Source organism: Paraburkholderia sp. BR10923 (assembly GCF_040948765.1).
GTDB lineage: Bacteria > Pseudomonadota > Gammaproteobacteria > Burkholderiales > Burkholderiaceae > Paraburkholderia > Paraburkholderia youngii.
In genome coordinates, this window is the sequence record NZ_JBFPKO010000008.1 from 283,170 (window position 1) to 392,370 (window position 109,201).

Below are 109,201 nucleotides of genomic sequence, written 5' to 3' on the forward strand. Positions count from 1 at the left end.
CCGGGTACCGTCGTCCACCGGCTCGTGCCGCAATCTAAGGCTTCGGTGCGTTTCGGGCATCCGTCGGGCAGTCTCGAAGTGGGCGCGGGAGCCCCGCGGAAGGACGGCGCATGGACGGTCACCAAAGCGTTCGTACTGGTGCCGTCTTCGGCGACCTCGCGTTGACCGAATTGCGATTGAGTTAGGAAAAAGCGACGAATCGCTGAGGGAGTGTCTTTCGCTTCGGCGCCTCTTGTCGCACCCCTCGAAGGCATTATTGGCGCGGAACGTTCTATCGTCGATCTTGCTCGATCAGTGACCGCACTTCGCGCCCACGGACTTCTCGCGGGACTCAGGTCGCTCTGCCGACATTCGCACTTTGGCGTCGGCAAACGTCAGCTTTCACTTCATGCAGACACGTAACTGCGATCCGCTCCTGCCGCCGGTCGACTTTGAGCGCAACGGCGGCGGCCGCCGCTGCCATCACCCTCCGGGTTAGGCCCTTGGGACTGCTAGACTTAAGATTCCCAAGGCCTCACGCGCCGGCGTCAGACATCCCGCATCGAAGATTGTATGGTTCTCAACCGCTTAGCAAACGTCCCCATGACAGCCGAAGCTGGCGTTGCTCTCATGGTAGTCACGACCGCAACATTCGCTGCAAGTGATTCCGTCGTCAAGATCATCGGCACAGCGGTCCCGTTGACAGCAATTCTTCTTGGACGCTACATCTTCCAGACAATCGCCCTTGGCGCCTGGCAGGCCAGACACGGCATTAGTCGGTTCGGGCACATTGGCACGCTGAGGCTCCAGGTGTTGCGTGCGTTTCTCCTGCTTCTCAATTCGGCCTGCACATTTGCCGGGTTGCGCCTGTTAGCATTACCAGTCGCCACGTCGCTGGCGATGATGGCACCACTCATTTCGACGTTGCTCGCGGCGACTCTGCTCAACGAAGAAGTGTCCAAAGCAAAGTGGTTCATGGTTACGCTTGGCTTCATCGGGATGCTGATCGTCGTCAGGCCCGGAAGCGGCCAGTTCAGTTGGGCGGTGGCATTTCCTATAGGTGCTGCCACAACTTTTGCGTGTTTCCAGGTTGTCTCAAGCAAGTTGTCGATGGCTGGCGACCCTGTTACAACCAATTTCTTCACAGCCCTGATAGCGAGCATCGCACTAGCGTCGCTTTTATGGGTCGATCAAGCTGCTCTTCTTCCCGCAATTCATGACGTAAGGGCGGGAAGCTGGCTATTGGTCATTTTGATGGCGTCGCTTGCCACTTCGGGTCATCTCCTTATGCTTCAGGCCTTGCGAAGAACGCCGCTTGCTGTGCTGACTCCGTTCGGCTATGCGCAGCTTGCCTTCGCCACATTCTTAGGCTGGCTGCTGTTCGGTAAGATTCCAGACTTGTGGACCATCGTAGGGATGGCTGTAATTGCGATCAGTGGAATCGGCACAATGGTCGTGCATGCGTCACCTCGAGGTCAGTAATCACCTTTCTTGCTTGTTGTTTTGCGGGATTTTGAACGGGATATGACTCCCAGGCCGCCGGCAATCCCCGCTGGATTGGCTGCACTAACCGCCAGCTGTCGTCGGGTTCGCTGCAGGCCGGCCGTTGTCGATCGGGAGTGTGAGCTTGCTGATCCGGCAAGCTGCCGCGTGGCCGCTCGATGCCTCCACAGTCGGCAATCCGCCGGATTACTGACATGAATCCCAGTGCGCACCAATGTCGGCTTTGGCCGAAAACCCGCCCCGCGTCACGATGTCGGCAAGTTCCCGATCCCTTCGCTAAGAGAGGCCGGCGGCCGCGAGGCCGTGGAAGCGGAAGGCTGCAGAACTGCGGTCAGTCCGAGGAGGACGGGGGCATTTTGGCCTGCACTCGCGCACCATCGTTAATCACCCTATTGCGCCGATGGTCGGTCAGCAATTGAAGGCACAACAGTCAACCCCGTCGCTTTCTATCGAGGGCCGGCCTTTACGGCTATGCCCTTAGAGCCGCTACTTAATGCCCGGTCAACTCACGGCATGGCATGCACCCGGCTCCCAGCTTCCCGCCCTTGACCCGCGACAGTAGCCGATAGCGAGCGCGCATCAAGGGGCGAGGGACCGTGTTGCCCGCACCCCTCCCTCGCCTTTTTCCTTGACACCCGCCCGCTATCGGCTCCTCCAGTCGCACGGGCGGGAACCCGGGAGCCAGGCGGTAGCAACGCCAACCCCGAGTTCCACCGGGAAGTGTCCAACCGCAATGCCAAGGCACCTCCCCTCGCCCGGTTCAGGTCCTCAACCTTGACTGTGGAGATTGCCATGCAACTCGCTTCCTCTTTCCATTACGGGTCCCCAATGCTGCGCGCTGACTCGCCGCTTTCGGACGACCAGATTCGCCACGTTGCCCCTTCCATCTTCGCGGACGGCAAACACGAAAGCCGTTCCGAACGCTACACCTACATTCCCACCATCGACGTCCTGCGCGGTCTGCGCAACGAAGGGTTTCAGCCGTTCATGATCTGCCAGACCCGTGTTCGCGATCAGGGCAAGCGCGAGTTCACAAAACACATGCTGCGGCTTCGCCACGCCGACCAGATCACCGGCGAGGAAGCCGACGAAATCGTGCTGCTGAACTCGCACGACGGCACCAGCAGTTACCAGATGCTGGCAGGCACATTCCGGTTTGTCTGCCAGAACGGCATGGTCGCGGGCGAGAACATCGCCGATATCCGCGTGCCACACAAAGGCAACGTCATCCAGAACGTAGTCAATGGCGCTTTCGACGTGCTCGACGGCTTCGACCTGATCCGCGAGCAGAAGGACAGCATGCGCGCCGTCGATCTGAGCCGCGACGAGCAGCATGCATTCGCCCGTTCCGCCCTTGCGCTGCGCTACGACCCGACCGACGCCGAGGCACTGGCCCCCGTCACCGAAAGCCAGCTACTGGTACCGCGCCGTTTCGAGGATCGCCGCGACGACCTGTGGACCGTATTCAACCGCGTGCAGGAAAACCTCACGAAGGGCGGGCTGCATGGACGCTCGCGCAGCGGACGCGCCATGTCGACTCGCCCCATCACCGGCATCGACCAGAACGTGAAGCTCAACCGCGCGCTGTGGATGCTCGCTGACGCCATGCGCCAGATGAAAGCATAAGCGCCTCAGGGACGGCAGCGTCCCCCCGCCTCGCTCCATCAGGACTCCTAGCCAGGTTACGTCCTGATGGAATCCGGCAGGACCCGCCCCGGAACCTTCTTTTTAATTTTCTGGAGTCAGTCATGCAATCTCAAGTCGAAACCCCTGCGGCAACCACTGACGAAACCGTTTCGCCGCTCGAAACCAACTTCGGCAACGAACAGCCGGTGGCCACCGTGGCGTATTCCAGCCTGCGGCCCTCGCCGCTCAACGCCCGCACGAAACCGCTCTCGAACATTCCGGCGCTTGCCGCGAGCATCCGGGCAAAGGGTCTGCTGCAAAACCTCGTCGTCCATGAGATCAAGGGATCGCGGGGCAAACAGCGCCGGTATGGGGTCTGCGCGGGCCAGCGTCGCAAAGCCGCGCTCGACCTGCTTTACGAGCAGAACCATATCGCGGCGGACTATCCAGTGCCGGTGCGGATCGTCAGCGAAGGCGAAGCCCTCGCCATTTCGCTGATCGAGAACAGCGAACGCGAAGGACTCGACCCGTTCGACGTTCTGCGCGCGTACCGGATGCTCGCTGAGGAAGGCCGCAGTGTCGATTACATCGCGGCGCTGTTCTCTGCCTCGCCACTCACGGTCAAGCGTCGCATGAGGCTCGCTAACGTGTCGCCCAAACTGCTCACGCTGCTGCGCGACGACGCAATCACGCTTGATCAGCTTGCTGCGCTCGCCCTCGCAGACGATCACGAAACGCAGGAAAAAATATGGTTCGACGCAAACGAGTGGCAACGTCAGCCGAACTACCTGCGGCAGTCGATCACGCGCGCCGAGATCGACGCGAGCCGTAGCCGTCTCGTACGCTTTGTTGGCCTCGCCGCCTATGAAGCAGCGGGCGGCTACGTGCGTCGCGACCTGTTCAGCGACGACGAGAACGCCGGTTATATCGCCGATGCGGAACTGCTGCAGAAGCTCGTCGCGCAAAAGCTCGACGCTGCTGCAGCCGAAGTCCAGGCCGAGGGATGGGGCTGGACAGAAACGCGAGTCGAACGCGATTTTGCCGAACTGAACCGCCACGGCAGGCTGCGCCCGGTGCAGCGCCAATACACCGACGACGAACAGCGCGAAATGGACGCCTTCACCGCGCAGCAGGACGAACTGGCTGAAAAGATCGAAGCACTGTCGGAGGGCGACGAAGATGCCTACGAGGAAGCCGACCGGCTCAACGACGAAATGGAGCAGGTCAATGCCGCGATCATCGCACTCGAAAGCCGCACGCTCGTATGGGACGCGCAGCAGATGGCCGAAGCGGGTGCATTAGTGATCGTCGGGCCGCAGGGCGAACTCGTCATCGAACGCGGCCTCGTGCGACGCGAGAATAGCGCCGCGCTCGACGCGGCAGGCGCGACCGTCACTGGCACCGCCACAGCCGAAGGCCCGGATACCGTATGCGCGAAGGCTCCGAAGGTAAAACCCGTCCACAGCGCGAAACTCTGCCAGCGGCTCACGGCACACCGCACCGCTGCCGTCCACGCGGAACTGCTCGCGCAGCCCACTGTAGCGCTCGCCGCCCTGCTGCACCACCTGGTTCCAAAGGCACTGCCCGAGCACTACGGGCACGCGTCCTCACGCAGCTATTTCGCACTGTCCGGCGAGACCAACCACGACAGCCTGCTGCGCGCCGCCGACGACCTGTCCGCCAGCCCCGCATGGAATGCCATTGAAACGCAGCGGGCGCGCTGGATTGCGGAACTGCCCGCAAAGCGGGGCGACCTCCTGCCGTGGCTGATCGAACAGGATCCCGCCCCGACGCTGCTCGACCTGCTCGCGTTCTGCACCGGCACGCTGCTCGACGGAATCGTGGCCGAAGAAAAGCCGCTTGCGATCAACACGCTCGCAAGTGCGCTGAACCTCGACATGACCCGGTACTGGACGGCGACGCGTGCGACGTACTTCGATCATGTCAGCAAGGCGCGTATCGCGGAAGTCGTGTCCGCTGCCGTGTCACCCAAGGCCGCAATCGACCTCGAAAAAATGAAGAAAGCAGACGCGGCAGCAGCAGCGGAGCTTCGGCTCGCAAAGGCAGCATGGCTCCCGGAAATCCTCACCGATCGTGAATTCTCGACCATACCCTCATGGGAAAACCGTGACGACGAGGATGAGGCATGCAACCCCTCGCCCCGACACGAGGCGAAGCAGGCGGCAAGCCCATATCCGCCGCCTGCCCGACTGAACGAGAAAAACCCACCATGACCAACCGCATCCGCATGACCTTGCTCGCCACCAATGCCGAAGGCTCGCCCGACCTCTACCTGACTTTCGTTGAAGCCACCGATCTGCAATACGACGAAGGCCAGCACTGCGACATGACCCTTGCCCGCGCCGAAGTTGAAGGCTACCGGGCACCGATGATTGCCTTCGACCAGAACGACATGGCTGCAAACGTGCTTCGTCACGCCGCTGACTTCATGGAAGGTGACACAAACGACCTGTAATCCGTGCGGGCAGACCGCGAGCCCTCTGCCCGCCCCCAATGCACGCCTGCCCACCATCCGGCCAGCGCGCCCGCACCCGCCGCCGCCAGCATCACAATGAGCCCACCGACGACCAGCCCATAGCATGCCCGCACGAGTCGCCGCGTGGCGACGTGCCCGAATGACGTGAGCGCGACATCGATCCGTTTCTGCTGCTCACGTACGGCGACAGTCGTCGCCCCCACGAGCCGGTTACCAGCAACGCGGGCAATGTGGTTCGCTGCCCGCTGCGTGAGTGTAGCCAGCGCCTCGTCGTTCAGCGCGGCAACCGCAGCCCGGTAGCGCGCTTCGTGCTCGGCGGTCATTTGCTCCGCCAGTTCGATCGTGGCCTTGCAGCGGGCAAGCGCATCGCGATGCTGCTCCATCAGCGCATCCGTCGCCGCGCGTGCTTCGGCCCGCACGGCATCAAGACTGCCCGTGCCCGCCTGCCGGATCCGTTCCGGCATGGCCTCATAGAGCCGCCCGTAATGTTCAAGCATGACCAGCACGGACCACAGTGCATCGTTGTCGCGCAGGTTGAGTGCGTCGGACACCCGCCGCATTCTCAGGACACTGGCATCGTCGGGCAATTCACCCGTGACGTCGAGAAACAGGCGGGCGAGCGCGTCCGGCGATCCACCGCGTCTGTTACCCACCGGCCGTCACCCTGGCAAACATCGTTCCGCATAGCGCGCACCAGCGCAGCAGTTCTGCCCGTTCACCGATATGCATTGTCTCCGCTGCCCTGCGGATCGACAGGCGCTGGCTACGCAACTCGTCAGCGACGCGATCCGCAAGGTCTGGAAAATCCAGCGACTGGCCCTGCTTCTCGACAGCCGTCCTCAGTTGTGAATCCCGGTACAGCGTGAATTTCTCCGGTGAACCGAAATAGCCGTTACGCACCACATGCGTCACCGCATCCGGAAACGTCGCCCCGAACTTGAACAGCAATTCGAGGCTGTCCCGCTGCCGGTTGATCACCCACAGCACAACAAGTCGTCGCGCCAGTTCATCGAGAGTACTGGCTAGCGTTCCTCCATATTGCGCGACGCCGGTCTGGCTCCGCGCTGCCGTGTTGACGACAACGGTCGCGTTCCGGTGCCGGTCGCAGAAATTGACGAAATCGATCCAGCCGCTCGCGTCATCCAGATCGCATGCCCCGCATTCGATCTCACCGTGAACCGCTTTCATGACATCCGGGTTGGACGTATCCGTCTCGACTAGCACGACGTCGACGTCCGTGCGTCGCAGGTAATCGATCAGTGCCAGCGTCACGACGCTCTTTCCGACACCACCCTTGCTGCCGCCGACCATATAGATGGGGAGATTTGCTGTTGCCATGCCACACCTCTACAGATTTTCGGTGTCCGGGCTGATCGAAAATCCGAGGAAGCCCCTCACCGGTTGCCCCGGCCTGGTTACGCCCCCATCCCCTTTTTGCTGTGTCCCGCTGCGTGGCGGTTTATCGTGTGTTGCATCTGCCTGTGAGGGTTTCCTGCCTCGTACGGCGACCGATGCATTCGCGCGCGCCGGCTCATTCCCGCCCCGCCGGATTCGTCCTTTTCCGTCCGCACGGCGCATCGCGTATCTCAGGGAATTGACCGATACCGCGATGCCTTCCTGTGCAGCCTCCTCGATCAGTTCACTGAGCGTGTATCCCTTCTCCCGCGCTGTGCCGATCTGTTTCTGGATGGATTTGACGCCGTCGCTTACCTTGAGCGGCTGATCGCTTGTCGCTTTTTCAGGCAGCGCATCGAGCCTGCGTCCGAACGCCTCCCACTGCCCTCGCGTGAAACTCCTGACAACCGGCATGACTGGCTCCGACGCACGACCTTGATCGCATCTTGAACAGGCGTTAATACGTCGTCAACACCCACCGCTGATGCTTTCCGGCGTGGTTGGAATACAGCGGAATCCGGAGGAACAGGACGGAACAAAGAATATTTTTCTGCTGTTATTCGACGTCCCGTCCACACACACGGAGTTACGCGCATGCATCACGCATGCACGCGGACTTCAACGGCGGCGAGCACCGTACACACGTGGATTCACGCTGCAAGACAACCTCGGCGCATTTGAAGCCACTGGTAGACACACTCGGCACGCCTCTGCCTCACTTCGCAGTCGCCACGCCTGCACACTCGACTTGTACGGATAGTTACAGTCGTGCGAGAGGGCGCGAACGTTTAACACCACCTGCCTTGCATCACGTGACGCGTCGCACACATTCGACGTCACCCCGTTGTCGACATTCTTTTTTCGTGCATTACATCTCGAGCGCGCAGCACTCGCAGATCAGACGCATGCCGCGCGCTTCGTTGCATCACGACCGCGAAGTCGCAGCGCACGGCAGTTACACGGAAGCGCGTTCCGGTTGTACACGGCTTGCATCTCGTGCACACCGAAGTCACGCTCGACACCAACAACAACTTGAAAATCGGTGACGGCAGGATAGGCTATCGCCGGTTTCAGGCGCCCAAGGACCAAAGCTTTAAAGAACTCTATTAGCTGCTGAGCGACACTTTCCTTCGAATACAACTTTGCCAGACACATTCTGACGATGGAAGTGCAATGATCGCTTGGCGATGAAACGCAAACAGCATTTCGTGGAGCAGATCGAACACGCGCGCGTCGCCAACGGTGGCCACCGCGGCCGACGCGGTGAGCGGCCCGATGCCGATGACCGCCATCACGCGCTGCGCGTTGCCGTCGTGCTTCACGTGCGCGGCGACTTGCGCGTCGCACCAGGCAATTTGCTGGTCGAGGGCCTGCAGATGCTCACAGCCTCGCGCGAGCGCACTGCGCGCGACACCGTTCAGTTCAGTGGCCCCGTCCTCCAGTGCCTCGACGATGTGGGCACGAAATGCATTGATGCCTTGCGGCAGGAACACGCCGAACTCGACCAGTTCACCGCGCAGCCGGTTGACGAGCGCGGTACGCTCCTCGACGAAACCGTTCCGCATCCGGTGCAGCAACAGCACGTTTTGCTGGTCTGCGGTTTTGATGGCCACGAAGCGCATATGCGGTCGCCCCGCAGCCTCGCAGATGGCCTCGGCATCCAGCCTGTCGTTCTTTACGTGCTTGCCGCCCTTGCGGTATGGCGCGGCAAACTGTGGCGCGATCAGGCGAATCTCGTGACCTAGGGCGCGCAGCTTGCGCCCCCAGTAGTGAGCCGCGCTGCACGCTTTCATTGCGACCAGACACGGCTCGAGGTTGGCAAACCATTCGAGAAATTTCTGCCGTGAGATGGGTTTCCTGACCACCACGCGTTCCATGCTGTCCACGCCGTGTACCTGGATCAGGTTCTTGGCCAGATCCACGCCGATACGAGTAATCTTGTCCATGACTTTCCCCTTCTCAGATGGGTTGCCCAGCACCAACCATCCTGGCATATCGCATGCCACGAGACCGGGAAAGTCCTTACTAATTCGGGTGCTGTACCTGCTCGATGACACGCCCGTCAGCCGGGGGCTCATGCATGAATACGTCGAGGTCGTCGAGTATCCCGATGGCGTGATCGAGGTGCAGGCCCGCGGCGCGGTACTGCCGTACCGGCAATATGACCGCATCACCCATGTCGATCAGGGCGCGGAGATCGAGAACAAGCGCCTCGCGGGCGCACTGGAAGTCGCCCGCCGGGTTCAGGCCATCCACGACGATCGCCGGACAGCGGGCTCCCCATCGCGCACGCACTGCGGCGAGCAGGTCCAGGCAAAGAAGGCACTGATCGGACTGAAGAAGCAGCGCGCAATCGAGGTCGCTGACATCAATCAGGCGATTCTCGAAGTCAGCAGCACAATGAGCGACGGACGGGGGGCGGCTTCGCCGCCCCACCCCAAAACCTTGAAAAAAGACCGGAAACAGCGAGAAAAACGCGACATTTCTATTTAGCTGGCACCACGACGTTTGAACTTGGCGCGGACATGGGGTCATTTCATTCGCGCAGTCCGAACGGCTTGGCGAAGTGGTTACCGTCGACTTCGATGATAGCCGGATCACCCCCTGGCTTGGACGCGAGCACCAGCCACAATGCCCATGCGCCAAGGGCGGCGGGCCGGTGCTGTTGGGGTAGCGTACTTTTCGCGCGAAATCGGGCGGCTTCCACTGCGCCGACGCCTTCTGGCGTGCCCGTGAAAATCACATCGCGCTGTAGAGCGCAATCGCCCTCTTGACACCAAAGGAGCAAGTCGTCCCGGAACAGCGACTGCATCGGACTTGTCCGATCTATCCGGCCCAGCCTCCTGCACGAAGGGGCTGGCGGAAGTCGTCCGCTACAGCGCGCCACGGACGAGCACAGCTTGCTAGATCCATCGATCGGTGAAACTAGCGCAAGCAACGCCCGCCTACGCTGAAGCTCGTTTCGCTGGCTCGGATATCAAAGATCCAGGACTAGCCAGTCTGTCATCGATTTCGAAACGCAAGGCGCTATCAAGCGGTTGCCCCTGCGCTCATTTGGAAGAAGAAACGAATCGCGATGGTCCGGCACCCCCTCCAACACCGTTGACAAACAAGAACCACAGGTGCCCTCGAAGCATGACGATGGAATCACTACTCCCGCTTCTGCACACGCATCGATAATTGACTGTCCCGGAACAACCGTCACCTCAAGGTTCGAGCGTTCCAGCCTCACAGTGAACGCCTCTAGCGCACCTTCAGCTGCTTGGCGCGCACCTGGCTTCGGCGCAAACCATTCGGTGTGAAACGATCGTCCAGCCGCTGTTGCTGCCGCTTCTAAATCAAGCAAAAATCCTTCCGAACCGCAGGCGTAAACCTCAGCATCGTCCCCGCTCTCTGTGAGCAACTCGGACAGGTTTGGCCGTCCAGTCTCAGACGTGAAGTGAACATGTGCTTCTGTTAAGGCAGCGATACGTTCGAGATAAGCAAGTTGATCGCCACTGCGCCCTACGTAGTCCAGCCGACATGGTCGCCCCTGTCTTTGAGCGGCTTCAATCATTGGCAAGATTGGTGTGATACCAATCCCACTAGCGAAAAAGTGATAGCACTCAGCAGGTTTCAATTCGAAGTTATTCAAGGGCCAACGGACACGTACGGCGTCCCCCAACTTCATTCGATGGATGATATCGGAGCCGCCCCGTCCGCCCACTTCGTGCAGTACGGCTATTCGCCAACTGCTTCTATCCGCAAGATTTCCGGTCAGCGAGTAAGAACGGATGATGTCGCCAGGGAGAACGAGGTCAATATGAGCACCCGGCGTCCACTCTGGCAGTTCAGCGCCTGTCGCGGGACGCAGAGTAAGCTCGATGATCCGCTCAGCCAAGGGGCGAATGTCACTGACGGTCAACGCCATTTCCTTGTGGCCAGCCCGGACGCTGATTGTTGCCATATCGGCCGAACGCGCAACGAATCTTATGGGCAGCTTGGAGGGGCCCAAATGAGACCACGTACTGAATTCGGGTTCCCCTGTGAGTATGAAGTCGTCTGTCATCGACAACAACTCCTCAACAGCAACGCGTAGTTGCGCACGAGCCAATGACGCTCCGATGCACCGGTGAACCCCATAACCGAATGCAATATGTGGGTTTGGCTTGCGGTCAAAATCCACAGTGTCGGCATCGGCAAACTTGGCGCCATCTCGGTTCGCGGCTGATACCATCAAGCCGACCTTCGAACCTTTGGGAATGATCGTGCCTTCAATCTCGACGTCGCAGGTCGTCCTGCGCCCCACAAGCCGAACGGGTGTCCATGCCCGAAGAATCTCTTCGATCGCCTGGGGAATCAGTTTTGGCTCATTCCTCAGACGCTTCTGATCCTCAGGCGTCGACGCGAGATGGCGAATAATACTTCCAAGAGCGTTCGTTGTCGTGCCATGTCCCGCTTGGAGGAAGAGCCGGATAGTTCCCGCGACGTCCTCTTGCGTGAGTTTTCGACCACCGACAGTCTCATTCAATAACGAGCTGATTACGTCATTAGAGTCGTAAGGAGTCTTTCGACGGGCGTTTATCACGCCGTCAATATACGCATAAATCTGGTCGTTCGCTTCTTTGTGGACAGCGACATCGCCAGCTGCGCCGGCGTCGATAATCCTGTTGATGATTGTCTTGATCGTATGAGCATCCTCAACTGAGATCCCGAGGAAGATGCACTGCACCTGGATCGGCATAAAAAAAGTGAAGGACTCGACTGCGTCGGTCTCTCCAATAGAAATGCACCGACCAAGTAAATCACGCGCGGCTCTTCGGATCACCGGCTCAAGCAGACGGATGCGATCAGGCGTAAAGAACCTGTTTAGTAGATCTCGGAAATCCCCATGGATTGGCGGGTCGACTTCTGCGGGGGCTCGCGGCGGCCGGTCCGGACCAGTAGCCTCCGGGATAGGTGTTTTCTGAGCACTGGTGAAGGTTTCATAATCTTGCGCCGCCCTCGTGACGTCTTCGTAGCGAGTCAGCGCGTAAAAGCCACCAAATCGCTCGCTCCAAGCCACTGGGCATTTTTCACGAAGTTGAGCATGGATCTCCGTCGGATCACCATGATGTGCGGGATCAAGGGGGTCCCAATCGGGGGATGGCGTACACGACATATTTTCTCCAGCGAGGTCAAACATTTTGGTCAAAACCTACTGCACAACTTGCTTCGCGATCCGTCCTCAACAAGGCGATGGTGAAGTCTCCGTATCTCTACGCGTTCTTCCCCTGGCGTGGACTGACTTCCCCAAGCAATTACCCGAGCGTCTTTTGGACACTGTACGAAGAACTCACATTACTTATGTCGAATTGGACTCAGAATTGCATCAGACGACGGCTCCGGCACTGCACTAGGGTCTAGAGCCTCCAAAGAGCGCTGGTTCGTCTCCACACCAGCCAATGTCATGATCAGAGCCACCGCTACATACCCAGCAGCAAGGGCTCCGATGACGCCTCCAATTCCGTAGTTGTTGAACAGAGTGAGCACGATCGCGGGAGACACAATCAGTCCCGCCCTCCCAATTGACTGGGCCAACCCCGCTCCGCGGAAACGACACTCAGTCGGAAACAGCTCAGGACTACATCCGGAGGCCAAGATCAAAAAGGACGCGACCGCGGATACCAACAGGAACCCGCCTAATACAATCAATTCGTCGGAGTTGAGAAATGGATAGGCAGCACCAAAGCCCGCGCACACCAAGCCGAAGAGCACAAGCCCCCAACGCCGACCGATTCGATCTGCTATGCCTGCGCAGATGAGGGGCCCTGCAATCCAGCCGCCCATCATCGCCGCGTTGAAACCAAGCGATCGCGTAACACTCATACCCTGCTGGACAAAGAAAGTCGGCATCCAACCCGAAAGCGTATACGAACCGAATAGACCGACAACCATAATCATAATTGCGAGTGCCGTGCGTCGAATCATTGGACGCGAAAACAGAACCGCGACAGGGATGTACTTGGGCTCTGGTTGAGGAACAATGACAAACGGTCGCAGCGGTTCAAACAACTGCGCTTCGCTCTCGATGCGCTGCATGATCGCCTCGGCCTCGCCGCCGCGACCGATTCGCTCGAGCCATCGTGGTGACTCTGGCAGTTTGCGACGCTCCCACCACACCCACAGCGTGCCGATACCACCAATCAAGAACATTGGACGCCAGCCGAACTTAGGAATGATCAGCCAGCCGATGACAGATGTGACGAATACACCAATTCCCGCGAACAAACCGAACCAGCCCAGATAGCGACCGCGCTGCGGGGGTGGCACGAACTCGGTTATCAAGCCCCAGCCCATTACGTATTCGGCGCCCATGCCAAGTGCCATGATCCCGCGCATCACAATCATCCAGTGCATGGAAGGAGCGAACGCAGAAGCCACAGCCATGCAACCAAAGATCAACAGATTGAATTGATACGCGAAACGTCTACCGAAACGGTCACTCAACCAGCCCGCACCCGCCGCGCCGATAGTCAACCCAGCGAAGGTAACAGACATGAATAGAGAATTGAGTTCGAGAGTCGACCAACCACTCTTAAGCAACGCTGCGAGAACTGAGGACGACAACGTGTTGTCGAATGAGTCAAAAAATACACCCATGCTGACGAGCCATAAAACGCGCCGATGAAACGGTCCAATTGAAAGGCGATCCAGTCGGGCACCCGCGTTCACACTGTTCATCCGTAAGCTCCCAAAATATTCGGAGATCTGTCATAGGTATTTAGACGAAACCCGAAATCGACGGCGAATCTCACTCCGTCGCACATAAGTTGATTTATCGAGCTTGCGTGTGCCGATGCCACCCTGCAATAGACCGGAATCTGTTGAAATGATCGACTTTCATGTATCTGTCTCCTTAATCCGCAACATGAAGTTGCTTTGTATTGTCTCGAACTGCGATCCGGCTAGATTACGGAAATGATGGAACACCTACTATTGAAACCAATAGAACCATCATATCCGTCACCTCAATTGGGCCCAAAGTGTATGCTTACCCCAATATGACTGCAGGTTATGAGAAGTATCGCGATTCGGCGCGCTTTTGGGCTTTCGGTACTGACACTTCGCTTTCCGCCCGTCTCCCTGCCGTTCCTAGAACTCCGGTATCCGCTCGTAGCCGTGCCGGATTCCCAGGAACGCCATCAGCCTGCTTGATTGATGTCAGCGGCGCTGTCGTATGAATTCTTGGCTCGCGGGGCCCTAGACTCCTTCGTTGCCGCGTCTGAGAACCGTATTCTCGCGGCCCAAGCCGCTCGCTGATGATTTCAAGGAGCGCGATACGTGCGCAAGGTGGACGGATGTGCAGTTGCCCGACTCGACAACGCCTCTACTGCCTGAAGTTCTCGTCTAAAAACAAGAATGTCGAATGTCTGCCGAAAAAATTCAGCTTGCCTCGATGATGCGGATGTCGCGCTCCGCACCATCGCCCAATGCCTTGAGAGCTGCCTGATACGCACTCCCGTCGTGCGTAGCAATTGCCTGCTCCAGACTGTCGAACTCGATTACGATTGTGCGTTCTTGCAATCCTTGCTCATATACTTGCGCAGGGATGCCGCGCGCGAGAAAGCGGCCACCCCCGCTCTGAATGGCCGCGCCCGCGAATTTCCCATAAGCCGCAAGGGCGTCGGCGTTCTTGATAGCCCGGTACGCAGCAATCCAATAAACCTTCGACATAACACCTCCAATTGCACAGTGCGTTCCACACTGAAAGTTAGAATTTGTCCGTTTCAGTCGCGCACTTTGTTTGGTGAATAGCGACTGAAATCCTCCATGATCTCGGGAGCGCTTTGCCTTTTCTGTCGAAGAGCTCAGCTTTCTTCAACCCTTGGCTTTTGCGAGTTTAACGATTGATTCCGCTGTCGCGTCAGTCATCGATTAGTTTCATTTAAAAAACATTTAGATCGTTTACCAGACAAATACGCCAGATTTGCCTCATCCCATTACCATGATCAGCAACGGACAGGGGGCGGTCAAGGCTTGCCTACGCAGTAATAACCTTAAGTTATATCGGCTGCCGCCCTAGTCTAGTTAAGGGCAAAACGGAAACCTAGACTTACGGCAAGCAGTGAGGATGTCTCGCACCCAAATGCGAACAGCGGGCGGAAGCAAATGAAGCGACAAACTTGATTCGCGGGATGGAGAAAGCATGCGCGAGGCGTCCTGACGCATAAGTTCCTGTTGACCGGAGACGTTGGCACGACCGACAACTGCGTGCTCGACGCCGGTTAGTCAGGCGCCGGCAGTTGGCAAGCACCGCCGACGAGGATAAGCATGACGGTTTTGATGGGATTTCAAAGAAATCACCGAAAAACCCAATAACCAAAAACGTCGCTACTGGGATTTGATTTTTATTAATCCAACGAGCCCCGTATGGGACTTCCCAATTCGCAGTCTGGCGATTAACACAAACTGCTCGGAACTTGTTACAGAGAAAGACACTAAATTTTAGTTTTTCCGGATGCTGACTAGTTCAAAATGAGCGACCTGGCCTGCAACAAACGACGGAAATTGATGTAACTTTTAACGGGCTAATTGTTTACGGTTTAAAATGAATACAGACTGTGGTGTCCATGTTAGCTTAAAGCGAATGTGAGCCCATCAAGATTTCCGTATTGAAAACAGACCGCGCTGCTACTAATTGTCTTGTCGACATTCTAGTTTCGAATACTTCTTAAGACTCCGGGAGCAATTGCATGAAACTCGCCCGCTTTTCGTTGGGGAAGACTGAACGGTTCGGGATCGTCGACTTGGAAAAGTCCGTCATTCGGCCGTTCGATGTCTCAGTGCAGAACGTGGTTCAGATCATCGCTCAGACTGCGGAGCTGTTGTCCGCGGCCGCCAAGGGCGAAGAAATCCCACTCGACCAAATAAAGCTGCTTGCGCCGATTATTCCTCGTCGCAACATCTTCTGTGTCGGGAAAAATTACCGTGAGCATGCGAAGGAGTTCGCAGGCAGCGGTTACGAAGCCGGCGCGGTTAAGGGAGCCGAAATCGACGAATATCCTGCGGTTTTTAGCAAGCCTCCGTCAACAATTGTCGGGAACGGAGACGCCGTGCAACTGCATTCGCATGTCACCCACTGCGTCGATTACGAGGCGGAACTTGCTATCGTTATCGGCAAGGGCGGTAGTGACATCGCGGCTGCGAATGCAATGGATCATGTTTGGGGTTACACCATTATCAACGATGTGACTGCTCGCGACCGTCAGCGACAGCACAAACAGTGGTTTCTTGGTAAATCGCTCGACACTTTCTGTCCTATGGGGCCATGGGTCACTACGGCCGATGAGGTGAAATCTGACGGACTTGACGTCAAATGCTGGGTCAACGGTGACCTTCGTCAGGACGCGAACACGCGAGATCTGATTTTCCCCATACCGGCTCTCATTGCCACAATCTCGGCTGGGCTGGCGCTGGAGCCCGGCGACGTCATCGCGACTGGCACCCCTGCAGGCGTTGGCATAGGGTTTAATCCGCCCCGATTCTTGAAGGCGGGTGACGAGGTTAAAATCTCTATTACGGGTCTGGGGACGCTCACGAATCGCTTCGTCTAGGCGTTCGACAGGCTTAGGGGTTACGCTAGTTTGGCGCTCCGACCAGCTTAGGGCGCCGGTGGCTACAACGGTCGGCTAAATCTTGACTACCCGCGAACTTGAACAAGACGACTGACAACCTCTCAGTTCCGGTCGTTTTTAACGAAGGACGTCTGCGAAGCAACTCGCATTACTCCGATTATCTGATATTACGGATAGACAGAGATATGCCATGACGATAGCAGCCATGCCTGATCGAGCGAAGATCACCCCACAAAGCGAATCTGAAAATGGAGCGAGCGCGGCGCTCCCTGGACTAGCCATGGACCCGCGCAAGCTCCTGTATATGGTGACGGCCATCGAACAGGGAAGCCTCTCCAAAGCGGCCAAAAAGTTGTCCATTTCGCAACCTGCGCTAACCAAGTCAATGGACCGCCTGGAACACGAACTGGGAATGCAACTGCTGACCCGGACACCAACAGGAATTATTCCGACTCCCCTCGGCGAACTCGTCTATTCTCATGCCAAGCTCATCCGAGATGAGATTGATCTCGCCGAAACGCGGCTTCGGGCTGACTCTGCAGCAACTAACGTCGTAACGGTCGGCACGTTACCGAGTATTGCGAGCCGGGTGCTCCCTCTTGCGGTCGCTCGCTGGAAAGCGCAGGTTCCCAATGTAATGTTGCGCGTCATCGAAAGACGCCAGGTCGATCTGTTGCTGGGGCTCTTCCGCCGCGAGTTTGATTTCGTCATCGCACAGACTGAGTTTTTCGACATCTTTCCTGAAGGGCTTAAGCAGCGGGTACTTTTTCGCGACCGCCTCTGCGTTTTCGCACGACCTGATCACTACCTATTTGGGTTAGTAGAACCGTCGTGGGCTGACCTCGCGCGATTTCCGTGGGTGAGTCCGATGATCGGATGGCATCAGCGAGCCGTATTCGAGAAGCTTGTCGAGGCCGAAGGGGTGCCCCCGCCGCAACAGTTTATCGAGTGCGGGTCAATTGAATTCACCAAAACCTTGGTCGCGGAGAGTGATCACCTGGCCCTCTTGCCCGCACACTCCACGATCGTCGAAGTGAAGGAAGGGTCTATCAAGGTTTTGCCCATCACCTTTCCAGCATTGAAACGAAACATCGCGGTGATTTTTCGGGAAACGGCGCCGCTCAATGACATGCATCGTGACTTCATCGCTCATCTTGAGGCAGTGGGAAAAGAGCTTTGTACAGAATGAGCAGTCGGAAATTCCCGGTGCTCATGAGACCAATCTGCAAGAGCTCGCTCAAGTCGTGAACCGCCGTTCGCGCATTTATCAAGCGCTCCTAGAGAGATTGCGCTCGGGGCTTTGCGCACGATTCCTGATGGCGTTGGTACCGCGAATTACGAATTCGAATTGAAATTTAGATAGTGGAGACGAAAGTGATTAAAGTGGGCTATATCGGTTTGGGCGCGCTTGGGAGCCAACTTGCACGTCGTTTCATTGGATCAGCAGAGCTTTGGGTTTGGGATATCAGTGCCGAAGCTCGCGTGGCCTTTTCGGACGAAGCAGGAGTCCATGTTGCTAAATCAGCAGCTGAACTAGCAGAGAATTGTCAGACGATCATAGTCTGCCTGCCAAGAAGCTCTGATGTTAGGGACATGATATTCGGCGAAACTGGCTTATCCATTGGGTTGTCGCGCGGTTCATTGCTTATCGATCAGACGAGCGGTGTACCAGAGGAGACGAGGCAGATCGCGAACGAATTGCAGAAATGCGACATCACATTTGTCGACGCCGCCGTGTCCGCAAGTCCGCACATGGTCCCACTAGGCGGGGCGACCCTAATGGTCGGCGGTGCCGACGAGGCATTCGAAAGAGCGAAACCCGTACTGAAATTAATTACTGAGACGATTTATCGGTGCGGTACTCTAGTTGGCGACGGACAGGCAATGAAAATCGTAAATAATGCGATGAACGCAGCATGTCGCCTCGGAACGCTTGAGGTTGCTGTGCTGGGCAGAAAAGCAGGGATACCTCTAAGGGAGCTGGCAGTTTTCCTCAATAAAGGCGTAGCCAGAAATCAGACGACGGACAAAATGCTGCCCGCCCTTGTTGAAGGGAAAACATCGACGAACTTCGCACTGGCACTAATGCTCAAGGACGTTAATCAGGCACTATCGCTGGGCATGGCAGTTGGTACTCCGATGTACGTCACAACCATCGTTCGAGGCCTTTTGCAGATCGGCGCCAATACACTCCCAAGCAAAGCCCGTCTCGAGGATATGGTCAGAGTAATTGAAATGCTTGCCGGCACACAACTAGGCTCTCGGTTACAGGAGGCAACAGGCGATCAATCACGAGCGTGCACTGGCGAAGCGACGGCGTCCGTTGGCACCGGCAAACCATCATTAGAGGACCTCCTTGAAAGCGCAATCGCAGCACTGTGTCTGCATATTACTTACGAGTGCGCGATGATGGGCCTTAAGTATGGCTTGTCTATGCGGGCGATTTCGAATGTCATCAACACCAGCTCAGGATGGAGCGAGTGTTCCCGAACGCTCTTACCGGCCCTCGCTGAGGGTGTCCCGATCAAGGACACGAAACTCAAGGAGAGTGTCCGGGATTTAAATCAAATTTGCTCACTTTCCATTCGGCTCGGCGCACCGCTGCTGATTGCGAACGCCGTCAGAAATATTTGGGAGCACGCACTCAATACTGCCGATCCGGATGACTTGACTCCTGTGCTCACGGTGTTCTATCACAATATGTCCGCCGCTGTGCAGTTCGCTGTCTAGTAGGTGCCCGATGCGGCAGACCTGCCGCAATGGGTTAGATTAGTTGCGTCCTACTCGTCGCCAGGTTCGTCACTGCACGCAGCGATTTGGAATGTAACGCCGCCGTGTCAACTCGTACTCTAGGGCCGCCTATTTTCACGCCAATGAAAGTCCAGTGGCTCGAGCCAATTGATCGACCAGATGGATTTGAAAATTGATGTCGCGCGCCGCGGGGTGCGGATCAGCCTTCTGTTGGTGATGCCAGTACCCGTTCGTAGTCTGTGCCTCAACGTCATCGCTAGTGGCAAGCCATTCTTGCGTGAGATGTCCTAACCGCAAATCATCCGGAGCATTGGGGCCGCCCATCCTGGTGGGTACCCAACCGGGATCTACAGAATTGCAGAAGACGTCAGGCCACAGTCGCGCGACACCGGCAGCAAGCGCGGTGACGAAAAGCTTACTGTCCGAGTATGAGCCCGTAACACGCTGCCCGGTCCAATCCATCCCGGCGAGCGACGGCCGTCCGTTGCGGTGCATGCTGCTGCTTAGAAAAATCAAGCGTTGCGGTCGAACAGTCAGAGCTGTGATTATGTAGGGCGCGACGACATTGACAGGAAGTACCGTGGGACCGGAGTACACGCCCGCGTTGAGGATGATGGCATCCATTGGTCCGAGTTCATTTACCTGCTCGGCAATGTCGCGTGTCTGATCAAAGTCAGCAAGATCTCCGACAACTGCCTCCGCGCCTCGATCGATAAGATTCTGTACGGCGACGAGCCTCTGTGGGGCGCGCACATGAACGACCACCTGGTGCCCTTCCGCAAGGAGAGTCTGCGCCGTGGCCTGACCGAGGCCGTCGGCAGAGCCAGTTATAAATATGCGTGCCATGAATGTCATCAGCCTTTCGATGTCTGCGATCCCAAACAGGTGTCGCGCATAAACGCTAGGTGGACCAGGTCAATGCCCGACCTGCTTCCAGTTCGCGCGCAACAACTCACCCGAGTTTAGCGTGCGCGACCGATACATCCGAAGGTAGCGATACGCCGTTCCTTACGGCCAAGATTTCGGTCATGACACGCACGGAGATTTCGGCCAGCGTGTTACTGCCAACGTAGGCGAAGTCGTGAGATCGTCTCAATGGTCTCCCCGAATCCGTCATCAGGTGTTCGCCGCCGCCGTGGGCATCACGACGCGAACCGATGGCTCCAAAGTAGAACGCTTGGCTGCACCACACTCAACGCATTTGCAGGACGATGACATTGCTGCTCGCCGGATTCGTCCGTTCGCGAAGCTTTTTGACCTCCTCCGGTTTCACCGCGCCGCCTCTATTACCCCATGAAGTCCTGATGAAACTGAGAACGTCCGCGATTTCCTCATCGGAAAGCTGATTACGGAACGGCGGCATTCGATAGGAATCGGGAACACCATTTGCGACAACTCGCGCCGAGCCGTTCAAGGTCACGTTGATGCTGGAGGCGTTCTCGCTTGTCATCGACGATGCGTTCCCTGCAAGCGGCGGTATCCACTGTCCCTGACCGCGTCCGTTCTGTCCGTGACAGAAGCTGCATTTCGCCAGGAACGTCTGGGCACCGGGAATCTTCAATCGTTCGTCGGCGGCCAGAGTCCTATCGGACGCGGCATCGTATGTCCACGGCGCCCCGTCCCGATTCGCATCGCCAGGTAGCGATTTCAGGTAATGCGCGATCGCCTGCAGGTCCTGATCTGTCATGAACTGCGTCGAGTTGTTGAACGCGTCGGTCATCGATCCGAAGACGACGGCGTGCGGGTTGCGCCCAGCTTTCAAAAACTGATAGATGTCGGCCTCGCTCCATCGGCCAAGGCCGGTATTGTGGTCCGCCCGGAGGCTTGGGGCATACCATCCATCCAGCACCGAGCCAGAGAGAAAGAGCGGACTGACTTCATCGAGCGCCTTTTCGTTGAACGCCCACCCGCGCGGCGTATGGCAACTGCCGCAATGGCCAGGACCCTGAACGAGATACGCGCCTCGGTTCCACTGCATATCCGCGCTTCCCGACGTCTTAGCCTGATACGGGGCCGACGCCGTGAACACCGCGTTCCACAGCGCTAGCGGCCAACGCATATTCAACGGCCAACGTATATCGGACGATCTGTTTGCCGCGTGAACCGGCTCGACGCCGTGCATGAAGTAGGCATAGAGCGCTCGCAGATCGTCGTCGCTGAGCTTTGCATAGGACGGATACGGCATGGCCGGGTAGAGTCGATGTCCATCGCTTGCGACACCATGACGGACTGCCCGATCGAAATCGGCAAGGGTGTACCTGCCTATTCCAGTTTGCGGGTCGGGCGTGACGTTGGTGGCAAAGATCGAGCCCATCGGCGTCGCCATCTCAAGGCCGCCGGCGAAAGGCGCGCTTTCCGGGGTGCTATGGCACGCCACGCAATCGCTTAGACGGGCGACATATTCACCACGTTGGATCAATTCCACCGATGGCGGATTTGTGTCCGCAATCCCGTCGAAAGACGACGACGGCTTGCGCGTGACGAACCACGTCACGCCAACCGCGACGCAAACCACCGCCAACACAGCGAAGATTCTTTTGGACCGACTTTTCGTCATCTGTTGTTATCGTCCCTGCGACCTTACTTACGCCTTGAAGTTGTATTGCGACAGCGGCATGCTGCGCACGCGCTGACCGGTCAGTCTCGACACGGCATTCGCGACCGCCGGCGGAACGGCTGGCAGTGGAGGCTCGCCGATGCCCCCCATCTTTGCACCGCTCTCGACGATCCGGACATGCACGCGTGCCATGCGAGCGGGCGGAAGGATCGGGTACATGTCGAAGTTGCGTGCAACCGGCATACCCTTCTTGTAAGCAGCCTCTTCCAGCAGGACCTCGGAGAGCCCAAGTGCGGCAGCACCGCTAACCTGGTGCTCAATGATGGCCGGATTCACGATGCTTCCCGGGTCGATTGCTTCCCATACATCGTGGACCTTGACGTGGCCATTCTCGATAGACACCTCCGCGATAGCCGCGGTCTGCGAGCCGAAAGGCGACGCCATTGCGACACCGCGTGCGCGCCGGGTGCCATCCTCGGCGGTGAATGGTCCACGCTTCCATCCTCCCGAGAGTTCGGCGACTGCGCTCAACAGATGCGTCAACCGCTGATTGCCCTGCAAAAGACGCATCCGCAAATCGTAAGGGTCGTGGCCGCCCTTATCGGCCAATTCATCGAGAAACGTCTCGTACAGGAAGTCGTTGTGGGAATTGCCGACGGAGCGCCAGTAGCCGAGCATCACAGGCGTCTTTACATAGAGCTGCGCAATGCGTCGATTCGGAATCTTATAGGCTTTGCCCGTCAGTCCCTCGAGTGCAGTTGGATCGAGCTTTGTGTCGCGCTTGTTGGCGATCCCCTCAGTGGGTCCCTCGGTTGCGCTCACTGCTTCGAGGGCAACAGGCATCCCGTTCTCATCGAGCCCCGCACGGAAGCGCACCACCGCCATTGGACGCAATATGTCGCGCAGGAACTCTTCTTCGCGGCTCCAGATCACCTTGACTGGACGCCCGGTCTCCTTTGCAAGCTGGACAGCCTGCGGATACGGACTGGCGGTGTTGTAGATGAAATGTCGTCCAAAGAAGCCGCCGAGCAACGGTGAATGAATCGTAATCTTCGCCGGATCGAGTCCAGTTCTTTTGACCATATCGGCCAGAAACAAGTCCGGCGCCTGGTTGGGCAGCCACACCTCGAGGGTACCGTCTGCATTGAACCGCGCGAGCGATGAAGGCGGCTCCAACTGCGCATGATTGAGGTACTGACTGTGATAGGTCGCGGTGACGGTCGTGTGCGCGTCCTTTAGTGCGCGACTGACGTCGCCGATAGTCTCGGCAGTATCGCCCGATCCAGGTTCGGCGGCTAGTCGGTCGCGAAACGCCTGCGTCGAGAAGTCGGCAGGCATGTAGCGCAGCGTCGATTCCGGTCCAGGCTCGTGCCATTCGACCTGAACGGCCTCGGACGCGCGTTTGGCGTTCCACCAACGTTCCGCCACAACCGCGACTGCGCCGGGCAGACGATGAACGGAATGCACCCCCTTCATTGCCTTGATCTGGCTTTCGTTACGGATGGAACCAACGGTCATGCCAAGTCTGGGCGCATGCTGGACAGCCGCGTGCAACATGCCATCCACGCGTACGTCGATACTGTAAATCGCCTTACCTGTCGATTTCTCGTGGACATCCAGCCGCCCCATGGGCTTGCCGATCCAACGGAACTCGCTCGGATTCTTTAGTTTCACGCTATCCGGTTGAGGAACCGGCAGGTCCATTGCGCTCGTTGCGAGTTCTCCATAGCTGAGCGATCGGCCCGATGACGCATGGATCACCCGTCCCGGCTGGGTCGTCAGTTCGCCGACCGGTACGCGCAGATGTTGAGCCGCCGCCTGCAGCAGCATTGCGCGGCCAAGCGCACCCAGCCGACGCATCGTCGGATAACTCGACCGGACGGACATGCTGCCCCCGGTAAACCGTGTACCAATGTCCATGACCTGAAACTGCCGTCCAGGAGGAGCGGTATCCACGATGAACGTCGCGGGGTCTACATCCAATTCTTCGCCGACGATCTGCGCCATGGCCGTGAAAACGCCCTGGCCGCCCTCGATGAATGGGCTTTGCAGCCTGACAGTGCTGTCGGGCCGTATCTCGAGAAAAGCCGGTACGTTCGTACCCGGCGCCGAGTTCGCCGCGGCTTGCGCGCGCGCCCGACCGACCGGCAAACCAAAACCGAGGACCAAGGCGCCAGCCGCCGTCCCCACGGACGCGAGCAGAAAACGCCGTCGTGAAATATTGCGCGGCTGCTCTTCGATCGGGAACTGCTCCGACGGGCTATCCAGCAGGTTCGTCATTAGCTTTGCTCCTCGTCGACCGTCCCTTGTCGAACGGGTGCGCTGACAGCTCCAATGCTAGCCAACGCAATCCTAGTAGTCGCCGCAACCGGTTCGCCTGCCGGATGTGCCGCCAACTGTCCGGGAACGCCAGCCGCCGAACTAGCCGTGTGTGGCGCGCCGCCCGCCACTTCATGGACTGCCGCGCGGATCGCGTTGTAGGTTCCGCATCGACACAGATTGGTCATCGCGGCCGCGATGTCATCGTCACTCGGACGAGGATTCTGCTTATGGAGCGCGGTTGCCGCCATAACCTGACCGGACTGGCAGTAGCCGCACTGTGGAACTTGATGTTTGACCCAGGCTGCGACGACGCGCTTACCGACCTCATCGTTTTCGATGGCTTCGATCGTCGTGATGCTCCGCCCCGCGACACCTTCTACTGGGGTTACGCAGGAACGTACCACTGCGCCATCGATGAGGACGGAACAGGCTCCGCACTGCGCGATTCCGCAGCCGTACTTCGTACCCGTCAGACCTAGTTCATCGCGGATCACCCACAGCAAGGGCGTATCGGCATCCGCCTCTACCGCATAGGTCTTGCCGTTGATCTGAAGCTTCATAGCTCTCCAATTGCTCGATTGAAGTCGGCCCCGGCGCAACGAGATCCGACAGACAGGTACCGTCCCGTATTGACATTCCGTCTTCGCTGGACGACACGCTATTTTCCTAGACCCAGCCGGATTTGATTAGTTAAAAAGCCTTAACGGGGACATAAGACGCACTTATCAATCATGGGCTGGCCTCATGTCGAGAGGCGCCGCCTATCGTGACGCCTCGCGGACGAAAAGGACGCGTGCTCGCCTAGCGCAGGCGCCCGTCCGAAAACAAATCAAAGATTGAGCGCGAGCGCGATGAGTGCTCCGGAGAGAGCCATTAGTCTCGCTAAACGTCTTTTCGATTCAGGGTAGCCGCACGATCGGAAATGACCAGCTTCGCCATTACCGCGAATGCGCCGGAGATGGCGATGCCTCGCATCGTCATTCAGGTTGGGCGTGCACGGTCGCAGCCATCGGCGTCGGCAGGCTAACGGGGATGATTTCCAAGGCGATCAGCACGAACCCCACACATGCTCGTTCCAAAGACGCCCCCACTACGAAGAGGATATTGTTTCGCGCGCAGTTTGCGCGACCGTGCGACTAACAGGAGAAGCCTCGAATAGTTCCTTGACTATCTAATCAATATCTAAAAGGCCACATAAGATAGACTAATTAATACCCAAAATACGAGACTGCACGATGGCTAGACGCAACCTCAACGATCTATTGGCTTTCGTCACGGTGGCGCGCGAAGGCAGCTTTACCCGCGCCGCCGCAGCGTTAGGCGTGACCCAATCGGCGCTAAGCCAGACTATTCGCGGTCTGGAGGAGCGCCTGCAAATCCGGCTGCTCACGCGCACAACACGAAGCGTCTCGCCGACCACGGCAGGCGAGCGCCTCTTGGCTGCAATCGGTAATCGCTTCGAGGAGATTGAAGCGGAACTCGAGGCCTTGACTGAATTGCGCGCCAAGCCTGGGGGAACCGTGCGCATCACGTGTGGTGACAACGTGCTCCACAGCATCTTGCTGCCCAAACTCACGCCGCTATTGCGCGAATATCCGGACCTCAAGATCGAGTTCGACGTGAATTACGGCTTTCGCGATATCGTAGCTGACAGGTTCGATGCTGGGGTTCGTCTCGGCAACACGATCGACAAAGACATGATCGCCGTACCTATCGGCCCGCCACTGCGACTGGCGGTGGTCGCGTCGCCGGCCTATTTTGCTGTGCACCCGATCCCAAAGACTCCAGATGAATTGACGACGCACGACTGCATCAATCAACGCATGATTACGTCCGGCGGATTGTACGTGTGGGATTTCGAGCGCCGAGGACGCCGTCTGAACGTACGCGTCGATGGTCAGTTGATTTTCAACACCTCTCAGCCTCAGGTGGACGCGGCGCTAGCGGGACTAGGCATCGCCCTGCTGCCCGACGACGAACTGATGGATCATATCGAGGCCGGCCGACTCGTACGCGTGCTGGAGGACTGGTGCCCAAAATTCGATGGCTACCACCTGTATTACCCCAGCAGGCGTCAGCCATCGCCAGCGTTTTCGCTGGTGGTGCAAGCGCTGCGCCAAACGGCCTCAAGCCCGACTAGGCGGTGAATTAGAAGCCAACATGATGGCGCGACTCGTTAGCCCTCTCTCCATGCACCCAAGGCGAAGGTCGAGCCACATCGCCTACAAGCACGCCCCTTGGAGCACGAAAACTCCACCGGGGTATGTTTGTTTCGGCCGGCCGCAATACGCGGCCGATCAGACCGACCCCGGACTATGGGCGCAGCAATACCTTGATCGCACGCCGCTCATCCATTGCACGATAGCCTTCTGCCACCTCCGCGAGCGGCAATTCGAGGTCGAACACCTTGCCTGGATTAATCTTTCGCGCAAGCACCAGGTCGATCAGTTCAGGCAGGAAGCGACGCACTGGCGCGGGGCCGCCGAGAAGCCGCCGTTGGCCAAAGAAGAGCCGCTCCCCCTCCAAAGCGACGCCATGCGGCACGCCGACGTAACCAATCGACCCGCCCGGACGCGAGCTATTGATCGCCTGAAGCATCGACTCTTGCGTCCCCACACACTCCAGCACGGAGTCTGCGCCCACGCCTTGTGTCAGTTCCTGGATGCGCGCCACGCCTTCGTCGCCGCGCTCGGTAACGATGTCGGTGGCGCCGTATTCGAGCGCGAGCGCCTGGCGGGTTTTGTGGCGACTCATCGCGATGATGCGCGCTGCGCCCATCTGCTTCGCCGCGAGCACTCCCATGAGCCCCACCGCGCCGTCGCCGACCACGGCAACGGTTGAGCCGGGCTTTACATCCGCCGCATCCGCCGCGTACCACCCAGTTCCCAGCACGTCGGACACGGCAAGCAGGCTTGGAATCAGATCATCGGCGGGAAGATCGGATGTCGCTACCAGTGTGCCGTCGGCAAGCGGCACCCGCGCACGTGGTGCTTGCGCCCCGCTCATGAACTCACGCTGTCGGCAAGACGACTGGAAGCCAAAGCGACAATGTGGGCAAGTGTTGTCTGACAGACAGAACGAGCCAATTACGAATTGTCCTGGACGGACCGACGTAACTTCGCTACCGACCTCTTCAACGATTCCGCAGTACTCGTGCCCCATCGCCATCGGTTCGGTGATCTCATTTCGTCCGCGATAAGGCCACAGGTCCGATCCGCAGATACAGCTAGCCGACAGCCGGATGATGGCATCAGTCGGCTTCAGGATGGTCGGAGTCGGACGCTCCTCGAAACGTACATCTCCCGGTCCATACAGAACGGTTCCTAGCATTTCTCAGATTCCTCACGTCATTTACCAATACTCATTCTAGGGTGCGGTACGCTCGATCATTCATTACTTGAGCAGCAAGGCCCTATAAACGTGTCTCATCAATTGACCCGGAAGAGCTCTGACAAATGCACACTCGGCATCAGCAAATGAGTCCCACGGGGTCACGGAACGCCGATTCATCGACACGCAGCGAAGATGGCCGACGCCTCGCGATCGATGGCTTGAACGACGCAGCGCGCGGGTACCTGCGCCTTACCGGTAGATCATTGCGCGACTGCTCAGTGTGCGGCAAAGGCCACACGGTCCACCTCGAGGGTGCGCTGGCTGATGACACGCCTGGCCATCCTACCGCGGGCGCCACCTGATCAGAGCCATGTTCACTGACCGGTGCGTAGTGCTGTACCGCTTTCCAATGGCCTTTCAATGGGTGATAAAGCCATTGAGTTGTCTCGGCGTAACGTGGACATACGCGGTGGTCTGAGCGGTCCTCTTGTGATTGTGAAGTCCAACTTATTGATTGTCCATAATTCATTGCTTGTTGATCAAGCGATGTCCGGCGAGACTGATGCCACATTCAAAACAATTCCCTCTGCCGGAGACGCTGTATGACCGGAGCAGTGGTTTCGGTCGACGTTGCCCAGACTGCATGCATTCCGTACGTATGGGGGCTTAGTTCGGACAAGCCAGCAGGAAAGGCATAACGCGCGCGCCGGTACTTGGGTGTAACGAAGTGCGTTTGCGCGCGCCTTGATCTGGATCGACTCACTTACATTAGCGACAGGCGAAATGAAGACGTACCAGCATTGGATTAATGGAGCGTGGGTGAGTCCCGCGCGCGCTGAATGGCTCGATTCAGTGGATCCGTACGACGGGAAGGTGTGGGCCCGGATTCCGCGGGGCAGCAGCCAAGATGCCGACCGCGCCGTGGCGGCTGCGTACGATGCGATGCACCACGGACCGTGGAGTCGCATGACTGCGACGGAGCGCGGAAAAATTCTTCGCCGGATCGGCGACCTGCTCGCGGATGCCAAAAACGCGCAGCGTTTGGCTGAAATCGAATCCAAGGATAATGGCAAGATTCTCGCGGAGATGCAAGGGCAACTGAAGTACCTTCCTGAACACTGGTACTACTTTGCTGGCATGGCCGACAAGATTGAAGGCAGTGTGGTCCCTGTCGACAAGCCCGATATGCTCGCGATCACCTGTCGTGAGCCCGTTGGAGTAGTGGCAGCACTTACCGCGTGGAATTCCCCTTTGATGTTTTCCACCATCAAGTGTGCGCCGGCACTCGCGGCGGGCTGTTCTGTCGTACTGAAGCCGTCCGAGTACGCATCGGCAAGTTCCCTTGAGTTCGCAGCGTTGACAAAGGAAGCGGGTCTGCCAGACGGGGTGATCAACGTTGTCACAGGGCTTGGACAGGAACTAGGTACGCCGCTGGTCGAGCATCCGGACGTGGCAAAGATCACGTTCACCGGCTCCGACGTGACCGGTGCCAAGGTATATGAAACCGCGGCACGCACGATGAAGCGGGTGTCGATGGAACTAGGAGGTAAATCACCGAACATTGTGTTCGACGACGCGGATCTCGAAAGCGCCTGCATCGGGGCGGTCGCCGGCATCTTCGGGGCGTCCGGGCAGATGTGTACTGCAGGTTCGAGGCTGCTGGTGCAGAACTCTATCCGACATGCCTTCACCGAACGTTTGCTCGGTATTGCACGCAAACTGAAGCTGGGTGATCCGATGCGCGCGGACACGGAAATCGGCCCGATTGCTACCCCACCTCAATTCGAGAAGGTTCTGCATTACATCGATCTCGCCAAAGCTGAGGGCGCCCAATGTATTCTCGGGGGAGAGGCTGCGAAGGGGGCGGGATTGGGCGCGGGACAATTCGTGGAACCCACGATATTTACTGATGTTTCGAGCAGCATGCGCATTGCCCAGGAAGAGGTATTTGGCCCCGTACTATCGATCATCGGCTTCGACACTGAGGACGACGCGATAAAAATTGGCAATGACGTCATCTACGGGCTGGCGGCCGGAGTGTGGACGCGAGACGTGGGGCGCGCAATTCGGATGTCGAAGGCGCTAAGGGCCGGGATGGTCTGGGTCAACACGTACCGAGCCTACAGCTTCACTACGCCAATTGGCGGAATGAAACAATCGGGCCTTGGGCGCGAGAGCGGAATGGAGGCGATCAACGATTACCTCGAAACGAAAAGCATCATGATTTCAACTGCGTCGATCGGCCTTGACGCTTTAAACATGTCAAGCCGTCCCGACCTATGGCGGCGGCCGTGGATCCTTTTTGGGACATGAGCAGGATGTTCGTTCCAATCCTGTCTTGAACGCTTACATCGAGAGATGCCCAGACCAGTCCGCCGAACCATTTCTCCACCACCAGTCGCAGCCGCATCGGCGATAAACCACTAGGCGACCCAATTCCCTGCCGCTGGTAGGAAAAGGCCAGTGTCGGACGCACGCCGCCCCGACCTCTGAACATAGTTGCACGCACGGATTAGAGACAAAGTGAATTACGTGGATCGAGATTCAAACATGTGGGACGACATTGTCGTCGGTGCAGGAAGCGCGGGCTGCGTCGTGGCTGCTCGCCTCAGCGAGAACCCCTCGCGGCGCGTTCTCGTCCTTGAGGCCGGCCCCCCGGATGTATGGCTCATGAAACCGTTCGGCCTCAGCTATTATCTTGACTTCTCACGCTTCGAGTGGGGTTATTGGTCCCAGTCCGACTCCACCCGCAATATGCGAACCGACCATTGGCGGCGCGGACGCGTTGTGGGCGGCAGCGGTAGTATCAACGGCATGAACTATGTGCGCGGCGCCCGTGCCGACTACGACCGTTGGGCTGCCATGGGCAACGTCGGCTGGTCGGCCGATGACGTCATGCCCCTGTTCCGGGACATGGAGCGTTGCGAGCCCGGCTACCATTCGCCGCCTGACTACTCAATCCGTGGCGATTCTGGTCCGCTGCCCATCCGGGAGGTGCGGCACTGCCATCCGCTCACGGAGGCGTTTCTCGATGCTGCACAAGCGGCCGGCATTCCGCGCACACACGATTTCAACGGTGCGCAGCAAGAAGGGGTTGGCTACGGACAATTCAACCAGCACCGCGGAATGCGAGTCAGTTCGGCCGATGCATGGCTCAAACCGGCGTTGCAGCGCAAGAACCTGAAGCTGGTCACGGATGCGCTCGTACACAAACTACTGGTAAAGGAAGGTAGGGTTACGGGCGTCACCTACGAGCGCGATGGCGTCGTGCACGAGGCCCGGGCTGGCCGCGTCATCTTGTGCGGCGGAGCGATCAATACGCCACAGCTTCTGATGCTATCGGGCATCGGCGATGGAGCGGAACTGCAAGCGCTTGGCGTCAATGTTGTTCTGCATCAGCCTTGCGTTGGACGCAACTTGATGGAGCACCCCCTCATTAGGCCGAGTTGGCGCGTGAAGCGGCCCAGCTACAGCCCAACAAGCAACTGGTTGCGAATGGCAGGCTTTGGAGCCAAGTTCTTGTTGACGGGGCAAGGACCGCTTGCCACGATTACAGAGGCCATGGGATTCCTGAGGACTTCAAGCACGGAACCCATACCGGATGTACATATGCTCTTCTCGGTCGCAGGCGCGGTCAACGACGACGAGCTCAAGTTTTACAAGAGCCTGAAGGTGCTGCCCTATCCTTCGTTCTCAATGGTGCTCGACAAGAGCTATCCCTTGAGCCGGGGCACCATCCGTCTCGCCAGCGCGGACCCTAAGACAGCGCCGTTAATCGAACCCAACCTTCTGGGAAATTCCGGAGATGTGGAAACGTTGGTGAAAGCGATAGGACTTCTGCGTCGTATCGTCTCCAAGTCGCCGTTGGCCGATATGGTGATGGAGGAGGTCGAACCAGGCCCACACGCTACCTCCGAAGCCGCGTTGGTCGAGTACGTGAAGGCCCGCGCCGGGCTGGCGTACCACGCGTCGGGCACCTGCCGCATGGGAGTCGACGACATGGCAGTAGTGACGCCCGACCTCAGGGTAAGAGGACTGGAGAACCTCTGGATCGCCGATGCGTCGGTGATGCCTGACCTGATCAGCGGAAACATCAACGCGGCGTGCATGATGATCGGCGAGAAGCTGGGGCGGCAACTCAAAAACTGATAGGTGCGAAAACCAAGCTGGCTGCACTCATCCTGCCAACTGCCCTGAGGAACCTGGGCTTGAGCACGTAAATCAATGGGGCAATGGGAGTTCGGGGGACGGAGACCGCGCCAAAGCGGCGAACTATGGCGCGATATCGTCAGCGTGACTGTTGACCGCGAGCGTCGGATACCATCGCTCGATGGGTGATCTCAATTGGTAATTCAGGACCACCGTCCTCACCCGCAGAAGAGATGCGCGAGTGCGGGCCCCACGCCATCTGCTGCCGCTTCACAAAGCGCTTGCTAACCACCTGGTTGACCGCCGATTCGACGAAGCTCGAGGTAATCGGCCCCCTTGATGGTAGCGGTCTCCGATCGCTGTCTGCCAAAGCTACAGCAGCGCCCTCCTCCCGCAACCATCGCACACATGCTAGACCGACACCACACGCAGCACCTGTGGTGGCAACCACCTTTCCTTCGAATCGCTTCATGGTAATTTCTCTTATCGTACCGAACGCATCTAGGAAATATCTGTTCCGCTGAAATCTCTCAAGTGCGGCGCGAAGGCACCACCCGTGTACGAACGGGGCATGCTAAGAAAACGTACTGAGGAAGGCGCTCGCATTGTCAAGTGATTCAAGATTGAGCACCAGGTCGATTGCTCTTTCAGTTCTCTCTCGAGACAGAGGGTTGGCCGCAACCGACGCACAGTCGCGGAACTTTGCGGCGATCTGCTCCCACGACATTGGCGCTTCGGGGCTGCCCGGCACGTTGTCACCAATCCGAGCGAAGCGCCGGCCGTCGCGCGTCAAAATCTCCATGCGCCCATCGGGGATCTTCATCTTCCAGTCAAGACTGCTGTCTTCCAGGGGGACAACCTTCTGGGCGATTGCAAGCACCTGCGGGTCATGAAGGGCTGCGGCGCCGAAATCGGAAATTCGAATCTGGCCACGCGTCGCCGCCAAGGCCACACAGAATGGAAGACTGAATTTCGCATCGACGAGTGTCCCCGGCGTGCGGCGAAGATCCAACGGATAGCACATGCGTTGGTGAAAATCCCCGACGAACACCTTGATCTGCTCGATGTCGCTCGCTTTCAGACCATGTTCTCTCATCAATTCGATTGTCGCGTGGATGTATGTATGCACATTCCCAACAGCCGGCCACGCCTTGTAAAGCATTGACGCGCCCAGGTAGTCTCTGCCCAACCCCTCGACCATCTTGTCGCGTTCGTATTTCCCTCCGAAGTAGACCATCAAGAATGGAGAGAAGAACAGGTACTTCCGCTGATTGACGATGTCATCAAATGCTTTGGTGTGGACCGCGTCCTCTTTGGAGGTGATTGGCCGGTACTCGAACTGGCCGCGACTTATCGTCAATGGGTAAGTCTTGTCGACCGATCAACACGTTATATGTCTCGTGAAGACCGACTGAAAATCTTTCGCGGTAATGCGATCAAGACGTATCGCCTCGACCTTTGCGCTACGCCATAGAAAGGTGTGCCGTAACCAAACCTCGTATGGACAAATCGAAGCCGATGACGAGGGGCCAACGACAAACCCGCCGTTCGGCCTAGGCCGCTGCGCTCACCAAATTGAGTCTACGTAGGTGTGCGTTCGTAAACAAGCGTCTGGAGTAATGAGTGCACCACCAAGCGCAATGGTCGTGGCAACGATGACTTTTTGATGAGACGTGAGCGGCACCGAAATGTTCGCCGCCCGTACGGCGATCGAGAAATCGACGGGAATCACGCGCATTCCCTCTATCGTAGCCAATGTCAACAGCCAGCTTCGGGTGCTCACCGACAATGCGAGTCGCCCGTCTTCGATGAACTTGCCGACATCAAGCACACTGATGCTCGAAATCGCAACTTCGCCCACTTTCATTCCACGCTCGACTGCCTCACGAGCTGCTACGCTCAGCTTGCCCTGGTCGCACAGCCATAGCAGCAAGGCGCAAGTATCGAGCACAATCATGGAGCGCTCTCTCAACTCTGAGTTTGGTCGGGTGTGGCTTCCGGATCGAAGTACACGATTCCAGCACGAAGAACGTCTATCGGACTATCGCGACCAGACGTATAACGGCGAATTTCTATGGTTGGCTTCCCACGACTCGTCACAACCACCTTTTCGCCCAGAGCCTCAACTTGGCGGAACAGTTCACAAGCTTTAGCCTTAAACGTCGCCTTCGAGATGCGCTTTTCCATCTTATCTCCCCGATGTCACTCACCGCATTGCTGCTACTAGCTGCTTACAACAGCCCCACTTTTATCCGCAACGGTTGGTCGAGGCAAGCGCGCGAGAAGCACCACTCGGTGGATTACAAAGGAAATCTTCCGATTCCCCAACCCGTAACTCCACGTCACACCCAAACTCCCAACGGCTACTAGCCGTCTATGCAACAACATCACTGGAGTGTTGCACGGGGCGGCGGACCCCGCGCTGCACTTCGTTTGATTCCTTCGGAAACGCGGAGCCGGGCGATCACTTCACGGTGCGTGGGCAACGCCTAAGAGCCCCAGCGGCCATAACCGGTCATCCGCTAGCCTCGCCGCCCACACCACTTACCATTGTGGTACGCAATTCGCGATATTGGATTTTGTGATGGCTGGCGTATCAACCTCCACGAATTGACCTTTAGGTGCGTTCGGGTTCGTAGCAGCGGAATACAGTGCCTTAAATGCGAGTCGCCCCATTTTCTCCGGTTCGACGCACACTGTGCCGTCGACGTCGCCAGTCTTGATAGCGGTTACCCCAAGACGAGAGCCGCCCCAACCAACCAGCTTGGCGTGAGAATCAGCTGCGCGTACCGCCTTCGCGCATCCAATCACCAAGTCGTCCGCCTGGTTGTAGAACAGATCCACATCGGGATGAGCCGTCAAAATATTCTGGCAGACTGACTCGCCCTGCTCAGGCGTGAGGTTAGTGGGTTGCGACGCGACAATCCGGTACTTAACGCTGGCTTTCTCAAGGCCCGTCTTGAACCCCTTTGTTCGCTGCCAATTTTGAGCCATACCGGGTGCCCCTTCGAGGATAGCAATATTTGCCACGCGGCCTTTCGGCAACAGTGTAGCCGCCATTTCGCCGGTGATTTCGCCTGTGTGTATCTCGTCGCTTGAAACTAGTGCGGCGACCTCTGGGTAAACTTCTCTAATTGGTCGCTTTTGGGGATCTCCAATCTCGGTCGCCACGGAGACGAAAGGTACACCGTGTGCCGCGACACGATCCGCCCAACTCTTCCCGACCAAACCGTCAATGGGAAGGATTGCGATGCCATCCACCTTCTGAGCTATCAAGTCGTCGATAGCGTTACTTTGGGTCTCAACATTAGCCTTCCCATCAAGAACAATAACTTTCACACCGGCTTTCTTCGCTTCTTCCGAAAATCCTTTTACTACTGATACATTAAAGGGGAACTGCATCCCTGCAGCCACGTAGCCTAGCGTGAGGGTCTTCGCCTGCACGCTACCAAGACACATTGCCCCTGCGCCGCAGACCGCGACTAACCACTTGCAAACTCCTCTCATCTTTTCTCCTTTTACTTAGTTATACGTATTACAATAAAGGTGCTCGATTAATCTGCGATACCACTTATGAGTGCGACTATTCTTTGAACGACACTGCAATATCTTTCGTCCGACTGAACTGGCGTATCACCCGAACAACGACGACGATGGTCGTAACGAAGACCTGCCTGCTTGGGTTCGCGTCCTCTGCGCTAGTTACCGGCTTCAATCTCCGGACTGGCTCATGACATCGATGGGCGGGCGGAGCCCCTTGCAAATCTCATCTAGTCTCTTTCGGGACGCCGAACGTGCTGCCTGCCGCAGTCAAGCCTGCAGACGTACGCAGCCGCACGCCTTTGGTCTCCGGGACAAACTGCGTCAAGATGAGACAGGCGATCGCAACGAAAGCAACGTAATATGCAGGTGCAAGAGGGGACCCGAATCCGCGAACAAGAAGCGTTGCAATGAAGGGCGTAGTACCCCCGAAGACGGCAACGCTCAACTGATACGAGATCGCATGTCCGGTCGCACGAAATGAAGTCGGAAAGAACTCTGGCGCGGCGACAAAACAAGCCCCTCCATACAAGCCAACTCCGACCGTAAGCAGCAACTGACCCAGAAGTGCACCGCTAATAGTTCCGGTGGCGGCGAGGTATACGCCAGGATATGCGGCGATGGCTAGCCACAAGGCTCCTAGGGTAAGAATGCGCTTTCGGCCAAAACGGTCACTTAGCACCCCGCCAATCGGAATCATGAGCGACAACACAACGATGGCCGCACCGTTTGTAAAAAGCGCGGTCGCCGGCTCCAGCTTCGCCACACGCACAAGAAACGTGTACATGAAACCCAGAAGCAGATATGAACCGACCGTCTGGATAGGTTGAATCATTGCGACGTTGAGCATCCCTCGAAGACCACCTGCTCGGAGCGCCGTTCCAAGTGGGTTCTTCGAACCAGTCCTTCGCGTGGCCTGCTTAAACTCCTCGGGCTCGTCCAGATTGCGGCGGAGCCAGAATCCAACAATCCCGATCAGTCCGCCCGCAAGGAACGGTACACGCCAGACCCAGTCTGCATACGAAGTTGCACCGGCTCCCACTTGAAGGGCAATCAACAACCCGGCTACCAGAGCATTAGGCAAATGCGAGAAGACCAAGGTAAGGCCTATCCATCCTCCTCTGCGGTCGTCAGGTGCGGATTCGAGAATAAAGCTGGTGGTTCCGGTGGTTTCGCCGCCCAGCGCAAGTCCTTGAGCGATTCGGCACGCGACTAGGAGTACAGGGGCCGCGATGCCAACTTGAGCATAGGTGGGCAGAAGGCCTATCACGGCTGTGCCCAGCGCCATCAACCAGACTGTCGTTGCCATGACCTTCACGCGACCGACCTTGTCTGCCATAACACCAAACAACAGCCCCCCTAGCGGTCGAGCGAAAAAGGCGACTGCGTAGACGGCAAAGGTACTTAGCAATGCCGCAGTACGATCACTGCCTGGAAAAAAGTGAATCGAAAGAATCGGAACCGAAAATCCGAACACCGCGAAATCGTAAATTTCTCCAAAGTTGCCGATGGAGCCGGCCGACAGTGTACGAATTGCACTTTGCTTTGCCACGTTTCCTCCAATCAACCTGCGCATTAGACGCGCGATAGCCAGTTCACCATTGCTTCAACCGGCGGTCGCCGTCCGAGTTATGTTGGATGCCCCTGACAGACAGAACTGGACGCGCTTAGCTGGTGGCACCGCTCTTATAAGATTCGACTGAGACGAAGAATGTCGGGAAGTCCGAAGTCGGTAACATCAGGTTTCGCCAACCCTTGGGCAAGTGCTACCTTCGCCGCAATCTCGTAAGCCACCGATCGTTCGCGTAACAATGCGCACAGCCCCTCAGACAGAATCTCCCTGTCGGCTGCCGTGAGAGAGTCGATGTAGGTTTGACCGGTACTATTCACGAACGGCTCCTGAACCAGTGCGCGATTCGAGACTGCGTCCAACGTTCTTGCATCGGAATAAACCCGGCTTCGGCAGGCCGCCGCGTTCTAGCCTTCTGTCCGGCGGCCTGCATGGAAAGAATTTATTGCAAGACATCCGTCATTTTCCATCTGGAGCGTAAATCTCCCGACGCCAGAGAGCGGCTTCTATCGCCTCCGTCGACGAGCGCCCCCTACCGTATAGATAGCGGCTGCCGTGACAACCACTGTTCCCTCGATGACGCCTTGATAGTTCGCGCCCAGGTTCAGGATGTTGAATCCGTTCGTCAGCGTGAACAGCAGCAGTGCACCTGCGAGCGTCTTGATGACCGATCCGGCGCCACCAAACAGTGATGTTCCACCAAGAATGGCCGAGGCAATGACAGTGAGTTCTGCGCCTTGCATTGCGGTTGGATTCACCGCACCAAGTCGACTGCCGAAAAGAACACCGCCGAAGCCAGCCGCCGCGCTACAGAGAATGAACCCCGCCATCTTGTATCTCTGAACGTTGATCCCTGACAAACGGGCAGCCTCAGGATTACCACCCACCGCGTACACGCGGCGACCGATAGTGGTCAGATTCAGCACAAACCAGACGACGATCGTGAATACGAGCATATACACGACAGGTTTCGGCATCGAAAGCGACAGTCCGCCCGCCCACACAAGAGCAAAACAGCATACGCCGCCAATGACCATGCCAACCGACGTCACGGGGACGTTATGCGCCTGACGACGTGCTCGCACCAGAGACCAGAGACCCGCCAGGAACAAGCCGGCTCCAATGATAAGCAGCGGAATCGCAATCGAAAAACGACCCGATTCAAACATTCGCATTGCCTGCAATGCTTCAGGTGTTTGCACCGACAAGGATTGCCCATCGGTGTAGATCTGGACAACGCCACGGATTGCGGTGAGCGTACCCAATGTAACGATGAATGCATTAATGCCAAGATACTGGACGATCGCACCATTCAGTAAGCCTGCCAGAACCGAAACCAGCATCGCCACGCCCGCTGCTGGCCAAAACCCAAGTGTATCTGCCAGACTCACAAGTACCGCTGCAGAAAGGGCCGCCACGGATGCGACAGAAAGATCGAAGTTACCCGTAATCAGGATCACCGTCATTGCGACAGCGATAATCGCCACCAACGACGCCTGATATAGAACATTCGAGATGTTTCCCAAACTGAGATAGCTCGGGCGTCCCGTGTAAACCGTCACAAACGAGATTCCTGATACGAGCAAGACGAGAGCGTAATAAACGCCCATCTCGCGCAGGCTGAACAAGCGGCGCCAATCGGTCATTTGTCCCTGAACTTTTGGTGAGCTGCCGCCCGTTGGTCCACCCGATGATGCATCGCTACCGCGAGCGGGGCTGGAATGTGTTGAAGTTGTGAGATTCATGATTACTCGCTCTACAAGGGTTGCGCGTTACTTTGCTGTGCGTCGTCTGAATTCGCACTGTGACCGCCCGCCAGCAAGACCAGTTCGTGCTCGGAGGTCTCGTGGCCGACGCGCTCGGCGATGCAACGTCCGTCACGCATGACGAGTATTCGACTGCTCACCGCAAGGATTTCCTCGAATTCAGAAGAAACAATGACGACTGCCTTGCCAGCCGCCGCTAGCTCTCGAACAAGCAACAAGATGTCCGTCTTCGCTCCAATATCGATGCCAGCGGTAGGCTCGTCCAGGAGAAACACCTTCACGTCGCTAAATAACCATTTGGCAATCGTCACTTTCTGCGCATTGCCACCGCTTAGTTCTGTCACGAGAATGTCAGCCGAACTCGCCTTGATCGATAGGCGCCGGATAGCCTCCTCTCCACGTTCCAGTTCACGTGCTTTGTCCGGGAGCCAGCGACCGCGCGCAACGCCATCGAGTGCTGGGAGGGTCGTATTGCGCCAAATTTCGAAGCCGGGTACGAGACCTTGTGCCATCCGGTCTTCAGGTACCAATCCGAGACCCGCCCGAACGGCCGAAGCAGTCGACTTACGAATATTCTCGCCATCGACCAGGACCTCACCAGTAGCATCCGGATCAGCACCAAAAATCGCATGGAGTAGCTCGCTGCGGCCTGAACCAAGGAGACCTGCGATTCCAATGACTTCGCCCGCCCGCACCCTCAACGAGATCGGCTCCAGCTTGCCGATCGACGCCAAATCTTTCAGCTCGAGCAACACCGGAGCTCCAGCATCGATCTTTTGCGGCGGTGCTTTTTCCAGCGCAACGATCTGCCTACCAACGATAGCCTCCGCGATACGCGATTCGTCGAGTTCACTGGTCGCTGCGTCAACCACGGCTTGTCCATCCCGCAGAATGGTTACTCTGTCGGTGAGCGCCACGACTTCGTCCAGGAAGTGTGAAACGAAGAGAATGGCCTTGTTTTCGACACGCGACAGTTGCCGCACGATTTTGTATACGACCTCCCGTTCGTTTGCCGCGAGTGAAGCGGTCGGCTCGTCCATGACGATCAGATCAGCCCCCGTTCCCAGGGCCTGCAGAATCGCAACCATTTGACGTTGACCAATGGAGAGGTCGCTGACCAGGCCGTCTGGATCGAGCCAATATCCAATTGTCCGACACAGGTCGGAATAGCGCGTCCGAATCGCCGAATTGCGGCGCCACCGGCCTTCCTCGCTCAAGAACACGTTCTCGAGTACCGATAGAGTCGGGACCAGGGGAATGTGCTGGTGAATCGTCGCGATTCCCATGTCATTCGCCGCTTTCGGACTCGAATACTCAACGGCCGAGCCCTTCCAAACGATCTGCCCACCCGAGGCTGGCAACGAGCCAGAAAGGATCTTGATCAAGGTCGACTTCCCGGCGCCATTAGCGCCCAGGAGCCCATGCACCGTGCCACGCGAAACGTCAAGGTCTACTCCGCGTAACGCTACAAGACCGTTCGGGAACGTCTTCGTCACACCCTGTAGCTGCAAGAGTGGAATCTCATTTACCATTTCGTTGCCTCCTACCGCCTCGGTTGACATCAATCCTGCTTACCACTCAGGCACGCAGCTGGAAAGCGTCGCTTTCGTCACCTCTGGCGTGTCGACATCGACGAACTTAGCCTTCTGCACGCCTTGATTTTGCACTGCTGCATACAGCGCTTTGAACGCCAGCGCTCCCATTTTTCCCGGTTGAATACAGACCGTGCCATCGACATCGCCCACCTTGACGGCGTTGATTCCAAGCTTGGATCCGCCTCGGCTGACGAGCTTTGCGTGCGATCCTGCAGCACGCACGGCTCGGGCACAGCCGATGACCATGTCGTCTGCCTGATTGAAGAAGAGGTCAACGTCCGGATGCGCCGTGAGAATGTTCTGGCATACGGACTCACCCTGCTCCGGGGTCCAGTCGGTAGGCTGAGAGGCGACGATCTGATATTTGATACCGGCTTTGTCCAGACCTTCTTTGAACCCTTTCGTCGTCTGCCATACCGTGGGGTAGCCAGGAGCTCCCTCGACAATTGCGATTTTCGCCGTCCGATCCTTCGGGAGCAGCTTTGCGGCAATCTGCGCCGCGTCATATCCAACGTGCACCTCGTCGCTGGCGACGAGCGCGGTCAGCTTCGGGTAGACATCGGCGATTGCGTGCTTTTGCGGATCACCAATCTGCGTTGCGACCGCGACGAACGGGATGTTGTGCGAAGTAGCGCGATCGGCCCATGATTGAGCCACCACCGCATCGATTGGCAGCACAGCGATACCATCGACTTTCTGAGCGATCAAATCATCGACTGCGTTTCCTTGCTTCTCCACGCTAGTCTTCGCGTCAAGAACAATAGTTTTGACGCCTGCCGCCTTCGCAGCCGCCTCGAACCCCTTCGCCGCGGCCACGTTAAAGGGATATTGCATCCCTGCAGCCACGTAGCCCAGCGTGATATCCTTGGCAAGCGCGGCGTTTGTAAGAAGCGCCGCAGTACCAGCCAGGCCGATGCAGGCCAAACTCTTTAAACACTTTTTCATTTCTGTCTCCACTTAAGTTGTCTTGGCCCGCATAACCAATCGAATCGATTTCGAGTGGCTCAGCGGCCTTCTGTTCGTAAGCCCTGATGTCTCTGTCAGAATACATTGGCGCAGGTAATGCTCACGATGCCCGGCCCCTATTACCATTGGGGAATACAACTCGAAATATTTTCTTTCGTCACACCTGGCGTCGGGATTTCGATGAACTTGGCCTTTTGGATGTCGGGGTTTTTCACAACCGCGTACAGCGCCTTGAACGCTTGTTGCCCCATTTCCTCCGGTGCTACGCACACTGTGCCGTCAACTTCTCCGGCCTTGATTGCAGCAATTCCAAGGCGTGAACCGCCCCACCCGACGAGTTTTGCTTTTGAACCAGCCGCATGTACGGCGCGCGCACAACCGATAACCATGTCATCGGCCTGGCTGTAGAAAAGGTCGACGTCTGGATGAGCAGTCAGGATGTTTTGACAGACCGCCTCGCCTTTCTCTGCCGTCCAGTCTGTGGGTTGCGACGCTACGATCCGATACTTGACTCCCGCCTTGTCAAGACCGTCCTTGAAGCCCTTGGTGCGCTGCCAGACTTGCGGATACCCCGGTGCACCCTCCACGATGGCGATGTTGGCTACGCGACCTTTCGGAAGCAACTCCGCTGCAATCTCGCCGGCATTAAATCCGGTGTGAATCTCATCACTCGCGACAAGGGCTGCGAGCTTCGGATATACCTCCTTGATGGGTCGCTTCTGAGGGTCGCCCAGCTCGGTGGCAACCGAGACCAGAGGAATCCCATGGGCAGATACACGGTCCGCCCAGCCTTGCGCGACGACGCCATCTAGCGGGAGAAAGGCGATACCATCGACCTTCTGCGAAACAAGGTCGTCAATAGCGTTGGCTTGTCTTTCGACGCTGGTCTTCGGATCCAGGACAATTGCTTTCACACCAGCCGCTTTGGCAGCGTCCTCGAACCCCTTCGCGACGGCAACATTGAACGGATACTGCAGACCTACAGCGACGTAACCGACCGTGATTTCCTTCGCCTGTGCCGCGCCCACTGACGAAAACAACAGGGCTGCTGCCGCAATGCCGAGAACACGCTTTCGAAACTTGCCCATCGTCTGTCTCCAATATGGATTAATTTTGTCCAGCAGCTTGCCCGTCATCGAGCAATTTCGAGTCTATTTTTTGTCTCTCCTCAAACTCGCGAGGTCTTTTGCAAAACTGTCTTGGTGACCATGTAAGCGTCCAGCGTCGACGGACCGCCCTCACGACCGACACCGCTGTCCTTCACCCCTCCAAAAGGTGTATCTGCGTCTGGCGTGCCAAAATGGTTGATTGACAACACCCCGCAGTCGAGCTCTCGGCTGATGCGCTCAGCGTCTTGCAACGAGTTGGTGAATGCATACGCTGCCAAGCCGACGGAGAGGCTGTTTGCCAACGTAATGGCTTCGCCGAGGTCATTGACGGATACGCAGGCGCACAGCGGACCAAACGGCTCTGTCGTCATGGCGTCTGCATCGAACGGAACATCCGCGAGCACGGTTGGTTCGAAGAAGTAGCCGATGTTTCCGATACGATTGCCCCCGGCCGCGATCCGCGCACCTCGCTTCCTAGCGTCATCCACGAGTGACTGCATTGCCGCCAGTCGGCGAGCGCTGGCAACGGGACCCATCTGCACGTCCTTGCGGAACCCATCTCCGACCTGAACGCTATTCACTGTCTCAGCGAATGCCGACACGAAGTCTTGATACACGCTGCGGTGAACGATAAATCGCGATGGAGACGCGCAGATTTGTCCGCTAGCGTTTGTCTTTCCTCGTGCTGCGAGGCGCCCAACTGCTGCACCGTCAACACCTTCGCAGACAAGCACAGGTGCATGACCACCTAACTCCATCAACACGGGTTTCATGGCGGCCGCAGCCTGTTGGGTCAGATGTTTGCCGACTTGCACAGAGCCAGTAAACGTCACCAGCCTGATTACGGGCGAGGCGATAAGCGTCGACGAGATCTCCGCAGGATTTCCGAATACGAGATTCAAGACTCCCGCAGGCAGCCCTGCGTCTTCGAAAGCCTTGACAACGAGACACGCGGCTCCAGGAGTCTCCTCCGCAGCTTTCAAGATCACCGAGCAACCGGCCGACAAGGCCGCACTCACTTTTCGCGCAGCAGAACTGATAGGTACGTTCCACGGAGTAAATGCTGCGACAGGACCGATCGGTTGACGCAGAATGAACTTCTGCATCTGCGCCTCACCGGGAACGATCAATCCGTAGTCACGTAGTGATTGCGCCGCGTTCCACTCGAAGAAGTTGAGGGACCGGTCGGCTTCGGCATAGGCATCGGAATACAACTTGCCATTCTCAAGCGTGATCGCGGTTGCGATTGAATGGAGTCGCTCCCTCATCAGCGCCGTGGCCTTCTGTATTACCTTCACCCGTTGCTGCGGAGGAGTGTCGCGCCATGCGAGAAATCCGCGCGAAGCTGCTTTCAAGGCACGTGCAAGATCGTCTGGAGTAGCCTTCGGTACAGGGCCCAGGATTTCTTCCGTACTCGGGTTTCTGACCTCGGTCGCCGTCTGTCGGTCGTAGATCCACTCGCCGTCGATGTATAAACCGATGCGCGGGTATTCGCGCCGCGCTTCGCTATCGGCAGTTTGCTGGCTTGTGGTTGACATTACTGAAATCCTCTTCGCTAAATTTGAAGCGCATACGATGCGCCTTACGAACGCTCTTGCCACTTCCCGCTACATTCGTCGCCCATATCGGCTGCCCTATTCACGCCAGCCAAATATTTCCCGAAAGCGCCGATCAAGCGGCAACCGTGTCTTTGATAAGTCGCCGTGGGGTAGCGTCCTGCAAGACCATGTCTGCCGCCTTTACGCCAATCATGATTGAAGGGGCATTGGTATTCCCGGAAGTGAGATGCGGCATGATCGATGCGTCCGCCACGCGAAGACGCTCGACTCCGCGTACGCGCAAACGCTCGTCTACTACCGCGAGACGGTCACGCCCCATCTTGCAAGTACCGCCCTGATGGTGGGCAGAGTTACCCGTCATCTCCATCCAGTAGAGAATCTGCTCATCTGTCTTCACAGCGGGGCCCGGAATCTGCTCTTCAATGACACGCGATGCCATCGGCTGCGCTGACATAATTTCCCGAATCTTCTTCACGCCGAAAATCATCGCCCGATTGTCGTCTTCATTCGTCAGAAAGTTGGGCTTAAATACGGCGGAGTCTGCGGGATTCGCTGAACGCAGTGTCACAGTCCCAGCAGCACGTGGACGCAGGAGGTAGACGGAGACACCCATACCAGGCTCATTGTCAACTTCGCACTCGCCACCTGGGTGGTACGTGAACGTCATCGGCCTGAAGCTGATCTGCAAATCAGCGTAGGGCTCGTCAGCCCGACTCTTTACGAACGCGCCCACCTGCGAAGAGCCAAGTGCCAGATAGCCTTTGTGTGTCAGCAGATAACGAGCGCCTTCAAGGTACTTTCTCAGACCAGCGAGCTCTGTGTTGTAGGAACTGTCTGGTGTGGATTTATAGCTTCCGTGCACGTAAAAGTGGTCCTGCAGGTTGAGCCCGACGCCCGGAGACTCCACGCGGGTACGAATCCCATGTCGCTGCAGCTCCTCGCCGGGCCCAATGCCCGACAGCATGAGCACCTGAGGCGAATTGAGCGAACCCGCCGACAAAATTATTTCTCTCGCTGCGACAAACGTCCTTATTTCCCCGTTGCAGAGGACCTCGACCCCGGTAGCAACATTGCCTTCCAACACGATTCGCTGAACGGCACAGCCAGTGAGAACAGTAAGGTTCTGTCGATTGCGTACCGGCTCAACGAACGCCGTGTACGCGGAATAACGCTTCCCGTCTCGAATGGTATGCTGCATGAAGCCAACACCATCATGCACTGCACCATTGAAATCGTCGGTACGAGGGATACCCACACGCTCCGCCGACTCAATGAAGTCGTGAGAACTTGCCATCTTCTTTACGGGATCGCTGACCCACAGCGGTCCAGTCGCGCCGCGATATTCGTCTGCACCGCGCTCGTTGTGTTCCATCCTCTTGAAGTATGGAAGCACGTCGTCGTAACCCCAGCCCGGATTGCCAAGGTCTCTCCAGCTGTCGAAGTCGCTCCTGTGTCCACGGATAAAAATCATTCCGTTGATCGAGCTCGAACCGCCCAACGTCTTACCACGAGGCCAATACATCTTTCTGTTGCGAAGTGCGGGCATCGGGTCCGTGAAGTAGTTCCAGTTCAAGTCCTTGTGGAAGTACAGCTTTGCCATGCCAGCAGGAGTATTGACCCAAAATCGGTCAGCGGGCGGGCCGGCTTCGAGGAGCAGGACCTTGTTATCGGGGTTGTCGCTGAGACCGCGAGCGATAGGACAACCGGCCGAGCCGGCGCCAATGATGATGTAGTCGTAGGTTTCCATGCCGATGAGCTGCGTGTCAGAAGGGTGTCTCCGTTTGTTTGAAGATTATTTCCGCCCCCATGGTTAGGTCTAGTTCGTTTTTCTGGTTACCAAGGTAAGTTGCGCTAAACCCCCCTGGCTGTTCTTGTTTCTATCGCCTTCAGATGCCCGGTGTAGCGCGTTCGCCGCGCTAGTCGCGGTCCGGCACGCGATTCAGAACATCTCTGTCTTAAGGGTATAACCTGATCATGGTGCGCTACCTTCCGACGAGACATCAACGAATCGGAAGCGGGCGCACAAGTGAACACTTCCTTTATTAAGTTCGCCCATATATCCTCGCGATTCCTTTTTTCTCTTTTCCGGAGGACAACATGGCCGAGGTATCCGCGGTTGCCATTTCAGTGGCAAAGCCTGGATGTGAGGAGAAGTTGGCGGACGCTCTTGAAGGGCTGCTAGCCCCAACGCACCAAGAGCAGGGGATGCTTCAATATGAGATGTATCGCGATATGCGGGAGCCCCGTTGCTTCGTTTTCATCGAGCGGTGGGAGAGCGAAGAGACCTTCGATAACCATTGTAGTTCGCCCCACGTGTCAGCATATCTGAAGAAAGTAGACGGTTGGGTCGAGAGCAACAAGATCCATGTCCTGAGGAAAGAGAAGTAGCTCAGGCGGTCGGCACCCCACGCCGGGAAGGCGGATCGCGAACGATCCGCCTCATTCGTCTGCCCTTTCAGGTGCGGTTCATGTTCGTTATTCGCTTACATAGCGCCGGTCGGATCTGCTTAGGTTCCCCCCGTCCTCTGTAGACTTGCCTGTCAGGAAAGCTTACCGTCGACGCAATGAAATCGAACTGGACCTACCGACACTTCAGGCAATAACCTAATTTAGAAGGAGACACCACCGCTTTATTTCCATCAGAAGAGAATGTCATGAAAGAGCATCAGGCGACGCTTGTGGCTGAGGGCTTCGTCTTCCTCGAGGCGCCACGGTGGCGAGATAGTCGTCTTTGGGTATCAGACGTCTTTGGTTCGAAACTGTATACCGTGCTTGAGGATGGTACACGTAGCGTGGTCTGCGAGGTCCCGGGACGCCCAGCGGGAATCGGCTTCTTGCCCGATAACACCCCTATCGTTGTGTCGTGCGCCGACAAAAAGCTGATGCGCGTTTCCGAAGGCATGCTGTCAGTCTACGCAGACCTGGCGAACGTAGCAGCGGGCGATCTCAACGATTTGGTCATTGATGAAATCGGTCGCGTCTACGTCGGTAACTTCGGCTACGACCTCTTCGGCGGCGCGCCGATAGAGCCCACCGAGATGCACGTCGTTCACCCCGACGGCTCGGTTCGTGTGGCGGCCACCGGACTCGAGTTTCCCAACGGGGCGGTGATCATGGACGAGGGACGCACGCTCGTCGTAGCCGAAACGTGGTGTGGAAAGCTCACCGCGTACGACCGCGACCAAAACGGCGAACTATCTAACCGACGACTATTCGCGGACTTGGGGCACCGGCAACCCGATGGAATCTGCGCAGACGAGCGCGGCGGCATCTGGGTCGGTTGCTATAACACGGGCGAGTTCATCCGCGTTCTTGAAGGCGGCGAAATCACTGATCGCATCAAGTTTGACGGTAACGCGGTTTCGTGCGCAATCGGCGGCGAAAGTGGAACCACACTCTATTGCTGTGTGTACCTCGGTACCGACGAACAGTTGCGAGCTCGGGAGCCTCGCAGCGCGATTTATAAGGCAGAGCTATCCGCTTAGCAGTGGCGTTGATCATGCAGATACACGTAAACGACGAATCGCTCATCGTCTCATCCCGAGGTGCGGGTCGATCTTCGACGCTCAGCGCCATCAACGGCCTCACGTTGTGCCGTTGCGCCGGCCACAATAACGACACTCCGAATGTACGTAAGTTCTGGGGAAACATTGCTTGCTTCCAACGCGAGCAGCTTAATGGAGATAGGAATCAATGACGACTCATCGCAAGTGGAATTATGAGGGGAAGGTCGCTTTTGTCACGGGTGCTGCAAACGGCATCGGGCAAACTACTGCGTTGGCCTTTGCCCAAGAGGGCGCAGACGTAGTCGTGGTCGACCTTTCGGAAGATGGTGCCAAGGCGACTGCGCGGATGATCGAGGAGCAAGGCGGCCGCGCCCTTGCCGTGCGATGCGACGTCTCGAATCCTGAAGACGTGCAGGTTGCACTCGCGGCTACCATCGAGAAGTTTGGTCGACTGGATTTCGCATTCAACAATGCCGGCATCGAGCAACCGCTCGCATACACTGCCGACGTCAGCGTTGAAACGTTTGAGCGAAATCTTCGCGTCAACCTCGGAGGCGTCTTCTATTGCATGAAGTACCAGATTCCGCTCATGCTCAAAAACGGCGGCGGTGCAATCGTGAACACTTCCTCCGGTGCTGGGGTTGTCGGCATTCGAGGTCAAGGCGCATACTGCGCCGCCAAGCACGGCGTCATTGGTCTCACGAAGTCTGCAGCTCTTGAATACGCGAAGGACGGCGTGCGCATCAACGCCGTATGCCCGGGCATCATCGATACGCCGATGATCGGCCGATTTACCCAAGGGACCGAAGAGAACCGCAAGCGAATGATTGCACAGGAGCCGATCGGTCGCTTGGGCCGGCCCGAAGAGATTGCCAACACCGTTCTCTGGCTATGCTCTGACGTTGCCGGATTCGCAATCGGTCACGCCGTGGTGGTCGACGGTGGACAAACCGCTGGCCTCTGATCGTCGGTAGATCCACACAGCGTCCACGCGAGGGCGGCGTCACCGCCCTCGCCTTCCAACTAACAATGCTGTGGCGGACTTGACACTCCTCGACTCCTGCGTGCGTAACAGAACGCACCGGCATCCGCCCCAGATCACCGTTCGTGTTTCATAAGACGACTCACGATTCGTGAGATTGGCTCATAGGACCATGCAAACACTGCATCTTAATATCGTCCTCACCCTTTCATAGAATCGCGTATCACTCGCGGTGCGCAAGCGAGCGCGCCATAGACAGAAAAATACGCTGCGTGCCGATCCCTCGCGGTCCGAGCAGCACGACCGAGCCGACCCAACATAGGGCTCCTCCATCCTTCCCCCATGAGGTATCGCAATGAAGACCCGAGGCTACGCCGTTCAAACGGCCAAGTCGCTTCTTGAACCATACGACTTCGAACGCCGCGAACTACGCTTCAACGATGTTGCAATCGAAATCCTCTATAGCGGTGTATGCCACTCAGATCTGCATCAAGCGCGGAACGACTGGGGATGGTCCAACTATCCACTGGTGCCTGGTCACGAGATCGTCGGGCGCGTCATTGATGTCGCACCGCAAGCGAAGCGTTATAAGGTCGGGGACTATGTCGCTGTCGGCTGCATGGTTGATAGCTGCATGGTGTGTGACCAATGCCGCAAGGGGCTGGAGCAGCTTTGCCGCGAGGGGAACACGCAAACGTACTGCGGATTCGACCGCGTTACCAACGAACCCACGAAAGGTGGCTATTCCAAACATATCGTCGTTCGCGAGGACTTTGTCCTCCGCGTTCCCCAAGGACTCGATGTGTCCAAGGTCGCTCCGCTGCTCTGCGCCGGCATCACGACCTACTCCCCTTTGCGCACCTGGAATATTGGGCCGGGAAGCCGCGTCGGGGTCATCGGTTTGGGCGGTCTTGGACATATGGCGGTCAAGCTCGCGTCCGCGCTGGGTGCCGTTGTGGCGGTAGTGAGTCGGACGGCTGACAAGGCTAGCGATGCAAAAGCGCTTGGCGCTGACGCATTCCTGCTATCGACCGATAGCACAGCCATGGAAAAGGCCGCATCAAATTTCGACCTTATTATCGATACCGTTCCGGTTCGCCACGACTTGAATCCGTATCTGCCGTTGCTCGATGTCGACGGCACTTTGGTACTGGTCGGTCAGGTGGGACCGCTTGACGAACCTAGCACGGTGCCGCTGATTGTCGGTCGTAGACGAATTGCCGGTTCGCCGATCGGAGGCATCCTCGAAACGCAGGAGTTGCTCGATTTTTGCGCACGCAAAAACGTGCTACCTGACTGCGAGATGATTCGCATGGACCAAATCAATGAGGCATGGGAACGGATGCAGCGCGCCGACGTTCGCTACCGCTTCGTGATTGACATGGCGTCTCTGGAGATCCCCGCGTAATTTCACGTCAACGATAGAGTTGGGCCGGAAAGGGCGAAGGCGCAACGATCCCCGATCCGAACAGCAGAAGCGCTCTCGTTCAAAGGTAATCGGGAGCGCCTCTCGTTACATCGGCACGTTTCGCCGTCGTAACTTCGGGACTTACGGAAAATGAGCGATTGCCATTGATTGGCTACACGTTCGCGAGTTCATGGAAGAACCTCGTCCCATAACTCCACCTTGCATACAGACGTCGAGTCGCTACGGTTCCGAGCGGCATGCGTTTGCACGACAGGCACATTACGACGCACCGCTGTCATTTCGGCCAGAATCGCGACAGCAATCTCCGGTGGTGTTTGTGCGCCGATGTGGAGGCCCACGGGCGCGTGAAGTCGGTCAACTTCAGAACTGCTCAGATCAAATAGCTTCAGACGCTCTTTCCGGCGCCCACTGTTCGAGCGCGATCCAACGGCGCCAACGTAAAACGCATCAGACTTCAACGCCTCCAAAAGTGCCATATCGTCGAGCTTTGGGTCGTGGGTAAGCGCCACTACCGCTGTGTTGCTATCGACCTTCAAGCGAATCAGCAGGTCATCCGGCATTTCACGGCTAACCTCAATGTCAGCTACGTCCCAACTTTCTGGGTATTCGTCACGTGGATCACAGACAATGACGCTATAGCCAAGTGGCAGCGCTATACGCGCAACATATTCGGATAATTGCCCTGCTCCGATGAGAACGACACGAAGCTGCGGCCCGTACGCTGCCTGAAGGTATCGGCCGTCGTAGAAGGTGCGGCCCGGTGTGTCGCCCGAACTCAATCGAGCTTTCCCCGTCAATGTATCCAGGGTTCGTAAAAGCGTTTGCCCAGACAGGATCGCAGTGAACACTTCGTTAAGCTTGGAGTCTTTATTCAACGGCTCAAGCACGAGCTCAAGTGTGCCACCGCATGGCAATCCAAATCTGTGCGCTTCCTCGGCAGACACGCCGTATTTGACGGTTTGGATGCGCTGGAAGTCGAGCCTGCCGTCCTTCGCCTGGCGCACCAGATCGTCCTCGATGCACCCACCCGATACAGAGCCCTTTATCAAGCCGTCCAGACGAAGTGCTAGCAGCGAACCTACCGGACGAGGCGCAGATCCCCAAGTCCTTATTACAGTTGCCATGATGACGGGCATTCGATTCTGATGCCAGGAAATGGCCGCTCTTAAAACCTCGACATCAACGCTATCCATGGTCCCTGTCGACTGAAAGTATTTGTGCCGTCGCTCGACCCTGGCGAGCGCGAGGATATGGCGGTAAGCGGTCTCTCGAGATTCCGCGAAGCAAACTTCAAAATCCCTGTCGGTACGTTACCGGTTCGCATGACAGACGCAAACGTGTAAGCGCTGCCAGCCCTGTCTGCCCGAAACAATTGCCGGGCAGCGAGACGGTCGTCTCGCTGCCCGGCTGTCCGCCAATGCCAAAGGGAAGCGGTCATGGCGCTTGATAGTTCCATGCATTTCGCTTGACCAGAGAAGTTAGTTGCAGTGACCTGCGTCGTCCGATTTGCTTTGTGCGAGCTGGGGCGAGGCTACGTCTGCTCTTGCGGTCATAACCTTTGCAGAGGCTGCCTGAGCGTCGTCGACCCACGTACGCGGATTCTGGCGTGCAGGATTCCAACCTGCAGCGGCATACTCGGCCATCTCTTGCCGAACTTGTTCGCGCGTCAAGCCCTGTGCCGCCGAAGTTTGTGCCGCAGCCAAGAGAGGCGTGGAAAGACCAATGGCCATGAGAAGGATAGTAAGACGTCGATTCATTGCTGCTACTCCAGAAGATTAGTAAAGGCACGCCCGACGACTTCGTTGAGAACCCACCGCCGTCAGGATGATGTCTCCGCACCCGATCATTGCTCCTCCTGAACCGTGCTCGTTTTAAAAGGCCACCGCGCACGGTTGTCAGTGACCTCTTTCAGGGCATAATATAAGGGTTTTCACCTATTCGATTAAGTGGCTGCGGCCAATTGGGCTTATTAGTATTGGTCATGAATCAACTGGCCTGCTTAGCTCATCTAGTTAGCCGCTACCGCATCAACACGCGCATAAGCTTGCTTTCAACATCACCGGATAACGCAAGATGGCTCGAGAAAACCTCAATGACATCCTTGTCTTCCTCGCGGTCGCTCGCGAGAAAAGCTTTACACGCGCTGCGGCCAAACTTGGGGTGTCCCAGTCGGCACTGAGCCACACCGTACGTGACCTCGAAGCCAGATTGGGCGTACGTCTACTGACACGTACAACTCGAAGCGTCTCGACCACTGATGCTGGCGAAGAATTGTTCCAGGCAGTGGCACCGCGAATCGATGAGATTGATGCCAGCGTGGCGGCTCTCGCAGACTTCAGGGATAAAGCTGCAGGCGTAGTGCGCATTACCGCAACTGACCACCCAGTCGAAACGGTCATTTGGCCCAAGCTGCGACGACTTCTACCCTCGTACCCCGACATCAAGGTAGAGGTTACCGTCGACTATGGCCTTTCTAACATCGTCGAAGAACGCTACGACATTGGCATCCGATTCGGAAACCAAGTCGCAAAGGACATGATCGCGGTTCGCATCAGCCCCGACATTCCGATGGCCATCGTCGGCGCTCCTTCGTATTTTCAGAACAGGGAGGTTCCGAAGACACCCGAGGACCTTCTGAATCATGAATGTATAACGTTACGCATGACTACCACCAAAGCGCTATACGCGTGGGAACTGAAGAAGGGAAAGCGCGAAACGCAAGCGCGCGTTGGTGGACAGCTTACGTTCAATACTCAGCCACAAATGGTTAGAGCGGCTCTGGATGGATTTGGCTTAGCATTCGTCCCGGAAGACGCTGTAATTGAACATATCCAAAAGGGCGAACTCCGCAGCGTTCTGACTGATTGGTGCCCAGTGTGGCCCGGATATCACGCTTATTACCCCAGCCGGCGCCAAATCTCGCGGGCTTTCAAACTCGTCATCGACGCCTTGAAGCACCGTTCATAGGCCGAGGGAAAAGCGGCCTTTTCCAAGCGATGGGCCAGGCAGTGCGCGACCAGCACGCCTGGCTATTCAACGCGCTTGATCGAGACCTCGACTGACCCCGGCACGTTGAGGGCCGCAACTCCCGAGTCAAAGTGCCCGATTTTGATGATGCCCGGAGACGGAATCTTCTCCCCGTCCTGACGATAGAAAATCGCGATATCGTGCCCAGGAGACCAGTAACCAATGTCTCCTACTTGGTAGACGTCGCTACTTGGTCCGCCTGTAGAGATCGCTCTGGGAAGTGATCCTGCCTTTTCACGCCCGAATAAATCATCCATCGACACTCGAATCGGAAGAAGCGCCGCGAAATCACGCGCGGTCGGGTTATCGGCTAACGTTGCCTGAAGTTCCTTTCCTGCTACGTTGACTTTGATCTTCATCTGGCCGGATGCGCCCGCGCCGCCGGAAGATGTCTGCGCCGAAATGCTCTGCGGCTCACCTCCCGCGGCACTTGTTCTTGCGAAGATAAGAGATAGCATGGCTACAAGCAAAAGCCCTCTCGTGAATTCTCGTACGGACATGCGGGCTCCTAGCGACATACCGAGTGGTGACAGTTACTCGAAATGTAAATGGGCCCGCATTCACAATTCGGCTCGGCTCGGCGCATTAGTGCGTCGAATGGCGGCCGTCAACAAAGCAAAGGTGACGCGGGCAATAGACGAAGCGCGCCCGAGCAAACAGTGACCGGGACGCCCTTCTGCCGCACCAACTGCCTTGAACTCCTCAAAGGCAACAGGGACGCCGAATATCATGCCCGTCAGTTTGGTGCGCCTGAACAACGTAATCTAACTACGAAGGCGACGCAGAACTAGGTGGTGAATTCTGATAGGACCTATCACTCAGGCTAATCAGTTGACCGCAAACCCTTTAAGGCGCGCACCATCACCGCAGGCGCAAGAGCCTTGGTGGACTGCCCGCAGCAATCTTGCGCACCGTAGCACGCTGAGTGCGCACCCCGGCAAACGGGAAGCTAGCGAGGTCGACTAGGGCTTGTCCCAATTGATTACGATGACTCATGAGTCCAATGACTCAACGCCGGTTTATCTCACTAGGTGACGTAGCTAAACTACGTGCATTCGGTTCAGCAGTAGCTCGCTGCCGGTTGTAACGAAAGCATCACCCCTTCTTTCGAGGTCAAATTCGACCTCGAAACAGATTCTCGCAATCCGTGTCCGCGTGCGCAGGCAAATGCGTATGCGTTCGTTTTCCATTGCCCGGCGCTACATCGACTGCCAATCCGATTGGCCGGTCGTGCATTCCTTTTGTCCGGCGCGCCCTCGGCAGGCGAGAACTAGGGGGACAACCTAGAGAAAGGAAGTTCAATGTCTACCTTGATAAATCAGGCCGCAGCCTCAAGACGCCAGGTATGGGGTGCAGTAGCATCGATGGCGATGTGCGCTGCGATGCTGATCGCTTCTGAGTTTATGCCCGTTAGTCTGCTGACGCCCATCGCTTCGGACCTGCGCGCGTCCGTCGGTATGGCCGGTCAAGCTATCTCGATCTCCGGCCTGTTCGCCGTGATGACGAGCCTACTAATTCCATCAGTAGCCAGTCGCCTTAACCGCCGATACGTTCTGGCGGCTCTCGCGGCACTCATGTTGGTGTCGCTAGTCCTTATCGCCGAGGCTGGCAGCTTTGCGACCCTGATGGTCGCCAGAGCCCTCCTGGGAATCGCGGTGGGCGGCTTTTGGTCGCTAGCGACCGCCACCATCATGCAGCTCGTTCCGGAAGAATCTGTGCCCAAGGCCTTGGGGGGCCTGTATACCGGCAATGCAGTTGCCACAGCTTTTGCTGCGCCGATTGGTAGCTATCTCGGAAGCGTTATCGGCTGGAGAGGCGTTTTCTGGGCGCTGTCTCCCATCGTTGTCGTGAATTTGGTGCTGTTGCTGACCACGGTTCCATCGATGCCGGAACGGACGCAGCAACCCAGCGGCAACGTTCTGTCTCTGCTTCGGCGACCACACGTAGCTTTCGCGATGTTGGCTGTGATGCTGACGTTCGGTGGTGCTTTTGCTGTCTTCACATATTTCCGGCCATTTTTTGAGACCTACACTCACGCGGACGCGTCGGAGCTGTCCTTCCTCCTGCTTGGGATGGGTTTAGCTGGCTTCGCAGGCACGTATGGCGCCAGCGCAGTCGTGAATAAGCGTCTCTATCGGCTTATGATGGGGATGCCGGTGGCACTGGCTGGCGTGACGCTCGCACTGCTTCCCGCTGGCCACAACCTGTGGGCAGTCGCGATATTAGTGATTGTGTGGGGCGCGATAAACGCGGCAATCCCGGTCGCATGGTCAACGTGGCTGTCGAAGGCCGTAAGGGACAAGCCGGAAAGCGGCGGCGGACTGATGGTCGCGTCTATTCAGCTCTCGATCATGCTTGGTGCTGAACTCGGCGGCGCGCTGATCGACCACTTCTCCATTGGCGCGGCATTCATCGGTGGCGTCGCGCTGATGCTCTTCTCCGCGATTATTATCGGCAGCGGAAAGCGGATCCAGCCTGACACGTAGAGAATGGGAAACGGGGCCAGCCTTGACGTGAACCATCGAGTCGAGGTCTTGAGGTTCGTATATCAACCAAAGCGTTACGGAAAGCTCGCCGTGGTAAGCCCAGCTTTCCATTCGACAAGCAAATCCGACTCGACGCTTCGCTCGTGCCTGTACAGAATTATGAGAATGCAGCTTCCCTCATAAAGCACGTCTCACGCGTGCGTCTGCCGAACAGTCCCAAAGCCGCGATCCAGCCTGATTCTGGAGCGCGTTAGGCACTATTCGGAAGGTTTACGAAATGAACCAGCATCAGTACGGAGACGGCCCTAAAGTGCAGTCCGGCAAGGGTTTCGGACAAGCGCTCGTAGTCTCGAGCAAGCAGCCGAAAGCGGTTCAGCCAGCCGAGGCTGCGCTCCACTACCCAGCGGCGTGGCAAGAGCGCGAAACCTTTCTTCGCCTTCGCCAACCTGATTGCCTGAAGCCCGATTCCCTCATCAAACGCTGCCTGCGCTGGTTCCTCGCCGGTATCTCCCTGGTTTGCGAACGCCACCTTGACCGTTTGACCCCTGGCCCGTTGGACCTAACGCGCCAGTTCCCCGACTCGCGCGCGCTGCCGTTCATTGGCCGGAGTCACATGCACAGCAAGGAACCGTCCCAAGGTATCCACGGCCATGTGAACGTTGCTGCCTTGTTTGCGCGTGTAACCGTCGTAACCTGCGCGAGGCCCGCTCTCGCAGGTCGACCGCTTGCGTTTGCTCATCCAGCCGGGATACCAGGTCCAACCGAAAGTGGCTAACACGCTCTACCGATCTGGTCGGCCTCACCAGGTTCTCGTCCCCCAGTCGTTGCTGACTGAGCAGACCGTCGCAAGGGACAGTGGACTCACCACAGCAGATGAAGATTCCTTTATCCAGCGCCACCCCTGGCGACCACCTGTGCGCGCTACCCTCAATTTGATTTCTTAAGGTGAACCATGACGAACTATCCATATCACTACATCGACGGCGCTTGGGTGGCTCCATCCGGATCCGACAAGCGCGAAATGGTGGACCCTAACACCGGAGTCGTGTTCGCTACCGCCGCCAACGGCGGCACGCCTGAGGACGTAGAACGTGCCGTGGTCGCCGCGCGCCGCGCGTTTGAGAGCTTTTCGCACACCAGCATTGCCGAGCGGGTTGCCATCATCGACCGCATCATCGCGGCCTACGAGCGGCGTCTAGACGAGTTCTCTGAGGTTCTTGCCCGTGAAGTCGGCGTGCCCCGCTCGGCGCGTGCGCAGGTCACTGGCCCCATCGCACACATGAAGGTTGCGCGCGATCTGCTGCAGTCTTACCGATTCGAAACGCGCGTGGAAGATACCATCGTCCGCCGCGAGCCCATCGGCGTCTGCGCGCTGATCTCTCCCTGGAACTGGCCAATCCAGACGCCGGTGATCAAGTTCATCTATGCGCTTGCGGCTGGCTGCACGTCCATCATGAAAGGCTCAGATGCATCTCCACTCAGCAGCATTCTGCTGGCAGAGGTCATTGACGAGGCGGAACTGCCTCCCGGGGTCTTCAACCTGATTCTTGGGCGCGGCAGCGTGGTAGGCGAAGCGCTGTCGCGACATCCCGATGTGGACCTGGTGTCATTTACCGGGTCAACAGGCGCCGGCATCAAGGTCGGCGAAGCAGCGGCCCGCACGGTCAAACGTGTTTCGTTGGAGCTCGGTGGGAAGTCTGCCAACATCGTACTCAAAGATGCCGATCTAGAGGCTGCCGCGCGTTGGAATATCGCGCGCTGTTTTTTCAACACCGGCCAGAGCTGCCACGCGCCCAGCCGAATGCTGATCCACGAGGACCAGGTTGAGAGGGTGTTGCCGTACCTGGTAGACGAATGCAGTAAGTTTCGCATAGGCGATCCCCGTGACCCCGCAACGACGATGGGACCGGTGATCAATCGTACACAGTACGAAAGCATCAAACGCTACATTCAGTCCGCCATCGACGAGGGCGCGAGGCTGGTCTGCGGTGGCCTTGAATCTCCCACCGGTTTGGACCGGGGTTTCTTCGTTCAGCCGACCGTGTTCAGTGACGTTACGGCCGACATGACCATCTCAAGAGAAGAAATCTTCGGCCCGGTCTTGGCGGTGATCCCTTATCGAACTGAGGATGAGGCATTGAAGATCGCCAACGATTCGATCTACGGGTTGGGCGGCTACGTGTTCACGGGTGACCTTCAGCGAGGCTATGAGTTCGCCAAGGGCCTGCGCGCTGGAAGAATCTGCGTTAATGGGGCCGCAACCAATTCGGTGACTCCGATGGGCGGTTATAAGCAGTCAGGGATCGGCCGTTCGATGGGCGTTTTCGGACTCGAGGAATACCTTGAGATCAAATCAGTGTATGGACTAGCTGAGAAGGCCGCTGGTTTGCCTGACCTGGTTCGCTGATCTGCTGCACACCGACACATTGACGTGGTGTGTTCCCGATTCTGTCGCAGGTCCGGGTCGGAACGAGTAGTGGCAGTTATGCCGAGAGAACGGCGCTATTGGACGAGCGCCGGTGTGTTCGAAGAAATAGCTGACCAATGGAGGTAGACGGATGAAGAAGTATCAGCTCTGGATCAACGGGGAATTCAAAGACCCTGCGAACGGCGAGTGGATTGACACGGCTAATCCTTATACCGGCGAGACTTGGGCGAGAATTCCACGCGGCACAGCCGAAGATTCTGCGCGCGCCGTAGAAGCTGCAAAGCGGGCAATGACCGTTGGTCCGTGGAGCAAAATGACCGCCACGGAGCGCGGCAAGATCATGCGTCGCATAGGCGACCTCGTCGCGCAAAACGCCAAGAATCTGGCGGAGATTGAAACCCGCGACAACGGTAAAGTTCTCTCGGAGATGCAGGGGCAGTTGAAGACCATCCCCGAGTACTGGTACTACTACGGCGGCTTGGCGGACAAGATTGAAGGCTCGGTCATGCCAGTCGAGAAGGCAAATGTCTTCGCATTCACCACTCATGAGCCCGTTGGCGTCGTAGCAGCATTGACTGCGTGGAATTCGCCCCTTCAATTCCTGGCGTTGAAGTGCGCTCCCGCGCTGGCAGCCGGATGTGCCGTGGTAGTCAAACCATCTGAATTCGCGTCCGTGAGCTCACTGGAGTTCGCTGCTCTCACCAAGGAGGCCGGCCTACCCGACGGTGTGTTGAACGTCGTCACTGGCTTCGGTAGCGAAGTCGGCGCTGCACTCGTCGAGCACAAGGATGTCGCCAAGATTAGCTTCACCGGGTCCGACGTCACGGGCGCACGGATTTATGAAACTGCGGCGCGCGGGATGAAGCGAGTCGCCATGGAGTTGGGTGGCAAGTCACCGAACATCGTCTTTGAAGACGCAGACTTCGACGCTGCAGCTATCGGCGTCGTCTCAGGCATCTTCGGTGCCGCAGGTCAGATGTGTATTGCCGGCTCAAGACTTCTCGTTCAGGAGTCGATTAAGGAGCGCTTCACTGAGCGACTAATCGAGCTTGCGCGGGATGTGAAGCTCGGGGACCCGATGCAGCCAACGACCAACGTAGGTCCGATCGCCACACCGCCACAGTATGCGAAAGTACTAGACTATATCGAAATCGCTCGAGGAGACGGCGCACGTTGCGTTCTCGGCGGAAAGCCTGCGGTTGGCCCCGGACTGACCGGTGGCCAGTTCGTCGAGCCGACCATTTTCACCGACGTAACCAACGACATGCGTATTGCCCAAGAGGAAGTCTTTGGGCCAGTGCTCTCTATCATCGGCTTTGAAGACGAAGATCATGCAGTTCAATTGGGCAACAGCGTCATATACGGCCTCGTGGCTGGCGTATGGACGGAAAATATCGGCCGGGCGATGCGCATGACGAAGGCGCTCAAAGCAGGAACAGTCTGGGTCAACACGTACCGAGCATACAGCTTCATGATGCCGTTTGGCGGGATGAAGATGTCAGGCCTCGGCCGCGAAAATGGGATCGAGGCAGTTCATGAATTTCTCGAGACCAAAAGCGTATTCCTGTCCACCGCGGCAGGTCCGCCAGCGAATCCGTTTGTTCAGCGCTAGAAAAGCATGACGCCCACAAGGCCCTCCAAGCGCTCGAAGGCGCGCCATGCTCCTGGAACTTAAGGTAACTACGTGAGGGTATCCACGCTTGGGGCTGCGTCAGCGGCCTTTTTTTTGCCCAGGTCTCCTCAGTCCACTCAGCAACGCTTCAACGAGGATGCTGAGGTGATGGCGAAGGTCACTTTGCCTTTCCCTAACCCGGTAAGCCGCGCTTACCTTACGGCAGAGAAAAAACCACTCGACCATGATCGCCGCAGGGCGCACGATATTGGAATGCCGCATTTGAGCGGCGGTCCGCCGAGGACAGCATCGGCAGTAACGCAAAAATCAGGAGGAGATACATGCGCATCGGGTATATCGGGTTGGGCGCCATGGGTGGCGCGCTCGCCCGTCATCTGATCGGCAAATTTCCGCTAAGCGTGTTCGACCTGAATCAGACGGCTGTAGATTCCTTTGTCGAACTCGGTGCAGCTGCGGCGGCAACGCCAGCAGAACTCGCACGCAACAGCGACGTGGTATTACTTTGTTTGCCCAGAAGCTCGGATGTCAAAGCTGTCCTCTTCGGGCCGAACGGTCTTGCTGAGGGCCTTTCCGCTGGCAAAATTGTCGTTGATCAGACCAGCGGCGTCCCCGCCGACACGAGAGAGTTTGCCCGTCAACTTGAAGAAATCGGTGTGCCGCTGTTCGACGCCCCTGTCTCGGGAGCAATGGCCACAGCCATCGCCGGAACCATCTCCATCATTGCTTCTGGTCCGCACGCCGCATTCCTGAAGGTCCTGCCTGTTTTGCAGTCCATTAGTCCAAACGTCTTCCATTGTGGAGAGCGCGTAGGCAACGGTCAGACAATGAAGACCGTCAACAACATGATGAATGTCAGTTGCCGACTCGCCACTCTCGAAGTCGTGGCGATGGGACGCAAGTTTGGCCTTCCCCTTCAAACAATGACAGCGGCGATCAACGCCACGACCGCAAAAAATTACACGTCTCAAGGCATGCTGCCCGCCATCGCCGAGGGGCGTCAATCGACGAAATTCTGGTTGGCTCTACAGGTGAAAGACATCCATCAGGCAATCACGCTCGCGGCCGAACAGAAAGTTCCGATGCCGATTGGGGGGGCAGCCCGATCCATCTTGCAGATTGGACTAAATGCGCTGGGTAAAGACGCTCAGCTTGAGCAGATGATTGGCGTCATTGAGTCGATGGCCGATACCAAGTTTGTCGACGCGCCGACGAACGCAGAGACTGGAGACGCAAAGTGACCACGATAGGACTGGCAGGAAGCGGCGACATCGCTGCGTTTGTGGTTCGCCAGTTGGCGAGCAAGTATAAAGTTCGTGTCCTCGACGTAGATGGCGGGCCTCTTCGTTGCGAAAGTGCAGAGAAGGCAGACAGCGCTACAGCCTTGACCAAAGGCGTGGAAATCGTCGTCCTGTGCACTGATTCAGACGCGGCACGCGACTCACTGCTTCGACGCTCGGATTGGATCAATTCAGCCTCCGCAGTAAGCCCAATCCTCGTAGACATGAGCCAAGGAGACCCCGACGAAACCAGCTTGTTCGCTAAAGATTTTAGCGAACGCGGGATCACGTATGTCGACGCCCCCCTTCACACCGAGAATACCGAGGCAATCGAGGAAGGTTCGGCCATCTTCTTCGGAGGCCCGGCGACCGTGCTCGACTCAGTGCGCGATGTTCTGACGGCTGTCTGCCCGAAAGTCATCCACTGCGGCGAGGTCGGCACTGGTCACGCCATGCGGCTGATCGTCGCCGCGATTGCTGCATGTAATCGCCTCATCACCTACGAATGTGCGGCGATGGGTGCAAGAAACGGGCTTGCGATGGGCGACATGGCGACTGTCCTAAACAAGAGTTCCGGTTATAACAGCGCGTCTGCACGGGTACTTCCGGCGTTGGCCGCTAATAAACGAACCGCGGATTTAACGCTCGGCGCTTGTGCGAACGACCTGAGAAAAGCGTCAGCCGTTGGAATGCGATACGGGGCACCAATGCTCATTGCTACGATGGCTCGCTCAACGCTCGATGCAGCTTCGAATCGACTTGGTGAATCGAGAACCGTCGATGCGTTAGCCGAGATTTGGGAAGCCGATTCGGGACTTCCTGCCCCGGGCGCAGCCTGACCGAATAGTCGGGGTCGCCTGATATGACAGTGGCGCGACTGCGCGTGGGGCTGAGTACTCGCGCGGTCGTGCGAATCGGGACGTCGGCTTGCCAATGAAACGAGAACTCTGTTGCCCCACCGTACGCCGCTGGGCACTGCGGACGGCGATTCCCGGTAGGACTAGCGGTACATCAATTTAGAGTTATCGCCGGCCGGCTATGTGGTACTGGATATGAGCCAGCGCACTCGCGTCACTTCAAGCATCGCGTGCCGCAGAGCCTTCACACAGTCTGTCTGCAAGTGGCCCGTCAACTTACTGTGAAGAACGGGGTTCAAGCTCCGGTCGCCGGGTCAGCCTCAACGCATCAAAATGGTGTCGGTAACGGACGTCAGTAAGCCACGATTGCCTCCTGCGCGGGCCAAGTTGGCGATGGCGCTCGCGTGAGCACGATATTGCATTCGAAAATTGAAGGGAGTTAGGTAATGGCGAACGCACTGCTTGGCTGCATTGCCGACGATTTCACCGGGGCGACCGATCTCGCCAATATGCTTGTGCGAGGCGGAATGCGCACAGTACAGACCATCGGCGTGCCCGTCGCGGGGACGCATATTGAAGCCGACGCCATTGTCGTCGCGCTCAAGTCGCGCACGATCTCGGCCGAAGAGGCCGTCCGCCAATCGCTAGAGGCACTAGACTGGCTCCGAACGCAAGGCTGCCGCCAATACTATTTCAAGTATTGCTCCACTTTCGATTCTACTGACAAGGGTAATATCGGTCCTGTCGCGGATGCCCTGCTGGACGCACTTGGCGAGAACTTCACGATCGCCTGTCCCGCATTCCCTGAAAATGGCCGAACGATTTACCGCGGCAACCTGTTCGTCGGCGAGGTACTGTTGAGTGAGTCTGGGATGGAAAATCATCCGCTCACGCCAATGACCGACCCCAACCTCGTGCGCGTCTTGCAACGCCAAACCAAGTCGAAAGTCGGGCTGATTCGCTACGACATAGTCGCGAAAGGTGTGGACGCGATCCGCGCATACATCGACGAGTTGAAAGAAGACGGCGTTCGGCTTGCCATCGCCGATGCCGTGTGCGACGCGGACCTATATACGCTCGGCAAAGCGTGCCGAGATCTCGCCCTGGTCACCGGAGGCTCGGGAATTGGGCTCGGTCTGCCTCAAAATTTCCACTCAGCCGACTTGCTCGTCTACTCCGGAGAAGCCGGCGACCTGCCGAAAATCGACGGCGAGGCCGTTGTTCTGGCCGGCAGTGCATCCAAGGCTACCAATGCACAGGTCGCAGCGTGGCGCACCTCGAAGCCGAGCTTCCATATCGATCCGATAGCGATTTCGCGCGGCGACGACGTGGTTAATAGTGCCGTGGAGTTTGCGCGGAGCTATTTAAACAAGCGCGAGCCAGTGCTGATTTACGCTACTTCATCGCCAGAAGATGTGAGGGCCATACAGAAGAAACTGGGCGTCGAAAAGGCTGGGCACCTCGTCGAAGAGGCGCTCGCGACAATCGCACGACGGTTGCGCGATATCGGCGTGCGCAAGTTCGTTGTTGCCGGAGGCGAAACCTCCGGCGCAGTGGTGCAAGCACTCAACGTGCGCACGCTACGTATCGGGCCCCAGATCGACCCCGGTGTACCCGCGACGCAATCCGTCGGCGCGAATGATAAGGCACCCCTCGCGCTGGCACTCAAGTCTGGCAATTTTGGCACAACCGATTTTTTCACGAAGGCGCTGAAGGCACTGTAATGGCGACAATCTCAGCTAGTGAGAGCAGCATACGTGAAGAAATCTGCATCATCGGTCAAAGCCTATACGAGCGCCGATACACGGTGGGGAGTGCGGGTAACATAAGCGCGCGTCTCCACGATGGTTGGCTCATCACGCCGACCGACGCATGCCTCGGACGCCTCGATCCCAACGACATCGCAAAGGCCGACCTACAAGGCAATCATATTTCGGGCGGACGACCGTCAAAGACGTTGGCTCTGCATCGCAGAATCTACGAGAACAACAAGGAAGCAAACGGGGTGGTGCATACGCATTCGACACATCTTGTCGCGCTGACGCTCTCGGGTGTATGGAGGAACGACGACATTCTTCCGCCGATCACGCCGTACTACGTAATGAAGGTCGGCCACGTGCCACTGGTCCGCTACCGTCGTCCCGGCGACCCTGCCGTTGCCGAGGAAGTCGCTACACTCGCTTCGAAAGTGCGCGGGGTATTGCTTGAGCGACTCGGGCCGGTGGTTTGGGAAAAGTCCGTGTCACAGGCGAGCTACGCGCTGGAGGAATTGGAAGAAACGGCAGAACTTTATCTTTCGACATGGCCGCGTCCTGAACCGCTACCGGAATCCGCCATCGACGAATTGCGGAAGACGTTCGGCGCACACTGGTAAGCACCGTACCAACATTTCAAACATGAGACGAGGCATATGCCAAAATTCGCTGCCAACCTGACGATGATGTACAACGAGTACACATTCCTGGACCGGTTCGCGGCCGCCGCCAAAGACGGCTTCAAGGCGGTCGAATTTCTGTTCCCGTATGAGTTCCCTGCCGCAGAGATCAAAGCGCGCCTGACAGACAATGGACTGACGCAGGCGCTCTTCAATGCTCCACCTGGAAATTGGGAGGCCGGCGAACGCGGCATCGCGTCATTGCCGGGCCGCGAGGAAGAGTTCAAGCGAAGTATTCAGAAAGCGCTCCAATATGCGGCCGTTCTAGGCAATACGAAGCTTCATGTAATGGCCGGTCTCATTGCCGCCGGCGAGCCACGCGACAGGCCCCGCGCGGTGTACCTAAAGAACCTCGAGTATGCGGCGAAAGAGGCGCTGTCACACGGCGTCACAATCGTCATCGAACCGATCAACACACGCGACATTCCGGGATTTTTCCTGAATCGCCAAGACGATGCTCAAGCCGTATGTGGCGAGATCGGCGCACCGAACCTACAGGTGCAGTTCGACGTCTACCACTGCCAGATTGTCGAAGGCGATGTCTCTTTGAAACTCAAGCGAGACATGGTGCGTCCGAATGCAGGCATCGGCCATATTCAGATTGCGGGCGTCCCGCAACGACACGAACCAGATCTCGGCGAGCTGAACTATCCACATCTGTTCGAACTGGTTGACGCACTCGGTTACGACGGGTGGATCGGCTGCGAGTATCGGCCGAAAGCTGGCACGTCCCAAGGCCTCGGCTGGCTAAATCCGTATCTTTGAGAAGATCGGCCATAGCTGCCGCAATCTTTAAGCGGCTTGTGCAAAATACCATCGCAGCATTTCAAGGAGTGGCGAATAGTCAATTTGAGAGTTTCGAAACCGATTGACCCCAATTCAGAATCGAAGTAAAAACATTGAGCCACGCAACACGATTTCCTAGTTGGTCGCTTTCACGTGGAATGCAAATTCTCTTATGGAGAGATCCAGTTCAATGCCGTCCAAACGAAAGTATGGAGAACGGAATATGAAATCATTCAGCCTTTTGAAAGCGTTGACTTCGATCATAGCGCTGACAATCGCATCCAGCGTATGCGCCCAGAGCAGCAATCCGGCAACGGAAACAACAGCGACTGCGCCCAGCGACAAGGGAAGCAACCAGACGAACAGGGCATTGGCTCGCAAGGTGCGCGGCGCGCTCACGAGGACGCAAGGTCTGAACGTGTCGAGTATTTCTGTACGGGCGCGCGGGGGTGCAGTGGTGCTGACCGGGTCAGTTCCTACCCGAAGTCAGATTGACGTTGCAGGTGACGCCGCCAAGAGCGTACCGGGTGTAACTTCCGTATCGAACAAACTGAGCGTGGTGCAACAGTAGTCCGTCAGCGTTAGCGTTCGGCATGCATTGGCGTTCGACGATCTATCGCTGCGTTGGAGATCGAAGTGTTCCGGAAGGCTTTGACCTCCTATCACTGTCGCCGCTGCATGCCAACATAATGCTTTCATAGCAGGGAGATCCCGGAAGGTGCGTCGGCGCTATGGTTTCCGACTCTGCCTAGCAATTGGAATTCTTATACGAGATGTTTGGTGAAGAATGACTGAATCTTATCGAACGGGATAAAATTCAGCCGGTCATACAAGTCTACATGTCCCGCCCCCGGGACGATATAGAGTTCCTTCGGCTCTTTTGCCTCCTTAAATGCGTCCTCGCTGAAGTATCTCGAGTTAGCTATTTCACCGGCAATGAGCAGAATTGGACGCGGAGAAATCCACGAAAGATTCTGGAAGGGATAGAACTGCATCAGCGCGCCGTCGCTGGTGAGGGACATAGCTGTCGTCGATCGCGGATGGAAGCCTCGGGGCGTGCGATAGTAGTCATAGAATTCGCGCGCAACCGCAGGTGAATCAGTGCTGATGACCTCAGGCGTGCCGATGACGAAAATCTTCTCACCTTTCTCCGCCTCGATCCAGCGCTGAAGGGCGATGGTTTCAATCGCTTTCCTGCGATCTGCCTCGGACATCGTATCGCCGAGTCCTTGCCATCGGTCGCGGCCCATATCGTACATGCTGATGGTCACGACGGCCTTTATGCGAGGATCGATCTGCGCCGCGCTGAGTCCAACCCCCCCACTCCCGCAGATGCCAATGACACCAATGCGATTCCGGTCCACCGCAGGGTGAACGCCTAAAAAATCTACAGCGGCACTGAAGTCTTCAACGAAGGCTTCTGGAGAGGCAATGGAACGCGGCTGGCCACCACTCTCGCCATTGTAGGATGCATCAAAGGCTACGGTAATGAAACCCCGTTCGGCCATATGCTGTGCATAGAGACCTGACGTCTGCTCCTTCACGCCCCCAAACGGATGGCCAACGATGATCGCTGGGGATTGCCGCGAACGATCGAGGTTCTTGGGTACATACATGTCCGCGACCAGGTTGATGCCGAGTCGGTTATAGAATCGCACCTTGGCCTGATCGACGCGGTCGCTTTGGGGAAACGTCTTATCCCACGCCAAAGTGCTTGGGCGAAACTTATGCGGTTCGACAGGGACAACACGCCAGCGGCCGCTGCGTTGACGCCAGTTAGTTTCAGCAGGTTCCGTCGCCCAATGTCCACGCTCACTTGGCGCTTAATATCGTCGTCCATTATTAGACCTCCGGAATAGATAGGTCCGGCCAGGCGCCACCGAGAGTAAACGGTCTGGACCGCTCACTTATGAAGAAGCGTTTTGTAATGACGCGGACATGCTAACCGGCTATTAGGCCCGAGCATCCTGCTTTGTCGTCCGCAGTTTGCCCACCTCAGAATATGAGAAATGTTTGTGTCTTTGTCGAACCTCAGGAGGCTCCCAGCGAATTTTGCATAGTAGGCAGCATTCTCGTAAACATCAAGAATTGCGCCTCTATCCGATTCAGCGTGGGCGCGACCATCGCACGACTCTGCGTTGGCGATTGTCGCCAGATAGGGAGGTGCTTTTGCATCGTCTGCCGCCTCTGTGCTCGCCAGCGCCACGGGAGATTTTCGACCGCTACCCCCTGTGGTTTGAAAACCGCTGTAACCCCATGGACCGTCTTGCTTTGAGCCCGGGGAACTCCTGAATTCCGCGCTGGCCAGTGCCGACCTCGCTTCTTACGAGAGGTAGGAACCACGGGGAGCCCGAGTACGATTAGCCGACTGCGGGACTTGGAGCTGACGCCGGCTTTCTAATTGTCGAAACCGATCATCGCCTTAACTTCCAGATATTCCTCGAGGCCGAAAACGCCCATCTCGCGACCATTCCCAGAACGCTTATATCCGCCCATCGGCGCCTCGGTATTGCTTACCGCACCGTTGAGAAAGACGCGGCCCGCGCGCAATTGACGGCCCACCGACACGCCTCTCTCACGATTCGTCGTAAAGACGTAGCCACCCAAACCGTATGGCGTCCCGTTTGCGATCTGAACGGCCTCCTCTTCCGTGGAGTAAGGAATCACCGCGAGCACCGGGCCGAATATCTCTTCTTGTGAGATACGCATTTCCGGTTTCACATTCGCAAAAATCGTCGGCTTCACGAAGTAGCCACGTTGAAGTCCTTCCGGGCGACCAACGCCACCTACGCGGACGGCTGCACCTTCCTCGATGCCGATTTTGATGTATTCCTGCACCCGGTCGAACTGCAACTTATTCACAACCGGCCCCATGCTCACTTGTGGGTCTAGCGGATTGCCGACCTTGATCGCTTTCGCTTCACTTTCAAGCAAGTCCAGCAGTTCGTCCATCTGACTTTCATGCACCAAAATTCGGGAAGGCGCGTGGCACGATTGCCCAGTGTTCGAGAAGGCACGAGTCACGTTCCACTTCGCGGCCGCCCGCAGGTCTGCATCATCAAGGATGACATTCGCTGACTTGCCGCCAAGTTCCTGAGCGACGCGTTTTACCGACGGCGCAGCCGCCTCTGCAATCAAAACGCCGGCCCTGGTCGAACCCGTAAACGACACCATATCGATGTCCATGTGCTTGCTGATGGCGTTTCCGACGACCGGTCCATCACCGAGCACCAGATTGAAGACGCCCTTCGGTACGCCCGCTTCGTGAAGCACCTCGGTGAGGTGGATTGCGCTGAGTGGGGTGAACTCGCTCGGCTTCAGGACCACCGTGCAGCCGACCGCGAGTGCATACGCGAGCTTTGTGGCGAGCAGCTGAAGTGGCCAGTTCCAAGCGGTGATCAGGCCGCAAACGCCAATCGGCTCGCGACGAACCGTGTTGGGGCCGAGATGATATTCGAATTCGTAATCTTTGAGGCTAGCCAATGCCTGCTTGAACGACGCGAGAGCTGCAGGCGCATGAATCTTCTGTGAGACCGGCGTACCGAGCTCGAGCGTCACTACTTCTGCCAAATCATGTTCGCGCCGAATGAAGCGCTCGATAATTGCTTCAAGCAAGTCGACCCGCTCAGCCCTCGATGTGTTGCTATACGACGGGAATGCAGCCCGCGCGGCCTTTACAGCCACGTCAACGTCCTCGGCACCTGCCAGTGCGACAGTTGCGAACGGCTCCTCGGTAGCCGGGTTGACCAGCGTCCATATGTTGCTGGTGAGTGGAGAGACCCACTCTCCGTTGATGTAGCACTTTTCGTACGACCGCATATAAGTCTCCTGTTAATTCAATCGGCCGACGTTCCGCCCTACGTACATATTGGACCGGAAGAAAGTCTGCTCTGTGAAGCGTATCCAGTTCGACGGCGCCTTTACCTTCCTTCCTTCGTCGCCACGAAATCCCTAACCTCTTGAAGCGGTTACCTCCGCGGCGCGTTCCTGCTGACCCGCTCGGATGGGTGAGTATTCGTTATCGACCAGCCCAACAGCTATGATGTTCAGCACGCGGGGCCGAGGTAATAGCGATTTCACGACGGAGCGCACACTGCGCCGTCCCGTCGCATCGAAAGCGTTATATCCCGCGCCTAGCCCTGCAGACTCATCGCCGGTCGCTTACCGTCTGGGGGGAAAACACACCAGCTGCCGTCGCCGTGGCGAAAGAAAATAAACGCTATCTCAGGATTCGAAACACCTTCCACACGCACGAATCTGAATTGGTCATCGCGACTGTGGTTGAAGTGAGTAACTCGTATGCCATCGGCAGCCCCAATCCACCTCTCGACGAGGGCGCGCAGCGATCTTCCCGAAACGTTCACTGATCTACTCCCGCTTCCATGAGTTAGGACCACCTAGCCGCCATCCAAATCCAACGGCAACCAGGAAGTCGCGCCGCAAGCAATCCTCGCCCGGCGGCCCGCGCCAGTCCGTCAACCCGCCGACGCGGTCATCGATACCATGACGGGTTTCAGCGTTGGCAGCGACGATGATAGAAGTTTGAAATCGCACAGGCGTAGGGTCAAGTCAGCTATTATGGTGCATTGGTAAGCGGCGCTAACCGACCGCCGAAGTCAGAGAAGGTGCGCCGCAACATGCGACAAACCGGACAAGCTGAAGGTCGGTTTTAGCAGTTGCATAGGAGACACGACAAAGATGGAACTTCGACACCTTCGTTACTTCATAGCTGCGGCGGAGGAAGAACACTTCGGGCGAGCAGCCGTGCGCCTGCACATTACCCGGCCTGCCGTTTCTCAGATAATCGCGGATCTCGAGGGGGAATTGGGGACGCCGCTTTTCGAACGGCTTGCGCACACCGTTAAGCTCACCGCAGCTGGCCGCACCCTACTTCCCCTACTCGTAAGAGTGATGGACGATCTGAATGAAGCGATCGTCCTCACAAAGCGTGTGGGACACGGCATGACGGGGACGCTAAGAATAGGTTACGGGTCTCTCACCCTGATGCATTCGCTATTCAAGGCCGCCGTGAAGCTCTTTCGTACGACCTATCCCGAAATCAATCTGTCCTTGGTGGAGGTGTCTACCTCTCAACAAGCGAAGGCTCTCGCGGAAGGAAAAATTGATGCCGGTTTCATGCATCTGGGACCCAATCCACATCCAGGAAAGCGACGTACCGAGATCAACATGGAGCGTGAAGGCATCGTCTTGGATTCCGTATGCATTCAAACAGGCAGTGTTGGTGTAGCGGTTCCCAACGACCACCGATTTGCGCGTCGAAAGTCACTCACGCTCGAAGATCTTGCCGACGAACCGCTAGTGGTAGATCCTAAGTCGAGCAGTAGCCTTAGTTACGGACAGCTCTATGCTTTCTGTCAGGCGGCAGGATTCGAGCCCAATATCGTTCAGGAGGTCAGCACAATTGCGTCTCAGCTTAACCTGATCTCCGTTGGTATGGGTATCGGACTGGCGGTCATGGGGAAGAACTTCCAGTACCCTAGCGACGTGACGGTCGTTCCACTGATGAACCTCAACTATTCGACAAGGTTCATATTCGGATGGGTGCACCGGCAGAATGACCCTGTCCTCGACAAGATGATCGAGATCGTGAAGAATCTGTCGAAGTAATATGGCCCGCGGCCTCTGGGGTCGTTCGACGCTCCAGAGGCCGCAGGATTTGTATGAGACGCCAGGATGTGCTAACGCTTTAATACATCCGGGTTCACCATGTTCGCGCTCAGGTTGCCATCCAGCGCGCTGATAAGATTCTCTGCCGCATTTCTGTTCATGGCTTGACGAGTTTCGTGTGTCGCAGAGCCTATGTGGGGCAGCGTCACGACGTTGTCCAACTTCAGCAACGGCGACTCTGCCGGGAGAGGTTCCTCCCAATATACGTCGAGACCGGCGCCCGCGATGGTGCCATCCTTCAGCGCCTCGATCAGTGCCGGCTCATCGACAATCGGACCACGTGATGCATTGATGAGGAACGCGCTGCGCTTCATCGCTTTGAGTTGTGGCGTGCTGATCAGATTGCGTGTTTCCGGAGTCAACGGCGCTTGCACGAGAACGAAATCGGACGATTTCAGTAGTTCGTCCAATCCGACCTTCTTCGCGCCGTACTCGCGTTCGGCGAGCGCGTTGACGGCTCGATCGGTATACAGGACGTTCATCTCAAAACCCAAGGCCGCGCGTCGAGCAACCGACGTCCCGATACGCCCCAACCCAATGATGCCCAGCGTCTTATGGTGAACATCCACCCCGAACCGATCCTCAGCGATCTTCTTCGTCCAGTTACCAGCCTTCACATATGACGCCAGTTCGGCCAAGCGTCGTCCGGTAAGCAAGACCAGCGAGAACGCAGTATCGGCAGTGGACTCAGTGAGAACATCCGGTGTGTTGGTTAGCAAAATCCCACGCTGGTTCAGATAGTCGACGTCGAAAGCATCAAATCCAACCGAAACAGTGGAAAGCACCTTGAGACGGGTTGCACCATCCAGCGTTTCGGCATTCATTTTGACGCCGGTTCCGATTGCCCCATCGGCATCTTTGAGTGCTTCAATTAGCGCGCCAGGTTGCTTCGGATCGACAATCGTCACTTCTGCGTGAGAGCGCAGGTATTGAATCGTTTCTTCTGGGAGTGGTTTGTAGACTACGATCTTTTTCATTCAAAAAATCCTCAAGATATGTGGCAGCGTCCCAAGTCGGCCGACTAGCAAGACGGGGGTGCCAGTCCTCATTGGCCGGCTCGTGATCACCTGAACTGAAAGCACAACTGAAACTAGTCGCAAGCCTGCCGCTCGCCGGTTCCAGCCGCGCCAGACGTTCCTGCTGGAACGCCCGCTCAGAGGTCTCGCATCACCGCTGCCTTGGCGCTCGCAGCACTGAGCAGGAAGGAAATGTCCGTGCCAGCAGAAACGTAGCGGGCGCCCATCTCAACGAATTGAGCGACGAGTTTCGGATGCGAGTTGAGACCACCAACACCGAGGTGTTTTCCGTGCTTGCGGCAAGCTGCCATGCCCCTCGAATAAGCATCGCGAATCATCTCGTGCTCGAACTGACCCGGGATGCCCAACGATGCGCAAAGGTCGTTCGTTCCGATGAACAGCAAGTCGACACCGTCAATCGCGGCAATTTCGTCGATCGCGGCAAGCGCTTCCTTGGTCTCGATCATGATGACGACCATCGTCGCGTCATTCACGGCTTGGCCGACCTCCGAGCTTGGAAGCGAACGAAAGCCCATATGCGGCAGCACTCCACCATGCGAGCGTTCCCCCAGCGGCGGGAACTTTGCCGCACGGACGACCTGCCTGGCCTGCTCCGCGGACTCTACATGCGGCGCAATCACGCCGAGTGCGCCACCATCCAGAATCCGCGCAATGACATCTGGAGATAGGTTCGGCAATCGAACGAACGGGGCGATCTCAGCGTTCATGGCCGTCATGCAAATCTGAGCGGCAGATTCAATCGACAGGGTACTGTGTTCCAGGTCGATGTAGAACGTATCAAAGCCAGCTGTTTTCGCGATCGTCACGATCTCCGCTGTCCTTACCAGGCGAACGGTCATCGAGAGCGCCACCTCATCGCGTGCGAGCTTTTCCTTAACGACGTTCCGAACCAGATCCCGCGCAGCTACTTTCATTTTGTCCCCTCAATTTCAGACGCAGAAGAATTCGACTACCAGACGAGCGGCTCATACTTAGCATAGCTAGAAACTGCATTAACTGCCTGTTGCCCTGTCGCATTTCATTGCGCCCGAGAACTTCAATCGCACTTTCTGGATCTCCAAGCCAACAAAGCATGGATACCTGCTCAAACCGATGCCAACCGACTACTTACTAATAACTTCAAAAGCTTCCGGCTAACGCACGTGGCTGAGCGCACGTTTCAGGGCGGCGACGCCGCTACGCGGGCTTGACAACACCGGAACGCGAACTCCTTCCAATTGCGGGACTAGTCGCGCCATCGAAACCTGGGCCAGCACGACTACATCGACCTCCTCCGCCAATGCCGAGATGGTATTCTTCACGATCTCGTCGTGCAGTGCAGCGTTACCACTGAGAAGAGCCTCGAAAGCGCCGTCGGCGATTCGCTCGCTGACTTCGATAGTGCGTGAGAGTTCGTCGGCCTTCTTCCTAATCAGGCGGACAGTGGGCTCGAGCGTGGTCGACACGGTCGCAACCACCCCGATGCGACGACCGATCGAGCTCGCTTCCTCCGCCATCGCTTCATCGATCTTCACGATGGGGGTGCTGACAAAGTTGCGTACCGAGTCAACGGCTTCGCCCACGGACGAACAGGCATTCAGGATGATGTCAACATGCATCGCTTGCGCGTTAGCCATGTACAAGTGGATTCGGCTAGCAACCTCCTGCGTCAGATGGCCGGCCGCGCGGACGTCGTTGAGCAAGCTGTCGTCCATGATGTTGATAACGCGCGCTTCAGGGATTTGCTCACTGATTTGATCCTTGATGGGCTGGACCGTAACCGGCCCGGTGTGAACCACGGCGATGGTAGTCATAACTTGATCCAAATTCGCAAAAGATATGAAGTGATTGGATGCAGCTGCGGCTCTGTAGGCAGCGCGGCTTAGCCACGCGCCAATAACCAGCGTCAGAACGTCGGAAGCACCAGACGGAAGAACTCGGTCTCCTCAACCGCCTTGAGCGGCACCGGACCTTCGTTGGCCTCAAACTCGAACGCAGTGTGAAGACCGTATTCTTTCCCCTCGAAGCTGACTTTTCCCTTGCTCAAAAAGAGGAGCTCGATCGACGATTGCATGCCAGCCGCAAAGGTCGCACCGGCTTCAATCTTTACAAAGCCAAGCCGGGTGTTACGTTCCGTGAACGACCCAAGCCACTTCAGGAAAACGCCCTTCGTTGCTTCCGGAATCCACTCGAAACTGGCCGGATTCATGAGCACGAGGTCCTCATAGCGAGGTTTCGCATATTCGAGCTTGCGACCCATCACTTTTTCAAAGCAAGCTTCAAAGCCATCCTGATTGTGCTTCTTGCCTGACTCGTCGTACCAGGTGAAGATCCCGTTCTTGAATTCACCTTTAGTCTTCAGCTCCTGATTTGCTGCCTCGCGCTCTTCCACACTCGCGAAGCCGTAACCGCTCGAACCACCAAACTGGACCACCATCATTTCCAACCCTTCTGGGCGGTCTTGCGGTCCGTAGTACACGCTTTCGGGAAAATAGCCGACCCAACCTTCAGGCATGCTTTTTCCCTCACCATAGGGGAAGCTGCCTTTGATCACGTAGCGAACCTGATCGAAATTGTGTCGGTGGCTCGGTGCCGTCCAGCCGCCCGAGCCCGTGCGTCCCACGTTGATGAGGTAGTTATTTGGAGAACCGGGCTTTCCCTGCAGCAGAAACTTTTGTTCGAGAACACCTTCCCGCATATTGCTGCCAATTCTGCCGTAATCTGTCGTCGAGGCCTCTGAAACTCGCATTTGACCCTCCTTGTGGTCTAAAGCAAGCCGCGTTCTCGCGGCTACGCCTGACGGCGTGATTTAAAGTTATCCGCAGGGAGTTGAATTCGTTGTCCTACGGTTTTCGTCAAAAATCTCTTCAACTTCTCTAGCCTAAACAGCTCGCTGTTCGGCAGCGACCATTTTCTCTGGGGGGTGTTTGTTGCACCACTCCTATCCGCAGAGGCAACCGTGCCATTCCAAGCCGTCGGACTCCCTTTTCGCCGAGCAAACGAGAAGTCCTTACGCGAGCGCCCGAATCACCTCGGTGGCGTCGCTGGAATTCTCCAGCGTCCGCACGAGTTGCTGAGCCCTCTTGATGGCGGTCTCCGATGGCGGGACCGCCGCGACTGAAGCGCAACTTGCAAATTTTTCGGTAAGCTGTTCCCAGTTAAGCGGTGCTTCTGAACTGCCGGGAATGTTGTCCCCAAGGCGTTCGAAGACCCGACCGTCTCGCGTCACGATCTCGATCCGCCCATCGGGCAGCTTGAACGTCCAATTCTGATTGGGGTCTTGCACCGGCACGACCTTCGCCGCCATCGCCAGTACTTCGGGATCCTCCAGCGCTGCTTCGCTGAAGTCGGTGATGTCCATCTTTCCTTTGCTCGCCGCAATACCAACGATGAAAGGCAGGCTCATCTTTGCATCCACGAGCGTCTTTGGTGCGCGGCGGACATCCAACGGCGTACACATGGTGTACGTAAAATCACCGACGAAGGTTCGGATCGTCTCGATATCCTTCGCCGCGATTCCCTTTTCCCTCATCAATTCAATGGTGGCGTGTATGTATGTGTGCGAATTCCCAACCGCAGGCCAAGCCTTATATAGGGTGGTTCCACCGAGGAACCGCTCACCCAAGCCGTCAAGCATTTTTTCGCGGTCGTACTTTCCGCCGAAGTACACGTTGAAAATCCCTGCCTTCCCTTCGAACAGCGTTTTGATCCCAGTAATGCCTTTTTGTGCGAGAAGCGCTGCAATCACTACACCCTTCGCTGTAAAGCCAGCGTACATCCCGCGTAGGTCACTGCCTGTTGCGAAGATGACTTCCATCGTCCCACAGGACTGCTGGCTGGCGATGCCAAGTGCGTGAGCTGTTTGCTCGGCAGACAGCCCGAGGATATAGGCTGCGGATGCCGTAGCGGAAAATGCGCCAACCATGGACGACAGGTTCCAGTTCTGATTCCAGCCGACGTTGCAACGCAGTCGCGCAAAGAGATCCTGACCGACTGCTACCGCTGTAATCAATGTCTTTCCCGAAACGCCTCCCATGCGCTCGCCGATCGCGAAGACGGACGGGACGATGGAACTAGCCGCGTGCGCGCCCCACGGAGTCTGGTCGTCGAAGTCCAAGCAGTGCGCCATGGAGCCGTTCGCGAACGCAGCCGAAATTGCAGGCAGCTTCCCACCGAAACCAAGAACGGTACTTTCCGCACTTCCACCGCCCTGTTGCAGCAGCTCTACCAACGCCCGTACCGCTGGTTCCATGCCACTCGCTGCAAGCGTCACGCCCAATGTATCGAGAATCGTCTTCTTCGCGCCCTCGATGGCGTCGTCGGACAGGTCTTCGTAGCGAGCATTTGCTACAAAATTACCGAAGTGCTGGCAAAGGTCCAAGTCGTCGTTCATGAATAAAATGCTCAGATAATCCGTTACAGCGAATTTGTTCGCGACTCAGCATGCCAACGCAAGTTGGGCCATTACTCACAGGTGGGGAGTCTCCAGTGACGCCAAGTCAAACCGCCGCTCGTCGCCCCTCTGCGCAGCCCTACTTCTGGCTGCACCTTTATCGTGCTGTTAATTCTGCGCGTCGGGACTGTTTAAGTACAGTTCGTTTTCTTCTACAGCCTGGTAAGCTGCGCTAACGTCAACTGGCGACTTTGCGCCCAGCGGGCCGATCAATACAGTTACAATTTATGGCGCGGCGTGCCCCGTTTTGTGCCAATTCAACTGGCACACGACTTAGTCGCGGAGCGGCCTCTCTCTCGATCTAAAACAGAGAGCAATATCCTACGTTGCCCACAGAATCTGTCGAGAATCGATCCGTAGTCGGTCGCGTAGCCTCGCGAATCTGGAGCCCTGACGCCGCTCATGACCGCCGTAAAGAGATTTCACTGGCACAGGCGACAGGTGGGCGAGTGGTGCGATTCACCGGCTCGTCTACACGGCGGCTGAGGTCTGCTGATCGCTGCGCCGGCATCACGCTGCGGATTGCGGAAACACTTGCCAGCCGCGATCGGTATGGTGAAAGGGGACTGCTCACACAGGCGCCGTAGCCCGTGCCCTTCCACGCATACACCACATAGACGGATTCACGCCGTCATCCTCGCCAATCAACTGCGCACCGATGCTTGAGTCTACAGTGATGGGCAAGACGGCGTTCGAGACGCACTTACCAGCGAATGGCAACAAGCGCGCGAGCTCGCCGACGAAAAGCACGACGAAGATACTCCGGGCAGGTGTCATGTCCGATAGGAAGTTGGTTCTCGGCAGCGCTCATTACCAGACACCGACAAACCGAGCACGATGATTCCCGGGGTCGTGGATGCGCCGGAGTGGGGCCCTGGAGACGTCGTTCCCGCCCTGGATCAAGTGGGCACTCTGGGCGGCCGCTAATGTGCAGTCGCCGATTGCCGCGCCTCACCGCGTGGGTCCGCGGTGCCCGTAGACCCAAACGCCACCATTGACAGCTCGATGACATCAAGACAGCGACGCGTACTTCACGTTCTGGAACGCTCGCAGCCCTTCAACTCCGCCCTCGGAGAACATGCCGCTCTCCTTGTGGCCTCCAAACGGCGTTTCAGGATAAGTGACCCTCCATCCGTTGCAGATGACGTTACCGGCTTCGAGATCGTCAGTGGCTCGATGAAGCGTCTCGAACTCACGAGCATGCACGTAAGCCCCGAGGCCATATGGCAGGCGGTTAGCCAAGTTGATAGCCTCGTCGTACGTGTCGAACGGGGTCAACGCCGCGATCGGGCCGAACGGTTCGGTGTTCGAAAGCTTCGCTTCGGTAGTCGCATCAGCAACAATCGTTGGTGCATAGAAGAATCCTGGCCGGTCAAGACGCGTGCCTCCCGTGGTGACCCGGAAACCGCACCGTTTCGCATCCGCAATAAGCTCTTCCACTGCCCTGAGCCGCCTCTCGCTCTTCAGAGGCCCCATGCGGGTCGAAGGGTCAAATCCACACCCAACGATTATCTTCTTCGCCTCGGCAGTCATCGCGTCGACGACATCTGCATAGATAGAACGTTCAACATAGAACCGGGTCGGCGCGAAGCACACCTGCCCTGAGTTGGCGAATTTAGCGGCGACCGCCCGCTCAGCGAACGTCTGAACATCAATTCCGTCAAACGCCAAGACTGGTGCATGGCCGCCCAGCTCCATGATGGGTCGCTTCATATGTGCCACGGCTTGCTGCGACAGCAACTTTCCGACTTGCGTCGAACCGGTAAACGTCACGGCGCGTGTAACGGGGCTTTCGAGCCATTTGTTCGAAAGCATCACCGGATCTCCTGACAAGACTGAGAGAACGCCCGCTGGAAGGCCGCATTCATACACAATCTGCCCAAGCGCGAACGCGCACGCGGGCACCTCTTCAGAGGCTCGAAGAACGATAGAACAACCGGCCCCGAGAGCGCCCGACATCTTGCGCGACGGCGTAACGAGCGGTCCATTCCAGGTGACAAAAGCAGCCACAGGTCCTACGGGCTCGACGAGCACAAGTTGGCGCGCGTTGCCTTCCCGTGACGGAATCACCCTACCGTACGCGCGCCTGCCTTCCTCGGCGGCCCACTCCCACATCCCCGCCGCCACTTCAACCTCGCCAAGAGCCTCGTTCCATGGTTTGCCGAGTTCAAGCACCAGCAGCTCCGCGAGCGCCTCAGCTCGCTCCCGCATGCGGTCCGCAACCCTGCGCAATAGTCTGCTTCGCTCAAAAGCGGATGTCTTTCTCCATACACCGAAACCCGCACTCGCCGCATCAACCGCTTCATCGGCGTCAGCTTCGGTCGCCATTGAAACCGGGCCAAGAGTAATGCCCGTTGTCGGATCAATGACGTCCATGGTCGATCGACCATCACCGTATTTCATCTCGCCAGCAATAAGCTGACCTAGCTTCGGATACCGTTTGACCGCATCCGCTCGCGTAGTCGTCATCTGATTACCTGTATCCTGTTCTTCGAGCAACGACATCCAGATTGTCGAAGTCCCGCCTTACATCAAAAACACACCCTTACCGCCGCTTTGACGATTGAAAGCTTGATATGCCTCTTCTGCCTGGTCGAGTCGCCAGCGGTTCGTGAACAGTTTGTCGAGATCGATTTCTCGCGCCACGACAAAGTCCGCGCAGGCTCGCTGACCTTGAATTGACATCGTCCAAGAGGTCAGGATGCGCACTTGAGTCCGCAGATACTTGGCCAGAGAGAAGCTGAATTCTGAGCCAATGCCGACGAGGCATACCGTGCCCCATGGACTTACTGAGTCGAGAGCGTCCTGGTTTGCCGTCGCCGCGCCGGACGTCTCTAACGCGACGCTGACACCCTTCCCTCCCGTCAGTTCCCGGATTGCCTCGGCAACCCTACCGTCACGGGGATTAATCACTGCATCCGCACCGAAGGATTTTGCTGTGTTGCGTCGACTTTCGTCGATGTCAAGGGCGATGACGCGAGCGCCTTGAGCCTTAGCAAGCAGCGTTGCGGATAGACCGACAGGCCCCTGGCCGAACACGGCGACAGTGTCTCGGCCGGTTAGACCGATGCGCTCAAACGCACCCCATGCAGTGCCTGTGCCACACGAGATCGCCGCGCCCGCTTCAAAACTGAGTCGTTCGTCCAGTGGCACTAACGTGTCTGCGGGAACTTTCATGTACGGCGCGTGCGCGCCGTGCGCATCCGTGCCGTATACCGTTACAGGCGTTGTTCTGCACATTTGCGGCCATCCCGAACGGCAGTCGGGGCATCCCATACAACCGCTGTAGTGATGAACCATGACCCGCGCACCAACGCGTGCATGAGGTCCGATGGCGCCGGGGCCGACTGCAACCACGACTCCACACGGCTCGTGGCCGCCGATAACAGAACGCCGGGCTACGTTTTCCGGTTGTCGGTAAAAGTGTAGATCGCTGCCGCACATACCGGACGCTTTGATCTCTAAGACGACCTCACCGACGCCCGGCGTCGGATCAGGGAAAGTCGCAAGCTCGAGAGTACAGTTTCCACGAAAGACAACGCCACGCATGCCTTGATTTCCTCTTCAGTCTTAATTCAACAGTGAGCACATTGCGGTGAGCTGACGCGCAGCCCGAAAACCGCCCGAGCGGTTGCGCCGATACTCGGAAGCTGTTGTCGGGCCGCGCCAACGCGCTGGATACGTCTAGCGTCGCGAGGCAGTATGTGCCAGTACCTGGGTCGTATCGGAGCTCTCCTCAGGCTCTAACGCCTCGAGAGACTGTTGATTCGTCTCGATCCCGGCAACCAACATGAGCAACGCGACAAAGAGATAAGCCCCTGCGATGGCGCCAACGACGCCGGTAATGCCGAATCGATTAAAAAGCGCCAGCACGATGAACGGCGACCCGATGAGACCCAGTCGACCGATCATTTGAGCGACGCCACCACCACGGAATCGATATTCGGTCGGAAACAGCTCTGGAGTCGTACCAAGGCCCAACGTCAAGAAGATTGCAACTGCCGAAACCAGCAGGAAGCCACAAAGAACGATGGCGATAGGAGAACTCAGGAACGGATAGATTGTCCCCAGACATGCGCATACAGCGCCGAACAACATAATCGCACTGCGCCGGCCAATGCGATCAGAGATGTAAGCGAGAAACAAAGGCCCGGCGATCCAGCCACCCATCATGGCGGCATTAAAGCCAAGGGAATGGGTAACACTCATACCCTGCTTAACAAAGAAGGTCGGCATCCAGCCCGTAAGACTATATGAACCAAACAGGCAGATGACGTTGACAATAATGGCCAGCATGGTGCGCCGGATGACGGTCCGCGAGAATAGCGCGGAGATCGGCACCCAATGCGGTTCCCTTTCTCGCGACTGGCGTCCGATGGGGAGCGGGTCGCTAATGCCGGCCTCGTTCTCGATGGCTCGAAGAATCTCCTCTGCTTCCGCATTGCGGCCAACGCGCTCCAACCACCGAGGAGACTCAGGCAGGTGACGACGCATCCACCAAACCCACAGCGTACCGATGCCGCCAATCACAAACATCGGACGCCAGCCCAGCCACGGAATCACAATCGTGGCCACCACAGAGGTGATGAAGACGCCCGATCCACCGATCAACGCCAGCAGACCCAAATATCTACCTCGGTTGGCGGGCGGCACAAACTCGATAACGAGCCCGTAACCCATCACGTACTCGGCACCCATGCCCAGACCCATCACGAAGCGGAGCGCGATAAGCCACGGCATGGACGGAGCGAAGGCGGACAGAAGCGCCATTCCACCGAAGATTGCGAGATTAAATTGATACGCGAACCGCCGCCCGAACCGATCGCTCAGCCAACCGGCAAGCCCCGCACCGATCGTGAGCCCGACAAAGGTGGCAGACATGAAAAGCGAGTTCAGCTGCAATGTAGACCAACCACTATGGAGCATTGCTGCCAGCACTGAGCTCGACAGGGTGTTGTCGAATGAGTCGAAAAACATACCCATGCCGACTAGCCATAAGACGCGTGTATGGAAAGCCCCTATCGGGAGGCGATCGAGTCGCGCGCCAGCATTCACGTTGTTAGTCATTAAAAGTGTCTCCGTCAAATCCACACGCCGGTCATTGCCTGCGCGTTACATCACCACATTTCTAGGCATTTTCCAATTCAGAGCAATAGGCGCTGTGAATGGAGTTGGACGAATATTGGGCCATATTTGTGCGTCCGCGCAGCGGCATTCTTCACCTCGCAGCTAGACCAAACCAGTCTCAGCGTTTCGAGCACCTGGTCTGTTGAAGCGCAAGTCGGTGAAGGCGCCGTGATGTGCGCACGATTCGAACAACACGGCCGCAATGTATTGCGGCAGGTCAAAAATGAGGCGGGCTCTTGATGCAAGTTGTCTCCGGAGTGACTAGTCTTGTAGCCGTCGTTATGCGTCTACTTTGCGCCGTTGCCTCTTATGCGTACAGTCTGTTTTTCTTCGTCCGTTGGTAAGCTGCGCTAACCTCGGCCTCCGCGCCGCTGTCCATAACTGGGTTCTCGGCCGCGCAAGACGTTCATATGCGACGCTCTCGAAACCACCGCCGATCGCGGATTTCGCGCGGGCATCCGCCATGTCTGGGCCGGGAATTCAGGTAGCCAACGCTGGAGTGTTTGTTAGTGACTGGCGATCTCGATCGTAACTCATTAGTTAGGCCTTCCACTTCAACTCGTTTGTTCGCTCTCGTGGCACCGATCCCGTCGGTCTTTGTCTCTACTGCAAAGCTCCTTTCTTCGGCAAGCGCTGTCCTCTCTCAAGGTTAGAGACTAGAGTCTGTCCCAGAGGCCAATGAGGCCGATAAAGAAAGAATCCTTCAAGGAGACATATGGCTCTGCATACCAGCTCCCTCGGCCGTCGCGCGGTCGCTGCCATCTCGCTCTGTACGGCCGCATTCGCTGGCACGGCAAGCGCAGCAGACAGCTCCGTTTTAATCGGCGTCGTTTTTCCAACCCAGAATCAAGCTCGCTGGGCGACAGAGGAAAAGATCTTCGTCGCCCGAGCGCAGGCGAACGGCGACAAGGTCATCTTTCAGTATTCCAACGAAAGTGCTGCGACGCAAAAAAATCAGGTCGAAAGCATGATTCAGCGTGGCGTGAAGGTCCTCGTGCTGGTGGCGATCGATCCAGTGGCGGCTGCTGACCTGGTCAAGGAGGCGCAGGCGAAAGGAATCAAGGTCATCGGTTATGACCGCTTCGTCGTCGGCGCCAAGCCGTCGTACAACGTGGGCCGGGACTTTTACGAAACTGGGAATCTTCAGGCCAGCACGGCGAAGCAACTGTTCCCTTCTGGCGACTTTGCGTTGATTCGTGGTGACAAGGCGACCCTGGCACAGGTCGAAATGTCGAAGGCCTACAACGACGTCCTGGTCAACAAGCCTGGCATCAATGTGGTGTACGACACGCTGACCCCGGGTTGGGAAACTGCGACGGCACAGCGAGAGGTCGAGGCGGCACTGCAAAAAAATCCCAATGTTAAGGCGGTCGTCGTCATGTGGGACAACGGTGGCCAGGCTGCCGTGCAGGCATTGAAATCCGCCGGGAAAAAGCCGGGCGAGGTTTATGTCTCCGGCAGTGATGCCTCGACGCCGAGCCTTCGCTACATCGCGCAGGGTTGGCAGACCCAGTCCGTGTGGGCTCCGATCGACAAAACTGCGCTGAAGGCTGCCGACGTCGCTCACGCGCTTGGAACGGGCGTCGCGCCACCCGCCCCCACTACGACGGTGAATGGCGTGCCCACATTCTATGTGCCGCAAGTCAACGTCACCAAGGCCAATCTTTGCGAGTTCATCACGAAGATCGCGCCTGCGGGCTGGGTCACTGCCAAGGACGTCTTTGGGCCGGAGGGTAAGAGCTGTGAATAAGAGCGTCCCCGGGCCGGGCTCCGATCAGCCCGCAAAGGCGGGCGCTCTGCTCGAGGGGCGCGGGCTCGGCAAGTCTTACGGAAGCGTTTCGGTCCTCCGTGGTGTCGATATCGCGATCCGAGCTGGCGAAGTCCTCGCGGTGCTGGGGGAGAACGGCGCAGGCAAGTCGACACTGATGAGAATCCTCTCGGGAATCATTCCACAGGGAGAGTACGAGGGTTCGATTGAGATCGACGGAGCCCCCGCGCACTTTGCTTCGCTCAGCGCTAGCGAAGAGGCCGGCATCGTGCTGGTGCCGCAGGAGCTGCATGTCATCCCGCACCTGTCGATTGCAGAGAATATGTTCGCATCCCGGCTGCCGGGGCGCTTTGGACTCTATGACGAGACAGCGGCGGTCCGCATGGCAAGGGAAGCCCTTGAAGTGTTCGGCCTCAACGTCGATCCTCGCGCGCGCAGCGCTATCCTCACACCGTCCGAGCGACGCCTCATCGTCCTGGCGGCAGCGCTGCATCGATCTGCGCGCGTGCTCATCCTGGATGAGCCGACGGCGGCGATGACGGATGTCGAAACCGATCTGCTGTTCGAGCAACTTAGATTGATCCGCGACGCAGGCGTCGGCATTGTTCACATCACGCATCGGCTGGATGAACTGGGGCAGATCGCCGACCGAATCCTTGTGCTCAGAAACGGCGCCGTCACGGGTCGGTTCAATTCGGTTCCCGCTAAGGCCGAGTTGGTGCAAGCGATGCTCGGTGAAACCTTTGAGGCCAACGCCCAACGTGAGCCGTCGAGTCCGCGCTCGCGGCGTGGAGCGCCCGTTCTGCAGGTGAAGAACTTATCGGTGTACGTCGACGCTCCGCAACGCCGGGCTCGATCGACCAACGTCAGCCTCGAGGTCTATCCGGGCGAAGTCGTTGGGCTCTACGGACTCGTCGGCGCGGGGCGCACCGAGTTGGCGAGAGCGTTGTTTGGCGCGTGGCCCGGACCAGTGACTGGCGAGTGCGTCATTGCGGGGCACCGAGGAGTGCCTCGCAATACGCACGAAGCACGCCGGCGTGGCATGTCGCTGCTAGCGGAAGACCGCAAGTCTCAGGGCGTCATGCGCGGCCAGTCCATCAGCAACAACATGACGGCGTCCATGCTGGAGGACTTTTCGATGTTTAAGTTACTCATCGACATTCCGCGGGAACGCCGGCACGTGGCCGACATGATCGCAAAGCTCGGCGTGCGCCCTGCCGACCCGGGTGTTTCGCTCAACGCACTGAGTGGCGGCAACCAGCAAAAGGTCCTCCTCGCGCGCTGCCTCTTCAAGGGACTGAAGGTACTCATCCTTGACGAGCCAACCCTGGGTGTCGACATCGGTGCCCGCGTCGACATTTACAAAGAGGTGCAGTCGATCGCACGAGAGCGAGACGTGGGCGTTCTGATCATTTCAAGCGACCTTGAAGAGATCTTGGCGGAGGCGGACCGCGTATTCGTGATGTACAAGTCGCGAATCCAAGGTGAGTTCGCACGCGGCGTCACGTCCCACGAGCTTTTATCCGCGGCAACAGGAGCTTTGCACGCATGAAATCGCAAGAACTGTCTTCAAACGCGGCAGTGCTCTCACAGCCTGCAGCCGCACCAGGATCAAAAGCGCTGTTGATCGAGCTGATGAAGTCGCGGGCGATGGCGCTCCTGCTGCCGTCGGTGATCCTGTTCTTTTATTTTCAGGTCATGTCCGACGGTGTTTTCATTTCGTCGGCCAACGCGTCGCTTCTGCTGCGTCAGACTGCGGCTGTGGCAGTGGTCGCCGCGGGCGTCACGGTTCTCATCATCATGGGTGAAATCGATCTGTCGATTGGCAGCACTGCATTCTTGGCCGGCCTGGTCGCCGCCGAATGTCAGATGTCCGGGTACGGTGTGGCGGCAAGCGTGCTGGCCGCGATCGGCACAGGTGTGGCGATCGGCCTGGTGCAGGGCATCGTCGTGACACGACTGTCCGTGCCGGCGTTCATCGTCACACTCGCGGGATTGCTGCTTTGGCGAGGCCTGGGGCTGGCATGGACCAACGCGGCGGCCATTGGCCCCGTCGATGCGGACTTCGCGAACCTGACGGAGGGTCGCATGTCGCCCCTCATGACTTTCGGCTTGATCGCGGCAGTCGTTTTACTAGCTGTCTGGAGCACCTACGCGAGATACCGCTCGACAAAAGAGCACGGCGCCGTTTCATTTGGATCGGCCGCGGCTCCTCTGGGCCTTGGCGTGGCTGCCGCCGGAGGTCTTTTGTGGTTTTACATCGGCGGCGGCGGCGTGCCGAACGCGATCTTGTGGATTGGCGCGATCGCGGTATTACTCGACATCATCCTGACGCGCGCGAAGTTCGGACGCCAGACCTTCCTTGTTGGGTCAAACAGTGAGGCTGCCGTGTACGCCGGCATCAACGTCCGACGAACCGTCCTGATTGGCTTCGTCGTAGTGGGGGCGATCTGCGGCATCGCGGGAACGATGCTCATCGCACGGATAGGAACATCGACGGCTGATTCAGGCATCAATCTTGAACTCACGGCGATCGCGGCGGCGACCATCGGCGGCGTGTCGCTCCGAGGCGGAATCGGCTCGGTGCGCGGTGCCTTGCTCGGTGCCTTCCTGCTTGCAACGATCGATAACGGAATGTCGTTATTGGGCGTTTCCAGCTATGCACAGAACGTCGTGAAGGCACTCATTCTCGTTTTCGCTGTCGGGCTAGACGGCTATTTGACGCGACGCCGCTCGACACGGTAAACCCAGAGACCTTAGACGCGTAGTGCGTCCAGCGGCTGCGATCAAGAAATCTATCCCAAACCTTATCTGTTGCGGCACTCCATGCCGTGCACTCACAATGTGACAGGAGTTTTCATGAGTAACGTTACCTATGATTTTTCGGGCCAAGTTGCATTGGTGTCTGGCGCGGCGGCTGGCCTCGGCCTCGCCACCGCCAAGGCTTTTGCGGCGAGCGGAGCAAAAGTCGCGCTGGTTGATATCGACGAGGGGGCCCTGCAGGCTGCGGTCAAGGGTCTAAGGGAAGAGGGGCGCGAAGTGCTCGGCATTTGCTGCGACGTCAGTGACGATCGCCAGGTGAAGGAAATGGTCGAGAAAACGGTCAAGACTTTCGGCAGGCTGGACGCAGCCTACAACAATGCGGGCATCGTGCCGCGTGCGACGGATTTCACCGAGATCCTCCAGTCCGACTATGACCGTCTGATGGCGGTCAACCTCAAAGGCGTGTGGAGCGCAATGAAGTACGAACTGCTCCAGATGGAAAGCCAAGGCTCCGGCACTATCGTGAACTGCTCGTCTCTGGCCGGCCTGGTTGGCGGTTATGGCCGTCCCGGCTACCACGCCGCCAAGCATGGCGTGGTGGGTCTGACGCGGAGCGTCGGCATGGAATACGCTGCTCGCGGCATCCGGGTGAACGCGGTGTGCCCCGGCACCATGGTGACCCCGCAGGTCATGCGCATGTCGGACTCCAACGATCTTGACCTTGAACTTGTCGAGAAGAGCGTCCCCATCAAGCGCATGGGCCGCGCCGAAGAAATTGCCGATGCTGTGCTTTGGCTTTGCAGCTCGGGCTCGACTTACGTCATCGGCCAGGCACTCGCTGTCGACGGCGGTTACACGACTCAGTAATCGATGCCCTTATTTGATAGGTCCAAGAACAAGAACTCATCCAGCGCCATGAATCTGGCGCCTGGTTTGCGCAACTTCAGCGGAAAGAGATGGGCGTGAAAGGTTTGTTTTTTCTTGGTGACCGCCAGGTCGTCCTCGCGTCGGTTGATGACCCAACGCCGGCCCACGGTGAGGTGGTGGTCGAGATTAAAGCATCCGGCATGTGCGGCAGCGACCTGCATCCGTACCGGGCGCCCCACGATTCCGAAATCCCGCTCGAAAGACGCTTCATTGGCGGTCACGAGCCCTGTGGCGTCGTCGTCGAAGTTGGACCAGGTGTGCCGAAGCATGTCGCCAAGCCCGGTGATCGCGTGATGGTGCACCACTACCACGGCTGCACAACCTGCGCGCATTGCCGGACGGGTTGGCCGCAACTGTGCCGTCCCGCGACCCGCACGACGTACAGTGCCAATGCGCATGGCGCGCACGCGCCGTACATGAAGGTGCCGGCCTCGACGCTGGTCTGCCTGCACGAGTCACTGAGTTTCGAGGCGGGTGCTGCCATTGCCTGTGGGACTGGAACGGCATGGGGGGCGCTGGAGCGTCTGAAACCCGGTGGCAATGAAACCATCGCCGTTTTTGGCCAAGGGCCCGTAGGTCTTTCGGCGACCATGCTGGCAACCGCCCGAGGTGCCCGGGTGATTGCCATCGATCTCGACGATGATCGCCTCGCTCTCGCAAAGTCATTCGGCGCTGCGCAGACGATCAATGCCAACGACGTTGACGTCTGTGAGGCGCTGCGAGACCTGACCTCGGGCCACGGGATCGAGATGGTCGTCGAGACCACCGGTTCGTCGCAGGCCGCTCAGGCGGGCATCGACAGCACCGCCGTCTGGGGGAAAGTCTGCATGGTCGGCATCGGCAGCAAGGTCTCTATTGAAACTCGCGCACTACTGGACCGCCAGGTTACGGTCATGACCTCGTACACGATGTCGACCGTGCAACAGTATCAATGCGCCGAATTCATCGTTTCCCGCAACCTCGACCTGGATCGCCTCTTCACCGACCGCTGGCGTCTGGATCAAGCGGAGCAAGCCTATCGGGTACTCGACGCACAGTCGAGCGGTAAGGGCGTGTTCCTTTTCTGACCGCTGAACCTACCTCAAAAGACCCACCTGATCTGATGGAAGGGAACGACTTTATGAACTGGCAAGCACGCGATAACAGTCTTTACATCGGCGGCCGGTGGCTGCCACCCGCTAGCGATGATCGAATCGATATCGTCTCGCCGTGGACGGAGAGTGTCATTGCGAGTGTCGCGGCGGCTTCACCGGCTGACATGGACAGGGCGGTCACTGCGGCGCGGTGCGCATTCGATTTCGGGCCCTGGCCAAATTTGTCCATGGATCAACGGATCGCGACGGTGGCGCGCTTACGTGACATCATGGCCCACCGACGCAGTGAAGTCGCGGAGGTCATCACGCGTGAGATGGGCAGCCCGATCACGGCATCGCTGACCCAACAGGCGCAGATCCCGCTGTTGATGCTCGACGCCTTCATCGAGATCGCTCGCGACTTACCCCTTAGCATGCTGCGCAAAGCGGCAACGGGCCAAGGTCAGGTCTTCCGTCAGCCCAAAGGCGTGGTAGCCGCCATCGTGCCGTGGAATGCACCCATGATGAGCATCACGATGAAGCTGGGCCCTGCTTTGCTCGCGGGTTGCTGCGTCATTGTCAAAACAGCGCCGGAAACGGCCTTGTCCGGCCAGCTCCTGGCCGAGATGCTCGACGAAGCAGGCTTTCCGGAGGGTGTGGTCAGCGTGCTGCCTGCCGACCGGGGCCCGAGCGAGTATCTCGCGCTCCACCCTGGTGTCGACAAGGTTTCGTTCACGGGATCAACGGCTGCTGGGCGGCATCTGGCCGAAAGGTGCGGCGCGCTGCTGCGCCCGATCACGCTCGAACTAGGCGGCAAATCGGCCGCATTGATTCTCGACGACGCCGACATTGAGGATGCCGTTGAAAAGCTTCGCGTCGGTGCCTTCCGCAACTCCGGCCAGATCTGCAGCCTGAAGACCCGCATCCTGGTGTCTCGTCGGCGCAGGGACGACGTCGTCGAGGCGCTGGGGGCGCTGCTGGATACGATGCCCGTCGGAGATCCGAATGATCCCTCGACCCAGATTGGTCCGATGGTGTCGAGCCGACAGATGAACCGTGTGTCCGGTTATATCAACCAAGGCATCAAGGAGGGCGCGCGCCTCGCCAAGGGTGGGCCTGGCCTTCCGCCGGGCCTCTCACATGGTTGGTTCGTACAGCCCACGTTGTTCGCCGATGTCGATCCTGGCGCCACTATCGCGCAGGAAGAGATCTTCGGCCCGGTTTTGTCGATCCTCTGCTATGACGATGAGAATCATGCCGTCACCATCGCCAACAACTCTCAATATGGGCTCAACGGCGCCGTGTTCTCGGCTGACGTCGAGCGCGCTGTTTCTATCGCACAGCGCATCAAGACTGGAATCGTCGAGATCAATGGCTGCGGCGTTGGCTTCCTCTCGCCAATAGGCGGAGTCAAGGCCTCCGGGCTAGGACGCGAGGCTGGCCCGGAAGGGTTCGAGCCATATTTTGAATACAAGGCGATCGGTGTACCCGAGGGCTACGCTTACTGCCCTCGCCCCTAGTTCACGCACAACGAGCGTCGCGCGGGTTTCGGCATTCTCAAAATATTCTGTCCATCCAGAGGTGTTCCATGTCAGAAGTGTCAGTCGTCGCCATATCAATCGCCAAGCCCGGATACGAAGAGCGTCTGAAGGCAGCGCTCGAGGGGCTCGTCAATCCGGTTCGCAATGAGGCCGGCGCCCTGCAGTACGATCTGCATCAGGATAGGAACGACGGGAGGCGCTTCGTCGTCATTGAGCGGTGGGCGAACGATACCGCATTCCAGGCCCATGTCGCCGCGCCTCACATTGAAGCCTACCGAAAGCTTGCGAGCGACTGGCTTGAGTATGCGGAGTTTTTCGCTCTGGATCATGTGCGGTAATTTGCACTCCACGCATCTAGAAGACCAAGGAGACAAACCGTGAGAATTGGACAAGCGCAACTGGTAGCCGACGGCTTCTGCTTCCTGGAAGCGCCGAAGTGGCGAGACGGCAAGATCTGGATGTCAGACGTTTTCGGCCGGGCAGTCTATACGGTGACGCCGGAGGGCAAGCGCGAACTGGTGTGCAAGATCCCTTTGATGCCCGCGGGTCTGGGTTTCATGCCGGATGGCCGGCTGATCATTTCCTCGCACGGGGACCGAAAACTGATGCAGTGGAAAGACGGCGAGCTCTCCGTCTACGCGGATCTCTCAGCCGTCATTCCCTACTGGATCAATGATTTCGCGATCGACGCGAACGGCCGAATCTACCTCGGTAACTACGGCTACCATTACAACAAAGGTGAGGCGCCACAGCCGGCCAGGATGCACCGCGTCGATCCAGATGGCAGCATCACCGAAATCGCTACGGGCATGGACTTCCCCAATGGGGCTGTCATTATCAATGGCGGCCGCACTCTGGTCGTCAACGAAACCTGGGTGGGCCGCGTGACGGCCTTTGATCTGACGACCGACGGCAAGCTCATCAACCGACGCGTTTTCGCACATTTGGGGGAGCGTGGCCCCGATGGCATGTGCGCCGATGCCTCGGGTGCAATTTGGGTCGGCTGCTATAACTCGGGCGAGATCCTTCGTGTGCTTGACGGTGGAGAGATCACCGATCGCTTTGCCTTCGACGGGCGCGCCATATCTTGCGTTGTTGGAGGGGAGGACGGTCGCACCCTCTACATGACTGCGTTCCTGGGCGCCAACGAGGAAGTGGCACTGGCAAAACCAAAAAGCGCGCTATTCAGCGCAAAGATCGATGTTGGGCAGCCTGCCTAACCTTATTCACTATCGATAGTGCGCGGCATTCGTCCGATTTCGCTGGAGAGAACTAATGTTTGACGGTATGTCGACCACGACGAAGTAAGTCCCGATCGACATACCGCCTAACGCTGACGCTTACCGGTCCGAGCGCTTTCGCACAGCCCCCGGCGGGCGCAGTCGTTGCGTACCCTTGCGGGACGTAAGCGGCGGTTTGCGGCGCCAGTCCTCCAGTTCTCGGGCGCAATAGCAAGGGCCACGAGAAAGTGGACCACTATGAGATTGACTGAAAATCTCTCGCGGTAACGCGATCAAGACATATCGCCTCGACCTTTGCGCTACGCCATAGAAAGGTGTGCCGTAACCAAACCTCGTATGGACAAATCGAAGCCGATGACGAGGGGCCAACGACAAACCCGCCGTTCGGCCTAGGCCGCTGCGCTCACCAAATTGAGTCTACGTAGGTGTGCGTTCGTAAATAAGCGTCTGGAGTAATGAGTGCACCACCAAGCGCAATGGTCGTGGCAACGATGACTTTTTGATGAGACGTGAGCGGCACCGAAATGTTCGCCGCCCGTACGGCGATCGAAAAATCGACGGGAATCACGCGCATCCCCTCTATCGTTGCCAATGTCAACAGCCAGCGTCGGGTGCTGATTGATAATGCGAGTCGCCCGTCTTCGATGAACTTGCCAACATCAAGCACACTGATGCTCGAAATCGCAATTTCGCCCGCTTCCATTCCACGCTCGACTGCCTCACGAGCTGCTACGCTCAGCTTGCCCTGGTCGCTCAGCCATAGCAGCAAGGCGCAAGTATCGAGCACAATCATGGAGCGCTCTCTCAACTCTGAGTTAGGTCGGGTGTGGCTTCCGGATCGAAGTACACGATTCCAGCACGAAGAACGTCTATCGGATCATCGCGACCCGACGTATAACGGCGAATTTCTATGGTTGGCTTGCCACGACTCGTCACAACCACCTTTTCACCCAGAGCCTCGACTTGGCGGAACAGTTCACAAGCTTTAGCCTTAAACGTCGCCTTCGAGATGCGCTTTTCCATCTTATCTCCCCGATCTCACTCACCGCATAGCTGCTACTAGCGGCTTACAAAAGCGCCACCTTTTATCCGCAACGGCCGGTCGAGGCAAGCTGGCAAGAAGCACCACTCCGTGAATTACAAAGGAGCCTTGTGATCTCTTTCGCCCCCACGCCTCTTATCATTGTGGTACGCATTTCGCGATATTGGATTTCGTGATGGCTGGCGTAGCAAGTTCCACGAATTGACCCGTACGTGGATCCCCGCCGCGACGCTCCAATTTGCCCTGAGCAGTTCGTCTGGTTGAGGCTTAAGCTCGGACGTCCATCCGGGAATGTGCATGAAAGCGCTCTCAGTCGATGCGATCCGCGGGCATCTGCGTCGAAGGTGCGAAGCGTTGCTCGAGTTCCCGCAAACGGGGCAGCCCGCCGAGCGCGGTGAAGTCAGAAAAACTGGCGCATCGATCAAGGATGGTCGTAACGGTGCCTACCCGCCGAATCTCGGCCAGCGCCTCAGCCATGGCCTTGATGGCGACCAGGGTGGTGAAATTTGGCAGAATCATTAACCGGTAGCCGAGGCGACATAATTCGTCCGGCGTTAGAAACGGCGTCTTGCCGCTGGCGGCCACGTTGAACAGATGGTCACCGGGGATCGATTGAGGAATTTGCGCGATCTGTTCCAGTGTGCTTGGCGATTCGACAAACAGCATGTCCGCGCCGGCGTCCAGATATGCCTTGCAACGTAGAACGGTCTCGTCCATGCCCGCAACCGCCAGTGAATCGCAGCGCGCAATGATCATGAAGTCCGGATCGGAGCGTGCCTCGACAGCCGCGCGAATTTTCAGCGCCGCTTCCTCCAGCGGGATCAGACTCTTGCCGAGAAGGTGTCCACATCGCTTGGGGAACTGCTGATCTTCCAGATGGATCGCCGCGACGCCAGCCCGCTCGTATTCCCGCACCGTTCGCTGGACGTTGAGTGCATTGCCGAAACCCGTGTCGGCGTCCGCAATCACCGGGATGCTGACGGACTGGGCGATCGCGGCGGCGTTAGCCACCATTTCCGTCATCGAGATGAGGCCGAGATCTGCGACGCCGAGGCGGTCCATTGCCGTACCGCCCCCCGGCATGTAGACGGCCTCAAAGCCCGCCTGCTCCACCAGCTTGGCTGGCATCGGGCTGAAGGCGCCCGGGGCAATGAGCGTTCGGCCGGACCGTAGCAGCGCCCGCAGCTTTCGCCCGGGGGAAGCCGTGCGGGTTTGATCTTTAGAGTCCATCGGTGCCAGCCGCTGCGCCACTCGAGGCCAGCGCAGTGGTCGCCGCCGGAGATTGTTGGCCATAGGGAATCGCTCTGCCAGTCATCGGATGCAGCTTCGGCGGTTCTGGAAGCCTTTCGTCGGTGACGATACCAGCCTCGCGTGCTTTAATCTGCAACGCAATGTAGTGGGTCCAGATGCGCGCCTGGGCGAATCCGCCGCCGGTGAACCACAGCCCTTTTTGCGGCGTTGGTTTGTACATGTTGCACATTTCTCCGCCTTCGTCCATGCCCCAGACCGGGCCGAGCTTCTGCGCGATTTCATTGCCCAGCAGTTGCTGCACGACCGCATGGGGCGACTGATAGCCCGTGGCCGTGACGACCAGGTCGGCCGGCTCTATCCGACCGTCCTTCATTAAAGCGCCGTCGGGAACGAACCGCTCGATATCGCTGTATTGCAACAGGCCGATCTCGCCGTTGACGATGAGGTCTGAGCATCCGACATTGAGGTAGTAGCCGCCGTGACTCGCACGAACCTTCATTTGGTGACCACCACCCTCTGCACCAATGTCTAGCTTAAAGCCTTTGGCCTGAAGCCCATCGAGCAGTTCCCTGTCGTTTTCGAGCATGCGCTGCGTGGCAATTTTGTAGCCGCGCAGAAGAACCTCGAATGTGTTGCAACTGACGATCAGATCACAATCATCGAGTGGCAGCCCTTCGTTGTAATAGATCGAATGGTTGATACTGGCCGACTTCACGCTAAACACCGTCAGTGACCCGCGCTGAATCATCTTGACCTTTGCGCCATGGGCGTGGAGGTCTTGCGCGATGTCATGGGCAGTGTTGCCCACGCCGAGCACCATGACCTTCTTGCCATCCCATTTCGCACCGCTGTCAAAGTGATGCGAGTGAATGAGTTCGCCCTTGAAGTCCCTCAGCCCCGGTACGTCTGGCACATTGGGCTCTCCCACCACGCCGTTGGCAAATACCAGATGGCGCGGATGGAGTATGCGCTCCGTCCCATCGCCTAGTCGCACCCGGGCGTTCCAGACGCCGCGCTTCTCGTCGAATCGTCCCTCGACAAACGTCGTGTTTGTCCAGACGTTACACTCCATCGTCCTCGCATACGACTCTATCCAATCGCCCAGCATGTCTTTGGGGAGATACCGGGGCCAGCTGGACGGGTACTGCAAGTACGGCAGGTGATTCAATTCGATACCATTGTGTAGCGCCAGCGCGCTATACCGCCGCCGCCAGACATCGCCAACCTTCGGAAGCCGCTCCACGACGAGTGCATCCACGTTTAGCAGACGCAGCCGCGCGGCCAGTTCGATGCCGTTGTGACCGCCGCCGACGATGAGCACCGCTGGCTCCCGGTCGACATAGAGCTGATCCTTGGCTCTGCGTTCGCCCCAAGGTTCACCGCCGAAAGTACGTTGTTGCGACCCATCCGGTCGATTGGGCCCAATCGGCTCTTCGAAGCCCTTGAGCTCGCGCAATGACGTGCTGATCACCCAGGCCCGGCCCGGATTAGCGGTCGGCATGCGCAGGACGCCTTGTCCCCGGCCCACGGCCGTTTCGAAGTGCATGATGGCCTCTACCACTTCTACGCCGGCCCGCGTCAGACGCCGTGGGCCGGTCCGACCCTCGGCAATTCTGAAACCATGAGCTTGAACGCGTGGTTGCTCGCTCAGTAGGCGGTCAACGACGGCTTTACGGCCGTCTGATGGCGTGATGGTCCAAGTGAACGCGAGCAGGTCGCGCCAATGGGCATCCTCGATAAACAGCGCCTCCAGAGCCGACGCGTCAAGTCCGCGCAGCGCCTCGTCGAAACTAGACAGCCAGTGCTGCACACGCTCGATATCCGGCATGGATTGAACGGACGATTCCTTGACTCCGTAAGAACTTTCAGCCATCGCGATGCTCCAGTCGTAATAAGTAGGCGAGACACCGTATTGCCGGTTCGCCCGATGCCCTTTAATGTAGGGAAACATGCGGCATGCGCCTAGCCGCGTGCGCGCCAATGACCCTTGCCTTGCGCGCAAAGATCAACGCTTATTTATATCGACTGCCGAGGGGACATCTGTTGGACGACTTCGCACGTATTAAAACCTTCATCAAGGTCGTGGAGGCGGGAAGCTTCTCAGCCGCGGCACGCAATCAATATTCGGTCAGTTCCGTGGCACGTCAGGTCAAGTCCCTTGAGGACGAACTGGGAGCCCGCCTGCTCAACCGCACTACTCGCAGCCTGGCGCTCACCGATGCCGGGCGTCAGTTTTACGAACGGGTAACGGCGATCGTGAACGACTTGAACAAGGCGAAGTCCGAGGTCACGTCGATACATGAGGAAGTCAAAGGCGTTCTACGAGTGCGGCTGCGCGTAACAGCCGGAACGACGGTCGTTGTCCCAGCCTTGCCGGCCTTTCTGGCGCGCCATCCTGAGCTGGAACTAGACATCACCGTTAACGACGAGCGATGCGATCTGGTTGCCAACAACATCGATGTGGCAATGTGGCTTGGAGCAATTCCCGACGCCGAGATCGTGGCCCGTCGACTCAGTCCGACGCGGCGAATCGTCTGCGCGGCGCCGGCGTACCTCGAGCGTTACGGCCCACCGCAAACTCCCCAGGATTTGAGCCGTCACAAGTGCCTGGTGTTCGCCGCTCCGTCATACAGCAACCAATGGAGCTTCACCCGCGCGGGGCAGATTGAGAATGTTGAAGTGCACGGCAACATCCGGTCCGACAACGGCCTCGTGTTGCTGGCTTCGGCCGAGGCTGGCGTTGGCATCATAATCGCGCACGAATGGATGGTGCGCGGCGCGTTGGCAGATGGGCGTTTGATCAAGCTTTTAGGCGACTATATCGTCAACCCTCGGCCCGGCGACGCCGATCTGTATGCAGTGTTTCCTTCTAGCCGTGGGCTTTCTCGCAAGATCCGAGCGTTCGTCGATTTTTTGGTCGAGGCCTTCAGCCACGGAGACGAGCCCGCTTGACGTTGGTAGAACCGGATGGCACCACAAAAGGAGCCCTTTTTCCCGGCCACCAGACTCGCTGTTAATCGATATGCTTCACCGAGCCTTCTCGCGGGGCGTGCCAAGGACCTTGGCGACCCACGCAACAGCGGATGCGGCAAACTGGTAACGTGCCAAGTGTGGAGAATGCCGTGAAATCCAGGCCATCGAATCGTCAAACAATGTCGATGAATGTTTATGAATCTCTCGATGAGACCCATCGGGCGATCGTTCTACATCTGGAGCGGCTCAAGCTGCTTGCACAGTTGCTTCCAACCGCGCCTTCTAACGAGACTGTCCGCGGCCAGGTTCGCGAAGTGATCGACTTTTTCACTGGAGCCTCACGCGAGCACCACTACGACGAGGAAAAGTTCGTCTTTCCACCACTGCTGGCCGGCACCGATGCGACGGTGCACAAGGTCATCGAACGCCTGCGAGAAGACCACGCCTGGATCGAATTGCAATGGTTGGACATTCAAGCGCAGCTTGAAACATCTGCGGAGGGCGCATCTGCGAAAGATGGTCAGGACCTGATCGCCGCAATTGACGACTTTGCCCTCCTTATGCATGACCACATGGCCTTGGAAGAGTCTACGTTGCACTCGGTGCACTCGGCAGACTAGGCGCAATCGGTAAAGATGGCTGAATAGAGACGAGATTGATGCAGACCGCGCAGTTGGAAGTCGCTCAGCTGTGTAGAGCGCGCACCCCTCGCCGCTCTTCACGTTTACAAGAAACACGCACGTCTGGAAGAGAGGCGCCAGCGCCGTCTGCCAGTTGACGCCGCCTCATTCCTGCTGGCACTGCCAGCGCCGAGGCCGCGGTTTCCTGCGGCCTTGTCCTGTCGGCGCAACCCAGGTAGAAGTCAGCTGCAGCTTTTGCTGTCAGCGCCGAAGACCTCCTTGGCTGTCACCCAACCGGTGGGGGCGATCTTTCTCACAAACTCGCAGAGGTTGGCCTTGGTGATATTGACCTGCGGCGCATAGTAGGTCGGCACGCCGTTGACGGTCGCACTCGGAGCAGGCGGAGCCGCCCCCGTCCCGAGCGCGTGCGCAACATCGGCAGCTGTCAGCGCCAATTTGTCGATTGGAGCCCACACTGATTGAGTCTGCCAACCCTGCGCGATGTAGCGCAAGCTCGGCGTCGAAGCGTTGGTCCCGGAGACGTAGACGTCGACGGGCTTCTTGCCGGCCGATTTCAAGGCCTGGACCGCAGCCTGCCCACCGTCGTCCCACATGGTGACGACTGCCTTAATGTTCGGGTTCTTTTGCAGCGCCGCCTCCACCTCGCGCTGAGCTGATGCGGTCTCCCAGTTAGGAGTCAGGGCGTCGTACACGACCTTGATACCCGCCTTGTTGATTAGGACGTCGTTGTAGGCCTTCGACATCTCAACCTGCGCCAAGGTCGCCTTATCGCCGCGAATAAGCGCATATTGGCCGGAGGGGGAAATTTGCAGCGCCGTCGCGGCTTGAAGCTTGCCGGTTTCATAGTAGTCGCGTCCGATGTTGTACGAGGGCGTGGCGCCGACGACGAAGCGGTCATAGCCAATGACCTTGATGCCCTTGGCCTGGGCTTCCTTGACCAAGCCGGCTGCTGCTACCGGGTCGATGGCTACCAGCACCAGGACTTTGACGCCGCGCTGAATCATGCTCTCGACTTGATTCTTCTGGGTCGCGGCACTCTCGTTCGAATATTGGAAGATTACTTTGTCGCCGTTCGCCTGCGCCCGCGCGACGAAGATTTTTTCTTCGATCGCCCAGCGAGCTTGATTCTGGGTTGGAAAAACGACACCGATCAAAACTGAGCTGTCTGCGGCGCTTGCCGTGCCAGCGAGTGCGGCCGCACATAACGAGAAGGTAGCGACCGCGCGGCGGCCGGGCGAAGTGTTGCGCAGAGCCATATGTCTCCTTGAGAATTTATTTCTTTATCGGCCTCGTTGGCCTCCGCGCCAGACTCTAGTCTCGAATCTTGAACCAGGACAGTCTGTACCGGACAAAGGAGCTTTGCGCACTGAGCAAAGCTAACGATGAGTTCGATCCGGTTGGTTTCGCGTGCGCCGTTCCGATCCGATTCTTGCGACAGACCGCAAGGTGCTTACCGCGTCCGCCAGTTGCTGCAGAATTCATGCGCCTCTAACCTTCTAATTAAGGAGGGCATCAAACTCATGCTGAATCTGCACGGAAAGGTAGCTTTTGTCGCGGGCGCTGGCTCGGTCGCCGAAGGTTGGGGAAACGGCCGCGCGACCGCCGTCCTGATGGCGCGTCAGGGCGCCAAGGTGTTCGGCGTTGACTATAGTGCTGAGGCGCTATCAGGCACAACAGCCGCCATGGAACAGGAAGCAGGCGCGGACTGGACCGGCTGGCTGGCCAACATGACCTCCACCGAGGAGGTTGAAAGAGCCGTGGCCGAGTGCCTTAGCCGATACGGCCGCATAGACATCCTTGTCAACAACGTTGGCGGAAGCGCACCCGGTACGCCGGTTTCGATGTCGGTCGATGAATGGGACGGTCAGCTTGACCGAAATTTAAAGACAGCATTCCTCGGATGCAAGCATGTCCTGCCGGTGATGGAACGCCAGTTCGCCGCGGAAGGCAGGGGAGGTGCGATTGTCAATGTATCCAGCATTGCGAGCATGAGCTTTCAGGTCGATGGACGAGTGCACGTGGCATACGCCGCTTCGAAGGCTGGCCTCGAGACACTGAGCCGCGCGACGGCTATCGCCTATGTCAAGAAAGGCATTCGCGTAAACAGCGTCGTGGTTGGAATGATGCATACGCCACTTGTAGCGCATCGACTCACGCAGCAGCTTGGTACAGCGAATGCCGAAGACCTGGCAACCAAGCGCAATGCGCTCATTCCAATGGGCCGCATGGGCGACGCGTGGGACGTCGCGAATGCTGTAGTGTTCCTGGCAAGTGACGAAGCAGGATACATAACGGCGACACAACTCGTCGTCGATGGCGGAGTGACGGCAGCGCGACCGGGGAACGTTGACTCCGATGCCCGCTGAACAGCAACATTGTTCCGAGAAAAGCGCTGTGACCAACTCGTCAACGCACCTGCCCGTCCGCGCTGAATGGTTGGCTACGCACAGCGAAATGGCGTTGGATCCGGCCCTTCCAGTTATCGACTCGCACCACCACCTGTACGACCGGCCGGGCTCGCGGTATCTTTTCGACGATCTTCTGTGCGATATCCGCGATGGCCACAATGTTCGCGCCACGGTAATCGTGCAAGCCCGATCGATGCTTAGAGCTGATGTCCCAGCGCACTTGCAACCTCTTGGTGAAACAGAATTCGCCAACGGCGTCGCCGCCATGAGTGCGAGTGGAATCTACGGCGACGCTCGTGTTTGCGCCGGGATTGTTGGATTTGCGGATTTGACGCTGGGGGATGCCATTCGACCGGTGCTGGAACGCCACATCTCGCTGGCTGGCGGCCCAATCGACACGGGCGGTCGGTTTAGAGGCGTGCGACAGTCCCTGACCTGGGATGCAGACGCCTCGCTTACGAACCCCCTCTATCCCACTACGCAATCCATGATGGACGAACCCCTCTTCCGCCGCGGGTTCGCGCATCTTGCCCCATTGGGGCTGAGCTTCGAAGCCTGGGTTTTCTTCCACCAGCTTTCGAGGGTCGCCGGACTTGCGCGCGCATTCCCGCAGACCCAGATTGTGTTAAACCACTGTGGCGGAGTCCTCGGCATTGCAGCGTACGCGAATCGACAAGCCGAGGTTTTCACGCACTGGAAACTGGGTCTGCAGGAGCTAGCGGACTGTCCCAATGTCATGGTGAAACTTAGCGGTCTAGGGATGCGGCTTGGTGGTTTTGCGTTTTCGGACCGCGAACGCGCGCCCAGTTCTGACGAGCTTGCCGACGCCTGGCGCCCTTGGATCGACACGTGCATCGACACCTTCGGGCCCGACCGATGCATGTACGGCAGCAACTTCCCCGTTGACAAAGGCAGTTATGGCTATGGCATCGGCCTGAACGCGCTCAAGAGACTAACGGCAGAATATAGCCGTGATGACAGGGCGAACATATTCTGGCGCTCGGCACAGACGTTCTATCGCTTGCCGGAGTCGAGTATGGTTATGTCGTCATCGAACCGGTGATGAGACGGCTCCAACAGCACGTGAGATTAGTGCTCGGTCAGATTACAACCAGGAGACATTCGTGAGTGGACGACTGCAGGGCAAGGTTGCCATCGTGGTGGGCGCCGGGCAGTTCCCGGGCCAAAGTGTAGGAACGGGCAGAGCAACAGCCCTGCGATTCATGCAGGAAGGTGCAACCGTGTTGGCTGTCGATCGTAATCTCGATTCCGCCCGCGAGACGATCCAACTCGCCGGCGATACGGCCGGAAGCTCGGAAGCATTCGAATCGAACGTGACGGTCTCGGAAAGTCTGAAAGCGGCTGCCGAATTCGCGGTGGCGCGGTGGGGGCGTATCGACATCCTGTTTTACAACGTAGGTGTTTCAATCGCGGGTGGAGACCGCCCCATCGACGAGATCACCGATGACGTCTTCGATCGCATCACCAGCATTAACCTGCGCGGCGCCGTGATGGCTGCCAAATATGTCCTGCCGATCATGCGTCAGCAACAGTCTGGCGTGGTCATCAACGTGGCGTCCGTGTCTGCCATCGAGACAACGCGGCCGAACATTACCTACCGAACCAGCAAGGCCGGCCTGATTGCATTCACGCAGCAACTGGCCATCCAACATGCTGAGCATGGCATCAGGGCAAACGCGATCCTGCCAGGTATCATCGACACGCCGATGTCCGTCGACCAGCGGGTGAAACTACTCGGCGGCTCACGAGAGGAATTGGTGGCCAGGCGCAGCCGGGAGGTGCCTTTGCGCGGGCAGCAGGGAACTGGCTGGGACGTAGCCAATGCGGCAGTCTTCCTCGCCTCCGACGAGGCTTCTTTCATAACTGGCGTCAGCCTGCCCGTGGACGGCGGCATGCTCATGCGGATCGGCTACTAAGACAGCGGGAAATCAATATGATAAACGACCGAAATCTCGACGGCGCAGGCGAAGCAGGAGGCTCGGCCAACATTGACGGCGCCGCAGATCTAGATGGTATCTTCAGCACACCAGCGGTAGTGAAGAAGCTTCGCGCTATCGCGCCGTCGAACTACGCAGCGGCTCAGCGTTTCTGGCAATCGGCCCAAAAGGCTACGGCGCTGACCCCGCGCGTGAAGGAGCTAGTCCTTCTTGCACTGCACGCAACCTCAACGGCGCTCGATAGCGATGGAGTTCGACGGCACGCCGATCGGGCGGTCGCGGCAGGCGCTTCCGAGCAGGACATATTCGACGTTCTGCTGACGATCGTCGGCATCGCTAACCACGCGCTGTACTTCGCGGTGCCGGTGTTGATGCGCGAATTGCGGTCGCTTGGCCACCCCGATGCTGGGCTTCCGCCGATTACTGCCGAATCGGAGACCGTCAAAGAAGAATTTATTCGCGCGCGCGGCTTTTGGAACGACCAGCGCGATGTCATTGTCAGGGCGATGCCGGACTATTTCACCGCTCTCGCAGAGTTGTCTGCCGAGCCCTGGACGAACGGTTCACTAACGGACAAAGAACGTGAACTTGTCTGCATCGGCATCGACTGCACGGTGACTCACATGTACGAACCGGGGCTGGTCATTCACATCCGAGGAGCCCTGAAGCAGGGAGCAACCCGGGCCGAGATTCTCGAGGTTTTCCATCTCGCTGCGATGACCGGCCTGTCTGGATACATCCTTGGCGCCGAGGCGCTTTACGGTCAGGACAACCCTCGACGGTAACTCGGAGCCCGTTCGAAATCGGCTTAAAGACGCCATTTTGTTTGCCGTATAGCGGCGCCGGCGGACTTTCGGCGCAGGGAGCAGAGACGCCTTTCAAGTAAAGGAGCGGCAGCTTCTCGGCGCTCCGACGCCGGCCGTGCGCCGAGCAGTGATGCCGTTTCAACCGGCTTGACAGCCCGTCTTGTACCGGGAGAGGCGGCTGTGCTCAGATCCGTCAAGCGCGCCCGGAAATCGATAGGATTGAAATTAGGATAGCCTTGGTGATGCGCATCGCGTCCGCCCCCGGGGGAGATCCGGTCGGGCGTGCGCATTCGCTCGGCCTGATTCACCCGACAATTCCTACGCTTTCCAGGAACTGAGCCCCGAGTCGTTTGGATGATATTGGGCACCATTAGATCGTTTGACAGTGGCCGACAGGTATTAGCCAAGCAAGGAGCCTTTCTCACTTTTGCGTCCGGGGCAACGTTCCTTACCGTGCGGCCGCCTGTTATCCGCCGCCGCCCGGTCCTAGAATGAATTCAGGACAGAACACTGCTCGCAAGACCAGGACCGGCACTTCAACTTCTGCTTATCGGACCTGGTGTCGGAAGTCGCAAATACATCGGGCGTTCGTTTCCAGCCAATGAGCCTTCACGCAGCTTATGCACTTGATATGGGCTCAAGAAATACCCGCCACTCATTTAGTACGCGGCATGCTTCAGACATCCCCGACCGCGCGTGGATGCCAATTCAAAACGGGCGTCAATGAAAAACGCCGCAAAACAGGATCAAACAGGAGACATCCTAGTGAAATTCAGTGAAGCTGTGCGCAAAATTGGCGCCATTTCCATCGGGAATCTTGGTGAGATCTACGATTTCACTGTATTTGGACTGTCGGTCCCATTCCTGGCGAAGCACTTTTTTCCAGTGGGGCAGCCCCTAGCGGCAATCCTGAGTACATTCGCTGTATATGCAGTCGCCTTCGGCGCGCGGCCATTCGGCGGCGTCCTGTTTGGCTATTTGATGGACCGGGTCGGACGGGTCCGAGTGCTCGTGATCACAATATGGTTGATGGCTGCCGGTACGGCATCTATCGGGTTACTCCCAACATACGACACGATCGGAATTGCAGCGCCGATTTTGCTCGTAGCTGCGAGGTTCGCGCAAGGGCTGGCGATGGGCGGTGAATTTACCGGAAGCATGATTTACATCGTGGAATCGGCGCCTCAAGGGCGTAGAGGCCAATGGGTGGGCATTGCGTTCACCTTCGCGACGCTCCCCTTGGCCATTGCGACAGCGATCCTTCTCGGATTTCAAAGCTTGATCGGCAAAGCGGACTATCTCGAGTGGGGTTGGAGAATCCCGTTCCTCTTCGGCGGGCTGATCGGTATATTCGGATTTGTGATGCGTAAAGGTTTGGACGATCCTGCTGAATACGAGTTGGCGCGCAAGAGTGCAGTGTTTGAAGACAAGTATCGAGGCTTGACGCGGTCAGCAAGAAAGTCGATGCTTTATGTTGCGATGCTCATGCCTATCCAGGCTGTGGCTGCGTACCTTCTCCTCGGCTTCATGTACACCTTCCTCATGAGGCAGGTTGGACTAGACTCAAAAACTGCGCTACTTGCAAATGGCGCCGGCATATTGACGTACTCCTTGCTTGGCGCTGCTGCGGGAACACTTAGCGATCGTTTCGGACGTAAAAGGTTGCTGACAGCTGGCGCTCTGTGGATAGCATTGGTCGCTTACCCGTCCGTCTGGTTGGCCGCCAATGGTTCTCTACCTTGGGTGGTGCTCGGCCAGATCGCAATTGGAATCGGTATCGGTCTGTATGGAGCCACGTGCACCGTCACAAGTACAGAGTTGTTCCCGACGCAGTCTCGCGCGACAGCGCACGCGCTTGCATACCAGATTACGGTTGCGATCCTTGGCGGCACCACTCCGCTAATGTGTGCCTGGCTGATTAGCGCGTTAAATACACCGCTCGCGCCAGGATGGTACGTCACTGGATTTGCGGTAGTAAATCTGTTGCTGATTCAGTTCCTGCCCGAGACAAAGGACGTCTTGCTTAGCCGATCGGTCTGCGACGATGGGCACGAGTCAGGGTTGCACGGCATTCCGGAACGACGCACCCCCGGCACTCTTCGAACCTAATGTCCTGTAATAAGAAAACTGGTCGACGCGTACAGCCGGCTGCTCGCGGTGACAGTGATTGGGTCTTCATCCGACCGTGTCCAATCAATGCCCTGTCTGATATGAAGTGAGCAACATCCCCACTACTCATTTTGAAACCGCTTCTAGAAGAATGATGAAGTCGAAACAAATGGAGAAGGGAATGGGAAATAGCAGGACGATCACTGAGGACAATGATCCAAGATTGCTTATCGCCAGACCCTGAGCGAGGCTTCAGAGTCAGCCACTATTGGCGATCGAGGATTGGGCATTACGTTTGCGTTGTCGCAGACAATGGAACAGGCTCGAAGGCGATGTTCCTTTATCGTCACCGAGATGGAGTCTGGTGCATCTTTCCGCCAGAACCAAAAAGACCTGTTATGCGGATTCCGGAACATTGTTAATTAAGAATGCGGAAGTCGATGAACCATCAACACATCTAACCGATGCTAAATTGCGACGATGCCGTCTGGTCGGATGGAATCGTGCACTGCTATTGAACAGGCCACCGGAGTTTGTCGGTGTACGCGCGTTCAGGTAGCCGACGCCGAGGACGAGAGGACGGTTGCTGTATCCGGCCCCCAGCGACCGGATCTGGTTTTCCGACATGTTGCCGGCGATGCCGTCGAAGCTGTACGTGCCACCGAGCGTCAGACCGTTGTAGTTCGCGCTTATGTACTTGACCGTGTTGTTGGTGCGGCATGTGTTGTTGAAGTTGTCCACGTCTTCCGGGTGAGCCGCGATGGCGCCACCCGCCTGGTCGCCTACTTCCAGCGGACCGACGTAGTCGACGACGGAGTCGTACTGGCTACCCAGCGTGACCATATCAAACTGGCTCGACATGCCGACGTAAGCCTGACGGCTGAACATGAGGTCGCCTTGAGCCAGCTTGCCGGCGTTCACGTCAAAACCGTTCTCGATCACGAAGATAGCTTTCACGCCACCGCTGAGGTCTTCCGTGCCGCGCAGAAGGAAACGGCTGCACTACAGCACGCCGCTCGACACGTTATACAAGTGGTGGCCATCTGCATTCGCATTGATGTTGAAACCTTCATCAATGAAGCCGTAAAGGGTCACTCTGCTCTGCGGGTGAGCCACGCCTGAAGATGTGCCCAATGCTGTCAGAGCGAGAAGCGACTTTTGCATCGAATGATCTCCGTAGGATTGTTTCTAGGTTCACTGTTTTGGTGCAACTCTAACCGCGGATATCCGCTACGAGTGCGGCATATCCGTTACCAGTGCCTTCTCCTTGCGCTGCAACTCCTCCTCGAGTTGCTTGATGTGCGCTGGATGTGTTCAGCCGCGAGATTGTGGGCCTCGGAGTGCAGGAAGCGGAATCTGCAGAACTTGCCGCGTTGCTTATGCGGCGCACGCGTCCGGCAAAGGGGCTGGCGGGACGTCCTCTGGTGCTGCACTCGGACAACAGTAGCGCGATGAAGGGTGTGACGATGCTCGCCACGCTCCAGAACCTGGGCGTGATGGCTTAGTTCAAACGACCACGCGTGAGTAACGACAACCCGTACGCCGAGAGCGCTGTTCCGCACGTGCACGTACCGGCCCGACTACCCGCGCAAGGCGTTCGCGAGTCTCGACGAGTCTCGTGCCTGGACGCAGCAGTTCGTTCGTTGGTACAACCACGAGTACAAACACAATGGCTTGAAATTCGTCACGCCGGCGCAGCGTCAAAGCGGCGTCGCTACCGAAGTGTTGGCGCAGCGGGAAGTCGTCTATGCGCAGGCCATGGCACCATGGCGCACAACCATCAACGGTGGTTTCGCTCGATCCGTAATTGGGAATTGAAGGACGAAGTCTGGCTCAATCCGGAGCGAATGCCTCGGACCGAATTAAAGCAGTGTGCGTGAAGTGACGCGGCAACTACGTTGACAAAGACCGCTATAAATTTTCGAAAGTATCAATTGTTAGCGGCGCTAGCGCGCCGCCCACTCTACTACCCTCTCTTCGCGTCATACTCTTTCAAGCTCGACAAGGATAAGATAATAACGGCTGCGATGACGTTCATCGTTGCAAGAAAGTACAGCCCTCCGGAGAAACTACCGGTTGCGTCTTTTACGAGACCCATCACCCAAGGTCCCGCGAAACCACCCAAAGCTCCAACACAACTGATAATGGCTATCGCTCCAGCGATCGCCGTACCGCTCAGAAACGTCGATGGAAGTGTCCAGAATGCCGAAACACAGCCATACGCGCCGAATGCCACAAAGCTGAAGGCTATCATTTTCACTTCGAGCGTCTGCGTGGTCGCAGCCGCGATCAGAGCGACAGCCGCCACGAACAGCGGAACGGCGGTATGCAACCGACGTTCTTTCTTGGCATCAGACCGACGGCCGAGCCAGACAATGCCAGCGCATCCGGCGATGTACGGGATGGTGGACACCAGCCCCGTGCGGAAGTTGTCCAAGCCGAAGTGCTTCACAATCTGTGGAAGGAAGAAGCCAACGCCGAACACGGTCAAAACAATGCTGAAATGGACAAGGGCCAGAAGGAGGATCCGCGGTTCCAGCATCGCCTGCAGTACAGAGTACTGGCGGACATCCATGCGTCGCTTTTCTTCCGCGGCCAGCGTGAAGGTAAGCCAGTCCTTTTCGTCCAAGGGCAGCCATTTCGCACTTTTCGGGTTGTCTGGCAGCCTGGAAAGAACGAGCCCCGCGAGGAGTATTGCGGGCACCGCTTCGAGAATGAACATCCACTGCCAGCCACGTAATCCGAGAAACCCATCGAGACCGAGAAGAGCACTTGAGATTGGACCGCCAATGAGGAACGCCATAGGGCCAGCGACTTGCAGGTAACTAATCACACGGCCGCGATACGCGGCAGGAAACCATGTGGTCAAGTAGTAAAGCATTGCGGGGAAAAAACCGGCCTCCGCCGCCCCGAGTAGCGCCCGCATGGCGTAAAAACTATTCGCTCCCTTGACGAAAGCCATTCCCGCCGCGACGACGCCCCACGTGAACATGATACGCGCGACCCACCGACGAACTCCGAAACGGGTCATCAAAATATTTGAGGGAACCTCCATGGAAAAATACATCAGGAAGAACAGCCCCGCTCCGAATCCAAATTGCGACGCAGTGATCCCGATGTCTTTGTTCATCTGGAGCGCAGCAATGCCGATGTTGGTTCTGTCCAGGTATGCAATGAAATAGCAGAGGAGGATGAATGGAACGAGCCTTTTTGTTGCCCTCCCAATCGTTCGCCGTTCGAGAGATTCATCGGAACGTCCAATTGCATAGACGCTGCTTTCATCTTCATCACTCGACTTGCTTTGTTCGAGCGTCTGCATATTTTCGTCTCCTTACTATAGTTGAGCGGCTTTGTCCGCGTCTACTGCCGGCGAAGTGGAATATTCTAAGCATCTCCTGCCTTTGTCATGAGGCTCAATTGCAAGGCGAGGTAAACTTGACTAAGAACACCGCGATAGTCTCTACCTTGATGTTCAAACATCGACTCGGCGCTCAGGATGTAATCCTCCATCTCGATTACCTAAGCAAGCTTGAAAACATCGATGATTACGGAAGTTGGAGGCTGCCGCATGCAGGCTTGGTGCGTTTCGTCGAAGGCTCCAGATTTAGAAACCGCATCGAGATTTGCTAGCAGGTTCCTCGTCTCGCCGTCCAACGAGACGTCACTTCGCACTTTCCGATCGTTCGTCATATCAGTGGTAATTTCAAGTGGAATATCGATTGACGCTGCAGCGGGAGCCGCCACCTAGAAGTATAGGCTCACGGGGAAGCGTGGGCCGGCGACGGAGCGCAAACGAGCATTGCGCTCAATGGAAAGCACGTTGGCACAGTGAAGACAGGAAACACTGATCCACACTTTCGGAATGGCACCAACAAGAGACCTCACCCGAAACTCTCAGTCCTTACTCCACCCGCTCGGCGCCGGCACTGAACACGGTCCTTCCACGCCGACGCTGGAGAAGTCGGCCGGGCCAACCACCTAGAGATATTCCATGTCCGACGAATAGTCGAATAGAAAGTGTCGGATTCCCGGACGTTGATGTACGCAATCACCCGCGGACACTAAAGTCTCTTGCTCCTCGTACATGAATTTCGCCCAGCCCTTGAGCATGTACACGATGTGAAACTCGGCATTGTGAACGTGCCATCCGGTTCCCGCTTCGGGTTCGGCGTTCGCGCGGACGAGATGTGCTACAACTTTTCCTTCCGTAGCCGTGGCGATTCCAAGGTCACGATAAACGAAAAAGTCCCGCAGGCCGCCGCTTTTGAACGCCGTGTCGCCGGGGTGCACGTGAGAGAAGTGAGTTGTCGCAGTCATGTTTTTGCACCATCAGAGTCTAAAAACTTCGCGTGGTCAATGGCAGGCTGCAACCGACCAGGAGGGTCAAGAGCTGGCGATTCGGTAAATTCGTTACCTGATCTCTTCTTCTGGCGTTATACCGAGTGCTACGAGAAAGCGCGCGACCATGTTGTAGGTCGCGATTGACGCTGTAATTTCCACGAGGTCTTGCGTGTTGAAACGTTGTCGCAGAGTCTCGAAAAAGGCATCATCGACTTGTACATTGCGCGTCATCTGTTCCGCATAGCGAGCAACCAGCGCTTCGTCCTCGTCCATTCCCTGAAGCGCATCGATGTTGTTCCGTTCAAGATATGCCTTCAATGATTCCAGTTCTTCCTGCGCTCCACCGGCAGCCAGGAAGTCTGGTGCATGGTGATGATATTCGTAGCGCGCACCGGTAATTAGCGCGACGGTGCAAATGCCCAGCTCCCGGAGCTTCCGGCTGACCCCTAGCTCAGTGCGCACCCCCTTCAGATACACGTTCCAGGCGCGGGCCAGCGGTTCACTCCAAAGCAGAGCGCGATCAAGGTCTATAAGCTTGCCACCACGGCGCTCAACGATCGCCTCGACGAGTTCAGCTGGTTGTGCCTTTTGTTCTATGGTCCACTTTGAGATACGCATAAGGTCAATACTCAGTTTCAAAATGTTGTTGAGGGTGAAGGAACGCCATATCGCTTTTCAATCTCTTGCAATTTCCTGAGGCCACCGAGGGCGGTGAACCGTTGAAGCTCGCGCACCGATCTACTACTCCAGCGACTGCCCCAGTTGACTTAATCTCTGTCAGCACTTCTCTCATCGCCTTAATCGCTGCGAGTGTAGCGAAGTTGGGAACCAACATGAGCCTGAAGCCCAACGCGCCACATCATCCACGAACAGGATCGGGGTCTTTTCGCTCGACGCCAGGTTGGACACACGCTTTCCAGGCAGACGTCTTCGGATCTCGGCAATCTCATCAATCGAGCGCGGCGACTCTACGAAGTGCATGTCAGCGCCCGCCTGCACGCCGGCGCTTAAAGGGCACCATCACGGGCCAACAACTCGCGCAAGTTTTTGGTAGGCGGTCTGATTCGGCGGCTCACCAAAGACTCCAGCCACCGCGTCACGCTCTCCGCAGGCGTCAATGCTCGAGCCTCCCCCAGCTGCGTTTCCGTCGTCGCGTCGTACATTTCCAACCGTCTCCAGTTCACTAACGAAAGCTTTCGAGGCAGGGTTGCGTGAAGCGTTCTGACAGAAACAATTCTAGAAATCCGCCATCGATTGAACTAGACGCCCCAGCGCCAAGCATCATTGCCCTAAGAGGCGTTAACAAAATGAGTTCTTCAGCTTTCGCCAGCAGATGATGCAGCAGGCAATTTTCATGAAGGCTTCATGGATGAATGCAAGCCGTTCGAAGCGGATGCGCAGTCGTCGAAAGTTATGA

General features: G+C 57.6%; 87 protein-coding genes and 7 pseudogenes (1 of these 94 running past the window's edge). 44 read left to right on the forward strand and 50 right to left on the reverse strand.

Annotated elements, in window-relative coordinates; genetic code table 11:
* The 5 genes and pseudogenes from prpF to AB3X94_RS17800 all read left to right on the forward strand — a co-directional run.
* Positions 1–165: pseudogene (gene prpF / locus AB3X94_RS17780) on the forward strand (2-methylaconitate cis-trans isomerase PrpF); it begins 935 nt to the left of the window's first position.
* 417 nt (positions 166–582) lie between these two features.
* Positions 583–1,461 carry a DMT family transporter gene (locus AB3X94_RS17785; protein ID WP_184225917.1) on the forward strand — a complete coding sequence of 293 codons (879 nt, stop codon included), beginning with the start codon at positions 583–585 and terminating at the stop codon, positions 1,459–1,461.
* Positions 1,462–2,274: 813 nt separating this feature from the next.
* Complete coding sequence (locus AB3X94_RS17790) at positions 2,275–3,108, forward strand: DUF932 domain-containing protein (RefSeq protein WP_184225723.1); 834 nt, start codon at positions 2,275–2,277, stop codon at positions 3,106–3,108.
* 122 nt (positions 3,109–3,230) lie between these two features.
* On the forward strand, positions 3,231–5,342 hold the full coding sequence (locus tag AB3X94_RS17795; RefSeq protein ID WP_368612217.1) for a ParB N-terminal domain-containing protein: 2,112 nt from the start codon (positions 3,231–3,233) through the stop codon (positions 5,340–5,342).
* The gene (locus AB3X94_RS17800) at positions 5,339–5,584 is read left to right on the forward strand and encodes a hypothetical protein (RefSeq protein ID WP_368612218.1); all 246 of its coding nucleotides are present in this window, start codon (positions 5,339–5,341) and stop codon (positions 5,582–5,584) included. The genes AB3X94_RS17795 and AB3X94_RS17800 overlap by 4 nt, the downstream gene beginning before the upstream one ends.
* On the opposite strand, the gene AB3X94_RS17805 is transcribed toward AB3X94_RS17800, so the two are convergent.
* The 4 genes from AB3X94_RS17805 to AB3X94_RS17820 all read right to left on the reverse strand — a co-directional run bounded on the left by AB3X94_RS17805 (position 5,542) and on the right by AB3X94_RS17820 (position 8,979).
* Complete coding sequence (locus AB3X94_RS17805) at positions 5,542–6,258, reverse strand: hypothetical protein (RefSeq protein ID WP_368612219.1); 717 nt, start codon at positions 6,256–6,258, stop codon at positions 5,542–5,544. The two genes, AB3X94_RS17800 and AB3X94_RS17805, sit on opposite strands and share 43 nt — an antisense overlap.
* On the reverse strand, positions 6,251–6,943 hold the full coding sequence (locus AB3X94_RS17810; RefSeq protein WP_368612220.1) for a protein mobD: 693 nt from the start codon (positions 6,941–6,943) through the stop codon (positions 6,251–6,253). Before AB3X94_RS17810 ends, AB3X94_RS17805 begins: the two co-directional genes overlap by 8 nt.
* Before the next feature lie 9 nt (positions 6,944–6,952).
* On the reverse strand, positions 6,953–7,414 hold the full coding sequence (locus AB3X94_RS17815) for a hypothetical protein (RefSeq protein ID WP_176108760.1): 462 nt from the start codon (positions 7,412–7,414) through the stop codon (positions 6,953–6,955).
* 692 nt (positions 7,415–8,106) lie between these two features.
* Positions 8,107–8,979, reverse strand: coding sequence for an IS110 family transposase (locus AB3X94_RS17820; protein WP_368612221.1), 873 nt, complete (start codon positions 8,977–8,979; stop codon positions 8,107–8,109).
* A gap of 55 nt (positions 8,980–9,034) precedes the next feature.
* Here AB3X94_RS17820 and AB3X94_RS17825 point away from each other — a divergent pair, with 55 nt between their 5' ends.
* Positions 9,035–9,493: a hypothetical protein gene (locus tag AB3X94_RS17825; RefSeq protein WP_368612222.1), complete on the forward strand. Its 459-nt coding sequence runs from the start codon at positions 9,035–9,037 to the stop codon at positions 9,491–9,493.
* A 43-nt stretch (positions 9,494–9,536) separates the two neighbouring features.
* Here the strand turns inward: AB3X94_RS17825 and AB3X94_RS17830 are convergent, their stop codons facing one another.
* The 4 genes from AB3X94_RS17830 to AB3X94_RS17845 form a co-directional block, all read right to left on the reverse strand.
* A complete protein-coding gene (locus AB3X94_RS17830; protein ID WP_184225719.1) occupies positions 9,537–9,812 on the reverse strand; it encodes a hypothetical protein in 276 nt (91 codons plus the stop codon).
* A gap of 165 nt (positions 9,813–9,977) precedes the next feature.
* Positions 9,978–12,164, reverse strand: coding sequence for a cytochrome P450 (locus AB3X94_RS17835; protein WP_184225718.1), 2,187 nt, complete (start codon positions 12,162–12,164; stop codon positions 9,978–9,980).
* 155 nt (positions 12,165–12,319) lie between these two features.
* A complete protein-coding gene (locus tag AB3X94_RS17840; protein ID WP_026228425.1) occupies positions 12,320–13,702 on the reverse strand; it encodes an MFS transporter in 1,383 nt (460 codons plus the stop codon).
* 702 nt (positions 13,703–14,404) lie between these two features.
* Positions 14,405–14,695 (reverse strand): DUF1330 domain-containing protein, encoded by a 291-nt coding sequence (locus AB3X94_RS17845; protein ID WP_368612223.1) that lies wholly within the window; start codon positions 14,693–14,695, stop codon positions 14,405–14,407.
* Positions 14,696–15,714: 1,019 nt separating this feature from the next.
* Between AB3X94_RS17845 and AB3X94_RS17850 the strand changes: the two genes are divergently transcribed.
* From AB3X94_RS17850 to AB3X94_RS17860, 3 genes are all read left to right on the forward strand, one after another.
* The gene (locus AB3X94_RS17850) at positions 15,715–16,575 is read left to right on the forward strand and encodes a fumarylacetoacetate hydrolase family protein (protein WP_176106096.1); all 861 of its coding nucleotides are present in this window, start codon (positions 15,715–15,717) and stop codon (positions 16,573–16,575) included.
* Positions 16,576–16,786: 211 nt separating this feature from the next.
* Positions 16,787–17,785 carry a LysR family transcriptional regulator gene (locus tag AB3X94_RS17855; protein ID WP_176106097.1) on the forward strand — a complete coding sequence of 333 codons (999 nt, stop codon included), beginning with the start codon at positions 16,787–16,789 and terminating at the stop codon, positions 17,783–17,785.
* Positions 17,786–17,970: 185 nt separating this feature from the next.
* The gene (locus AB3X94_RS17860) at positions 17,971–19,326 is read left to right on the forward strand and encodes an NAD(P)-dependent oxidoreductase (protein ID WP_368612224.1); all 1,356 of its coding nucleotides are present in this window, start codon (positions 17,971–17,973) and stop codon (positions 19,324–19,326) included.
* 135 nt (positions 19,327–19,461) lie between these two features.
* Here the strand turns inward: AB3X94_RS17860 and AB3X94_RS17865 are convergent, their stop codons facing one another.
* The 4 genes from AB3X94_RS17865 to AB3X94_RS17880 form a co-directional block, all read right to left on the reverse strand.
* A complete protein-coding gene (locus AB3X94_RS17865) occupies positions 19,462–20,202 on the reverse strand; it encodes an SDR family NAD(P)-dependent oxidoreductase (RefSeq protein ID WP_217709848.1) in 741 nt (246 codons plus the stop codon).
* Positions 20,203–20,539: 337 nt separating this feature from the next.
* Positions 20,540–21,904 carry a cytochrome c gene (locus AB3X94_RS17870; protein ID WP_176106099.1) on the reverse strand — a complete coding sequence of 455 codons (1,365 nt, stop codon included), beginning with the start codon at positions 21,902–21,904 and terminating at the stop codon, positions 20,540–20,542.
* A 27-nt stretch (positions 21,905–21,931) separates the two neighbouring features.
* Positions 21,932–24,184, reverse strand: a complete 2,253-nt coding sequence (locus AB3X94_RS17875; RefSeq protein ID WP_368612225.1) for a molybdopterin cofactor-binding domain-containing protein — start codon at positions 24,182–24,184, stop codon at positions 21,932–21,934.
* Positions 24,184–24,786 carry a (2Fe-2S)-binding protein gene (locus AB3X94_RS17880; protein ID WP_368612226.1) on the reverse strand — a complete coding sequence of 201 codons (603 nt, stop codon included), beginning with the start codon at positions 24,784–24,786 and terminating at the stop codon, positions 24,184–24,186. Before AB3X94_RS17880 ends, AB3X94_RS17875 begins: the two co-directional genes overlap by 1 nt.
* Before the next feature lie 675 nt (positions 24,787–25,461).
* On the opposite strand from AB3X94_RS17880, the gene AB3X94_RS17885 reads away from it, so the two are divergent.
* Positions 25,462–26,373: a LysR family transcriptional regulator gene (locus AB3X94_RS17885; protein WP_035490811.1), complete on the forward strand. Its 912-nt coding sequence runs from the start codon at positions 25,462–25,464 to the stop codon at positions 26,371–26,373.
* 166 nt (positions 26,374–26,539) lie between these two features.
* On the opposite strand, the gene AB3X94_RS17890 is transcribed toward AB3X94_RS17885, so the two are convergent.
* Positions 26,540–27,556, reverse strand: a complete 1,017-nt coding sequence (locus tag AB3X94_RS17890; protein WP_368612227.1) for a zinc-dependent alcohol dehydrogenase family protein — start codon at positions 27,554–27,556, stop codon at positions 26,540–26,542.
* Between the two features lie 786 nt (positions 27,557–28,342).
* Between AB3X94_RS17890 and AB3X94_RS17895 the strand changes: the two genes are divergently transcribed.
* Together AB3X94_RS17895 and AB3X94_RS17900 are read left to right on the forward strand one after the other, a co-directional pair.
* Positions 28,343–29,872, forward strand: a complete 1,530-nt coding sequence (locus tag AB3X94_RS17895) for an aldehyde dehydrogenase (RefSeq protein WP_368612228.1) — start codon at positions 28,343–28,345, stop codon at positions 29,870–29,872.
* A 237-nt stretch (positions 29,873–30,109) separates the two neighbouring features.
* Positions 30,110–31,708: a GMC family oxidoreductase gene (locus AB3X94_RS17900; protein WP_368612229.1), complete on the forward strand. Its 1,599-nt coding sequence runs from the start codon at positions 30,110–30,112 to the stop codon at positions 31,706–31,708.
* A 123-nt stretch (positions 31,709–31,831) separates the two neighbouring features.
* Here the strand turns inward: AB3X94_RS17900 and AB3X94_RS17905 are convergent.
* Both AB3X94_RS17905 and AB3X94_RS17910 read right to left on the reverse strand, forming a co-directional pair.
* Positions 31,832–32,039, reverse strand: a pseudogene (locus AB3X94_RS17905) (ISKra4 family transposase); the annotation flags it as partial.
* A gap of 243 nt (positions 32,040–32,282) precedes the next feature.
* On the reverse strand, positions 32,283–33,068 hold the full coding sequence (locus tag AB3X94_RS17910) for an MmgE/PrpD family protein (protein WP_368612230.1): 786 nt from the start codon (positions 33,066–33,068) through the stop codon (positions 32,283–32,285).
* Between AB3X94_RS17910 and AB3X94_RS17915 the strand changes: the two genes are divergently transcribed.
* Positions 32,979–33,182, forward strand: coding sequence for an amidohydrolase (locus tag AB3X94_RS17915; RefSeq protein ID WP_368612272.1), 204 nt, complete (start codon positions 32,979–32,981; stop codon positions 33,180–33,182). The two genes, AB3X94_RS17910 and AB3X94_RS17915, sit on opposite strands and share 90 nt — an antisense overlap.
* A 93-nt stretch (positions 33,183–33,275) precedes the next feature.
* Here AB3X94_RS17915 and AB3X94_RS17920 read toward each other — a convergent pair whose 3' ends face one another.
* From AB3X94_RS17920 to AB3X94_RS17970, 11 genes are all read right to left on the reverse strand, one after another.
* A complete protein-coding gene (locus AB3X94_RS17920) occupies positions 33,276–33,665 on the reverse strand; it encodes a type II toxin-antitoxin system VapC family toxin (RefSeq protein WP_368612231.1) in 390 nt (129 codons plus the stop codon).
* Positions 33,666–33,676: 11 nt separating this feature from the next.
* Positions 33,677–33,895 carry a type II toxin-antitoxin system Phd/YefM family antitoxin gene (locus AB3X94_RS17925; protein ID WP_368612232.1) on the reverse strand — a complete coding sequence of 73 codons (219 nt, stop codon included), beginning with the start codon at positions 33,893–33,895 and terminating at the stop codon, positions 33,677–33,679.
* A 357-nt stretch (positions 33,896–34,252) separates the two neighbouring features.
* Entirely contained in the window at positions 34,253–35,215 is a 963-nt protein-coding gene (locus tag AB3X94_RS17930) for a sugar ABC transporter substrate-binding protein (RefSeq protein WP_184225707.1), read from the reverse strand.
* Between the two features lie 259 nt (positions 35,216–35,474).
* Complete coding sequence (locus tag AB3X94_RS17935) at positions 35,475–36,800, reverse strand: MFS transporter (RefSeq protein ID WP_311733458.1); 1,326 nt, start codon at positions 36,798–36,800, stop codon at positions 35,475–35,477.
* A gap of 134 nt (positions 36,801–36,934) precedes the next feature.
* Positions 36,935–37,138, reverse strand: a complete 204-nt coding sequence (locus tag AB3X94_RS17940) for a hypothetical protein (RefSeq protein WP_176106109.1) — start codon at positions 37,136–37,138, stop codon at positions 36,935–36,937.
* A gap of 186 nt (positions 37,139–37,324) precedes the next feature.
* Positions 37,325–38,563, reverse strand: a complete 1,239-nt coding sequence (locus AB3X94_RS17945) for an ABC transporter permease (RefSeq protein WP_157646332.1) — start codon at positions 38,561–38,563, stop codon at positions 37,325–37,327.
* Between the two features lie 11 nt (positions 38,564–38,574).
* Positions 38,575–40,146, reverse strand: a complete 1,572-nt coding sequence (locus AB3X94_RS17950) for a sugar ABC transporter ATP-binding protein (protein ID WP_368612233.1) — start codon at positions 40,144–40,146, stop codon at positions 38,575–38,577.
* Positions 40,147–40,155: 9 nt separating this feature from the next.
* Positions 40,156–41,124, reverse strand: a complete 969-nt coding sequence (locus AB3X94_RS17955) for a sugar ABC transporter substrate-binding protein (protein ID WP_018434077.1) — start codon at positions 41,122–41,124, stop codon at positions 40,156–40,158.
* 140 nt (positions 41,125–41,264) lie between these two features.
* On the reverse strand, positions 41,265–42,281 hold the full coding sequence (locus AB3X94_RS17960; RefSeq protein WP_368612234.1) for a sugar ABC transporter substrate-binding protein: 1,017 nt from the start codon (positions 42,279–42,281) through the stop codon (positions 41,265–41,267).
* A 32-nt stretch (positions 42,282–42,313) separates the two neighbouring features.
* A complete protein-coding gene (locus AB3X94_RS17965) occupies positions 42,314–43,792 on the reverse strand; it encodes an NAD-dependent succinate-semialdehyde dehydrogenase (RefSeq protein ID WP_176106110.1) in 1,479 nt (492 codons plus the stop codon).
* A gap of 133 nt (positions 43,793–43,925) precedes the next feature.
* Complete coding sequence (locus tag AB3X94_RS17970) at positions 43,926–45,560, reverse strand: GMC family oxidoreductase (RefSeq protein WP_176106111.1); 1,635 nt, start codon at positions 45,558–45,560, stop codon at positions 43,926–43,928.
* 350 nt (positions 45,561–45,910) lie between these two features.
* Here AB3X94_RS17970 and AB3X94_RS17975 point away from each other — a divergent pair, with 350 nt between their 5' ends.
* The 4 genes from AB3X94_RS17975 to AB3X94_RS17990 all read left to right on the forward strand — a co-directional run bounded on the left by AB3X94_RS17975 (position 45,911) and on the right by AB3X94_RS17990 (position 49,709).
* On the forward strand, positions 45,911–46,201 hold the full coding sequence (locus AB3X94_RS17975; protein ID WP_368612235.1) for a putative quinol monooxygenase: 291 nt from the start codon (positions 45,911–45,913) through the stop codon (positions 46,199–46,201).
* Between the two features lie 266 nt (positions 46,202–46,467).
* Positions 46,468–47,298: an SMP-30/gluconolactonase/LRE family protein gene (locus tag AB3X94_RS17980; protein ID WP_368612236.1), complete on the forward strand. Its 831-nt coding sequence runs from the start codon at positions 46,468–46,470 to the stop codon at positions 47,296–47,298.
* Positions 47,299–47,506: 208 nt separating this feature from the next.
* Entirely contained in the window at positions 47,507–48,283 is a 777-nt protein-coding gene (locus AB3X94_RS17985) for an SDR family oxidoreductase (protein ID WP_018434071.1), read from the forward strand.
* Positions 48,284–48,656: 373 nt separating this feature from the next.
* Positions 48,657–49,709 (forward strand): NAD(P)-dependent alcohol dehydrogenase, encoded by a 1,053-nt coding sequence (locus tag AB3X94_RS17990; RefSeq protein ID WP_368612237.1) that lies wholly within the window; start codon positions 48,657–48,659, stop codon positions 49,707–49,709.
* A gap of 188 nt (positions 49,710–49,897) precedes the next feature.
* Here AB3X94_RS17990 and AB3X94_RS17995 read toward each other — a convergent pair whose 3' ends face one another.
* Both AB3X94_RS17995 and AB3X94_RS18000 read right to left on the reverse strand, forming a co-directional pair.
* Positions 49,898–50,923 (reverse strand): XdhC family protein, encoded by a 1,026-nt coding sequence (locus tag AB3X94_RS17995; protein WP_368612238.1) that lies wholly within the window; start codon positions 50,921–50,923, stop codon positions 49,898–49,900.
* A gap of 285 nt (positions 50,924–51,208) precedes the next feature.
* Positions 51,209–51,487: a DUF4148 domain-containing protein gene (locus AB3X94_RS18000; protein ID WP_084598335.1), complete on the reverse strand. Its 279-nt coding sequence runs from the start codon at positions 51,485–51,487 to the stop codon at positions 51,209–51,211.
* Between the two features lie 316 nt (positions 51,488–51,803).
* On the opposite strand from AB3X94_RS18000, the gene AB3X94_RS18005 reads away from it, so the two are divergent.
* The gene (locus tag AB3X94_RS18005) at positions 51,804–52,697 is read left to right on the forward strand and encodes a LysR family transcriptional regulator (RefSeq protein WP_368612239.1); all 894 of its coding nucleotides are present in this window, start codon (positions 51,804–51,806) and stop codon (positions 52,695–52,697) included.
* 62 nt (positions 52,698–52,759) lie between these two features.
* Here the strand turns inward: AB3X94_RS18005 and AB3X94_RS18010 are convergent, their stop codons facing one another.
* The gene (locus AB3X94_RS18010; RefSeq protein ID WP_368612240.1) at positions 52,760–53,257 is read right to left on the reverse strand and encodes a cyclophilin-like fold protein; all 498 of its coding nucleotides are present in this window, start codon (positions 53,255–53,257) and stop codon (positions 52,760–52,762) included.
* 801 nt (positions 53,258–54,058) lie between these two features.
* Between AB3X94_RS18010 and AB3X94_RS18015 the strand changes: the two genes are divergently transcribed.
* Positions 54,059–55,243: an MFS transporter gene (locus tag AB3X94_RS18015; protein ID WP_018434066.1), complete on the forward strand. Its 1,185-nt coding sequence runs from the start codon at positions 54,059–54,061 to the stop codon at positions 55,241–55,243.
* 250 nt (positions 55,244–55,493) lie between these two features.
* Here AB3X94_RS18015 and AB3X94_RS18020 read toward each other — a convergent pair.
* A pseudogene (locus AB3X94_RS18020) lies at positions 55,494–55,986 on the reverse strand (transposase); the annotation flags it as partial.
* A 209-nt stretch (positions 55,987–56,195) separates the two neighbouring features.
* On the opposite strand from AB3X94_RS18020, the gene AB3X94_RS18025 reads away from it, so the two are divergent.
* The 8 genes from AB3X94_RS18025 to AB3X94_RS18060 all read left to right on the forward strand — a co-directional run bounded on the left by AB3X94_RS18025 (position 56,196) and on the right by AB3X94_RS18060 (position 65,229).
* On the forward strand, positions 56,196–57,650 hold the full coding sequence (locus tag AB3X94_RS18025) for an aldehyde dehydrogenase family protein (protein ID WP_368612241.1): 1,455 nt from the start codon (positions 56,196–56,198) through the stop codon (positions 57,648–57,650).
* Positions 57,651–57,801: 151 nt separating this feature from the next.
* Entirely contained in the window at positions 57,802–59,283 is a 1,482-nt protein-coding gene (locus tag AB3X94_RS18030) for an aldehyde dehydrogenase (protein WP_368612242.1), read from the forward strand.
* Positions 59,284–59,624: 341 nt separating this feature from the next.
* A complete protein-coding gene (locus AB3X94_RS18035; RefSeq protein ID WP_018434062.1) occupies positions 59,625–60,542 on the forward strand; it encodes an NAD(P)-dependent oxidoreductase in 918 nt (305 codons plus the stop codon).
* A complete protein-coding gene (locus AB3X94_RS18040; RefSeq protein ID WP_368612243.1) occupies positions 60,539–61,420 on the forward strand; it encodes an NAD(P)-dependent oxidoreductase in 882 nt (293 codons plus the stop codon). The genes AB3X94_RS18035 and AB3X94_RS18040 overlap by 4 nt, the downstream gene beginning before the upstream one ends.
* 464 nt (positions 61,421–61,884) lie before the next feature.
* Positions 61,885–63,162, forward strand: a complete 1,278-nt coding sequence (gene otnK, locus AB3X94_RS18045; RefSeq protein WP_368612244.1) for a 3-oxo-tetronate kinase — start codon at positions 61,885–61,887, stop codon at positions 63,160–63,162.
* Positions 63,162–63,812, forward strand: coding sequence for an aldolase (locus tag AB3X94_RS18050; protein WP_368612245.1), 651 nt, complete (start codon positions 63,162–63,164; stop codon positions 63,810–63,812). The genes otnK and AB3X94_RS18050 overlap by 1 nt, the downstream gene beginning before the upstream one ends.
* 36 nt (positions 63,813–63,848) lie before the next feature.
* Positions 63,849–64,637 (forward strand): 2-oxo-tetronate isomerase, encoded by a 789-nt coding sequence (gene otnI / locus AB3X94_RS18055; protein WP_368612246.1) that lies wholly within the window; start codon positions 63,849–63,851, stop codon positions 64,635–64,637.
* Positions 64,638–64,881: 244 nt separating this feature from the next.
* A complete protein-coding gene (locus AB3X94_RS18060; RefSeq protein ID WP_368612247.1) occupies positions 64,882–65,229 on the forward strand; it encodes a BON domain-containing protein in 348 nt (115 codons plus the stop codon).
* A gap of 193 nt (positions 65,230–65,422) precedes the next feature.
* Here AB3X94_RS18060 and AB3X94_RS18065 read toward each other — a convergent pair whose 3' ends face one another.
* Positions 65,423–66,367, reverse strand: a complete 945-nt coding sequence (locus AB3X94_RS18065; protein ID WP_368612248.1) for an alpha/beta hydrolase — start codon at positions 66,365–66,367, stop codon at positions 65,423–65,425.
* Between the two features lie 688 nt (positions 66,368–67,055).
* The gene (locus AB3X94_RS18070) at positions 67,056–68,477 is read right to left on the reverse strand and encodes an aldehyde dehydrogenase family protein (RefSeq protein WP_368612249.1); all 1,422 of its coding nucleotides are present in this window, start codon (positions 68,475–68,477) and stop codon (positions 67,056–67,058) included.
* Between the two features lie 879 nt (positions 68,478–69,356).
* Between AB3X94_RS18070 and AB3X94_RS18075 the strand changes: the two genes are divergently transcribed.
* Positions 69,357–70,286: a LysR substrate-binding domain-containing protein gene (locus AB3X94_RS18075; RefSeq protein ID WP_018434054.1), complete on the forward strand. Its 930-nt coding sequence runs from the start codon at positions 69,357–69,359 to the stop codon at positions 70,284–70,286.
* 71 nt (positions 70,287–70,357) lie between these two features.
* Here the strand turns inward: AB3X94_RS18075 and AB3X94_RS18080 are convergent, their stop codons facing one another.
* From AB3X94_RS18080 to AB3X94_RS18115, 8 genes are all read right to left on the reverse strand, one after another.
* Positions 70,358–71,323, reverse strand: a complete 966-nt coding sequence (locus AB3X94_RS18080; protein ID WP_176106126.1) for a D-glycerate dehydrogenase — start codon at positions 71,321–71,323, stop codon at positions 70,358–70,360.
* 176 nt (positions 71,324–71,499) lie between these two features.
* Positions 71,500–72,297 carry an HpcH/HpaI aldolase/citrate lyase family protein gene (locus AB3X94_RS18085; protein WP_018434052.1) on the reverse strand — a complete coding sequence of 266 codons (798 nt, stop codon included), beginning with the start codon at positions 72,295–72,297 and terminating at the stop codon, positions 71,500–71,502.
* A gap of 219 nt (positions 72,298–72,516) precedes the next feature.
* Complete coding sequence (locus AB3X94_RS18090; RefSeq protein WP_368612250.1) at positions 72,517–73,176, reverse strand: aspartate/glutamate racemase family protein; 660 nt, start codon at positions 73,174–73,176, stop codon at positions 72,517–72,519.
* Between the two features lie 92 nt (positions 73,177–73,268).
* Positions 73,269–74,111 (reverse strand): hypothetical protein, encoded by an 843-nt coding sequence (locus AB3X94_RS18095; protein ID WP_368612251.1) that lies wholly within the window; start codon positions 74,109–74,111, stop codon positions 73,269–73,271.
* A gap of 261 nt (positions 74,112–74,372) precedes the next feature.
* The gene (locus AB3X94_RS18100) at positions 74,373–75,755 is read right to left on the reverse strand and encodes an MmgE/PrpD family protein (protein ID WP_368612252.1); all 1,383 of its coding nucleotides are present in this window, start codon (positions 75,753–75,755) and stop codon (positions 74,373–74,375) included.
* Between the two features lie 1,071 nt (positions 75,756–76,826).
* Entirely contained in the window at positions 76,827–78,320 is a 1,494-nt protein-coding gene (locus AB3X94_RS18105; protein ID WP_018434047.1) for an NAD-dependent succinate-semialdehyde dehydrogenase, read from the reverse strand.
* 21 nt (positions 78,321–78,341) lie between these two features.
* Complete coding sequence (locus AB3X94_RS18110; RefSeq protein ID WP_368612253.1) at positions 78,342–79,364, reverse strand: zinc-binding dehydrogenase; 1,023 nt, start codon at positions 79,362–79,364, stop codon at positions 78,342–78,344.
* Between the two features lie 135 nt (positions 79,365–79,499).
* Positions 79,500–80,882, reverse strand: coding sequence for an MFS transporter (locus AB3X94_RS18115; RefSeq protein WP_018434045.1), 1,383 nt, complete (start codon positions 80,880–80,882; stop codon positions 79,500–79,502).
* Between the two features lie 775 nt (positions 80,883–81,657).
* On the opposite strand from AB3X94_RS18115, the gene AB3X94_RS18120 reads away from it, so the two are divergent.
* The 8 genes from AB3X94_RS18120 to AB3X94_RS18155 all read left to right on the forward strand — a co-directional run bounded on the left by AB3X94_RS18120 (position 81,658) and on the right by AB3X94_RS18155 (position 90,234).
* Entirely contained in the window at positions 81,658–82,692 is a 1,035-nt protein-coding gene (locus AB3X94_RS18120) for a substrate-binding domain-containing protein (protein ID WP_018434044.1), read from the forward strand.
* Positions 82,685–84,262, forward strand: a complete 1,578-nt coding sequence (locus AB3X94_RS18125; protein ID WP_368612254.1) for a sugar ABC transporter ATP-binding protein — start codon at positions 82,685–82,687, stop codon at positions 84,260–84,262. Before AB3X94_RS18120 ends, AB3X94_RS18125 begins: the two co-directional genes overlap by 8 nt.
* Positions 84,259–85,455, forward strand: a complete 1,197-nt coding sequence (locus AB3X94_RS18130) for a hypothetical protein (protein WP_368612255.1) — start codon at positions 84,259–84,261, stop codon at positions 85,453–85,455. Before AB3X94_RS18125 ends, AB3X94_RS18130 begins: the two co-directional genes overlap by 4 nt.
* A gap of 114 nt (positions 85,456–85,569) precedes the next feature.
* Positions 85,570–86,340 carry an SDR family oxidoreductase gene (locus tag AB3X94_RS18135; RefSeq protein ID WP_368612256.1) on the forward strand — a complete coding sequence of 257 codons (771 nt, stop codon included), beginning with the start codon at positions 85,570–85,572 and terminating at the stop codon, positions 86,338–86,340.
* An 89-nt stretch (positions 86,341–86,429) separates the two neighbouring features.
* Complete coding sequence (locus tag AB3X94_RS18140) at positions 86,430–87,467, forward strand: zinc-binding dehydrogenase (protein ID WP_368612257.1); 1,038 nt, start codon at positions 86,430–86,432, stop codon at positions 87,465–87,467.
* Between the two features lie 53 nt (positions 87,468–87,520).
* The gene (locus tag AB3X94_RS18145) at positions 87,521–88,993 is read left to right on the forward strand and encodes an aldehyde dehydrogenase (RefSeq protein ID WP_368612258.1); all 1,473 of its coding nucleotides are present in this window, start codon (positions 87,521–87,523) and stop codon (positions 88,991–88,993) included.
* A gap of 68 nt (positions 88,994–89,061) precedes the next feature.
* Positions 89,062–89,352, forward strand: coding sequence for a putative quinol monooxygenase (locus AB3X94_RS18150; RefSeq protein WP_184225683.1), 291 nt, complete (start codon positions 89,062–89,064; stop codon positions 89,350–89,352).
* A gap of 39 nt (positions 89,353–89,391) precedes the next feature.
* Positions 89,392–90,234, forward strand: coding sequence for an SMP-30/gluconolactonase/LRE family protein (locus AB3X94_RS18155; RefSeq protein ID WP_018434036.1), 843 nt, complete (start codon positions 89,392–89,394; stop codon positions 90,232–90,234).
* A 424-nt stretch (positions 90,235–90,658) separates the two neighbouring features.
* Here the strand turns inward: AB3X94_RS18155 and AB3X94_RS18160 are convergent, their stop codons facing one another.
* From AB3X94_RS18160 to AB3X94_RS18175, 4 genes are all read right to left on the reverse strand, one after another.
* Positions 90,659–91,048, reverse strand: coding sequence for a type II toxin-antitoxin system VapC family toxin (locus AB3X94_RS18160; protein WP_368612259.1), 390 nt, complete (start codon positions 91,046–91,048; stop codon positions 90,659–90,661).
* An 11-nt stretch (positions 91,049–91,059) separates the two neighbouring features.
* Entirely contained in the window at positions 91,060–91,278 is a 219-nt protein-coding gene (locus AB3X94_RS18165) for a type II toxin-antitoxin system Phd/YefM family antitoxin (protein ID WP_084598330.1), read from the reverse strand.
* Positions 91,279–91,606: 328 nt separating this feature from the next.
* Positions 91,607–92,527, reverse strand: coding sequence for an oxaloacetate decarboxylase (locus AB3X94_RS18170; RefSeq protein ID WP_368612260.1), 921 nt, complete (start codon positions 92,525–92,527; stop codon positions 91,607–91,609).
* A complete protein-coding gene (locus AB3X94_RS18175) occupies positions 92,517–94,499 on the reverse strand; it encodes a flavin-containing monooxygenase (RefSeq protein ID WP_368612261.1) in 1,983 nt (660 codons plus the stop codon). The genes AB3X94_RS18170 and AB3X94_RS18175 overlap by 11 nt, the downstream gene beginning before the upstream one ends.
* A 92-nt stretch (positions 94,500–94,591) precedes the next feature.
* On the opposite strand from AB3X94_RS18175, the gene AB3X94_RS18180 reads away from it, so the two are divergent.
* Complete coding sequence (locus AB3X94_RS18180) at positions 94,592–95,500, forward strand: LysR family transcriptional regulator (protein ID WP_217709851.1); 909 nt, start codon at positions 94,592–94,594, stop codon at positions 95,498–95,500.
* Positions 95,501–95,670: 170 nt separating this feature from the next.
* Positions 95,671–96,141, forward strand: a complete 471-nt coding sequence (locus tag AB3X94_RS18185) for a hemerythrin domain-containing protein (RefSeq protein WP_176106136.1) — start codon at positions 95,671–95,673, stop codon at positions 96,139–96,141.
* Between the two features lie 242 nt (positions 96,142–96,383).
* On the opposite strand, the gene AB3X94_RS18190 is transcribed toward AB3X94_RS18185, so the two are convergent.
* A complete protein-coding gene (locus AB3X94_RS18190; protein WP_368612262.1) occupies positions 96,384–97,418 on the reverse strand; it encodes a substrate-binding domain-containing protein in 1,035 nt (344 codons plus the stop codon).
* Positions 97,419–97,682: 264 nt separating this feature from the next.
* Here AB3X94_RS18190 and AB3X94_RS18195 point away from each other — a divergent pair, with 264 nt between their 5' ends.
* The 5 genes from AB3X94_RS18195 (at position 97,683) to AB3X94_RS18215 (ending at position 103,443) form a co-directional block, all read left to right on the forward strand.
* Positions 97,683–98,528, forward strand: coding sequence for an SDR family NAD(P)-dependent oxidoreductase (locus AB3X94_RS18195; RefSeq protein WP_368612263.1), 846 nt, complete (start codon positions 97,683–97,685; stop codon positions 98,526–98,528).
* 28 nt (positions 98,529–98,556) lie between these two features.
* Entirely contained in the window at positions 98,557–99,633 is a 1,077-nt protein-coding gene (locus tag AB3X94_RS18200) for an amidohydrolase (RefSeq protein WP_368612264.1), read from the forward strand.
* A 61-nt stretch (positions 99,634–99,694) separates the two neighbouring features.
* On the forward strand, positions 99,695–100,507 hold the full coding sequence (locus AB3X94_RS18205) for an SDR family NAD(P)-dependent oxidoreductase (protein ID WP_184248040.1): 813 nt from the start codon (positions 99,695–99,697) through the stop codon (positions 100,505–100,507).
* A gap of 17 nt (positions 100,508–100,524) precedes the next feature.
* A complete protein-coding gene (locus AB3X94_RS18210) occupies positions 100,525–101,313 on the forward strand; it encodes a carboxymuconolactone decarboxylase family protein (protein ID WP_368612265.1) in 789 nt (262 codons plus the stop codon).
* Positions 101,314–102,057: 744 nt separating this feature from the next.
* Positions 102,058–103,443 (forward strand): MFS transporter, encoded by a 1,386-nt coding sequence (locus tag AB3X94_RS18215; protein ID WP_184128546.1) that lies wholly within the window; start codon positions 102,058–102,060, stop codon positions 103,441–103,443.
* A gap of 516 nt (positions 103,444–103,959) precedes the next feature.
* Here the strand turns inward: AB3X94_RS18215 and AB3X94_RS18220 are convergent.
* Positions 103,960–104,607: pseudogene (locus tag AB3X94_RS18220) on the reverse strand (porin); the annotation flags it as partial.
* An 86-nt stretch (positions 104,608–104,693) separates the two neighbouring features.
* Here AB3X94_RS18220 and AB3X94_RS18225 point away from each other — a divergent pair.
* A pseudogene (locus tag AB3X94_RS18225) lies at positions 104,694–105,323 on the forward strand (transposase); the annotation flags it as partial.
* A gap of 86 nt (positions 105,324–105,409) precedes the next feature.
* On the opposite strand, the gene AB3X94_RS18230 reads toward AB3X94_RS18225, so the two are convergent.
* The 4 genes and pseudogenes from AB3X94_RS18230 to AB3X94_RS18245 form a co-directional block, all read right to left on the reverse strand.
* Positions 105,410–106,762: an MFS transporter gene (locus AB3X94_RS18230; RefSeq protein ID WP_368612266.1), complete on the reverse strand. Its 1,353-nt coding sequence runs from the start codon at positions 106,760–106,762 to the stop codon at positions 105,410–105,412.
* 575 nt (positions 106,763–107,337) lie between these two features.
* Positions 107,338–107,760: pseudogene (locus tag AB3X94_RS18235) on the reverse strand (cupin domain-containing protein).
* A 93-nt stretch (positions 107,761–107,853) separates the two neighbouring features.
* Positions 107,854–108,423: a carboxymuconolactone decarboxylase family protein gene (locus AB3X94_RS18240; protein WP_368612267.1), complete on the reverse strand. Its 570-nt coding sequence runs from the start codon at positions 108,421–108,423 to the stop codon at positions 107,854–107,856.
* Positions 108,424–109,083: 660 nt separating this feature from the next.
* A pseudogene (locus tag AB3X94_RS18245) lies at positions 109,084–109,201 on the reverse strand (IS5/IS1182 family transposase); the annotation flags it as partial.

Bases quoted from the DNA above. Each gene is read 5' to 3' on its own strand.
- AB3X94_RS18135 (WP_368612256.1), top strand. From the start codon at position 85,570: ATGAGTAACGTTACCTATGATTTTTCGGGCCAAGTTGCATTGGTGTCT.
- AB3X94_RS18195 (WP_368612263.1), top strand. From the start codon at position 97,683: ATGCTGAATCTGCACGGAAAGGTAGCTTTTGTCGCGGGCGCTGGCTCG.
- AB3X94_RS18190 (WP_368612262.1), bottom strand. From the start codon at position 97,418: ATGGCTCTGCGCAACACTTCGCCCGGCCGCCGCGCGGTCGCTACCTTC.
- AB3X94_RS17865 (WP_217709848.1), bottom strand. From the start codon at position 20,202: ATGACATTCATGGCACGCATATTTATAACTGGCTCTGCCGACGGCCTC.
- AB3X94_RS18100 (WP_368612252.1), bottom strand. From the start codon at position 75,755: ATGAACGACGACTTGGACCTTTGCCAGCACTTCGGTAATTTTGTAGCA.
- AB3X94_RS18095 (WP_368612251.1), bottom strand. From the start codon at position 74,111: ATGCGAGTTTCAGAGGCCTCGACGACAGATTACGGCAGAATTGGCAGC.
- AB3X94_RS17970 (WP_176106111.1), bottom strand. From the start codon at position 45,560: ATGGAAACCTACGACTACATCATCATTGGCGCCGGCTCGGCCGGTTGT.
- AB3X94_RS18130 (WP_368612255.1), top strand. From the start codon at position 84,259: ATGAAATCGCAAGAACTGTCTTCAAACGCGGCAGTGCTCTCACAGCCT.
- AB3X94_RS17800 (WP_368612218.1), top strand. From the start codon at position 5,339: ATGACCAACCGCATCCGCATGACCTTGCTCGCCACCAATGCCGAAGGC.
- AB3X94_RS18075 (WP_018434054.1), top strand. From the start codon at position 69,357: ATGGAACTTCGACACCTTCGTTACTTCATAGCTGCGGCGGAGGAAGAA.
- AB3X94_RS17850 (WP_176106096.1), top strand. From the start codon at position 15,715: ATGAAACTCGCCCGCTTTTCGTTGGGGAAGACTGAACGGTTCGGGATC.
- AB3X94_RS18085 (WP_018434052.1), bottom strand. From the start codon at position 72,297: ATGAAAGTAGCTGCGCGGGATCTGGTTCGGAACGTCGTTAAGGAAAAG.
- AB3X94_RS17950 (WP_368612233.1), bottom strand. From the start codon at position 40,146: ATGTCAACCGAGGCGGTAGGAGGCAACGAAATGGTAAATGAGATTCCA.
- AB3X94_RS17965 (WP_176106110.1), bottom strand. From the start codon at position 43,792: ATGTCAACCACAAGCCAGCAAACTGCCGATAGCGAAGCGCGGCGCGAA.
- AB3X94_RS18060 (WP_368612247.1), top strand. From the start codon at position 64,882: ATGAAATCATTCAGCCTTTTGAAAGCGTTGACTTCGATCATAGCGCTG.
- AB3X94_RS18030 (WP_368612242.1), top strand. From the start codon at position 57,802: ATGAAGAAGTATCAGCTCTGGATCAACGGGGAATTCAAAGACCCTGCG.
- AB3X94_RS18145 (WP_368612258.1), top strand. From the start codon at position 87,521: ATGAACTGGCAAGCACGCGATAACAGTCTTTACATCGGCGGCCGGTGG.
- AB3X94_RS18105 (WP_018434047.1), bottom strand. From the start codon at position 78,320: ATGTCGTTGCTCGAAGAACAGGATACAGGTAATCAGATGACGACTACG.
- AB3X94_RS18230 (WP_368612266.1), bottom strand. From the start codon at position 106,762: ATGCAGACGCTCGAACAAAGCAAGTCGAGTGATGAAGATGAAAGCAGC.
- AB3X94_RS18120 (WP_018434044.1), top strand. From the start codon at position 81,658: ATGGCTCTGCATACCAGCTCCCTCGGCCGTCGCGCGGTCGCTGCCATC.
- AB3X94_RS17985 (WP_018434071.1), top strand. From the start codon at position 47,507: ATGACGACTCATCGCAAGTGGAATTATGAGGGGAAGGTCGCTTTTGTC.
- AB3X94_RS18000 (WP_084598335.1), bottom strand. From the start codon at position 51,487: ATGAATCGACGTCTTACTATCCTTCTCATGGCCATTGGTCTTTCCACG.
- AB3X94_RS17990 (WP_368612237.1), top strand. From the start codon at position 48,657: ATGAAGACCCGAGGCTACGCCGTTCAAACGGCCAAGTCGCTTCTTGAA.
- AB3X94_RS18110 (WP_368612253.1), bottom strand. From the start codon at position 79,364: ATGCGTGGCGTTGTCTTTCGTGGAAACTGTACTCTCGAGCTTGCGACT.
- AB3X94_RS17980 (WP_368612236.1), top strand. From the start codon at position 46,468: ATGAAAGAGCATCAGGCGACGCTTGTGGCTGAGGGCTTCGTCTTCCTC.
- otnI (WP_368612246.1), top strand. From the start codon at position 63,849: ATGCCAAAATTCGCTGCCAACCTGACGATGATGTACAACGAGTACACA.
- AB3X94_RS17875 (WP_368612225.1), bottom strand. From the start codon at position 24,184: ATGACGAACCTGCTGGATAGCCCGTCGGAGCAGTTCCCGATCGAAGAG.
- AB3X94_RS17870 (WP_176106099.1), bottom strand. From the start codon at position 21,904: ATGACGAAAAGTCGGTCCAAAAGAATCTTCGCTGTGTTGGCGGTGGTT.
- AB3X94_RS18035 (WP_018434062.1), top strand. From the start codon at position 59,625: ATGCGCATCGGGTATATCGGGTTGGGCGCCATGGGTGGCGCGCTCGCC.
- AB3X94_RS18050 (WP_368612245.1), top strand. From the start codon at position 63,162: ATGGCGACAATCTCAGCTAGTGAGAGCAGCATACGTGAAGAAATCTGC.
- AB3X94_RS17945 (WP_157646332.1), bottom strand. From the start codon at position 38,563: ATGAATCTCACAACTTCAACACATTCCAGCCCCGCTCGCGGTAGCGAT.
- AB3X94_RS17785 (WP_184225917.1), top strand. From the start codon at position 583: ATGACAGCCGAAGCTGGCGTTGCTCTCATGGTAGTCACGACCGCAACA.
- AB3X94_RS18080 (WP_176106126.1), bottom strand. From the start codon at position 71,323: ATGAAAAAGATCGTAGTCTACAAACCACTCCCAGAAGAAACGATTCAA.
- AB3X94_RS18090 (WP_368612250.1), bottom strand. From the start codon at position 73,176: ATGACTACCATCGCCGTGGTTCACACCGGGCCGGTTACGGTCCAGCCC.
- AB3X94_RS17855 (WP_176106097.1), top strand. From the start codon at position 16,787: ATGACGATAGCAGCCATGCCTGATCGAGCGAAGATCACCCCACAAAGC.
- AB3X94_RS18215 (WP_184128546.1), top strand. From the start codon at position 102,058: ATGAAAAACGCCGCAAAACAGGATCAAACAGGAGACATCCTAGTGAAA.
- AB3X94_RS17920 (WP_368612231.1), bottom strand. From the start codon at position 33,665: ATGATTGTGCTCGATACTTGCGCCTTGCTGCTATGGCTGTGCGACCAG.
- AB3X94_RS17890 (WP_368612227.1), bottom strand. From the start codon at position 27,556: ATGCTAGGAACCGTTCTGTATGGACCGGGAGATGTACGTTTCGAGGAG.
- AB3X94_RS17925 (WP_368612232.1), bottom strand. From the start codon at position 33,895: ATGGAAAAGCGCATCTCGAAGGCGACGTTTAAGGCTAAAGCTTGTGAA.
- AB3X94_RS17835 (WP_184225718.1), bottom strand. From the start codon at position 12,164: ATGTTTGACCTCGCTGGAGAAAATATGTCGTGTACGCCATCCCCCGAT.
- AB3X94_RS17790 (WP_184225723.1), top strand. From the start codon at position 2,275: ATGCAACTCGCTTCCTCTTTCCATTACGGGTCCCCAATGCTGCGCGCT.
- AB3X94_RS17995 (WP_368612238.1), bottom strand. From the start codon at position 50,923: ATGGATAGCGTTGATGTCGAGGTTTTAAGAGCGGCCATTTCCTGGCAT.
- AB3X94_RS18010 (WP_368612240.1), bottom strand. From the start codon at position 53,257: ATGTCCGTACGAGAATTCACGAGAGGGCTTTTGCTTGTAGCCATGCTA.
- AB3X94_RS17885 (WP_035490811.1), top strand. From the start codon at position 25,462: ATGGCTAGACGCAACCTCAACGATCTATTGGCTTTCGTCACGGTGGCG.
- AB3X94_RS18210 (WP_368612265.1), top strand. From the start codon at position 100,525: ATGATAAACGACCGAAATCTCGACGGCGCAGGCGAAGCAGGAGGCTCG.
- AB3X94_RS17845 (WP_368612223.1), bottom strand. From the start codon at position 14,695: ATGTCGAAGGTTTATTGGATTGCTGCGTACCGGGCTATCAAGAACGCC.
- AB3X94_RS17975 (WP_368612235.1), top strand. From the start codon at position 45,911: ATGGCCGAGGTATCCGCGGTTGCCATTTCAGTGGCAAAGCCTGGATGT.
- AB3X94_RS17795 (WP_368612217.1), top strand. From the start codon at position 3,231: ATGCAATCTCAAGTCGAAACCCCTGCGGCAACCACTGACGAAACCGTT.
- AB3X94_RS17830 (WP_184225719.1), bottom strand. From the start codon at position 9,812: ATGCAGTCGCTGTTCCGGGACGACTTGCTCCTTTGGTGTCAAGAGGGC.
- AB3X94_RS18005 (WP_368612239.1), top strand. From the start codon at position 51,804: ATGGCTCGAGAAAACCTCAATGACATCCTTGTCTTCCTCGCGGTCGCT.
- AB3X94_RS17880 (WP_368612226.1), bottom strand. From the start codon at position 24,786: ATGAAGCTTCAGATCAACGGCAAGACCTATGCGGTAGAGGCGGATGCC.
- AB3X94_RS17960 (WP_368612234.1), bottom strand. From the start codon at position 42,281: ATGACGGGCAAGCTGCTGGACAAAATTAATCCATATTGGAGACAGACG.
- AB3X94_RS18115 (WP_018434045.1), bottom strand. From the start codon at position 80,882: ATGACTAACAACGTGAATGCTGGCGCGCGACTCGATCGCCTCCCGATA.
- AB3X94_RS18070 (WP_368612249.1), bottom strand. From the start codon at position 68,477: ATGCGGTCGTACGAAAAGTGCTACATCAACGGAGAGTGGGTCTCTCCA.
- AB3X94_RS18165 (WP_084598330.1), bottom strand. From the start codon at position 91,278: ATGGAAAAGCGCATCTCGAAGGCGACGTTTAAGGCTAAAGCTTGTGAA.
- AB3X94_RS17900 (WP_368612229.1), top strand. From the start codon at position 30,110: ATGTGGGACGACATTGTCGTCGGTGCAGGAAGCGCGGGCTGCGTCGTG.
- otnK (WP_368612244.1), top strand. From the start codon at position 61,885: ATGGCGAACGCACTGCTTGGCTGCATTGCCGACGATTTCACCGGGGCG.
- AB3X94_RS18170 (WP_368612260.1), bottom strand. From the start codon at position 92,527: ATGGACTCTAAAGATCAAACCCGCACGGCTTCCCCCGGGCGAAAGCTG.
- AB3X94_RS18025 (WP_368612241.1), top strand. From the start codon at position 56,196: ATGACGAACTATCCATATCACTACATCGACGGCGCTTGGGTGGCTCCA.
- AB3X94_RS18015 (WP_018434066.1), top strand. From the start codon at position 54,059: ATGTCTACCTTGATAAATCAGGCCGCAGCCTCAAGACGCCAGGTATGG.
- AB3X94_RS18160 (WP_368612259.1), bottom strand. From the start codon at position 91,048: ATGATTGTGCTCGATACTTGCGCCTTGCTGCTATGGCTGAGCGACCAG.
- AB3X94_RS17930 (WP_184225707.1), bottom strand. From the start codon at position 35,215: ATGAGAGGAGTTTGCAAGTGGTTAGTCGCGGTCTGCGGCGCAGGGGCA.
- AB3X94_RS17895 (WP_368612228.1), top strand. From the start codon at position 28,343: ATGAAGACGTACCAGCATTGGATTAATGGAGCGTGGGTGAGTCCCGCG.
- AB3X94_RS18150 (WP_184225683.1), top strand. From the start codon at position 89,062: ATGTCAGAAGTGTCAGTCGTCGCCATATCAATCGCCAAGCCCGGATAC.
- AB3X94_RS18140 (WP_368612257.1), top strand. From the start codon at position 86,430: ATGGGCGTGAAAGGTTTGTTTTTTCTTGGTGACCGCCAGGTCGTCCTC.
- AB3X94_RS17810 (WP_368612220.1), bottom strand. From the start codon at position 6,943: ATGGCAACAGCAAATCTCCCCATCTATATGGTCGGCGGCAGCAAGGGT.
- AB3X94_RS17815 (WP_176108760.1), bottom strand. From the start codon at position 7,414: ATGCCGGTTGTCAGGAGTTTCACGCGAGGGCAGTGGGAGGCGTTCGGA.
- AB3X94_RS18175 (WP_368612261.1), bottom strand. From the start codon at position 94,499: ATGTTTCCCTACATTAAAGGGCATCGGGCGAACCGGCAATACGGTGTC.
- AB3X94_RS17840 (WP_026228425.1), bottom strand. From the start codon at position 13,702: ATGAACAGTGTGAACGCGGGTGCCCGACTGGATCGCCTTTCAATTGGA.
- AB3X94_RS17955 (WP_018434077.1), bottom strand. From the start codon at position 41,124: ATGAAAAAGTGTTTAAAGAGTTTGGCCTGCATCGGCCTGGCTGGTACT.